Below are 115,343 nucleotides of genomic sequence, written 5' to 3' on the forward strand. Positions count from 1 at the left end.
CTTATCAATTCACTGATGCGTTCGGTCTGAGTCATTTCGCTGAGTTCATCGATAATCCGAATAGTCGACGTAAATGCAATGCTCCCAAGTGATGTTGCGCTCTTAAGTTGATGCTCTTTATAGTCATGCTCTCCCACTTCAGACAATCTGTCTTGAACGTAATAGTTGGAGACCGTCTTATCCACAATCAAAGCGACGGAAAATCGAGACAGCTTGCTAAAGCCTGTGCTAGCCAGCTTATAGATAAGATCCAACTTCAAAACAATATCGATGTCTTGAGAAACAATTTTATTCAACGCTGAATAATCAAGCATGTGATACCTAGCCTTGGGATGAATTAAGAATTTTTGGAGCAACACCTCAAATCTAGAGTGAAATTTATCAAACAAATAACATATCAATCACAAGCATATGTCTAAATTTAGAATTTCATCATAATTATTATGGTTAAAATGCAATAAACAGCACATCATTCCATGACGATTGAAACGATTTATCGCGCGAGAAAATAGACATCGACAAAGAAATAGATCGTCATCGAGATACTGGAAAAAGCGATAAAAGCTCTGACATGCTGTTGCTTAATATTTCTGGAGACATTCGCGGCAACGTACCCGCCTAACAAGGTACCCGCCATCACAACAACCCCGCGATTCCAGTCAATGGCACCTTCCAATACAAACACCGCAATCGCGACGAGCGACACACTTGAAGAGACCAACAGTTTTAGACCGTTCATCTGATTGATGTCCTTGTACCCTGCCAGCACCAAGTAACTCAGTACAATAACCCCGAGTCCGGCATTGAAAAAACCGCCATACGCAGACACAAAAACAAGGCTTAAGACTAAAACAAGCGATCCCCATCGAGAACTTATTGACGCACGTTGAGCCACCTTAGTGACCATACCACTCACTTTAGGACCGAAGATAAAAAGCAACGTTGCAAAAAGTAACAGCCAAGGAATGGCTTCCAGAAACAGCGTTTCCGAAATGTTCAACAGTAGATAAGCGCCAATAACGCCGCCAATCAAACTCCAAACAACGGTATATGCAATAACATCTGGGTGCTGTGCGATGTCTTTTCTAAATCCATAAGCACCACTTAAGTAGCCCGCACATGCAGCAAAAGTATTGGTTGCATTGGCGATGATCGGGGGCACGCCAACAAACAATAACGACGGGAAGGTAATAAAGCTTCCACCACCAGCAACGCTATTAAGAACACCTCCAAGTACGCCAGCAACAAATAAGAGAATCCATTCCATAGTGTATTCACATGACCATTTTGTAATTGTAATGTAAACCACTGTAATATTTGTTTAAATTTCGAACAAGCCATAATATCCCTTACAGTGACGCTACGCAGGTCAAAGAAAGGTTGCTCAAAGCAAAGAAAGCGCCATATCTTTCCAGTCTTCTAGTTCATTTCGATAGTGCTGAATTTGCTGGGGTGTTGCGGAATTCACCATTTTGACAAAGTAACGCGCAGAAATACCTTGGTTGTGCTCGCGCTTTGCTAATAATGGGTCAGAAAAATAACGATTAGGATTGAACAACAGTTGGTTTAAATGGTTGGAAAAGTAGGACGAATCCTGTCGCTTGTTGAGTAGCTCATTGATCACAATACGCATCTTGGTTTGGTGCTTGATCCAGTCCGGTTGCGTGACAAGCATATGTTCGCTCCACTCGGTAACTATTGCTTCTTGATCTCTAGTGAGTGGACCAAACCATTCTTCAAAATTCTCTTCAATCTTTTGTGCGTAGATAGATTGCACTTCATTAGGAGGTAAGTCTTTATACTTCTTTTTATAGCGAGTATGCCTGACACGAATACTATTCATGAGCTCCTCTACTTGTTCGTCTGTCAGTTGCTTCGCCAGTTCTACCACTTCTGGCTCAATTTTCTGCAATACCCTGTCGCTATGAATTTTGATCTTTTTCTGCTGTGCTTCTAAATCTTCGATCGAAAATGTTTGGGGGTTCAGTGCAATCAGCTCATCAAGGTGTTCGATATAATGCGGCAATTCGCTACCTGTATGCCATTTCATCAATGCTTTTACTTTGTTCCTAACGACCGATTCCTGCTCATCGTTAAGCTCTACAAAGTCATCCAGATAACTTACCGCCAACCAATCTAATTTGTTGTAGATAAATTTAGCGCTACACCCAGCGAGCAGCACACAGATTAATGCCAACAATCCCCAGCGTTTCATAGCAACTCCTGCTTCATAGTGGCTCCTAAATTCACAAACTCCTCTCATCGTTACTATAGCACTGCAGCTATTTGAGGATATTTTTTGCAGCAATTTGTGGGCTATCCGCACAAGGCACGATGTAAGATGCCGTTGTTCAACCTAGCGACTAAAAAGGTTATCTCTTGATGAGTGAAAGACCTAACCTAGCTTTATCGACAAACAGGTGGGCAAAGACGCCACAAAATATTTAGAACTCGAATAATTTTAACTCATCGAAATATCGATGCGATTTTTGTATATACGTGTGTTATCATCGCCCAACTTTGACGCACCTCACGGTTTTAATGAAAAACAATGAGGACAAATGCACGTTTTGTTGTTATCGACAAACCACAAAAAAGCGAACTTTTAGATGTCTAACATTACGCAGTCAGTCAGCAGTCTCTCTCACTCGGGATCTGTTGATGCGGCGGCTAACACAGTTTCTCCATCCTCCGACTTTATTAACAAACTCGAACTCAACAACCCCGTATTCTGGATAAGCGGCAGCTTTCTTACTCTGTTTGTGCTTCTGGCCGTAACCAACTCAGCAGGGCTGACTCAGCTAGTCAACACGGGTTTTGGCTATGCAACAGAGTACTTCGGTGCATTTTGGCAAGTGCTTCTTCTGTTGAATTTCCTCATTGGCCTTGTCATCGCGTTCGGACGTACTGGCTATGTCCGTTTAGGTGGTTTAGCCATGCCTGATATCGACACATTTAAGTGGATATCTATCATTTTATGTACGTTGCTGGCTGGTGGCGGGGTATTTTGGGCAGCGGCAGAGCCTATTGCTCACTTTGTTACCGCTCCCCCACTCTACGGTGAAGCGCTGCCAAAAACGGCGGCGATCAACGCGTTGTCTCAATCTTTCATGCATTGGGGCTTCTTAGCTTGGGCCATTCTTGGCTGCCTGTCTTCTATCGTTTTAATGCATCTGCATTATGATAAAGGCTTACCACTTAAACCTCGTACCCTGCTATATCCAATCTTTGGTGACAAAGCGATAAACGGCTGGATCGGTACTGTCGCTGACGCATGCAGTATCATCGCAGTTGCTGCAGGTACTATCGGACCAATTGGCTTTTTAGGGCTGCAAATCAGTTACGCGCTTAATTCTTTGTTTGGTGTGCCTGATACGTTTGCGACACAATGCATGGTTGTCCTTTTCGCCATCGCTATGTACACGCTATCTGCACTGAGTGGTGTCAGCCGAGGCATACAGCTCGTCAGCCGTTACAACATCATCCTTTCAGTTCTCCTTATTGGATACCTGTTGTTCTTTGGGCCAACCAGCTTTATCGTTGATGGTTACGTTCAAGGCGTCGGTCGCATGGTCGACAACTTTGTCCCGATGGCGCTGTTCCGCGGTGATACTGGCTGGTTAAGTTGGTGGACAGTATTCTTCTGGGGTTGGTTTATCGGTTACGGGCCTATGATGGCGATCTTTATTGCTCGTATCTCTCGTGGCCGCACAATTCGCCAACTTATCCTGTCGGTAAGTATTGCTGCTCCGCTCATTACCTGTTTCTGGTTTAGTATCGTCGGCGGCAGTGGGCTTGCGTTTGAACTCGAAAATCCCGGTCTGATCTCTAGTGCGTTTGAAGGCTTTAACCTTCCTGCTGTATTGCTCGCCATCACGGGTGAATTGCCATTCCCAGTGATTGTTTCAGTTCTCTTTCTGATCCTTACGACGACATTTATCGTTACAACTGGTGACTCGATGACGTACACCATCAGTGTTGTCATGACAGGCTCGACAGAACCTAATGCGGTTATTCGCTCGTTTTGGGGCGTGATGATGGGTGCTGTGGCAATTGCTTTGATTTCGATGGGGTCAGGCGGCATTTCTGCTCTGCAATCATTCATCGTGATTACCGCCGTACCAGTCTCGTTCATTCTTGTACCGAGTATTTGGAAAGCGCCGAAAATCGCAAACCAGATGGCAAAAGATCAAGGAATCATCTAAGTTGCAAGGCTCTTCCCCTGATGGGAAGAGCCTTATTTTTTACTGTCTATCCGAATCATGACCGCATCAGGTCGCCAATATTCAAATTCACAGTCCATCAACTCTCCATCCTGCTTATAGTTAACTCGACAGATTTTGAGCACAGGTTGCCCTTCTGCTAGGTTCAGTGCTTTTGCAACATGTGCTGGTGCAGAGGTCGGGATAACATCGAATCGGGAACGTTCCGTTTCATAGCCATATTGCTCTCGAAATAACCCCGTTAATGACAAAGTCAGGTTTTGGGACAAAACGCCTTCGAACAAATCCACTTTCAGCACGTTTTCAACAAACAAGACCGCTCGACCATCTATGTAGCGCAGACGTTCGATCACGTGAACTTTGGTCATCGTTCTAAGTTCAAGAGCCTTTGAATACTCCTCTGCTGCAATCTCTGTACGAACATTGATTAGCTTGGTTTCCGCAATTCGGTGCTGCTCTCGAATCATTTGGTGGAAGTGAGAACGCGAAAGCGGGTTATATTGAATTCGCTCTGGTGATACGTACCAGCCTCTTCGCTCTTCACGATAAATTAGCCCTTCTGTCTCTAACGAAACTAACGCATCTTTAACTGTAATACGTGTCGTAGAGAACAGCTCACTCAACTCCCGTTCTGATGGTAATTTCTGCCCTTCATTGATAACGCCCGCCACTATCTGTTCTCTCAAACTGTTTTTTATTTTGCTGAGTTGCGTCATGGGGGCTATTGATTGAGTACTCATTCCTGACCTAGTCCAACGAAATATTCGCCACAAAGTAATCCATCTAGATAACAAAAATATGACAACAATGAATCGCTTACAAAATCAGCCGTTGAAATATTTCCGACACGAAATTTCACCAAAACTGTCAAATTAATTGCGATAAAACGTCACATTCCACCCATAGGATACAAAACGAACTAACTGACCTAGTCCAGAAGGATGGAGACAATGAAAACTTTGCTTAGTCGTTCCACTGCACTCTCTGCAGCGCTACTTGCAACTACCTTTGCTACACACACTTTCGCAAAAGATGCGGATCTACAATCACTGATCGAAGCAGCGCAAAAAGAAGGCGCGGTCTACAGTGTGGGAATGCCAGACAGTTGGGCAAACTGGAAAGGCACGTGGGAAGATTTGAAATCAAACTACGGGCTCACTCACCAAGATACAGACATGAGCTCAGCACAAGAAATCGCGAAATTTGAAGCAGAGAAAAAGAAAGCGACTGCCGATATTGGTGACGTTGGCTTTGCATTTGCGCGTGTTGCCGTGAAAAAAGGCGTCACTCAGCCATACAAGCCAACGACTTGGAATGAGATTCCAGATTGGGCAAAAGACAAAGATGGCCACTGGGCACTGGCTTATACAGGTACGATTGCATTTATCACTAACAACAACTTAGTGAAAAACGCACCTAAGTCTTGGGATGACCTGCTAAAAGGCGATTATAAAATCACTGTGGGTGATGTCGGTGTTGCCGCACAAGCAAACAACGCAGTGTTAGCGGCCGCTTTTGCTAAAGGAGGAGATGAGTCTAACCTGAAACCTGCGCTTAAGTTCTTTGGTGAATTAGCGAAACAAAAACGCCTGTCGTTTACTGACCCGAGCATCGCTAACCTCGAAAAAGGTGAAGTAGAAGTCGCCATCATGTGGGATTTCAACGCACTAAATTACCGTGACCAAATTGACCGCGACCGCTTTACCGTAACCATTCCTCAAGACGGTTCTGTGATTTCTGGTTACACCACCATCATCAACAAATATGCGCAAAACCCGAATGCCGCAAAACTGGCTCGTGAATACATTTTCAGTGACCAAGGCCAGATCAACCTTGCTGAAGGTTACGCTCGTCCAATCCGCAGCAACGTAACGCTTCCAAAGTCAGTAAAAGACAAACTGATTGCGAACGACCAGTACACCAACGTACATCCGGTAACGGACTTTAATGCGTGGGAAAAATCGGCTCGCAAGTTGCCACGCCAATGGCAAGAAAGCGTTTTAATCCACCAGCAATAAGAGATCACTATGAGCAATAAGGTCATCCTTGTTGTTCTAGATGGACTGAACTATCAGGTAGCCCGCGATTGCATGGGCTACCTTAACGGTCTATTAGAGCAACACCGCGCCACACTTTACCCGATTCAATGCGAGCTTCCTTCCATGTCTCGGCCGCTGTACGAATGCATCATAACGGGAGTACGACCAGTCGAAAGTGGCATTGTGAACAATCACGTTGTGCGTTTGTCGAATCAAGATTCCATTTTCAGCCTTGCAACTTCACAAGGTAAGTCAACAGCCGCAGCGGCATACCATTGGGTGAGCGAGTTATACAATCGAGCCCCATACGATGCCGTGCGTGACCGCATGACTCATGATGAATCACTGAATATTCAACACGGCTGTTTTTATCATTGGGATCACTACCCAGATGAAGCACTGTTCTTAGATGCAGAGCACTTGCGCCAAACATATAACCCAGACTTTCTACTCATCCATCCGATGAATATTGATGATATGGGGCACAAGTTTGGTCTCGATTCTCGTCAATATCGAAACAGTGCGCGAGGCGCTGACATCTATTTGTCGAATTATATTGAGCGATGGTTGGAAGAAGGTTATCAAATCATCATCACCAGTGATCACGGGATGAACAACGATCTTTCTCACGGCGGCATTTTACCCGAAGAAAGAGAAGTGCCGTTCTTCGTAATTGGCGATAAGTTCACTCATCAAGAGTGCCAAGTTAACCAGACGGATATTTGTGGCATCGTCTGCCAGCTTTTGGGACTTGAGCACAGCAAACCCTACTCTCAGAAATTGTTAGCACTATGAGCAGCCCAGCACTATCCCAAACACGCAAAAGATCAGCAACCAAAGATTTAAGCGCGCTGATACGTCTTAAACCGCTTATTTGGTTAATGCCATTTGCTCTGTTTTTTTACCTTTTCCAGTTAGCACCAATGATTTGGGTGTTCATCAATAGTTTTATATACGAAGAGACGTTCTCTTTTGAAAACTATCTAGAAATACTCGGCTCTGGTTTTATGATGCAGGCCTTTGGCAATAGTTTGTGGCTTGCCGTTTGGTCGAGCTTGATCGGCCTTGTCATCGCCACCACTTTGGTGTCTTCATTGCGCCGCGTCAATTCAAGAATTCGTGATGGCGTTATTGCCTTTACTAACATGAGCAGCAACTTTGCCGGTGTTCCACTTTCGTTTGCGTTTATTATCATTCTTGGCACAAACGGGGCCATTACCCTCTTGCTCAAACAGTACGGATTGCTGGGCGACTTCGACCTTTACGGAAAATGGGGATTACTGGCGATTTACATCTACTTTCAGATCCCACTGGCAGTTTTGCTGCTCTACCCTGCTTTCGATGCACTCAGCGATGATTGGCAAGCCGCAGCTGCTCTGTTGGGCGCAAAAACGTCTCAGTACTGGACCAGAATCGCACTGCCTGTTCTATCACCCGCCCTACTCGGTACATTTATCATCTTGATTGCGAATGCCGTGGGTGCTTACGCCAGTGTCTACGCATTAACCTCAGGTAACTACAACGTCATTACCATTCGAATCGCGAGCCTTGTTTCTGGTGACTTGTTCTTAGAGCCTAATTTAGCCGCCGCGATTTCGGTGCTGCTTATGGTACTGCTCGTCTTTATCACCTTTATCAATCAATGGCTTATTTCCAAGAGCTACGCAGGGAAGAAATCCAATGCAAAACACTAATACTGCTTTTCATAAGACCGTGGTCTATTCGATAGTCGGTATTATGTTGATCCCAATTCTAGCGACGTTTATCTACTCAATTTCTTCGCGCTGGGGAGCTACCATCCTACCCGATGGATTTACTTTAGATTGGTATGCAAAACTGCTCACAGACCCACGCTTTATTGAGTCGTTTGGCCGTTCGCTGTTTATCTGCTTGGCTTCACTCGCCCTTAGTGTTGTCTTAATTCTTCCGGCTATTTTTGTGGTGTTTTACTACTTCCCTAAACTCGACAAGGTGATGAATCTACTCATCTTGATCCCGTTTGCGGTTCCACCTGTGGTTTCCTCTGTAGGGTTACTTCAGCTCTATGCTGATAGTGACGTGTCGTTGGTGGGTACTCCTTGGATTTTGATCGGCACCTACTTTACGATTGCACTGCCGTTCATGTATCGCGCGATTTCGAATAGCTTTGAAGCCATCAACTTACACGATCTTATGGATGCCGCTCACTTACTCGGTGCTAGCACCTCAAAGGCGTTTTTGCTGATCATTCTACCGAATGTGAAAAAAGGCCTAATGGCATCGTTATTCTTATCATTTTCGTTCCTATTAGGTGAGTTTGTGTTTGCCAACATTTTAGTTGGGACGCGCTATGAAACACTGCAAATCTACCTATACAACATGCGTCAAACCAGCGGCCATTTTACCTCTGCACTGGTTATGACCTACTTTCTGTTTATTTTCTTACTGACTTGGCTAGCAAGTCGCTTTAGCCGAGGAGCGCACTAATAATGAGCTACGTAACTGCAAAACAACTCACAAAATCGTTTGGTGACAACACCGTTTTTGAGAACATCCAGTTCCAGATAGAACAAGGAGAGTTTATTACCCTGCTTGGTCCTAGTGGATGTGGAAAGTCTACCCTCTTGCGCAGCCTAGCGGGTCTAAACCCAGTCGATAGTGGAGAGATTTGGGTCAACGGCGAAGAGATCACGCACCAAGTGCCTCAAGAGCGTGGTATTGGTATGGTCTTTCAGTCATACGCACTTTTCCCAAACATGACCGTTGAAGCCAATATCGGCTTTGGTCTTAAAATGAAAAAGCTCCCGGCTGAAACCATCCAAACCGAAGTGGCGAAAGTGATTGAGCTAGTGGATCTGAACGGCAAAGAAAAACACTACCCGCATCAGCTTTCTGGTGGACAGCGCCAGCGTGTTGCTTTGGCACGTGCTTTGGTCGTAAAACCGCGCATTTTGCTACTGGATGAACCACTTTCTGCCCTCGATGCCAAAATCCGTAAACACTTACGTCAGCAGATCCGTGACATTCAAAAAGAGATGAATCTGACCACGATTTTCGTTACGCACGATCAAGAAGAGGCGATGATCATGTCTGACCGAATCTTTCTTATGAATCAGGGTGAGATCGTTCAGGCCGGAACGCCAGAAGAGATCTACACACAACCAGCTAACGAGTTTGTGGCTGGATTTATGGGCCACTACAACTTGGTAGAAGCCAGCAAAGCAAAAGCTCTCTTCAATATAGATACACCATGGAAGGTAGCAATTCGCCCAGAGTCCATTTACGTCAAAGAGGAGGGTCGACAATACGGCAACCATGTCTCCTCACCGCAACTGGCGACCATTAAAAATCATCAACTACTTGGTAATGTCATTCGCTATCAGGTCGATGTAGATGACTGTGAGCTGACCGTCGATCTTCTTAACCGTTCTTCAGAACGACTGCTAGCCAACGGCAGTCAGTTAGAGCTATTGTTTAACCTAAATGAAATCCAGCCAGTGAGAGTCTGATATGTCTAACCCTTTGTATGTATTCGATATGGATGAAACGCTAATCAACGCCGATTGTGCAATGCTCTGGAACGCGTTTCTTGTCGATAAAGGTATTATTAACGAACCTGGCTTCCTCGAAGAAGATAAAAGGATGATGTCGCTTTATGCTAAAGGCGAAATGGATATGGAAGACTACATCGAGTTTTCTATGGCTCCATTGGCTTCGCTTTCAACACACGAAGTGCAAACTCTCGTCGAAGAATGCGTGGAAACCCATATTCTTCCTAAGCAGTTTAAACAGGCGAAAACGCTGATTGAACAGCTCAATAAAGATGGCGTAGACATGGTGATCATTTCGGCTTCTGTGGCGTTTTTGGTTAAATCGGTAGGCGAAAAATTATCGATAAATCATGCACTCGGAATCGACCTAGTGGAAAAAGGTGGCTGTTATAGTTCTGAGATTCTGGGTGTGCCGAGCTATCGAGAAGGAAAAGTCACAAGGCTGAAAGAGTGGTTAGCACAACAAAGCGAAACTTACTCGCAAGTTCACTTTTTCACGGATTCCATCAACGATTTACCACTGTGCGAAGAAGCCGATTTTGCCTACTTAGTGAATCCTTGCCCCTTATTGAAGCAGCATGGGGGGCGAACAAATTGGACGATCCTCCAATGGAATGAGTGACATTGAAGTCGTTACCCAATTTTTTCAGTCATTTAAAACGATCGAGCTAGTTATGGATATGCATCTGGCACGATGTTTTCATTATTGGAATTTATCTTTTCGATTTTGTAGTTTAAGTAATCGTGACGAAAGTGTTACTTTAAACACCATTGGTTACACTGCTATAAAGTGATTTCAAAGACCGCAATAGCTTTATAACAGTTTGGATACGGATGTTGGACCAACAATCTCCAAACAAACAACAATGTAATTATTGCCCATTTAGCCCGCATAGTTTGCCCACTATGCGGGTATTTTCTTTTTTAGAGCTAAGGACTTAGTACCCAGCTCACAGTTTTCCAATAAATTAATCACTTGATTAAATAACGTTGAATTAATCCAGTGTTGCTTGATTCTGCATCGCTCTATAATTAATCAACCGTTTAATAATTGAGGGCTTTCGGATGACGATAGAACAACGCAAGGTTGGACGCCCTAGTGACAACATTGCCGCGCGGGAAAAGCTCATCCTCCACGCCAGAGAACTGTTCACCGTGATGGCATACGATAAAGTCTCTACTCGCTTGATTGCCACTAAAGCCGGCGTCAACGTCGCGATGATCCGTTACTACTTTGGCAGTAAAGCCGGGCTTTTCGAAACCATGCTGCGTGAAACTCTCGCCCCAATTAAATTGCAAATGCAAAGGATGGTTGCTGACAGTTCGGAGAAAAACTTTTTCGACATCATGCGCACTTATTATAGGGAAATGATCAAAGTGCCACAGTTTCCCCGCCTCATCGCGCAAGTGATGTACATGCCCCAATCCGAAACTCAGCGCAAACTGCTCGAAAAAGTATTTGATGATATAAGCAAACCGATGCAAGGCGTCATGTTCGACAAACTCATCGAAAGCGGGATCTTAAGACGCGATGCCGACCCAATACTCTGCCGCGTTTCTTATATCAGTCTGATGGTTTTCCCTTTTATCGCCCCACCAGCACTACTCGCCGTTCATGGCATTGAGTTACGCGAGGAATTTTTGGATCGCTTGCTTGAACACAACATCAACCTTATGAAACACGGATTTTTAGATACCCAAGGCGACGCCCATGAAAATAAATAAAAAACTCCTGTTTTTTCCCGTACTTGCGCTAGGTATTATCGTGCTTGTTATTGCCATCAAACTCAAACCTGAGCTTCCTGTCAAACCCGCAGGAGACAGAGCCAGACTCGTTGAGACCATCCCCCTAGAGCTAAAAGCTATCGCCCCTGTTGCAGTCGGATTTGGTAAGGTCGCCCCAAAAGTTGAATGGAAAGCCATCGCGGAAGTGTCCGGGAAAGTCATCTACCGTCACCCTCGCCTTGAAAAAGGGCAGATTCTTAAAGCAGGCACGGAAATCTTGCGAATTGACCCGTTAGACTACGAATTAAAGCTGGTTCAAGCTCAGGCTGACTTAAAATCTTCACAGACCTCCTTAGCAAAACTCAACCAAGAAGAAGCGAATCTAAAACAAACACTCAAAATAGAGAAAAATCGTCTTGTCATTGCGAATAAAGAGCTTGAGCGCGTCCGCAACCTTCGCCAAAAGAACTTAACCTCACAATCCAACGTGGATCAGCTCGAGCAGTCAGCACTCTCACAACGTAAGCTGGTGCTCGATATTGAAAATCAAATCGGTCTAATGCCTGACGAGAAAAAGGTCGTCGAAGCTCTGATCAATGTGCGAACAGCAAAAGTGGAAGAAGCACAACGCTCTTTGGACAAAACGGTGATCACCTTACCGAGTGATTTGCGTATCGCTCAAGTGGATATCGAACAAGATCAAGTCGTCAACATTCAACAAACCATGTTAGTCGCCCACGGTATCAATATTATGGAAGTGGAAGCGCAGATGTCGATTCACGACATGCGAACTCTGGCCTCTAGCATGGGTGAATTTAGCCGAGACGAGTCAGGGATTCCTCAGCCAGATATGACCTTTATTCAAGCTGAAATTGAGCTTAATAGTGGTAACTTGCACGCCACTTGGCCTGCGCGTGTGTCACGAATCAGCGAGACCGTCGATCCAAGCCAAGCGACTGCTGGGGTAATCCTAGAGATTGAGCAGGATTACCGCGATCTGAGTCCGACGACGATTCCACCGCTTGTCAACGGCATGTTTGTTCGAGCAAACATCGAAGGACAACAAAACCCAAGCTGGGTGATTCCGGAACGAGCCTTGCACGGAAACCACATTTACATAAAAAATGACGACAATACGCTCGAGATCGTTCCCGTCGAGATCCTTTATCGCCGAGACAACCAGGTGGTGATTGATGGCGACTTAATGCAGGGGCAACGACTTATCGTCAACGACTTGCTGCCTGCAATTCAAGGTATGGCATTGAAAGAAGTACAGCAGGAGGATTCTGAATCATGATTCGTTTTTTCTCCAAACACCCGACCGCTGCCAATTTAGTCATGCTGTCTTTGCTACTGCTAGGGATCACTACTCTACCCAACATAAAACGAGAGACTTTCCCTGAATTTGATCCCCCATACATCATGGCCGGGGTGATTTATCCGGGCGCGTCTCCACAAGAGGTGGAAGAAAGTATCTGTGTCCGAATGGAGGACGCGGTAGATGGGCTTGCCAATATTGAAGAGACTCGATGCGAAGCAATCGAAGGATCAGCACGTTTAATTCTAAAACTGAATGAAAAGGCTGATATTGGCCGTATGCTGGTCGACGTTCAGACGCAAATCAATTCCATCAATGACTTCCCCAGCGAAATCGAATCACCTGTGGTTCGAGAACTGGATTGGAACGAGCCCGTCGTTGATGTCGCGATCACCGCCGATACCACTTGGCCTGAGTTGAAAGCCTACTCAGAGCAACTTAAGAGGACGTTAAAGCTTGATTACGGTGTTTCTCTGGTCAGTGTGGCGGGTTTTTCCGACCACCAATTTCGTGTCGAGCTAGACAGTCAGGCCATGCGCCAACTGGGTTTAAGTGTCGCTGATATCGCTAATCAAATTGGTCGCCAAAACGTCAAACTGCCAAGTGGTAACGTTGAAACGCCTGATAAAAACTTTTTGATTCGTTTTGACGAGCGCAGGGTCACCCCCGAAGAACTTGAAACCATTGTGGTGGGCTCTGGTGAAAACGGCTCTATCATTCGTCTTAAAGATGTTGCAAAGATTACCGACCGATTCGAGCTAGATGAACAAAAAGTCCTGTTTGACGGCCACCCTTCTGCATTGCTCAAAGTCAGCAAAAATAAAGAAGACGACGCACTTCGAATCAAAGATCGAGTGGCGCAGTTTGTCGAAGATCAGCAAGCTATCGCACCGGATGGCGTCAAACTCGAACTCACCAACGATCTCTCTTCCGTCCTATGGGATCGTCTCACTATGATGGTTCGTAATGGCTGGCAAGGTATCGTTCTTGTCTTTGCCACCATGTGGCTATTCTTTAGCTTAAGGTATTCGTTTTGGGTTTCAGCAGGCTTGCCTGTCGCGTTCTTGGGTGGGCTATTCCTGATGGCTCAACTGGGTTTGTCTATCAACATCATGTCGCTCGTCGGACTACTGATGGCGATTGGTATCATGATGGATGATGCCATTGTGATTGCCGAGTCGATCGCATCCCATATTGACCGAGGGGAGGACATCGACAATGCCGTGATCAAAGGCGTGAAAAAAGTGTTCCCAGGCGTGCTCTCGTCTTTCCTAACCACGGTCTGTATCTTTGGCAGTTTGTTGTTCCTAGAAGGTGAAATGGGTGCGGTACTCAAAGCCGTACCACAAGTGTTGATTTTAGTCTTAACACTCAGCTTGATTGAAGCGTTTCTCATTTTGCCTAACCACCTTTCGCACTCGCTACACAAAGCCAAACAAGCAAGAAAAACCGCTAAATTTAAAACAAAATTTTTGGCTAGCTTCGAACAGTTCCGCAACACTAGACTGGTCTCATCCGTAGAGACAGTGGTTGAATACCGATATGCGTTCTTAGGGGCCATCGTCACTTTGCTATTAGTCTCCATCGCGACCATCGCAGGAGGAATACTTAAATTCCAACCTTTCCCTGACTTAGACGGCGATATCGCAGAAGCGCGCATCATACTTCCACCCGGTGCGTCTCTTTCACAAACGGAGAAAGTGGTTGAGAAAGTGGTCTCTTCTGCACAAAAGCTGGCTATCGAATGGAGCGAATCAAACGAGAATGGCACGCCCTTGGTTGAACATATCACCAGTCAATTCAACGTCAATGCGGATGCCAGTGAATCTGGACCACACATTGCGACGGTTCGACTGGATTTATTGGGTGCGGAGATCAGAAACACTCTTATTGACGAGTTTGTTGCCGCGTGGCGTGAAGACGTAGGCGAACTCGCAGATCCAATCTCTCTGGTTTTTAAGCAACCGACGGTTGGTCCCGGAGGTAGAGCGATTGAAATTCGCGCAAAACACGACGATTTGGATGAACTCAAAGCAGCTTCGGTAGACATTCAGCAATACCTGAACGAGTTCGATGGCGTTCACGGCGTATTGGATGATATGCGCAAAGGCAAAGAAGAAATATTGGTTAAACTTCGCCCGGGAGCTGAAGCGTATGGCATAAACGGCCAACTTGTTGCGGGACAGCTTCGTGCGGCTTTCTTTGGGCAAACGGCAGATGAAATTCAAGTCGGCGTCGAGAATATCTCAATCGAAGTACGATTAAACAAAATACAAGCTGGCGATTTACAGCAGCTTGCTAACTTTCCGATCATGATGCCTGATGGTAGCCAAATCCCACTCGCCACCTTAGCAACGCTAGACTTTCAGCGTAATTATGTGCGAATTCAGCGTATTGATGGACTACGGACGATCAGCGTATTTGGAGACATTGATAATACCAGAGCCAATTCGACGGCAATTATCCTAAAATTCCAGCAAGAAGAAGCGCCAAAGCTTATGGCTAAGTACCCAGGGCTGCGTTTTGATTTTGAAGGTGAAACCAAAGATGCCGCAGAGACAGGCACGTCAATGGGTAAAGGCTTCTTGCTCGGCCTGTTTGGTGTGTTTGTGATATTGAGCTATCAATTCCGCAGTTATCTTGAACCTTTCGTCGTCATGCTGGCTATTCCCCTCGCATTTATTGGTGTCGTTTGGGGACACATCCTGCTGGGTCACTCACTCAGCATGCCGAGTTTGATGGGGTTTGTCTCACTGGCTGGGATTGTCGTCAACGACTCAATACTGTTGGTTCAATACATACGACATCACGTTGATGAAGGTGATAGCGTCCACGATTCTGTCGTAAAAGCGAGCCGAGAACGCTTTCGTGCAGTATTCTTGACCTCGATGACCACCGCAGCCGGGTTGCTGCCTTTGCTCACGGAAACCAGCCTTCAAGCGCAAGTCATTCAGCCGTTGGTTATCTCTATCGTATTTGGCATTTTTGCCTCTACTTTGCTGGTACTATTTATTATCCCTGCCGCTTATGCCGTCCTCGCCGATTTCGGGTTGGTACACAAGCATGAGAAGATTTAAAGAAAAATAACTCAGGAACCCCATGACTACTGTTGATACTCAAAAACTTTTAAACGACTTCCCGTTAGTTAGACAACTTGTCAACCTCGAAGAAGTCTCTTGGTTTAACCCTGCTGTCACTCGCTTGGAAGACGGCTTACCTTATGTTGGCTTAAACGAATCTGATATACGCGATGCCAGCGAAAGGTTAGCTCGCTTTGCACCCTATTTAGCCATAGCCTTTCCAGAAACAGCAGCAAATAACGGGGTTATTGAGTCTGAACTTGTCGAAATTCCTAACATGAAGAATCGATTAGAAAGTGAATATGGCGTCACGATTGCAGGCCAACTCCTTTTGAAAAAGGACAGCCACCTGCCTATATCGGGATCGATTAAAGCCCGTGGCGGCATCTATGAAGTACTCACCCACGCAGAGCAGTTAGCGATCAATGCTGGAATGCTGAAGACCTCCGACGACTACAGCAAATTATATAGCCATGAGTTTCGTGAATTTTTTAAACAGTACAGCATTGCCGTTGGATCCACTGGCAACTTAGGGATGTCGATTGGCATCATGAGTGCGAAGCTTGGTTTTTCTGTCTCCGTCCACATGTCGGCTGATGCTCGTCAATGGAAGAAAGACAAACTGCGCTCCCACGGAGTGAACGTCGTCGAGTATGAACAAGATTACGGCGTCGCGGTTGAACAAGGGCGTAAAGAAGCAGAAAAAGATCCAAGTTGCTTTTTTATCGATGACGAAAACTCAAAAACACTATTTCTTGGATACTCGGTAGCGGGTGAACGAGTCAAAAAGCAATTCGAAGAAAAAGGCATTGTTGTTGATAAAAACCACCCTCTTTTCGTCTATTTACCCTGTGGCGTAGGTGGCGGACCTGGTGGCGTCGCGTTCGGCCTAAAGATGGCATTTGGTGACCACGTTCATTGTATTTTTGCCGAACCAACCCATTCACCTTGTATGTTGCTTGGGGTTCATACTGGATTACATGACGGCATCGCAGTCCAAGATCTTGGTATCGATAACATTACTGCCGCAGACGGTTTAGCCGTCGGGCGTGCTTCCGGTTTCGTGGGTCGTGCGATGGAAAGACTCTTAGATGGTTACTACACCCTTTCTGACGAGCGAATGTATCAATTACTGGGGCAACTAAGCCAAACAGAAGATATCCAACTAGAGCCATCCGCACTGGCTGGGATGATGGGGCCTGTAGTCGTGAGTCGCGCTCAAAGTTATCTGACACGAATGAACTTTGATGCTAAAGCGATGGAACAAGCAACGCATTTAGTTTGGGCGACTGGCGGTGGTATGGTTCCTGCGCAAGAGATGGAAAGCTATCTGAACAAAGCCGCTATTTAGACTCCGACGTAGATACAACACGCCATTGAGCAAAAGGATGTTTAGTGGCGTTTTTGTTTCCAATGTACGGAAATGACCCAGTAACTTGGCGTAGCCACGTGATTCAATAATTTCTATCCTGACAACAAAAATGTTTTGCTTTCAAAAGCCGCATCTGGTGTTGCGCGAGAAAAATTATCCACTTAATATCGCGTTGCTTCTTGATGATAGCCAATCCGAGTACATCACAGCGTGTTTTGTGGCAAGGCGATAGAGCAACTATCCAAGAGTGACTTTGACTGCGCAATTGCGCTTTTTTTGACGCTCCACTTTTCATCATTACCTCACTAAACATAGTGCGAATGAAAAGTGCCTTTACACGCTGGAGGTTTACTATGGCTCACACTCATTCTGTATTGGATTTTCAATCTTTTTCTTCTCAAACTCTGTCTGCTGCTGAAGTGTCTCTTATCGAGTCTTCTGTTGAGCAATTCGGCGCGCCATTACTGCTATTGGATTGCGATGTGATTCGTAGCCAGTACCGTGCGCTAAAAAATGCACTGCCAACGGTCACGTTACACTTTGCACTTAAACCACTGCCACACCCAGCAGTTGTAAATACTCTGCTTGAAGAAGGGGCTAGCTTTGATCTTGCGACGACAGGCGAAATTGAGTTAGTGGCGCAGCAAGGCGTACCAGCGGATCGTACTATTCACACGCACCCGATTAAACGCGATTCGGATATTCGCGAAGCGTTAGCTTACGGCTGCAATGTATTTGTGGTTGATAACCTAAACGAATTGGCGAAATTCAAAGCGTACAAAGAAGAAGTAGAGCTACTGGTGCGTTTGAGTTTTCGTAACTCTGAAGCGTTTGCTGACCTTTCGAAGAAGTTCGGCTGCTCTCCAGAGCAAGCACTGACCATTATCGAAACAGCGAAAGAGTGGAACATTCGTATCAAAGGTCTGTCGTTCCATGTGGGCTCACAAACCATGAACCCACAGAAATACGTGGATGCGATCCGCACTTGCAAACAAGTCATGGAACAGGTGGTTGAACGCGGACTTCCGGCATTGAGCACGCTAGACATCGGTGGTGGTTTCCCAGTGAGCTACTCAAAACACGTAACGCCAATTGATGAGTTTTGTCTGCCGATTAACGAAGCGTTAGACGAGTTGCCTGAGACGGTTCACGTTATTGCAGAACCAGGACGTTTTATCGTTGCACAATCGATGATGAGCGTGGCATCCGTGATGGGACAAGCAGAGCGTGAAGGTCAGATCTGGTACTACTTAGATGACGGTATTTACGGTTCCTTCAGCGGTTTGATGTTTGACGACGCGCAATACCCGCTGGTTACGCTAAAACAAGGTGGTGAGTACCTACCAAGCGTATTGGCCGGACCAACTTGCGATAGCATTGATGTCATTGCAGAAAATGTCATGCTGCCACAACTGGACAACGGTGATTTGGTCGTTGGCCGTATGATGGGCGCTTACACAAGCGCAACGGCAACGGATTTTAACTTCTTCAAACGTGCACAAACTATCGTGTTCAACGAAGAAGAAGCGGTGCAAGAACGCATGATTGGCTAATGCTCTAGCTATAAACAGATAATAGAAAACGCTCACTTCGGTGAGCGTTTTAGCAGTTAGAGACAATAATCTATCCGTTCATCGGCTTAGTAAACGGAACGCTTTCTTACCGCGTTGAACAATCCAGTATTTATCAAACAATGCAAACTGTTGGTCCAATCCGCCTTCTGTCGCTAATTCGCCATTAATTCGAATCGCACTACTGGTCATCAATTCACGCGCTATACGTTTAGATTTTGCCAAGTTACACGTCACTAAAACCTCTGCCATGTCCAACGTCGCCTCTACCTGATAACTCGGCAACCCATCTAACTCTAGTTGGCTTATCTCAGATTGATTCAATGTTTTCAGGTCACCATCAAACAAGGCTTGAGTGATTCTTTGCGCGCTTGCTAGCCCCTCTTCGCCATGGACAAATTGCGTCACTTGCTCGGCCAAAATTCGTTGAGCCTGAGGTTTGCCTTCGCTCTCTTTATCTTGCTGTTCAATGTTTTCAATCTGTTCTACCGACAAAAAGGTGTAGTAACGCAGGAAGCGGTAAACGTCGTCATCCGTAGTATTGAGCCAGAACTGGTAAAAAGCGTAAGGCGAGGTTTTCTCCGCGTCTAACCACACTGCTCCCCCCTCGGTTTTGCCAAACTTCACACCGTCCGATTTAGTGATCAAAGGAAGCGTCAAACCAAACACATTGTCGTTGTTCAGTCGACGAGTCAGATCAATGCCGCTCACAATGTTGCCCCATTGATCACTGCCGCCAATTTGCAGCTTACAGCCATATTCTTTATTTAAATGAGCAAAGTCATAAGCTTGTAGCAGCGCGTAACTGAACTCCGTAAACGAAATGCCTTGATCCGGACGCTGCAAACGCTGCTTGACCGACTCACGGTTTATCATAGCGTTAACGGAAAAGTGCTTGCCAATGTCTCTCAGAAATTGAATCACGTTGATGTTTGAAATCCAATCCGCATTGTTGACGATCGTCAAAGGCGAAACGGAGTGCTTGTCCATCACTATCCTGATTTGATTCGATAATTGATCCACCCAGCCATTCACCGTTTGCTCAGTATTCAAGCTTCGCTCTGTCGCTTTAAAACTCGGGTCACCAATCATGCCTGTTGCTCCACCGATTAAGGCTATTGGGCTATGCCCTGCATTTTGAAAGCGTTTAAGCATAACCAGAGGAACTAGGTGACCTATGTGCAAACTGCCTGCGGTTGGATCAAATCCACAATAGACCACTTGTGGCGTGCTAAGTTGTTGCTTAAGTTCCTCAAGATGAGTCGTTTGTGCGATTAATCCACGCTGTTCTAGGTCATGAATAAGTGTTGGTTTCATTGCTTCCTCTCTCTGTATAGTGCTCAGAGTACGCACGGCAGGAAACAATCAACATATCCCTATAGGGACAGTTTTTCAGAAAACCGCGGTTTAGCCTGCAGCAATAAGCTGGGTTAAGAAGATATGGAATAATTCACTCAGCGACGAAACGTTCAACTTAGAATAAATTCGCTTACGGTGATTTTTGACGGTTCCAACACCAATCTCAAGACGAGTCGCGATCTCTTTCGAGTCAAATCCCTGCACCAACAAAGCAGCGACCTCCTGCTCTCTCTGAGTGAGCAACTCACTCCCTAACTGCGCTAAAGTTTGTTCAATAGCGTGACGGATATGAGGCAGATCTTTCGGCGCATCTGGCAAAGAAAAGGGTATTTTTGCCCAGTGTTGAAGGCAGAGTGATTGCACAATGTCAAAGCGGCGTTCTAATGCTTCTACCGATTGCGACGTGAAAGTTCGTTCCGCCATCACACCAAGGTAGATGACTATCCAGCGATGATCCGGAAGTCTTATCGATACACAAAGCTCGTCGTTCCACCCTGTTCGAGTATAAAAGTCGTTTTGATACTGCTTGTACTCAAAAGTGGATGAAAGCACGTCTTTTAGGCGGTAGACACGCTCACACCCTTCACGTTGAATGATTTGATAAAAAGGATCGTTTAAGAAAGAGTCCGTTAAGTAGCGTTGAAACAGAAGCTCGCGTGATTCGTAAATAGAGTCATACAAATACACCGGTCTTTTCCCTTCGCTATAGCCAAGGATAAGGGCACAATCGAAGTCCAAGATAACACCAAGGTACTCGCCCAAAGATGAGGTGAATTGAGTAGTGTTAAGTGAACGAATGACGTTAGCTAACGCATGAGATTCCGATTGAGAGACGTCCGATTTCATTGAAGTAAAACCCAGCAATTAGATAACGTGAGCTTACTGATATTTGTCGGTGGTTCAACCGATTACCCAATTAAAGTGGTAAAAAACCACTCCATTGGTATACAAAGGAGTGGTTTAGATTGTGCGTATTTCAACGTTATATCGATATCAATCTAGAGATCAAAGCGATCGGCGTTCATCACTTTCGTCCAAGCTGCAACAAAGTCGTTCACGAATTTCTCTTTGCTATCATCCTGAGCGTAAACTTCCGCGTAAGCCCGTAAGATGGAGTTGGAACCAAACACAAGATCGACTCGTGTTGCTGTCCATTTAACGTCACCAGAGCTACGTTCGCAGATGTCATATGAGTTTCGGCCAGTTGGCTTCCAGCTGTAATTCATATCGGTCAAATTCACAAAGAAATCGTTAGTTAAACTGCCAACTCGATCTGTGAATACTCCAGCTTGGCTACCCCCATAGTTGGTGCCCATGACGCGCATACCACCGATAAGTACCGTCATTTCTACCGCGGTTAAGCCAAGTAGCTGCGCTCTATCAAGCAACAACTCTTCTGGTTGGACAACATAGTCCTTTTTCTGCCAGTTGCGGAAACCATCAGCGAGAGGCTCAAGCACTTCGAATGAATCGATGTCGGTCTGTTCTTGGCTTGCGTCACCCCGTCCAGGTGAAAACGGTACGGTAACGTCAAATCCAGCCGCTTTGGCCGCTTTCTCGATACCTACGTTACCCGCGAGCACGATGGTATCAGCAACGCTAGCCCCAGTCTCTGAAGCAATCTGTTCTAACGTACTCAGAACATTTGCGAGCCTTGCTGGCTCATTGCCTTCCCAATCTTTCTGCGGTGCGAGTCGGATACGGGCACCATTTGCGCCACCTCTCGCATCAGAATGACGGAAGGTTCTTGCGCTATCCCACGCGGTAGAGACCATATCAGATACACTTAACCCGCTTGCAGCGATTTTCGATTTCACCGAATTCACATCGTAGCTAGTATTGCCAGCTGGAATTGGGTCTTGCCAAATAAGGTCTTCTGCAGGCACATCCGGCCCGAGGTAGCGTGATTTAGGGCCTAAGTCTCTGTGAGTCAACTTAAACCAAGCGCGAGCAAAGGCATCTTCAAATGCGGCTTGATCATCGCGGAATCGTTCAGAGATTTTTCGATATTCAGGATCCATTTTCAGCGCCATGTCCGCATCCGTCATGATCGGGTTGTAGCGAATAGACGGATCTTCGACGTCTTCAGGTTTGTCTGCTTCAGCAATATTAACAGGCTCCCATTGCGAAGCGCCTGCAGGGCTTTTACTAAGTTCCCAGTCGTGTTTGAAGAGCATAGCAAAGTAGCCATTATCCCACTTGGTAGGATGCGTCGTCCACGCGCCTTCAATACCACTGGTCACGGCATTTCGACCAATACCACGCGTTTTGTGGTTTATCCACCCCAAACCTTGCTCTTCAATGTTTGCACCTTCTGGCTCTGGGCCAAGGTTTGCAGCATCTCCATTACCATGCGCTTTACCGACAGTGTGTCCGCCCGCTGTTAACGCAACGGTTTCTTCGTCATTCATCGCCATACGCGAGAAAGTGACACGCATATCTTCCGCGGTTTTAAGTGGATCTGACTTACCATCCACACCTTCGGGATTGACATAGATTAAACCCATCATTACCGCGGCGAGAGGATTTTCCAAATCGCGCTGGCCTGAATATCGGCTATTTTCTGAACCACTTGGGGCCAACCACTCTTTTTCCGCCCCCCAGTATGCATCTTTCTCTGGGTGCCAAATGTCCTCTCGACCAAATGCAAAGCCAAACGTTTTGAAACCCATCGATTCATAGGCCATATTACCTGCAAGAATCATCAGGTCTGCCCAGCTAATTTGTTTGCCGTATTTTCTTTTAATTGGCCACAGCAAACGGCGAGCTTTATCTAAGTTCCCGTTGTCAGGCCAAGAGTTAAGGGGCGCAAAACGTTGATTACCTGTCGCGCCACCACCACGTCCGTCAGCGATACGATAACTACCCGCTACGTGCCAAGCTAAACGAATCATCAAGCCGCCATAGTGCCCCCAGTCCGCAGGCCACCAATCTTGGCTGTCGGTCATCAGTGCTTTCAAGTCATCTTTGAGCGCTTCGACGTCGAGTTTTTTTAGTTCGTCACGATAACTGTAATCCTCACCCAATGGATTGGTTTTGGTATCGTGCTGATGAAGGATGTCAAGGTTTAGTGTTGCAGGCCACCAATCTTTGGCCATGTCGGAAGAGGTCATACCGCCATGCATTACCGGACATCGACCTGAGGTGCTCTTATCTTGCTGTGCCATGTGTAATCCCTTTACGTTTCTGGTATTGGATTGAGGTGTAAAGAATCACGGTTACATCCAACTCAATAAGCAACCAGTCACTCATTGAATGTAAGTGCGTGTTAACCTGTGTTTTTATTATTGTTTAAAGTTTAGGCGACAGATGCGAAAAAACACGTTGATTAAATCTATTAGTGTGATTGGAAAAATCTATCTATTGAGGAAAAGAGGCCAATACAAACAAGAGAAGACTGACTGCCTTCTCTTTTTATTTATGCGACGTTAGGTGCGAGGAAGGGAAGAACATTCTATTCTCCCCCTGCCACAACTTCCAATTACATCGCTTTTTTGGCTGGGCGACTTGGGTGGAATACACCCTTTAGTTTGGAGAAGAGGCCCTTGATGTCATCTAACATCAGATACAGGCAAGGAACCAGTATTAGAGTCAGCAAGGTGGCAAACACAATAGCAAACCCGAGCGCAACCGCCATTGGTGTGACCAATTTTGCTTGCAGACTTGTCTCAAACATAATCGGTAACACACCAACAAACGTGGTGATCGACGTTAGGGTAATTGCTCTGAATCGCGCGCACCCGGCTTCAATCACTGCGTCTTTGCTTGCTTTACCTTGGGCCCGCAATTGATTGACGTAATCTGTCATTACTAACGAGTCATTCACAACCACGCCCGCAGCAGCTATCAGACCAAATGTTGACATCATGCTCAGATCTAAGCCAAACCAATAGTGCCCCCAGATTGCGCCCGTCAAACTAAACGGAATCACCGACATAATAATGAGTGGCTGAGTATAACTACGCAGGGGCACAGCGAGTAGGATATAGACAATGATCATGCCTGCAATAAAGAAAATCTTCTGTTCATTTTGCTGTGCTTGTTGCTCTTCAATCGTGCCACCAAGCTCACTTTTAACGCCTGGATAAGCAGCAAGTACTTCTGGAATAATTTCATCATACACGGTGCCAATTATCGCACCTGGTTCAACCAATTCTTCATCAATCGAACCATATACATACACCGTTCTAAAACCACCTTCGCGACGAATCGAGCTTACGCCCGGTTGCTGAGTGATCTCTACCACATCGCCTAGCATGACTTTTTTACCTTCAGGAGTGGTAATCACAGCATAACGGAGCGAAGAAAACGCCTCGCGAGTTAACTTTGGGTAACGAACCATTACTTTGACTTCTTCGCCATCACGCAGAACGCGCTGAGCTTCACCACCGTAAAAACTGCCTCCGACCTGAGTAGCGATATCAAACAAGTCTAAACCCAAATCGTAGGCTACAGGTGTCAACGACAACAAAACTTCCTGACTGCCCGTGTCGATAGATGAAGAGATATCAAACAGCCCTTCTTGTTGACCAAGCCTGTTAATCAACGCTTTGCCAGCCGCATTCAACGTTTCGATCTCAGAGCCGTACAGAAGGAACCCGAACTCGTCCCCTTTGTCGTTATCACTGATGTCGTCTGCTATGGTAATGGTTTTTAATCCTGGGATGACAGGTAAACGCTCACGCCACTTTCGTGCCAATTCAAACGTATTCATTGGGCGTAATTCTTCGTCCACTAGCGGTACAAGCAGAGCCCCTTCTTTTCGTCCCTGGTTAAAGACAAGCGTATCTTTGACCATAACGTGGCCTGTCTCGCTTTCAATCTCTTTATCAATATCAAGCACAACGCGTTCTATCGTTTTCAACGCTTCGATCGTTTGTTCACTGGATACGTTGTCGTTCATCGCCAGCTTAATACTCGGAAAGTCATGCGGTACCTTGGGGGAAGGCACAATTCTCACATGATTCGCTATCACGAGCGCAACACTAATAACGAGTAACGCAACAAAACCTGTAAACACGCTCCAACGCCAGTATGTGCAGGTGGTCACTAACCTCTTATACGGACCATTAATAAAGCCGAAGAATCGCTTATTAAACTTATCGCGCCAACTGCCCTTTTTTATCGGGCTAAATTTGGTATGTGCCAAGTGCGCAGGCAAGATCAGCTTAGATTCGATTAAGCTAAACAGCAGACAAAGAATCACAATCGATGAGATACCAAAGAAAAATGATCGCTCAATGCCTTTAGACATCAAAAATGGCGCAAATACTGCGATGGTCGTTAACACGCCAAACGTTGCTGGTGTCGCCACACGCTTAACACCCCTTACGACGTTATCGACGCCTCCTCCATTCTTTTCGATTTCCGAGTAAGCGCTTTCGCCAATGACAATCGCATCGTCAACAACAATTCCTAATACCATAATAAAGGCGAATAAAGACACGACGTTAATGCTCACACCTATCGCGGGCATTAACATCACAGCACCAAGGAAACAAACGGGCAAGCCTATCATCACCCACATCGCCAGTTTGAAACGCAAAAACAAACTCAACATCAATGCGACTAACACCGTCCCTTGCAACAAGTTCTTCAGCATCATTTCCAGACGTGCATTTAAGTAGTACGTCATGTCCACGAGCGTACTGATCTTCAAGTCTGACGGTAGTTGTTGATTCTTGTGATCAATGTAAGCTTTGACAGAGTTAGCCACCGTTACTATGTTCTGATCCTTAGTTGCTTTCACCGAAAAGTAGATGGCGTTCTCACCTGAATATTTGAAATAGCGATCGCCCTCGGTGAAACCGTCTTTAATCGTGGCAATATCTTGAAGTAAGACTTTTCCACCATTTGCACCGATTTTAACTGGGATCTGGCGAAACTCTTCTCCTTTATAGTACTGGTTTTCAATACGTACAGAGATCATTCCTGCGTTAGTCCTAACTTCGCCCGCAGAATAGTTTGCTGAATAACGCTGAATCGCATTACTCACATCATTGAGCGTTAAGCTGTACTTTTGTAGCGTTCTTGGCTCAACTTCAATTGAGATCTCATATTCCGGCGCTCCTAGCTCTACCAAAGCGACGTTGTCGAGTTGTAGCAGTTCATCTTCTATCTGTTTAGCAATGGATTTAAGCTCTAGCAGGGGGCGATTACCAACCAGTGACATCTCTATCACGTCCTGACGGTACTCATACTGATAGACTTGGATTGGTTCCATGCCTGATGGGAAGTTCGCGATAGAGTCAACTTTCTGTTTCACCTTATCCAGAACATCAGAAACATGTTCATCGACTTCTATCTCAAGTTCGACGTTACCACTGCCTCGATGCGCTGTGGAAACCGATTTCTTAATGCCAGTAACATCTTTTAAAGACTCTTCAATTTTGATCAATATGCTTTCTTCAATCTCTTGAGGTGATGCTCCTGGATATTGCGCAGAAACATTGATGTAGTTGACTTCAATGTTTGGAAACATCTGACGTTGTATAAAGAAAAAGCTCGCGGTTCCAACAATCAGCACAAACGCCATCAGTAAGTTTGCCGCGACGGCATTGTTAGCAAAGTACGCTATTAGTCCTTTTTGTTTTGACTCGTCCATACGAATGCCCTTACTTAATCACGTTTTCACTTGTGGATGCGATCTGTACCTGCATGCCCTTTTGAGGATATTCAGGCACAGTCATGACTAGCTGATCGTTGTCCGCTAAGCCCTGATTGATCAGCATAAATTCTTTTTCAGCTCGCAATACATTCACGGTGCGCGGTTCCAGTTCGCCTTCAGAATTCACCACCCAAACCTGACGATTATTGACAATTTCCTGAGGAAGGCGATAAATGTGCTTGAGCTCTTTTCCCGCAAATTTAACTTCTACGTAAGAACCAAATTTCATTGGCGTTTCATCAGATTTAAGTGCATATGGATCCTCTACTCTAACCACCATACTAAACATCCGCGTACTGCTATCGACCACACCTAAGTCACGCGCAATGCGACCTTTACGTTTTGTGGTCACAATACTGTGATCTATGATATCGGCTTCTATACCTTCATAGCCTTGAGGCAAAAATGCACTGTCGAAACCCGCTATGGGTATGTGGACCTCTGCGGCTTCAATATTGTTGAGCGTCGCAACAGGCGCGCCAGCTGAAATAAATTGACCGACACCAATCTCTCGGCTCACAACAAGCGCATCATATGGCGCGACGACCTGACAATTATCGAGGTCTCGTTTCGCGCGTTTAAGATCGGCCTGCGCAGACTTGACTTGTGCTTGCGCACTCAGAAGTTGAGGCTTGCGAAGATACAAATCTGTCACTTGTTTCGCTGGCAGGGTTCTCGCCTGTCGTTTTGCCACTTCAGCACGGGCTTCTTCTTCAATAAGGCTGGCTTTTGCATTGGCTAACTGAGCTTGAGCTTGAAGCACCGCAGCCTGGTAGTTATCTCTTTCAATGCTAAACAGCACCTCTCCACGCTTTACGACGCCTCCGGCGACAAAGTTAGGGTGCCAGCTGACCACTTCCCCCGATACTTGAGCAGATAATCGCGTCACCTCAACGGGTTGTAACTCTCCGTGGCTGGTGATCACCACTTGGTGATCGCTAGACTGAACTGGGATAACAGTCACCACAGGAGGCAATTTGGGTGGAGAAGACTCTTCAGACTCTGAAGCATTCGAATTAATGGCAGCGTAACCACCATAGGCACCGCCAAGTAAAACAAAAGGCAACAACCAACGTAACGGCTTTATTCTCATTTTTATTCCTTACCAAAGCTTTATTATTCCCTTTACCAAAAAGGTCCAGAAAAGAGAGTTAAAATAATGAGTTATCTATGCAGCTGGCAGTTTGACACCCAATCTCCACGAACTATCCAATCGGTCAAAAATAACTATTGAAATTCAGAATGTGTAGAAAGCAACAACCTCAAACCACAACGAAAAACAACTAAGCAAACACTAAGCCAACAATAAAATAAACAATATCAACAACTTAATATAACCCCGAACAAGAAAAGACTTATTCACTGTGTGAATTCACCAATAAAAGGTGATTTTTGCCATCTCAAATTATCAATTATCTCTCTGGCTATAGATCTCGCTTGGGATAGCATTTGGCATATACCTTTAAATCAACAAGAACTTGTTATATGTAAAATCGTTCAATCATTGAATTTAGACGAGAATTTAATATGAATTCAGCCTCTTAAACTCATCCACTTCTCTATTGTCTGGATTAATTTTGCTTTTAGGTGATTAAAGATCCAAACTAGCGGAAGTTATGAAACGACAAAAAACGTAAGAGGCATTTTATGGAAAAAGTGTTTTTATTTGATTGGGGCGACACCCTAATGGTCGACAACCCTAACCAAAAAGAAAAAATGTACTTATGGAAGGACGTTGCGGCTGTTGATGGAGCTGAAGAAACCCTTAAAGCGCTTTCAAAGAATCATACCATTTACATCGCGTCGAGTGCGCAAGAGTCCAGTGAAGCAGAGATACAACAGGCGTTTCAGCGTGTCGAGTTGGATCGTTACATTAATGGATACTTCTGTAAAAGTAATGTAGGACTAGACAAAAACTGCCCTGAGTTTTATCTCGCCATCGCGGACGAGTTAGGTGTAAAACCTGATGAACTCACGATGGTCGGCGATATCCTAAATAAGGATGTATATCCTGCTCAAGACGCAGGTTTAAATGCCATTTGGTTTAATCCAAATTCAGAGAAAGTGCCAGAAAATGTGGTGAGTATTACCACTTTGCAAGAGTTAATTACAATAACGGCTTAGCACATGCTAAGCCGCTTTTTTATCCAAATAATCTAAATGATCATACCGCAGCAGCCTTGGGCTGGTAACGCCCAGGCTTGTGGTTCATTGCCAAAATCAGGTTAGTGACTATAGCACCCAGAACAGACAACGCGATAAGAGAAATATCAACGATAAATAGTGACAACACTACAATCGTACAGTCCAGTGCCATTTGGACTTTGCCTGCACGAATACCAAACCTCTCCTGTAAGAACAGCGCGAGTATGTTAAAGCCACCCAAGCTCATCTTGTGTCGGAATATCACTAACATTCCGATACCGATCAAACCACCACCAAGTAGGGCGGCGTAGAAAGCATCAATACGCGCGATTTCAATCACATGATGCAAATGATCCACAGCCAGTGAAACGATGGTCACTGCGATAAAGGTGTTGACGGTGAAACGCCACCCCATACGGGTAACGGACAAAATATAAAAAGGTAAATTCAGGACAAAGAAAACTTGCCCAAAACTGAAATCACTCACTTTCGTTAGAAATATGGCGAGTCCTGCGGTGCCACCAGTCAGTAAACCCACTTTATTGAAGAAGATGACGCCTAGTGATACCAGTGCACTGCCCAATAACAAAGCGAGTAAGTTCTCGCGTAAACTATGTTCTTTATCCATTCTCGAAATCCTATCCCTTAGCGAACGACCCAAAAGGAGGTAGTTCAAACGCGCATAAGATGTCGATAATTAGTAAACTTGTCGAGAAATCAGGTGAAATATCTCATTTAAAGGGTGTTAAATGAACTTTACACCCGTCACTCCTCTTTGACTGACGCCAAAATCACAACGGAATCAGAAACGACTTGGCACACAGATGATTCACGATTAGAATTCGCTGATTTCTTGAGTTGCTTGGCTCTGTACATGGCTTCATCTGCAACACTTAGCAAGCTATCTTTACTTTGAGTTTGATCGGGGTAGTAGCTCACACCAATACTCGCTCCAACATTAAGCGTGTGTCCGTTAAATTGGATGGGTTCACTTATTGAATCAATCAGCTGTTTCGCTTTAGCTGGAACAACTGTAAAGTCTTGAAGATGGTCTAAGCAGACAATAAACTCATCTCCTCCAATGCGGCCCACAAAATCTGTCTCTCGAATTGTATCAATGAGTCTTTTTGCTACCTCAACAAGAATCGCATCCCCAGCATCGTGGCCATAGCTGTCATTAATTTCTTTGAATTTGTCTAAATCTATAAAGAAAAGCGCAAGTTTACAGTGGGTGCGAGCGGCATTGAGAATGGCACGCTCTAACTTGTTATCGAAGGCGCGTCTATTCATGATATTGGTTAAAGGATCATGTTCTGAAAGATAGATAAGCTGTTCTTGTTTCAATTTGAGCTGTTCAGTTTGCCGTCTGACCTCTTCTTCTAATTCTTGCTTTGTGACGGTCGTTTCTCTCAATGAGTTCGTCATTTTATTAAAAAACGTTGCCACCGCCAGAAATTCAGTATCTAAGTCTTCCCTATCAATTTTTGCGTCCAGTTTGCCTTCGGCTAAACGACCTATCGCCCCCTTTATCGCGTAAACACCCGTTCTGAAACGGAAAAACATTCGCCATGCCAACACACTCACCACAATCGAACTAATCACCAACCAAGCACCAGCATAAATCATGACTTGGTTCTGCCTTTCGTCACTGCTCATCAGAACAGATTGATGTACATACGCCAGCTCTTCTGTCATATTCTGTACGATCATGTTGTATCTGGAATGTAAGAGCCCTCTCGCGGTGATATCTTCCGCACCAAAAACATCCACTCCGCTAGCTCCACCAAAATACACTTTTTTTTCTTGATTCAGGATGGCTTTGAGACTCTGATTCATACGAATCATATTTTCCAATAAGGCACCATTTTGTTTGTATTGAGTCAATCTCTCCGCCAATTCTTCTTGCGCATGCTCAACCAGACCTAGGCTCTGCTCATCACTGAACTGAAGAAACACCCATAATTGGCTCCTTAACATATCCACACTTAGCTGGAGTGTAACCACTTGATCGAGTTCGGATTTTGTTCTTTTTCTCTCGAAGCTTACCTGTGAAAACGAAACGACAATAAACAGTGTTAACAGCATGGTTGTGATGGAAAGAGCAAACAACTTTTTATTGACAGAATCCAGCATAATTAGTCTCTCGACGCAACAAGTTGTCTAAACGGATTCGGGTAAAACACTTCTCTGAAGTCAGGTGGGTCATTTTCTACTAAGCCCCTTTCTGTGGCCCACCGAGCTTGCAATTGGATATTGGAAAACAATGCGTTACCCAGAGACACCCTAAATTGGAGATCCTTCCAAGACCACGCAACTTGATCAACTGACAGATTCAAACTGGTGGCAACGGATTTCATTGCAACGTCGGGGTTGCTATTAATCCAATCAACCGCCGAATCAAGCGCTTTCAGTACGCGCACAGGTTCATCGTCTGTTGCTTGCTCTAAATGATTCTTTAGTGCAAGCAAGTTAAAGGAAAGCTGATAAATCGAGCTATTTCCAAGATTCAGTACTTTCGTTGCTGACAGAACATCAGCCTTGTAACCCATGGGCTCCCAAGATGAAATAGCATCGACACGATAAGATAAAAGTGCAGGAACAAGATCGCTCGGTTCTAGATATACCTTTTCAAGATTCAGACTTTTGAGGTTATTGGAAATCAACACGGAATCAAAATAAAACTCGCTAGCGCTTCCCTTAATGACGCCTATTTTTTTCCCTTCTAAGTCTTTCACTGAACGAATATTCAAAGGCTCAAGCGTGAGCAATTTTAAATCGTTATACGATTCAGCAAAACTCACCAACAGAGAAAGATCGTGATGTTTAAAGCTTTGAAACATCAGTACCGACTCTGATGCAGTGGCGTAATCCACTTCGCTATTGAGCATCATTTCGGTACATGCTACGCCGCCGTCACAAGGTATAAGAATGACATCCAGTCCTTCGTCTTGAAAGTAGCCTAACCTCTTCGCCACGAAAAATGGTGCGGATAAAGGCGTCTGAGACACTGCGATCACAACTTTTGTATTACTTTCTTTCTCTTCTACTTCATAAAGGCTTGTGTAAAAGAAAATGACCCCTACCACTATCGAGAAGAGTCCCAAGTACATCAATGCACGCTTCTTTGGCGACATGAAAAAATTCCACTTTAAGAAACTGACTTTATATTATGTTAATGTATCAACAACATAGAATGCGAAGGAAAGCTCACTTTCTACAAAATGATACATGGTACTTTATGTAAATTGTGTCTACTGTCACTTTAGGTGCAGAACCCGTTTTGATAGCAGCACCTTTAACTTATATGACACTCTTCGATCATAGGATAAATATCAGCCTTTTGTAGAGAATTTTGTTAATAATGATAGAAATGCCATGCGGGAAAGCTTGAATTCATCCGAATAATGTTGACGCCCAGGAATCCGCTACCAACTGTGGCAAACAAAATTTCCCTAATTACCATCTATTTAATTACGAAAGATTCAGGTAACGTGGAGACAAAGGACAAAAAAACAACATGAATTAAGGATAATCATGCTTCAACAGGTCGTTGGAATTCTCTTTCCCGTTTTTGCACTCGTCGTGGTTGGGTTTTCTGTTGGGCGTTGGCTAAAACCAGATTTCCGGCCCATTAACCGTATCAACATGGATGCATTTACTCCAGCTCTGGTATTTTCGTCCTTAGTTTCAATGCCGCTGGATACGGAGCAAATTCCATTGTTATCCGCGTCCTTAGTCGCAGTGCTCCTACCAGGCGTACTGATGTATCCAATTTGCAAGTTCTCTGGACTCAACTTTAAAGCTTGGGCTCCGCCACACATGTTCCGTAATAGTGGCAACCTTGCCATTCCGTTATTTACCTATACATTTGGAGATAGCGCACTCTCTTCCGCGGTACTTCTTTTCGTAGTCTCTGCTTGTGTGCATATTAGCGTGGGGCTCGTACTTCTGAGTGAAGGCAACCCAGTAAAACAGATCATACGTATGCCCGTTTTTATTGCCGCCGTGAGTGCATTAACACTCAACTTAAGTGGCATTGGTGTATGGGATCCACTCTATGAAGCAACCAAACTATTAGGACAAGCAGCTGTCCCGGTCATGCTGCTTTCTCTCGGCGCTCAAATGTGCCACATTCGCTTAAGCGGATTACGTGTTGGCATCCTCTGTACGCTTCAGTCGCTTCTTACGGGGGCTGTTGCTTTTGCCATTATTTACTTTGTCATTCCGCTGCCACCTCTTCAACTGCAGATGATGGTCTTGTTTACTATGCTGCCACCTGCAGTCATGAACTACCTATTCGCGGAACGCTTTTCTATCGAGCCAGCGAAAGTGGCCTCTATGGTATTGTTTGGAAACTTCTTCAGTATTTTCACCTTACCTCTGTTACTCACTTTCGCTTTGTCCCTCGGCTGACCACTCTTCTGGCGCGGTAAGCAGTGTTTTGCCTTTGAAAGTTTCCGCGCGAATGTCTTTGGGGTTGTAAATGGCGCAAGAATCCATAGATAAACAGCCACAGCCGATGCAACCGCCCAAATCATCCTGTAGGGCTTTTAGCTGCTGGATTCGATGCTCAAGCATGTCATGCCAACTTGATGCCATTGCCTCCCATTGCTTCCTATTTGGCGCTTGATGCTTAGGCAAATGAGACAAAGATTGTGCAATTTCTTCTAAGGTTAGTCCTACCTCTTGAGCAGCTTTGATCACCGCGAGTCGGCGTAAAATGCTTCGGTCATACCGCCGCTGATTACCTTGGTTTCTCCAACTGGTGATTAACCTTTTCTGTTCATAAAAATGGAGCGCTGAGACTTTAATCCCGGCACGGGCTGCCACTTCTCCCACTGACATATCCATATCTTCCTCTCATAAAACACAAAAAATCACTTTACCTCAAGTTTACTTGAGGTTTTAGAGTGTGGGCAAGTCAAATAGGTTTAGGAATCAAAAATGAAACTAATAATGAAGAGCAGAACCATACCTTATTTATCAGGACGATTTTTCGACGGCATTTCTTCAGGGCTGTTTATGATGGCACTACCTTGGATAATGTTAGCAACCCCCAACATGGGGTCATTTGTGGCTATGGTCGCTCTAGCATGTACCGCTATTTCTTTTTTCCTGACACCATTTTTCTCAACACTTATTGACCGACACTCTCGGAAATCCTTGCTCGTTTTAGTGCAATTTATTCAATTTGGCACGGCTGGTGTCGTGTTTGTGGCTTATTCACTTGATTTAGGCTCACACTGGTTGCTTGCTGGTGCGCAGCTCGTTTATTGGGTGTCGAGTAATTTAGGTTGGACGACAAATAATGCCTTCACTCAGGAAAACTACGAGCCCCATGAATACGCGTCTATTTCGGGAAAACAAGAGGTCATAATGCAAGGTACAACGCTAGGTGCTGGCGCTTTAGGTGTCGTGCTCTTAGAGCAGTGGGGAATGCTCGAGTTCTCCGCTTTTGCAACCATAGCAGCAAGCATTGCAACACTGAGTTATATCATCACGCCATATCGACAAAAATTAAGAGAGACGAACACGGCCTCTTTTATAGAACAATTAAAAGAGAGCAAAAAGATAATCACAAACGAGCCACGATTTTATGCGTTTTTAATGTTATCGGCACTTTCTTACCCTATTCTGACCTACTTAGGCAAACTCGTACCAATCTGGTTTTCTGAAACCGGTGTATCAGGACACTGGTTAGCTGGCTACAATATTGCCTTTGGTTTGGGATCCCTGATAACGGGCATTTTTGTCACTCGCCTGCTTTCCCTAAGCACACACACGTCGACCATAGTTTACGCCATGATCATCGCAGCCGTCTCAGTCGTCGGAATGAGCTTCTCAGTGCACCCTGCACATTTGCTGCTGTTCACTCTGATATTTGGTGTGTTTAATGCGTTAAATCGTATCGCTCGAACAAACTGGATGCATCACACCATCGCCGTCGAACAGCGTGGGCGAGCGGATGGTGGCCTGCAGATGTTTGCGACGCTTATCCAGAGCATCAGTTACGTCGTGATTGCACTACTAAGCCATTACGATTTAACAGAATATGGTTTTATGATCGCAGCAATAACGATGATAGGCGCTGCTATGCTCATGCGTTTTTTGGCCGCCAAAATAACAACGAACCAAGTGGCTGTCCCGCAAAACTAGTGGAGCCGGACTAGCGCATGCACTGATTATCACTTCGTATGTGGCTCTTATTTACATTATTCAACTTTTTATCATGACCTAGAACAAGTTATCAGTATGTAACAGCGTGAATACATCTCTTTTATGATACAGGTCAGCAGCCCGAAAAGATGAACTTGATAGAGTGAGCATTGCCTTAGTCCAATAACCTAAATTAATCAGTGACCTATGAAACTAAGTAATCTATCTATAAAAGCAAAACTTAGCTCAATTGTTGTACTCTCGTTCGTGTTAATTCTTCTTGCGTGTGCTTACAACCTGCTCCAGCAGCGAAGCTCCTCGATGGCGGAACGCGAAAATAAATTGAGTTCTCAAGTGGAAACGGCTGTTAGCGTGGCAAAGCACTATTACGATCAGCGCAACGAACTGGGTGAAGAAACCGCTAAGCAAAAAGCACTCAATGCTCTCAATTCATTACGCTACGATCAAACCAACTACTTTTGGGTTCTCAATCAAAATCTACAAGTGGTTAACCATCCCCTTAAACCTGAACTCAACGGGAAAAATGCGGAAAACTTTAAAGATGGTGCGGGTAAGTTCCATTGGCGCGAAATGGTCAGTATTTCGAAAACCTCTGAGCAAAAAGGGTTTTTGGACTATCAATGGAAAAGTCCGCAAGGTGAACTGAAAGACAAAATCTCATACGTACAGCTACTTCCAGAATGGGGATGGGTTATCGGCTCTGGTATTTTGGTCGCGGATATCAATGAAGCGTTTTACGCCTTAGCTATTCAGGAAGCACTCGTGGTAGTTGTGCTCTCTACCCTACTATTTGCTATGGGTTACGCGATTTCCCACAACATAGTGACACCACTGAATAAACTCATCGACAACACTGGACTTATCTCGGACGGGGATTTGCGCGTTCGCATGAACTTGACGCGCAATGACGAATTGGGACACATGAGCGTCCAGATTGACAAGATGTTGGATAAGTTGCAAAGCACACTGAAAACTGCGCACAATTCAGCACAGATTTCGAGCAACATGGCGAGCAATATCGCACAAGCCAGTGAAGAAGCCGCAACCAGCGTACACTCACAGCATGCTCAATTGGAGTTACTTTCTACTGCAATGACAGAGATGAGTGCAACAATTAATGACGTTGCGCATAACGCTGAAGCCACCGCAGAAAGTACCAGCAAAGTGATGGAGCATACCGAGCAAAATGATCACACGATGGAAGCGACGTCTAAGGCGATTTCTGACGTATCACGCGATATATCCATGGCAAATGAGTTGGTATCAGAACTCCAAGCTGGCGTAAATGAAATAAGTAAAGTGGTCAGTGTGATTCGCGATGTGTCTGAGCAAACGAATCTTCTTGCTCTGAACGCGGCAATTGAAGCTGCGCGAGCTGGTGAACAAGGCAGAGGTTTTGCGGTTGTCGCTGATGAGGTCAGAAACCTAGCGAGCAGAACCCAGAAATCGACCAATGAAGTCCAGCACACGATCGACACCCTCATTGAGCATGCCGAGCGTACATTCGTCGCGATGCAAAGTAGCAACGATAATGTCGACAGTAGTGTTAACGCGTCAAATCAAACGCGTGAGCAGCTCAATGTGATAGTAGCTGAAATGCAAAACGCGAACGATATGGTGGCGCAAATTGCAGCGGCGTCAGAGCAGCAAAGCTCTGTTGCATCAGAAATGAACCAAAACGTAACCAGTATTCACCTGTCTGCGAACGAGGTTTTACAAGCCTCTCAAACGCTTGCCGAAGAAAGCCAAGAAATGGCAAACACGGCAGAGCATCTATCCACGCAGTTGCAATACTTCAAAGTTTAGTTAACAACATTTAATCAAAATAATGGGCTCGTAATTCGAGCCCTCTCAATGAAACTACAACAAAACCAAAGTAAAACTAGAGTGGGTTAAACGTCTAACGACATTCCAACTTGGTTAAGTCTATCTCTAAACTCATCAATACTTTCTGCCTGATAGGTTGGCGAGCCATTAAAGTATCTAGGCTTCTCTGGTAACATAGCGTTTTTTAACGCTTTTTCTTGCTCGACATCATCATGGTAGACAGTAACGCGATGTGGGATATCCTGTTTGAATGTCGCCATTTATGTTCTCCTTTCGTATGACGTTTACTCCCTTTAAGCGTAGAAAAGAACGTTTTTTTGTCAAAACAAGCGGATTACCACAAGAGTGCAATCTGGTCTCTTTTTACCCTTAATTTATAGTGAGTTAGGAACATCATGCCTCACAAAAACTCAAAGAAAGAGAATTGCTATTCTGTGAGCTGAGAGCCATAACGCTGAACTGATATCCCCCTTAGTTTCTTCTACCTAACTCACATTTTCCTTTTCTACGCCCCCTAATATACTCACAAGGATGAGCAGCTTTAGGTGACCTTGCTTTAGCCTGAAAATATCCCTAAAAATCACAATGAAGCGTAAGTTTGGCCTACGGAATGAAAAAGCAAAATATCTATCAAGTGTTCACTCGCCTTTTTGGTAACACTAAGACGACTAACCAACCATGGGGCACACTTGAGCACAACGGCGTCGGAAAGTTCAGCGACTTTACGGATAAAGCACTGAATGAAATAAGAGAATTAGGCATCACACATATCTGGTATACAGGGGTGCCTCACCACGCTATTGTCGCGGATTACTCTTCTTATGGTATTAAAAACGACCACCCAAGTGTCGTAAAAGGAAGAGCCGGCTCACCTTATGCAGTAAAAGATTACTATTCCGTCAACCCAGATTTGGCAGACGACCCTAGCCAACGAAATGAGGAATTCTTTGCGTTAGTTGAGCGAACCCACAAGGCCGGAATGAAAGTGATCATTGATATTGTGCCTAACCACGTTGCTCGTGTTTACAAAGGGCTAAACAACCCTGAAGGTGTGACTGATTTTGGCTCTGACGATGACACATCGCTTGAGTACCACAGAGACAACAATTTCTACTACATTCCAAACCAAGCCTTTACTGCCCCTGATGAACTCTTTTACAACCCTCCATTAGGCGGAGAACCACACCCTGACCTAACACCACAGTATGAAGAATTTCCCGCAAAGTGGACAGGAAACGGCTCCCGGTTAGCCAAACCTAACGCTGATGATTGGTACGAAACGGTAAAGGTCAATTACGGTGTTAAACCGGACGGAACAAAAGACTTCGACGTGCTGCCAGAAGAGTACAGACATAAAGACCACCAAGCACACTTTGAGTTTTGGCAAAACAAGCGCATCCCTGATTCTTGGGTGAAGTTCAGAGATATCGCCATTTATTGGATAAAACTGGGGGTCGATGGCTTTCGCTATGATATGGCCGAAATGGTGCCTATCGAATTTTGGAGCTATATGAACGCCTGGATAAAGCACATTAACCCAGATGCGTTTTTAATGGCCGAAGTCTATCAACCCAATCTCTACCGCGATTACATTCAACTTGGCAAGATGGATTACTTATACGACAAAGTCGACTTATACGACGGCCTAAAAGCTATAATGCAGGGCCATGGTTCTACACGAGAAATTGGCCGAATTCAGCATGAACTGGCCGACATAGAACATCATATGCTCCACTTTTTGGAAAACCATGATGAACAGCGTATCGCGTCGCCTGAATTTGCCAACAACGCAGACAAAGGTAAACCCGCGATGCTTGTCTCAACCTGCCTTTCGACCTCTCCAACTATGATCTATTTTGGTCAGGAAGTTGGCGAACTGGGGGCGGAGTCTGCCGGTTTTGGGCAACCTTCACGTACGTCCATTTTCGACTACATTGGTGTGCCTCATCATCAACGTTGGATGAACCAAGGCAAGTTTGATGGTGGCCAGCTCTCGGACTCTGAAAAGTCTTTGCGCGAGTTCTACCGCACACTACTTAATCTCGCCTTAAAAAGCCCTGCCCTCACTGGAAAATATCATGACCTCTACTGCGCCAACTTTGACGTATTTGATGACATGCAAGATCAGCTGTTTGCGTTTGCTCGTTCACACGAGGAGCAAAAACTCATCATTGCAGTTAATTTTAGCGATACGAAAAGCAAAACGCTGGATTTGATCATTCCACGCGAACTGATCGAAGAATGGCAACTCTCATCAGGGACATACGCTCTTAGGGATGAGTTGAACGAGGCTCGCTATGAATTGAACGTGCGTGAGCAAGTAGGCGTGATTCAGATAAGATTTGTCCCCCTAGCCTCCCTTCTTTTGGCTCTTGACCGCTGAGTTTTTGAAGAATCCAGGCAAAACGGCGAATGTCTAAGCAGGTGACTGGCGAACTGGTAGTATTAAAAGTGTAGGAAAGTTAAAGTAACGCACATATTTGAAACGTTGCGATATGAAAACGAAAGAGCACATTTTAATGATTGATGATGACAAAGTAATTGATAACCTAGACGATCTTGAAGCATTTCTAATCAGTGTCGAAAGTGGTTCGCTAGGCCTGCAGAACATTGCTGGTGTGGCAATGGCTACCCACAATGCTTCTGGTCGCCATTTTGTGGCCGTTTTGGACGACAAAAACCAGCTCCTGCTAGGTCGATGGGTTACAGAGGAAGTGTTCCAAACTGGGCAAGACTTGGTTCGCAACGGTCCTCGCCGCAAGCACTAACATCTAGTCCGCCAGTGGCGGGCTTTGTTTTACTAACGCCAAGAAAACCCCAACACTTTGAACAAAAATTAAGTTTTATTTGCTACTCAACAAAATAAACCTAGCCTTTGTAGAATTAACGTGTATAGTATCCGCAGCTCTTACAAACGAGCTATTAGTGAAACATTTAGTACAAGTCTTTTCTCAGTTACCTTTCGATACCGTTCGTCTAGATCCTGCGATAACTTTTCTTAATAATCCCTACAATAGCGTTTGTTCGCAGTTTTATTTTTAATTTTTATCGAGGTATATCCTATGTCTAAAATGACTGGTTCAGTTAAATGGTTCAACGAAACTAAAGGTTTTGGCTTCATCACTCAAGACAACGGCGGTGCTGATGTGTTCGTTCACTTCAACTCTATCGTTTCTGAAGGCTTTAAAACTCTAGCTGAAGGCCAAAAAGTAAGCTTCGACGTAGAGCAAGGCAAAAAAGGCCCTCAAGCGTCAAACGTAGTAGCGCTATAAGCATTCCAAGGTGTGGTGAGCTTCTCATCACACCTATTCTCCCCCCAAAGCATCCCGCTTACCACTCTTCATTTTTCTTATCTCCTCAAAATAAGGTTAATAATGTCTCGAAGAACGAGCCGCCAGATATACTGGTACAAATCACTGCGTGATAAAGATACACAAAGGAAAACCCAACCCATTGTTTAAAATTGAATTTGAATTAGAAAACCCCAACATACGGTGGTCAACAGAAATACACCAACTCAATAGTGACATTCTGCAACGCCATATCCTTCCTAAGCTCCACACTAACCAATACCCACTCCACTTTCATTTCTATGAACAATCCCAGCAAGGCGATATTTTTGCAAAAAGCGGGGATAAATTGGGGACGTTTCACATCCAATAAGCAGCTATCGATAAATAACGAGAGCTAGAAGAAAGAGAATAAATCATTCAAATTTTATACCAATCTGGAAAATTAACTGGTCAGGTCTGCCCATTCTCTCGAACACATCTTGGTGACTCTGTTGGAGCATGCCAAAAAACGATTCCAAGCCCTACACACTTTGGAGACAATGTCTTCGTAATCCGCAAAAGACTGATTGGCGAGATAGTGTTGTCTCATCCAGCTCCATACTTGTTCTATAGGGTTTAGCTCTGGAGAATAGGGGGGAAGTTTGATGACACTGATGTTCTGAAAGCCATTAGCGATATCTTCTGTATGCCATCCTGCGCCATCCATAATGATGACGGCATGACGTCCTTTTTCAGTGACCGCCGATATTTGCTTTAAATGCTCAATCATGAGGTCTTTATTGACCCATGGGACAACGATAGCCTCACCAATACCTTTTTGAGGACAGACAGAACCAAATAGATACGCATATTCGAACTGTTGTTGCTTCACTGCTCTGGGACGTGTGCCTCTTTCAGCCCATAACCGTGTTGTTGTATTTTGTTGCCCAAATCGAGCTTCATCCTGAAACCAGATATCGACATGCTTTAAAGCGACATGACCTGGGATCTTAAGGATCGTTTCGTCTTGGAGTTTTTTTAAAATCTTCCTGTATCGCTTGGGATTGTTGTGGGTGTTTTGAACGGGAAGTGACCCATGAGAAACCCATATGCTCGAGTAGGTAATAGATAGAATCAGGATGATAATGCTGGCCAAATTCTTTCACAATATAGGCATGGATATCGGCGCCGGTCAGTCGCCCACCTTGAGTATCATGAGCTTTATCTTTGATGTATTGGCTCAATTGCTCCCTTTGTTCAGAAGTTAATAATGGTGGTCTTCCCGTTCTTGGCTTTTCCTTCAGCCCTTCTAATCCTTCTTCAAGAAAGATTTGAACCCATCGATTAACACTGGTTCGGCTCACCTTAAGAAACTTGGCGATTTGGGTACGAGAGTGTCCATCTTTGAAATGAGCAAGTGCGAGCAATCTCATTTTCATCTGGATGGATTTCTGCTGGCTTGCGAGCTTTTTAAAATCAATATTCTTGAGGCTATCCATAGCGAATACATTCTATTGTTGAATGGCCTTAAATTAGATCATATTTTTTCTTAGATTGGTATTAGTTGACCACTACACCCTGACTAAGAAGGTGGGCTTAGCCTTCAGGCTTTATATCAAAACTCGTAAAATAAAGCCTTAGATGCCCACTACAACCCTAATTCACTTTCATTGATGGCTGCACTAACGCTTCTTCTGTGTATCGTAACTGATTTGCTTACCTACATTCTTTAGTTGCACCCCTGCCTTATTGAACGCCTTTTGGATCGTTGTTGAGACATGCTGGCGACCTTCTCCCACTAAAAATTTTTCTTTATCTTGATTCGTTTCGAATACGCAGACTATTTCTAAGCTTTGTGGAAAAGAAGAGAATTTGACCGTATGAGTCACCCAAAGAAAACCATCGTAGCCTTTTAACGTATCTTCACAAACTTCGGTTAACACGTCTCTAATTAGATTATCGACCTTCTTATCTGATTTTCGCATGAAGCAAACTTCCTATTTAACACTTTTAAAAAGGCTTCAGTATATATTGTCTTAAACGCTATTGGGCAGTGGAATGTGGTCAACAGTCTGTCGACAAAATTATTCTTATGAAGGTTTACTGTGTTCTAAACACATTTAGTTGACCACTACACCTGAACCCATACTTCTCTTTTCAAACCATCGCATCAGAACTATAGATATCTCTATACTGTATACTTTGCTACACTCCGCCCTTTGATGAGTAAGGCCCCTAAAATGATGACTGACGAAGAAAGAATCGAACTGCAACAAAACAACCCACTGCACGGGCTAAAGCTAGAAACTATGTTGCAAGAGTTAGTGGATTTTTATGGCTGGGACATTCTAGATACAGCAATGCGCTTTAATTGCTTTAACACCAAACCTTCAATTGCGAGTAGCGTGAAGTATTTGAAGAAAACCGAATGGGCGAGAGAAAAGTTAGAAAACTTTTACCTTTATCGATTTAAGCGCATGCCGCGAGCGAGTGCGGAAGAATACAATTTACCACCGAGAGCTCGTACTTTCCCTCATGGCCTTGAGCCTAAAGAGCCGATGCCGCTAACCGTTGACTCTATTCTAAAGTCACAGGCGAAAGCAGCATCTGCATTTAAAAATCGCTCACCTCGTGGACGACCGACACGTCGATAGTACATACCTTAGAAAGCAAAGAGCCCTGCTTGACTCTTATCAAGCAAGGCTCTGTTGTGCTTCAAAGGAATCGATGGAAGCAAACACCCGAACTGGCTCGCCCTTTCCTACCCCAACGACTCCCGCTGTAAAAAAATCAGTGGTTAACGTACTCTATTGAGTGCGCTTTTTCTTCTTTTTCCCTGTGCCTGCTGGCTTTGCACGCGGCTTCATTGGTAAGAAGTATGCTTCACTTTGATCGTCTTCCACTTCAAAGCCCTCTAACTGCTCGCGTTCAAGCTGGAACTTATTCTTCTTTTCTATCACTTTAAAATGGTGGTAGTCATCGTAATCGATAAGAGATAGCCCTAGCCCCACTTCACCAGCACGACCACTGCGCCCGATTCGATGCATATAATCGGCGGGGCTACGTGGAAGATCAAAGTTAATCACCACTGGCAGTTTTTCAATATCAAGACCGCGTGCTGCGATATCGGTAGCAATAAGTACTTGAACCTCACCAGACTTAAAGTCTTCAAGGACACGAGTACGAGCACCTTGCCCTTTATCGCCATGGAACACCTCGGCAGTGATGCCGCGTTTTGACAATTTTTGAGCGAGGTGGTTACAGGCATTCTTAGCATTCACAAAAATCAAAGTCTGTCGCCATTGATGCTGTTTGATTAGGTGCGCAAGTACCGCGGTTTTCTCACCTTTGTTTACACTAAACACACGCTGTACCAAAGTGCTGGCTTCCGCGCTCTGTAATTGAACTTCAACAGGATCGTTAAGTAAATGCTGAGCCAACGTCGTGACTTTCTCAGGGAAAGTTGCAGAAAATAGCAGCGTCTGTTTCTTCTCAGGTAGTAAGGCAAGAATCTTATTGAGTTCGTCGGTAAATCCGAGGCTCAACATACGATCGGCTTCATCAAGGACAAGTGTTTTTACTTGGTCCAGCTTGATGGCGTTGCTGGATACAAGATCAAGCAATCGACCCGGCGTAGCCACTATAATGTCACAACCACCACGAAGTGCTAGCATTTGAGGGTTCACTGATACACCACCAAATACAGCAACCGTTTTGATCTTATCTCTAAGATGGTATGAGTAGGATTTAACGTTGTATGCCACCTGTGATGCCAATTCACGAGTTGGAACTAAAATTAGGTGAGAAACAAAATTACCACGACGATTATTTGATGTATCTTGCTGAAGAATCTTTTGCAGAATTGGCAGCGAAAAAGCGGCTGTTTTGCCAGAACCCGTATTGGCACCACCAACCATATCTCTCCCATCAAGCACGTGAGGGATTGCATGAGATTGAATAGGTGTAGGCTGGTGATATTCTAACTCTTCTAGTCGCTCGACTAAGGTTGGAACCAGGCCAAGATCGGCAAATGTCGCCTGCTGTGATTTATCTGTCATTACTATGAGTGGCTCAGTGCTAGGTAAAGGCCGTGTATCTTATGCTATTTAGCACGAGGATGTTAGCGATAATGAGCCAAACAGAAGATAGGCTGGAGGAAAGATTAAGGTTGCTGTGGCAGGTCACATCCGTTTCAAAGGCTTCACTACACTATCTAAACCTTCGATTTTCAGAGCTAAACATAACTTTAGCAAATCGCCTAACTCGCCATCTGGCCAACCCTTTTTATCAAACCACAACAGATACTCTTCCGGTAGATCAATAAGTACGCGCCCAGCGTATTTGCCAAACGGCATTTGCATACGAGCTAATTTGATCAAGTTTTGTTTTTCAAGCATGGTTCAACATCTAACGCGAGTAACAAAACCGAAGAGTATCACTAAAACCTTATAAGCAGTAGTTTGAAGTATGGAAAAACGAGTTCAAGGTGCGGTCAGCGCTACTCTGGCTTAACGACGTGAGCATATTCCACAACAACTTGGTTGCCGTCGATGTACGCATTTTGGATTTCGCCATCCACACTCATTCGGCTCTGTAAATAAACAACCACTGGCCCACTCGCTGAGTTTTCTTGTAATGAAGGGACAACTTGGTTCGGTTCCAAACGCAAAAATCGACAAAACTGGCTAACGAATGACATGTTTAGAGGCTGTTCACCGCGAAGCAGCTGAGAAAATGTCAACTGGTTCATTCCCAGTTTTTTGGCAAACTCCATTTGTGTAAGGCGCATTTTAGATTTATGCGACATCCAAGTGTGATAAAGCGCTTCTCTATCTTTTTCTGTAAATTCCATGGTCAATTCCTGTATGAGCTTTGATATAAATTGTCAGCCTTTTCTTACAGAGCCATGTCAGAGTTTAGTTAGAGCAGTATCAAGGTTTGGTAGAGTCATTAATGAGACTTGCCTCTCTATTGGCCTACATCCTAAGTAGCGAGCGTAAAAAAAACGGATACTTGCGCGTATCCGTTTTTTATATCTTATTAGAACCAACTTAGGACTAGGCGCTGAACCCAATCCCACAAACGTTTCAAAATCCCACCTTGCTCAACGTCAGCTAATGCCACCAAGTCAGCCCGCGCGACTTCCTTTTCGCCAGCCATATAGATGACATTACCTAATTTATCTCCCGCATGAATGGGCGCTTCTAGTTCGCTCGCAATCTCAATTTGTGCTTGTAGGTCAGAAAGCTCGCTTTTACTCAGCGTCAAATAAACATCTTCCTTCACGCCCACTTCCAGATCGTTTTTATCACCCATCCAGACCTTAACAGAGCTTAATGGATCTCCTGCTTTCGTTGGTGTCACTGTCTCAAAAAAGCGGAATCCATAACTTAATAGCTGTTTACTTTCTGACTCTCTACTTTTCGTGCTATTTGAGCCCATTACCACACTGATCAATCGCATTTCACCATTGGTGGCAGAGGTTGCAAGGCTATAGCCTGCTCCACTGGTATATCCGGTTTTCATTCCATCGACATTTAGGCTTGGATCGCGTAACAAACCATTACGGTTGTATTGAGTAATGCCGTTATACGTAAAGGATTGTTCACTATAGAGAGGGAAAATATCGGGTAAATCACGAATAATCGCCTGACTTAACGTCGCTATATCCCTTGGCGTTGAATACAGTTCATCACTGTCTAAACCATGTGGGTTAGAAAATGACGAATTTGTTAGGCCAAGTTTATTCGCCCAACTGTTCATCAAGCTGACAAAACCATCTTCGCTGCCTGCGACATGCTCTGCAATTGCCACACTCGCATCATTACCCGACTGAACGACGAGACCACGATACAGATCGCTCAACGACACTTGCGTCCCGACTTCAATAAACATCTTGGAGGAGTCTGGGAAGTTCTTTGCCCAAGCGCGTTGGCTAATGGTGACTTGATCATCCAATGAAATGTTACCCGTTTGCACTTCTTGCCCGGCAACATAGGCTGTCATCAATTTTGTCAGGCTAGCAGGGTTTAGTGTGCTATCTGCGTTTTTTTCAACCAGTACTGCGCCTGTGTGGTAATCCATTAGAATATAACCTTTCGCACCAATAATTGGCGGATCGGGTACGACGGTAGGTGCAGAAGTAGCGCTAAGAGAAAAAGCGCACAGACTAAGAGCGATAAGAGAATTTTTCATAATAATGCTACAAGCTTCCAAGTTAAGGCCACTTGCACCAGTATAAACAAGCCAATTTTGGTTTCAGCGTGTTTGTAATCACTCGTTACCTTTATTGAAGGTTTATCGCAATTCCACGCAACAAACACCTCTTTTTACAACGAAAAAACCAGCACTATGTGGTGCTGGCTCTCTAATACAGATATTGCTGAGTGAACTATGCCGCTTGTTGGCTCATACGTTTAGTCATTAACTTATCTTTGTAAGTGAACCACACGTAGGTTGCCACAATAGAAAAGAACAGGTAGGAAAGCGCGAAAACCAATGGCGAGCCGATCAGACCTTGGCTTACTCCCCAGCTCACACCCGCAATCGTCACTGAGATTTTTGCTAACAGACCACAAATCAGTAGTGCCAGCGCCAATTGAGGGAATCGACTACTACGAAACGCAAACCAGTAACAAGCACCGACAGCCATAGTCGAGATGTAAAGACCTAACAAAAATGAATGTAGATGTTCTGCCGAGGCAACGCCTGCTGTCACTGATACCATCAAGATAAGAAATAATTTCATTCACTGCCCCGCTTTTATTCAAAAAGCATCTTTTCATTTATGAAAACTAATTTTGCTTATATTTTCTTCATTATCATCAAAAATTCAAGGGATAAATTGAGCATTTTTTCAACCAAAAACAGGGAGCATATCAATGTTAAACTAACGTTAAATCGTTAACTTTAAACGGCTCTTGGTTCCATTGGCTTTCAGAGGCATTAGTGGGAAAGCAAGGAAAGAAAGTCACAAACTGTTTACATCATTAGGACTAAAAAACTTTGCAATTTTGTGACCGTCCAACACTCAGACAGAACAAAAAAACCACAACTTTGGCCAAGCACAACCTAAGATTTCAAAAATGTTACTTTTTATCTCCGGACACGAGATATTTTGTGTGAACTTAACCACTGTTCAATTTTTTTCAACTCGTCTCAGCACTACACCTCTGCTACATTTGCGCCACAAATTTTCAGGTTCTAATTTTCATGCTTTCAGAGTACCGCATTAACAAGATCGTCGAGGTCGGGGACACCTTACACCGCAGTGGGTGTGCGCCCTACAAGTTGGAAAAATTCACTAAATTTTACGCTCGTAAGCACGGCGTAGATGTGATGATTCAAGCAACACCTACAACTGTTAATTATCAATTTCCTGATGACAATAACGCTGTCATTATGAAGCGCCACCAGCCAGCCTCGATCAATCTAAGCTTGCTCGCGAACACAATTATTCGAATAAACCAACCTAGCCATGAACCGATTCCTGAGCCTGTTGGCTATTCGAAATGGATACAAGCGTTAGCAAACATGGGAATACCCCCTGCGTACCTTATGCTGGTCGGTAGCACACTTGATGCCATCTACATATCTGTATTTCTTGGCTTTGTCATTTGGCTCAGTCAGCAAGTCTGTAAAGCAAGAAGAGCGATCGCCGTCGAGTTCATCGGAGCTCTTTTAACGGGTATTCTCGTGGCGTTTTTTGCCAGTACAGCGGCCGCTATTCCCGTATGGGCACTTTGTATCGCTTCTGTGATTCTTTTTGTCCCCGGGCTATCGATTGCGAACTCACTGGAATGTCTCGCATTTAACGACTTGGTTTCAGGTACAAGCTTACTTGGGCAAAGTGCTCTCACACTAATCAAGCTGTTTGTTGGTATTGTGATGGGGCTAAATATTGGCGAGTCTATATGGGGGCACGCGCAGGCGACTCAATATGTCAATGAAGTTCCAACTTGGCTACATGTGTTTGGGTTATTCCTACTTTCTATATCGCTCGGTATTATATTTAACGCTCGTCCAAAAGACATTTTGCTTGGTCTTCCCGTTGCTGTTTTGGGGATGTGGGGGCCATTTTACCTCGGTTTTGAAAGCGGATGGGTTGTCGGCACTTGGGTTACGACCGTCTTAATCACTCTCTACGGGACTTGGCTAGCGAAAAAATTGGAGTTAACAGGCGCGATTTATATTGTTCAGGGGATTATTATCCTCGTTCCAGGAAGTCGTGTTTTGGTCAGCGCTGGACAGTCTGTTTTTGAGCAATCAATTTTACCTATACCGAGTATCGGTCTTTCGGCGTTATTCATGTTCTCAGCCATTGTCGCTGGACAGATCACCGCTTACTCGATCTACTCACCTAAAATAGAACGTTAAGGCTGTCAGTTTCTTTTGGGGCCTTTGAATGAAGAAAGAGCCCTATTCAAACTTCGCTTCCTAAGCGGCTTTTGAATAGGGCTCTTTCCCTTTGTGCTTCATTTTACGGCAAAAACTGCCTTTCCCTTTCTTCGCTTTCTCCACTCTCACCTTAAACAACTGACTTGTCACAACAGCTTTGAGCGCATTGTCTTTGATTTCGCCTCTTCCGACTTCAAGCCTATCCTGAAGTGAAAGTTGGCTGCTGTCCGCTTTTTGATTCTTTTTGGGCATTGATACCTCCAAATGATGATGACGAACGACCACAACTGGATGTTACTTATCTCGAATAAAGACAAGCCTACACATCCATGATTTCGCGCAGACAATATTACACTATTTACGTTTCTGCACGTATTATTTAAGAAACTATACTTAGCGCAAGTTTCTAGTGAAAACCAGTCTGAATTAGTAAATAAACAGATCTATTTTGATTGACTTACCCGTACTACACTTTAAACTTGAACTCAGCTAGAAAACGGTTCTTGTTCAATTCGCCGTTTCGTTGGATTTCCTTGTATATCTTCCGTAACGTCGTGCTCAATAGCAATCTCCTTTTCCACGCTATCGGTGCCGTCATGGCCTTTGTAAAAGATTTTCAAGGATATACATTATGTCTAACACTGTTACTGGTACAGTTAAATGGTTCAACGAAACTAAAGGTTTCGGTTTCATCAAACAAGAAAACGGCCCAGACGTTTTTGCACACTTCTCAGCAATCGAAGGTGACGGTTTCCGTACTCTTGCTGAAGGTCAAAAAGTTGAGTTCGTTATCACTCAAGGCCAAAAAGGCCCACAAGCTGAACACATCAAAGCTGTTTAACTTGTAACTAAATAAGTTCTATAATAGCCAGCATTTTTGCTGGCTATTTTTGTATCTGACATGGCACTCAAACCGACTATCTATAAATTCCGTATTTCTCTTTCTGACACGAACCGAGATATTTACGACTCCGCACAACTCACTATTGCGCTACACCCATCAGAAACCGTTGAACGCATGATGGCTCGTGTTCTTGCTTTTTGCATTAAGCACCAACCAGGCTTGACCTTTACTAAAGGTTTGTCATCAACAGAAGAGCCAGATTTATGGGTCAAATCGCTTGATGATCAAATTCTGCATTGGATTGAAATCGGCGAACCTTCTCTCGATCGCATTAAAAAAGCAACGCGCTTATCCCCTATCGTTGACGTATTCAGTTTTAACACTAAGTCAGACGTCTGGTGGGAGCAAATAAAGAACAAAGCTCACCAATATAACGCGAATGTTTACCGCTTGGATTGGGAAGCGATCTCAGCGCTATCTCAAGTTGTCGAACGCGGTATGGATCTATCGGTCATGATTACTGGTGAAAGCCTATTTGTCGATTGCTCACAAGGCTCATTTGAAATCCACTTAGAGACACTCTATTCCAATGAATAAATTGGAGACAGCTCTAAAAGATATCAAAGCTGATTGCCTATTGAATCACGCTGATGCTCAAAAACAGTGGGATGTTTTTTGCGAACAATATGTGACGCTGTTTGAGAAGGTCAGGCTAAATAAACCGGACTCTGATACAACACACCATTTATTGGGGATCTTGACAAAGGCACATATTGAAGCGCAAACACTAATTCAGCATCACCAAGAATCCTTAGGTAAGATGGAGCAAGTTTTCAAAGATACCCTTGGTGAAGAGCACGCGTCCCGCTTTGAGAATCAGAGCCAAAAACAACTGATTTTTGTTACGCACCTTTGGCTTTATATTCAAGGCTACCTATATATGGATTTTAGCCTAGCGAATGACCATGCGGAGCAAACGGCGAAGATACTCTCTCCAATGTCTGCGCAACAACCTGAGGCTCTACGCTCTGAGTTCCTCGGAAGCTTCTATCAAGGTATCGACAACTCTCCAATCGAGAAAACAACTCACCCAATACTCGGTTGGCTCAAGTCGCTGTTTAAATCCTAATAATTCGGATTATTTGAAACATAAAGGCTTCCAACAGGAAGCCTTTAATCGTTTCGATTACAAATAGGTGTGCGGTCCGAATACCTCATAGTGGATTCGTTCACGCGCCACGTTGTGCCCTTCTAGCTGTTTCACCACACTCTCCATAAAGGCAACAGGGCCACAGATGTAAAAATCCGCCTCGCTCAGCGGTAACTCATCAGCCACCAAGCCAAGGTCCATATTGCCAGCAAAGTCCGCTTGTTCATCCAAGTACCAAGCGAATTGTTTCCAGCCTTTCTGATCGATTAGCGCAGCGGTTTCTTGTTTGAACGTGTGTTGCTGTGGGTTGTTACAAGCATACAGGTAGCTCACGTCTTGCTTCTCATCGTGAGCCAATGAATGAAGCATAGATTGAATGGGTGTCGCACCAACACCAGCAGACACAAGTACGACTGGGTTGTGCTTCTCCTGATAGTAAAAGTCACCCGCTGGCGGATACAATTTCACGGTATCGCCCAGTTCTACTTCATCATGCATGAAGTTAGACACCAACCCCTTGTGCTCACCCGCTTCACGTTTGATTGAAATGCGGTAGTTTTGACCATTTGGCATATGAGATAGCGAGTATTGGCGAATCTCAACGTTTTCACCACCCGTTGGCTTTACTTCAATACCAAGATATTGGCCGGGACGATAATCGACCACCTGCCCACCATCTACAGGCTCCAACACAAAGCTGGTGACGTACTGCGATTCTGGCTTTTTCTCAGCGACTCTAAATTCGCGGCCGTTCTCCCAACCACCCATTGCTTGCTTGCGTTCTTGATACAGCTCTTCTTCACGGTCGATAAAGATTTGAGCCAGGAACAGGTAGGCGGCGGTCCACGCTTCCTCAACTTCAGGCGTAAATGCATCAGACGCGAGTTCACGGAGTGTTTCAATCAAATGATGGCCAACAATCTGGTAATGTTCTGCTTTGATGTTAAAGCTGGTGTGTTTGTGCGCGATACGCTCGACTGCAGAGGTCAACGCCTCTAAGTTTTCGATGTTTTTCGCATAAGCTGCCACGGCTTCAAACAGCGCGACACTCTGACGCCCCGTTTTCTGATGTGTCATGTTGAAGATGTCTTTAAGCTCTGGATTGTGCGAGAACATACGTTGATAGAAATGCTGAGTCAGTGCCGGACCTGCACTCTCTAGTAATGGAATCGTGCTCTTTACGACTTCAATATGTTGATTGTTGAGCATGAACTTTCTCCTCGTTCGATTTTAAGTGTTTTATAATTTTCCTTTACTAGAGCACGAACAGTGCCAACTCTGTAAAACACTGCTTTCACTGAGTTTAAGAGAATTAACCTCTCCTTAAGATGTCAATTTGACACCTTTATTTTATGTCAGAATGACACTAGACTATCAATATTACTCACACTCATTGACGTGATCTTGTGCAGCACAAGTTTCGAAGTGAAATCAAAGAATTGAACAAGTATGCAAGATATTTCTGTCTCAACCCTTATCGATATGACCATTGGCCTTGCCGCTGGTGATACTGACCATGAAAGATTCAATAAACTATTAGATGCGATTCGAAAAGCGATCCAATGTGATTGCGTTGCCTTACTGTCATTGCAAGGTGATACCCTCGTGCCGTTGGCTATGCAAGGCTTAACTCGCGATACCATGGGACGTCGCTTTAAAGTCGACGAGCATCCCCGATTTAAAGCAATATGCGAATCAAAATCCGCTGTCCGATTTGATTCAGACTGTGCCCTTCCTGATCCGTTTGACAACTTACTGCTCGACTATGACGGCGATCTGCCTATGCATTCTTGTATGGGGCTTCCACTCATCTACTCAGACAAACTCTTAGGCGTACTGACGCTTGATAGTATGACGCCAAACCTTTTCAATGACATCCCAGCCCGCAGCCTGGAAGCCCTTTCTGCGATTGCAGCATCGACACTGAAAGTGGCATTAACCGTCAGTCAGTTGGAGCAACAAGCCAAGCAAACGCAACAAAAGTTTGAAGAACTCAACGAAGAGGCTTGGGAGCGTGATGGCGGTGAAATAATAGGCTCTAGTATTGCTATGGAGTCATTGCGAGCAGACATTGAGGTCGTCTCGCCGTCAAATTTCAACATTCTGATACATGGCGAAACGGGCGTCGGTAAAGAGCTCGTCGCCCGAAGCATCCACCATCTTTCGCAACGCCGAAAGCAGCCTCTTGTCTACGTTAACTGTGCCGCGATACCTGAGAACTTGGTTGAGAGCGAACTGTTCGGACACGTAAAAGGCGCATTTACTGGTGCAGAGAAATCACGGATGGGGAAATTCGCCCTTGCCGATGGAGGTACTCTGTTTCTGGATGAGATTGGTGAACTACCTTTGGCCGCACAAAGTAAGATTTTACGCGCTCTGCAAAACAACGAAATTCAACCTGTCGGACAAGATAACGTTGAGAATATTGATGTGCGTGTACTGGCCGCGACAAACAGAGACTTAAAACAAGAAGTCACAGACGGTCGCTTCCGCTCAGATCTGTATCATCGCTTGAGTGTCTACCCTATCGACGTACCTCCACTGCGAGAACGCCAAGGGGATGTGACGTTACTTGCAGGGTATTTTCTGGAACAAGCGAGAAGAAAGCTAGGAATCGTGCAAATCAAACTAGGTAAAGAAGCGCAACAACAGCTTCACAGCTATAACTGGCCGGGTAACGTGCGAGAGCTTGAACATGTTATCAACCGAGCTGCACTCAAAGCACGTGCCCGTGGTGTGAATGGAAAGCTGATTACCGTCTCCATTGATGATATTGGCGATCTTCAACCTCTGGGTCATCTACAATCTGGCTCAGTAACGATGCCTGATGAGATTCCCCACATGCCAGACTGGTCTAGGGGATTGCGTGAAGCGACCGATGACTATCAGAGAGCACTCATCACCAAAGTACTCACCGAGGCCAACTTTAATTGGGCACAAGCTGCCCGTGAGTTAAAAACTGATCGTGCCAACTTAACCAGACTCGCAAAAAGATTGGGGATAACCATCACTAAGAGCCACAAGATAAGTACACTCTGACGGTCAACTTAGATACAATACAGCACCTAACAAGGGAGAGGACGCTCAACCGCTCCCTTACCCTGTCAAGTCATCATCAAAACCTATAATTAAAGGAATGTTATGAAGTTTATTCGTTGGTTTTTGGGTCGCGTTATTCTGCTACTCAACTTCATCTTTTCGCCTAAAGGAATCAAGCGCTCAGAAGAGTCGCAGCAAGAGATCGATACAAAAGCGCAGTCAATGGCACTTTACCAGTTCGAAGCGTGCCCATTTTGTGTAAAAGTGCGTCGTTCTATGAAACGTCAATCAGTTAAAATCGAACTACGCGATGCGAAAAACAATCAGCAACACCGTGAAGAATTAGAAGCAGGTGGTGGTAAAATAAAAGTACCATGCCTAAGAATTGAAAAAGCAGGCCAAGTAGAGTGGATGTACGAATCTTCGGATATCGTTACTTACTTGGAGAAAGAGTTCGCCTAACCCAAAATCAGCAAGGATTGCCTATGTCATACGTGCCTTTAAATATCAATCACATCAAAGCCATCGTTTTTGATTTGGATAATACTTTGGTCACGTCTGACATGGATTTTGCTTGGCTAAGAGAGCAACTAGGCTGCCCATTGAGCAGCGACTTGCTCTCTTATGTTGACGATATTGAGTGCAGCGAAGAACGCGCAAGAGCACATGACGTTATTCTTAACCATGAGCTGGAAGACGCGCGTACATCACACCCAATGCCTGGATGCCTTTCCATTCTTGAATTCATCCATAGCAACCACTTTTTGACGGCTGTCATTACGAGAAACTGCGCCGAAGCGACCGATCAAAAAATTGCTCATAATCGCCTCAACATCCCACGAGTGATCACGCGCGAACACTTCCCACCTAAACCGTCACCAGACGCCTTGATTGCTCTAGCGCAAGAATGGCAGCTGCAATGTCACCAAGTTCTCTATGTCGGCGATTTTCTGTATGATCTTCAGGCTGCATTTAATGCCAAAATGCCGTCATGCTTAGTGACTCATGGCAAAGAGGTTGCGTTTAGCGAACAAGCCTCGCTTGTTGTTGATCACCTCCATGATCTTGAAGACTTCATCAGTCGTCACTTAATCCACGCTTGATGAAACAATAATCTTTCTTGCACTTGAAAAACCGTTGTTGAGTAACGATGTAAGGGTTACTCCTACTGACAAACCGAGAACGATATTACTCGGCTTACCCACGATTTAGGCCAAAAGGTCCTAGTACTAATTTATGATTTCTACAATGAAAGATTCGTCCCCCTCTTTGGCGAAACAGCTCTTCAAAATGACTTGGCCAATGATGTTTGGCGTTTTATCGCTGATGAGTTTTCAGCTGGTTGACAGCGCCTTTATCGGTCAATTAGGGGTGCTGCCCCTAGCAACACAAGGTTTTACACTGCCAATTCAGATGGTCATTATCGGAATCCAGGTTGGCCTTGGAATTGCGACCACGGCCGTTATTTCAAAAGCATTAGGGGCAAATGAAACACGCTATGCTCAACAACTCGGGGGGCTAGTCATCACAATCGGCAGCATTGCGGTTGCGGTTGTATCCATCATTATCTATCTCATCCGTGACTCTATACTGCTATTGCTTAGCGCACCGGATTCTGTCTACCCTGTCATCGAGAGCTATTGGATTGTTTGGCTGGTCAGTGCATGGACTGGGGCATTTCTGTACTTCTTATACAGTATTTGTCGTGCAAACGGGAACACTATGCTGCCCGGCACCATGATGATGGTCACGAGTCTACTCAATTTGGTGCTCGATCCTATTTTCATTTTTACGTTAGATATGGGCATCAACGGCGCAGCGATTGCGACAATTATTGCGTTTGGTACGGGGATTTTGATTGTTGCACCAAAAGTCAGTAAGAATCACTGGCTGAGTTATGACTGGAGCGATCTGAATGTTGTTAAAAGCATTCGTTCAATCACCAATATCATGGGCCCTGCGATGATAAGCCAACTGTTACCGCCTTTGTCTTCAATGCTCGCGACAAAACTTCTAGCGAGCTTTGGCACTGCGGCGGTTGCAGCGTGGGCGATTGGTTCTCGCTTCGAATTCTTCGCTATTGTTGCCGTTTTGGCGTTAACGATGTCAATGCCGCCTATGATTGGCCGTTTGTTAGGGGCAAAAAATCTACAAGATATCCGTAAGTTGGTGATCATTGCCTGTCAGTTTGTACTCGGCTTACAGCTTGTTATTGCGCTTATAACGTGGATGTCCTCTGCACCACTCGCACAACTCATGACCAGCGAGCAAAGTGTGACTGATATTTTGCATTGGCACCTTCTCGTCGTCCCAATCAGCCTCGGACCACTGGGAATATGCATGCTAATGGTGTCAATTTCGAACGCACTTGGAAAGTCGTATACCGCTCTGACAATTTCCGCCCTAAGGTTGTTTGCTTTTTTCCTGCCGTGCTTATGGCTAGGCTCACAAATCGGTGGTCTAAAAGGTATCTTTGTTGGTGCACTGCTGGGGAATGTTCTCGCTGGTATCAGTGCTTGGTTTATGTACCAGCAAGCAATCAAACAAATTGAAGATAAGCTGAAACGTATCTAGCCACTTTTTCCTATCAATGGCGACTCAGAAACAAAACGTTGAAAATCGGATTGTCGTCGCCGTTTGATTTCTCTTATTGATATAACTAACCTCATCTCGGGGGTATTTAATTCATTTTTTAAGCATAACCAACAACATAGACGGATGACGGGACAGACAGAAACACGTATGATTCTGCGTACCTTTTTTCTCTAGCGAATATCATGACAACACCATCCCACCACCCTCTTCAAGGCGCTAGCTGGATGCTAACTGCTGGCTTAGCCTTTGCCATTGTTAACAGTCTTGCGCAAGTCGCAAGTATTAACTACGGCTTATCGTCAACAACGGTCGCGCTGATCCAATACGCAGTTGCTCTTGTTGTCATCCTTCCCTACCTTAAAACGCTGGGGATCAGACAATCTTTAAAAACTGACCACTTAGGAATGCATGTATTCCGCGTCTTCCTATCTGTTATTGGCATTCAGCTCTGGCTATGGGCACTCGCCTATCCGGTTCCTATTTGGCAAGGTATCGCGTTGCTGATGACCTCACCACTTTTCGCAACCGTTGGTTCAGGCTTACTCCTTAAAGAAAAAGTTGGCGCTGCGCGTTGGATAGCAACACTAACAGGCTTTGTGGGGGCAATGATCATTCTCGAGCCATGGGCAGATGACTTTAACTGGGCATCATTACTTCCAGTGGGTGCGGCCTTTTTCTGGGCCTGTTATTCACTTATGGTGAAAAAGCTTTCCTCTGATGACTCGCCGTCCACTATGGTGGTTTATCTTCTGATCCTAATTACGCCGTTTAACATTTTACTTGCTTTACCTGAATGGAAAATGCCAACAGGTGGAACGATATGGGCAGTGCTTATTGCTGCTGGCGCGGTCACAGCCTTAGCGCAATGGGCTATTGTAAAAGCATACTCTGTCGCTGATGCTTCGTTTGTACAGCCGTTTGACCATGCCAAATTGCCGCTCAATGTACTTGCTGGCTGGATGGTTTTTGGCTGGGTGCCACCAGGTCGCTTATGGTTGGGAGCCGCGATCATCATCGGCTCAGTCGCGTTCATTACTCAGTGGGAAACGAAAAAGTCTAAACTGCTGAAATAATTCGTACTGATTGCCTTTCTATTTAGCAAAGAGCTTCAGGAGATACTTTTATGACAGACCCAATCAAGATTACTCTCTACCGATGGGCCGGCAGTTGGGGCCCATTTAGCGTAAAAATTCCTTGCGGTGAATGTACGCTTACCAAAGACATTCTTAGCGATGCATTTGAAAATGAACTGGCTGGTGTTCCAATTAAGTTAGAAGTTAAAGATTGGCTTTCTCATTGGTGGGAACCACTTAAAGCTGGGGCATGGCACGCGCCAATCATTATGGTAGAAGGCAAGGTCATCAGCCAAGGTGAAGCGCTCAACCGAGGCGTTTTGATCCAGTCTGTCATTCAAGAGTGGACAAAGCGAGACACGCTGAAAGGGAACATTGTTTACGGCAAAGCAACCTGTCCTTACTGCGTTAAAGCCAAACAAATGTTGGACGATGCAGGTATTCAGTACCAATACTTCGATGTGGTTAAAGACAGCGCCGCGCTGTATCGAATGATCCCAGAAGTCAAAGCAATGATCGGAGAAAAAACGCCCGTGACGGTTCCTCAAATCTGGATGGATGGGCAATATTTAGGTGGCTCGGACAACTTAGATACTTGGCTGAAGAAAAAAGGCCTGAACAAAGTGCCAGATAACGTCGTCAAGCTCGGATAACGCCCACTCCCTGAGTGCGAATATGAACCATCACCAAGACACATTAAAAATCACAAAGAAACTTGCCCTAAGTTTCGCATTTGTCTTAAGACCCAATCAACACGCCTTTGAACATAGCCGCTCATAGGAACGGGTTGAATTCTATATGGGTTAGGTAACACAACGGCAAGCTGCGCCGCCTGATAACGCGCTAAGCGATGGGCAGAAACACCAAAATAGTGTTCGCTAGCGGCTTGAACTCCGTAAATTCCAGGACCGAATTCCACCACATTCAGATACATTTCCATTATTCGCTCTTTTCCCCACATCAACTCTATCAGGAGCGTGATGTAGAGTTCATAAGCTTTGCGGATGTAAGTACGACTGGGAAACAGAAACACATTTTTGGCGGTTTGCTGAGTGATGGTACTGGCTCCGCGATTTGGCCCCTCTTGCCCGCTGTTTTTGATCACCGACGCGAGTGCATTGACATCTATCCCCCAATGGTGAGGAAAGCGTTGATCTTCCGATGCCATGACCGCGAGCGGCAGCGAAGGTGAAATTTCAGATAAGGGCACCCATTGATGCTGAGATTGTTCAGGATAGCCTTTTGGTGGGAAAAAAGTACGCGAAATCTCCCAGCCCCAAAACGGCGGATTGACGAACTTTAAAATGAAGACAAGAACAATAGGTACGCCAAATGCTAAAGCAAATACCGTCATTAACACTCGTTTGATTCGACGTCGAAGTCCTCGAATAAAAGCTTTCACACCCCTACCTTCTGTATCATTCATCACTACCTTTTCAACAATGCTTAGTTAACCCGATTTTGCGCTGGGTGATGTCCACTGCGTGTTAAAGAATGGACGAATTATCCTTCTACAGTCCATCTGCGAGTTTGAACATACCTGCGAATAATCTCGCTCAACACTTAGACTCATTGCAACAAATAACCTAAATACAACAAAGCCCCGAGAGTCGGGGCTTTGTTACAAAACTGAATGCGTGATTACTTCGCTACTTTCTTCATCATGCGCTTGAAGAAAGACGCTTTCTTCGCTTTAGGTTTAGTCATCGCTTCATGCATTGCTTGCTTAGCGATCATCTGACCTAAATATGCACTGCCTAATTCGTGATTCATCGTTATCTCCTAGAAATTAGGAGTGTGATTTTAATCACAATTAAAACAAAAACAAGATCTAAATCACATTATTTTACACGTTTAGGCTGCTGATAGGTTTTCCCTGCTGCTTGGTACGTATCTTTACGTTTCACTTCAAACATCGCCTCGAAAAACCAAGAGACAAAACGAATGACGTCATCACCTTCGTTCATGACATGTTCAACGAACTCTTGCTCCTCGCCCTGATCGTTTTCCTGAATCGTGACATGGTAAATACGCTTTTCACCTTCCACTTCTGCTAGAGCGAATTGGCCCGTCAAAGACTGAGCAGCACCTGCAACTTCTTCATCCTCGTAGGTTTTAAGCGTTTCTAAAGCTTGTGGAAGTGTCTCCTTCTCACAAAGCGTTTTCACTAACTGTTCAAATTCTTTCTGTTCCATATTTATGCTCTCAATGGCCGGACTGTTTCTGCGCGCATTGTATCAGTCACCTCGCCGCTTTCAAGTTAACTCTCTCGGTAAGGGGTCGTTCACTGACTCGTCTGCCATCCAATTACGAATTCTTAACGCTCTTCTCTTCATTCATGCCTTTTAGCAATGACTGATTAGGTGTAAATTACCGCTAAGTTGCACATAATCATGTTGTTATAGCTTGGATTAGTTCCCAACAAGAATAACTAAGGATAGAGGTATGGATTGGCTTCAAAGTGTTCAAAGTTACATTCGCGTGGTTGATGAAGGCAGCTTCAGTGGTGCCGCACGTAAAATGAACACCACCAGCTCAGCCATCAGTAAACGTGTTCACTGGTTAGAGGAACGGATCGGCGTTCAACTGCTAAAGCGAACAACGCGTAGTGTCACACAAACGGAGGCAGGTGCCCTTTTTTATGAAAGGGTAAAAGTGCAAATGGAAAGCTGGCAATCGATAGTGGATGAAACGCGCTCAGTAAACCAAACACCCGCTGGCTTACTCAAAATCGGGGCTACACTTGCCGTTGGCTCAAAATTCTTGGTGCGCTACCTGAATGATTTTTTACAAATGTATCCTGATATACGCATTCAGCTCATTACGACAACACCAGGTCAACTTCCTGAACTCAGCCTTGATCTCTTTATTAGTCGAGAGCTGGAGCAACTTAACTCTCTCAGCTTCAAAGCCACACCGCTATTTGAGCACAAAGCAGGTTTTTACGCTTCTCCAGATTACATTGCCCGCTTTGGCGAACCTAAAAACGCCCTAGAACTCAAAAACCACAATGCCCTAATCTGGGGAGAAAAAACGCAACGTGAAGTTAAACTCTCAAAAGGGACACGAGTGCTACTCACAGGAAACTTTGCCACGACAAACCCGGAAGCGCTGTTTTATGCGGCCAAAAATGGCATGGGGATATTGATCACCAACGATTTTATGATCAAAGACGAGTTGAACGCGGGATCGTTAAAACGCATCGTTCCTCACCTTACCGCTGACGAAGCCACCATATACGCGTACTACCCTAAACTCGATTTTCAACACACCCGCACCAAACTGTTTCTCGACTACCTGAAAGAAAGGCTTGCTCAAGAAAACATCAATTAATTGAATTCAAAATTTGCCTATCTATGCTACATCATCCATATTTAATTTACTCCTGACTCATTACATTTGGTGTTTATAAAAAATGGGGTCTCTATATGGCTAGGAATGCAATCAAAGGATCGTCGATCAACTTAGACGTTATCTACGATACCTTAGGCTTAGATGATGCGTCTCTGTTGGATAAAGTAGCGTTAGTGTTACACCAGCAATTTGGGTCTATTTGTACCTGTATAGTCGAATTTAATCAGATTGGTACTAGGCTTAAAACATTGTCATATGCTTGCGAAAATCAGCTCCAGCCGCCTCAAGAGCACTCTATCGAGGAATCCACTCTCTTCAAGATCATCAGAAAAACTGGGAAAAATCATGTCGTTTACAAAAACGGAGTTAAAGATACTTTTTCTTCTCCCAGCTTCTTCAAGGATAAAGGAGTAGAAGCTTTTATCGGCATTCCTCTTCGCACGTCTAATGGAGAAGTATTAGGGGTATTACAATCTTCTTTTGCACACACACTGGATGATACAGACGAACTTGTTTACTTCCACAATCTGTTTGCTAGGTTAGTCGTTCACTACTTAAGAGAGAAATGGTTTGCTGACAAATCGCAGATGTTAGTCAGCCAGTTAAGCTTTGAAGTTTCCCACGATAGCCTTACCGGGCTTTTTAATCGAGATTGCTTATCAAACAAACTGGACACGCTGACAACAGAAGGCCGTCACTCCTTTACCCTAGCCTATATCGACATTGATAACTTTAAATCCATTAACGACATTTATGGCAATCACATCGGTGATCAAGTCATTAAATTCGTCGCGAATGCGGTACAAGACGCTATTACAGAATCTCAGCTCGCATTTCGTATCGCGGGTGATGAATTTGCCTTTATCTCCTTGTCTGAAGATCCTTTTGAAATATGTAATCGGATCATTGATAAAATCGAGCCTGGCTACCGAGACTTCGCGCATACCATTAAGGTTAAAGTCAGTATCGGTTTAGCCAGTAACAGCGCGCAGCACCTGACATCTGACGAGATCATCCTCAACGCGAGCTTAGCGCTTAAGGAGTGTAAACGATCTCGCAACCACGATATTCAGTGCTACGATACGCACTTAAGCGTACAGTATTACCGACGCTCAATGGTCATTGAAGCGCTGAGAAAAGAGCTGACCAAAGATATCGAAGAGAGCAACGTTTACATCGTCGTCCAACCCATTGTGGGGCGAAACTCACAACAGTGGGATCGATTTGAAGTATTAGCACGCTGGCACAGCAAGAGGCTTGGCGATGTTTCTCCGCTAGAGTTTATCAGTGCTGCGGAACAGTCCGGACTGATTATCGAGCTAGGCGAGCGTATCCTTAAGCTTGCCTGCCAAGCCAAACAACTATTAGATCAAGGGCTGGGTTATCCAGTCAAATTGAGTATTAACTGCTCTGCTTGTGAAATACAAAACTCTACTCGTTACCTTAGTAACCTGATCAACACGATTGAAAGTCATCAATTTAAACCGAGCGATTTTATCATTGAGCTGACAGAAACGGTCTTACTGTCGAAAACGAATGAAGTGAGAAAGACTTTAGATGACTTGAGAGTGCTAGGATTTTCAATCGCACTCGATGATTTCGGCACTGGCTATTCTAGCCTCAACTACATTCACAGTTATCCAATAGATTACATAAAAGTCGATGCGGCGTTTATTCGAAATATGGTATCCAATAAAGCGTCTGAAAGAATCGTTTGGTTAATTATACAGCTTGCCAAACAACTCAATGTCGAACTAATTGCTGAAGGTGTCGAGACGAAACAAGCACTAGACAAACTTTACTCTATGGGGTGTGAGCACATCCAGGGATATTATTTCTCTCGCCCACATACTCCATACGATATGGTGAATCTGTATAAACTTAACGTAGAGTCTGATTCGAAAGTTTCTCATGGATAGCACCTCTACTGAATAAGCCGTTGTAGAGGTCACGAGAAAATCTTGAGGGCTGGTTTTCTTTTTATCTTTAAATGCTAATAATTATCATTTATATTTTAGATTGAATTTGCCAATATTCTAAAATTAAACGAATGAAAAGATCAGCGGATTAACAAAAGGTACCAACATGACTCTACCCTCAACTCAACAATACCGCATAGAAAAAGACAGCATGGGCGAAGTGAAAGTCCCTACTGATGCGTTGTATCAAGCTCAGACACAACGGGCGGTCGATAACTTTCACTTTAGTCGACACACTATGCCCGAGACATTTATTCAGGCTTTAGCGTACATCAAACAAACCGCAGCAATAACCAATGCTCAACTAGGCTTATTGGAAGGTGATATTTCCAATGCGATTGCGGATGCGGCACAAACCATTATTGATGGTCAGCACCAAAATCAATTCCCGATAGATGTATTTCAGACTGGCTCTGGCACAAGTTCAAACATGAACGCCAATGAGGTCATTGCAACGCTTGCCAGCGAGATTCTAGGTGGCGACGTCAGCCCTAACGATCACGTCAATATGGGCCAAAGCAGCAATGATGTTGTCCCTTGTGCGATTCAAGTCAGCGCAGCGCTCAGTATCGAAAAGCAGCTACTTCCCGCTCTAACGCACCTGATATCAACCCTTAAAATCAAACGACTAGAATTGGGGGAGATCGTTAAAACCGGTCGAACGCACCTGATGGATGCCATGCCAGTCACATTCGACCAAGAATTAGGAGGCTGGCAATACCAAATTGAGCAAGCAAAGCAAGGAATTGAACAGAGCTTAGTCACCGTTAAAGCGCTGGCACAAGGTGGTACAGCCGTCGGCACAGGCATTAATGTCGATCCGCGATTTCCCCGCATGTTTGCTGATAATTTATCGCAAACCACGAAGTTGAATTTCACGTCCAGCAGCAACTTTTTCTATAACCTGAGTAGCCAAGATGCCATTGTCGCACTCTCTGGCCAATTAAAAACGGCGGCTGTCGCGTTAATGAAAATGTCGAACGATCTACGATGGATGAACTCTGGCCCGCTAGCTGGCTTGGGTGAAATAGAACTTCAAGGGTTACAGCCAGGCTCTTCAATCATGCCGGGCAAAGTAAACCCTGTGATTCCAGAAGCGGCCGCTATGGCGTGTGCTCAAATCATCGGTAATGATACGACCATCACTGTGGCTGGGCAGTCCGGTAACTTTCAACTTAACGTGATGCTGCCCGTCATTGCGCACAATATTTTAGAGAGCATTGAGCTACTGACGAATAGCTCTGTCGCTCTAGCTGATAAAGCTATCGCTACCTTCACGATTCGAGAAGACAACTTACAGCACGCCTTAGCAAGAAACCCAATATTAGTGACGGCGCTCAACCCAGTCATCGGGTATTTAAAAGCCGCTGAGATTGCTAAAAAAGCGTATAAAGAAGGGCGAGCTATCATAGATGTCGCAGAGCAAGAAACCGATCTGGACAGAGAAACACTAAAACGCCTGTTAGACCCCGCTAAACTGGCGCAAGGTGGGTTAGCGGAATAACAAAGCACACTCCTTGTGCGACATTCTGGTTAGATCCAAGCCAGAGAGAGCAGCAAAAGTGGCACAGCAATCACTGATGCCATTTTTGCTAGCGATGCCATTTCACGCAAAATCACGTCACGTTTTGGCGACAGAGCGACTTCAGCAGATTGCACCACATTAGCTTGGTTCGCGTTCATTCAATTTCCTCATAAGTAAAACCAAAATTTCAGGACGCCAAGTCTAAGCGTTTATCCAACAAATCGAAAGAAACAACCTCAAAATAAGGTGGCCATTTAAAGTTAAATAAATTGGTCGAAAGGCTCGCGATAAATGAATAAGGAGTGAATAGAAAAACAAAAACGAGCGTTTAGTAAAATTAAACGCCAAGGTGATGGTTTACAAAAGTTAAACATCAAGTCATTGATTATTAGTTAGTTTTTACCTTATCCATACATCACGACATCCTAAAAATTTAGTGTAGTTAAAAGCTAAAAAAGCTCTATACTTTGTAACATGCATTTTCAAGCACTTTTACAATTCATTATCAAGCTTCCACCATCGATCACATATGTAACAAAGCAAAGTGCGCCACTATTAACAATTGTGATACTTATTACGCCGCAGTTAACGTGGTGATTAACATTGGTCACCATTAAACCTACAAATACAAAAATAAATAACTACATAAAGTGATTGTCAATCGACCAGGAGATTAGCCTAACATGTGGAACATTCTTAAAATCGCGAGCGCGTTTATTGGAATTATCGTCGGAGCTGGGTTTGCATCCGGACAAGAAGTGTTGCAATACTTCACAAGCTTTGGCCTCTGGGGCACTGCAGCAGCCGTTGTCGCTACAGCAATGTTTGCATACCTAGGCATGATGCTAACTATGCTAGGTTCTCAAACAAAAACGATGTCGCACAAAAAAGTCATCTACCAAATTAGCGGTCGTTGGGTTGGTGTCATCGTCGATTATGTCATCATCTTTACGTTGTTTGGTGTAGGTGTCGTGATGATCGCGGGAGCGGGCTCGCTTCTAAACCAGCAATTTGACTTACCAGCGTACGCCGGTAGCATTATTCTTACTGTACTGATCGGTCTGACGGCGATGATGAATGTTAATCGCGTTGTCGCAGTAATTGGCAGTATTACACCATTTTTGATCGTCGCTCTCGTTGTGATTTGTGCTTACAGCATTATCACAATGGATCAATCTTTTGACTCACTAGCGCCAATTGCAGAAAGTGTAGAGTCTACACTTCCACACTGGTTTGTTTCCGCTATTAACTATGTTTCTTTCAACCTTGCGGTTGGTGCTGCTATGGCGCTGGTCATGGGCGGTGCAGAAACAAATCCAAAAGTTGCAAAACTTGGTGGTCTACTAGGCGGCGCTGGTGTAGGTGTCTTGATTATTCTTAGCCACTTAGCCCTATTCTCAAAAATTGAAGTCGTTGCAAACTACCCAATGCCACTGCTAAAAATCATCGACATGATTTCACCAGCACTATCGACCTTCATGACGTTCATTCTGTTTGGTATGATCTTCAATACTGCAGTCAGCATGTTCTACGCATTTGCAGCGCGCTTTGTGCCAATGAAAACACCAAAAGCAAACAAATTCATCTTCGCTACTCTGGCTGTAGGTTTCGTTGCTAGCTTTGCAGGATTCACTCAGTTGGTTGCGGTCTTCTACCCACTTATCGGTTATTTAGGACTATTCCTGGTTGGAGCACTTATCTACGCACCATTCAAACTGAAAAAAGACTCAGCCAAGCTTCAGCGTCCTGCTTTCGCTACTGAATAATCCAGATTACTGATAGCGTAACTAGCGCTCACTAAGAGACAAATTGTATAAATTAAGCCGCTGAGAGTTCAGCGGCTTTTTTCGATAAAAGCTTTCATCAATGCGGTGAAATCTTCAAACTTTTCAATCACCCTCTCATCATTACGCCTAATTCTGCAATGACATGACTGTCTTCTTCTATATAGGTTAATTACTATTAATCATATAAAATCAATATCTAAGTTAACTACACCATTTCGTAAACGCTATTTCACTTAGATACAAAGTAATTCACGAACTCGAATCATTTTAAAAAAGTAGGTATTTATGAATCAGGCGAGTCTGTTGGTCAACGAAACAAGTTTTCAATTGGAGCATTGCTTGCAAGCTCAAAAATATGAATTTAACAACTCAGGCCAAGAGTCTTACCAGGAGCGAAAAGAACATCTAACCAACCTAAAAAAAATGATAAACGACAATCGTGAATCGTTAATCAAGGCCATTCAGGCGGATTATGGTCATCGCTCCTATCATGAAACGCTGATAGCAGAAATCATTCCAGTGACTGACGATATTACTTTTAATATTAAACACTTAAAAAAATGGATGAAGCCTCAGAGCAGAAAAATCGACCAAGTTTTATATACGGGAGCAAAAAATAAAGTCATCCCTCAAGCCGTCGGTGTGGTCGGAATTATTACGCCCTGGAACTTTCCGCTCAACTTGAGTTTCTCTGTGATATCCGCAGCCTTTGCAGCGGGTAACCGCGCCATGGTGAAAATGTCAGAAAACTCCATTCAATTAACCCGACTACTGAATCAAATTTCACCTAAATATTTTTCATCAGATAAATTAGCCTTCTTTGAAGAAACAGGGGGCGTGGGTATCGAGTTTTCTAAACTCCCCTTTGATCACCTATTTTTTACAGGTTCTGGTGAAACGGGTAGAAAAGTGATGGCCGCTGCTTCTGTGAATCTCACTCCTGTCAGTTTAGAGCTGGGAGGAAAATCGCCCGCTATTATTGCGCCTGATTTCCCGATGGAAAAAGCGGTAGAGCGCATTATGTACGTCAAACAGTTCAACGCCGGTCAAATATGCGTTAACGTCGATTACGCGTTTGTACCAGAGAACAAGCGAAATGAATTTGTTTCCGATGCGAAAGCGTGGGTTAAAAAGCATTGTCCCGATATCAACAGCCAAGACTATACGTCAATCATCGACGATACATCTTTCCAACGTTTATTGGACACGGTTGAAGATGCACAAAATAAGGGGGCTGAAGTCATTAACCTAAGTGAACAGGACCCTGATTCAGATAGCAGAAAATTTCCGCTTATGTTGATTATCAACCCAAATGAAGACGCGATCATCAGCCAACGCGAGACCTTCGGGCCGATTTTGATGGTAAATACGTATCAGGACAGTGAACAAGTCATCGACTACGTGATTCAAAGAGACCGCCCATTGGCCATGTATCCGTTTACCAATGACAAACAACTGGCAGACTTTTACATTGAACGCCTATTGTCAGGAGGCGTTTGTGTAAACGACGCACTGTTCCACGTTGCACAGCACGATATGCCATTTGGAGGCATTGGGGCAAGCGGTATGGGGCATTACCATGGCTACGAAGGCTTTTTAACCTTTTCTAAACTTCGCCCTGTGTTTTACCGTGGTCGTTTCTCGAGTATGAAATACTTTATGCCGCCTTATACCCGTTTGACAGACAAAGCATTAAAGTTCGTTGCCAAGCTAAAGTCTTAATACCAAGTAGAGTCAACGCGATTTCTCAACATATGTTGACTATTTATTGAAAAATCGCGAAAAAAAGCCCGCTGATTGTTCAGCGGGCTTTTAAAACGGGAAACGATCACGACACTTTAAATTGCGATACAAGTTGACCTAAATCTTCAGCAAGGCGCGCAATTTCTGCACTCGAACTGCTTGTCTGATTAGAAGCAACGGCGTTTTCCTCCGCAACACGCTTAACATTCACCACATTTTTATTAATTTCTTCCGCCACCGAGCTTTGCTGCTCAGAAGCACTGGCAATTTGCATGTTCATGTCGTTGATAACGCCTATTGCACGAGTGATCGCATCAAGAGCATCATTGGCTTTTATCGCTTGCTCAACACAATTGTCGGCTTGATTTCGTCCTTGTTTCATTGCTTCTACCGTCGTTTTCGTACCGACTTGAAGCTGCTCTATGATCGCTTGAATTTCAGACGTTGATCCTTGCGTCCTTTCAGCTAAAGAACGTACTTCATCAGCAACAACGGCAAAACCTCTTCCTTGCTCGCCTGCCCTCGCGGCTTCTATTGCTGCGTTCAGCGCAAGTAAATTAGTCTGCTCTGCGATCCCTCTTATTACTTCCAGAATATTACTGATGTTAAGGACTTCTTGTTGTACCTCATTCAACTTTTCAGAGGAGTCGTTCACACTGTCCGACAAAGAGTTAATTGAACTGATGGTCTGCTGAACAACGGCTGCACCTAAACTTGCTTCTTGATCGGCTTGGTTCGCTGCATCAGAGGCTTTGGCTGCATTATCCGCGACTTCACTCACTGTGGCCGCCATTTCGTTCATTGCAGTCGCCACCATTTCGGTTTCCGTTTCCTGCAAATTAATTCCCTTGGATGTCTGCTCCGTGACCACAGCCAACTCCTGAGAAGCGGATGCCAGCTCAGCACTCGCGGAAGAGATAGTAGAGACCATCTGCTTGAGATGATTCGCGGTATTTTGTACGGCTTCCAAAAGCTTCCCTGTCTCATCTTTACTCGTTAAGCCAACATGGATCGTCAAATCACCTTTAGCAAGTTGATTCGCCGCATCGACCGCTTTTTGGATCGGCTTGGTGATCGTAGTCGTTAGCAAATAAGCCGCGAGCACACCTAACACAATAGCAATGACAGACAAAATAATGGTAAGCGTCACACTTCTATCCGTGTTTTCCTTAAGTACAGGGCCAAGGGCATCTTGGTCTTGCATTACGGACAATTTCACGCGCTCTGCACTTTCTGCCACATGAGGGCCAAGGACATCTAATGTGTTGTGAACAATGTTGTCACTTTCCACGATAAGGTTGCGAATCTCGTTCATCGCTAAAAGATAATCATCATGTGATTGCACGAACTCAGTAAGTAAGCTTCTGCGTTTTGGGTTCTGTAACAGGGTATCGACTTCTTTTAGCTCAGGTTTAAGTAGGACATCCATGTTTTCAACCGCCAACTCAAAGTCCTCTTGTAAACTCGTATCAAGAAACTTGACGACAAACAAACGACCAACCAGCATTTTCTCCAGAACATTCGCCGCTTGATAAGCCGCTTCAACATCCCCATCCTGATACGCTGACGCCATGATTTTATGAATAGCCGCCAACATTTTTTCGCCATTAGGTACTAAGCGAGTTGTCTCTAGCGTATTTCGCTGATCGGTTAGAGCCACCACTTTATCAAACGCGCTTTTATAAGTACTAATGTCCTTATCAATCTCTGCGATTAGTGATGCTCGCTCTGGCTTTTGGATCTCTCGTTTGGCGTCATTGAGAAACTCCTGCATAGCGGTGGCGTAATCATTGTACTGCTGTATGTCACCGTCGCTGTTAGTGATCAAATAATCTTTGACGTTCATGCGCAGCATCAGCATTTGAGTCTGCAATCTGCCAGAGAGGTTAGAATCCCGCGCTAACTCTCGATACTCCGTGATACCATCATCTGCTTTTTGTAGAGCATATATTCCTACCCCTAAAACGAGCGAAAGCAGGGCTAAAACGGCGCCGAAGCCCAACCCAATTTTAGCGCCCAACCTAAGATTCTTTAACATCATCACTTATCCCCGTCCCTGACATCAAAATGCAACCAATAGTATATGCGCGATGTCTAAGTCGTTATGATAACTTCGTTGCATAATTAAACGGTTTTTAATCTGAAAATAGAATCTGATTGGATGGCTCTCGCGATAGCATCCACTCCATAATCGGACACAACGGTTTGGAAGATCATGAATAAAGAAAACAGACTGGATTACAAACACGATAATGTTTGGTGTACGGGCTAGATAATTAAAAGAGAACTTTTATAACGTGCGCCTTAGGCTTGTACACAGAAACGAAAAAAGCCCACTGATTACTCAGTGGACTTTTCGAATGTGGCGGAGAGATAGGTATTAGTCCCAAAATCAGATATTAAAGGCAGTCTACAACCCCACGGTCATATGTAAACTGTAAAACAGGGCACGACCTACCAGCTCAGACGCTAAGATCAATACCAGTGCAACCGTTAAGTTAAGTGGATTGACACTCGATTTATTGATCATTGGTAGCACCCAGATGAGTAGACCAACCAGTAAAAGTGCCACTTGCACACTCAGGTAGCCGCCAAGTCCATCCACCAGCTCAGAAGCTTTAACAATTGAACTTTGTACTTCACTCACAAGGTTCATTTTGCCCACCGTCACGACCAAGCTAATCGCAACCGCAACAACAGCCAGCATCACGATATTACGATCCACAGTGAAGCGGCTATCCTTGGCAGATACGATCACCAGCTGCGATAGCAACAAACCACCTACCACCATTGTCATCACAAAGCTTAGCGGTGTGTAAATGTTAAACCAGGTTGGAACGGTATTGATCATGTACACATTCACCATGGAATACATAAAGATACAACCCAGAACCATCGCACCAATCATTAAGATTTTTTGAAGTGCGGCACCGCCTTTATTCAGTACTGACAGCAACCACTGTAGTCCACCAACAGCGAAGAACGCAGCACCAAAGAACACTTCATTCGACAGCCACGCTGAACCTAGCTGATTAAAGGAGTTAAATGCGCGTAGCGGAGAGCCTAAATGGGTGATCGAGAACAGAAAGCCCAACCCCATGATCGCCCACAGCGCAAACATCGGCACTTTGTAGCTGTTGATTTTTGCTTCATCAAAACCCATGGCCAACGCACGCGCGCTAACGAGTAGGTAACCACCGACGGCCGTTTGCGCCAGCACCGTAAAGAAGATTAAAGAATACTCATGGAAAATCATCTTAAACCTCCTGAGGGTTTGCTAAATAGCCCGTTGTATCACCCGTTGGCTTAGCATTCTTGTTCAACTTAATCACAATATTGGGCAAAGTCAGGTGTGAAGAAGGTAGTGGCGCAACGTCAGCGTTTGTGCCGTATTTCTCACGTAATACCTGGATTTCCCCAAATTCCAACGCACGCAAAGGACAAGATTCAACACACATTGGTTGCTTGCCATCAGCCACACGCTCGTAGCATCCATCGCACTTAGTCATGTGGCCTTTCTCTTTGCTAAACTGAGGCGCGCCATAAGGACAAGCGTTGCTACAGTGCTGGCAGCCAATGCAAACCTCTTCGTTTACTACCACCAAACCATCTTCTTGGCGTTTGTGCATCGCGCCTGACGGACACACTTTCACACAAGCTGGATTTGAGCAGTGGTTACACGCGATGGACAAATAGTAAGAGAACACATCGTTTTGAATCCACGTATCTCCATCTTGGACAAAGCCGCCACCAGCGTATTCATACACGCGGCGATAATTACGCTTCACGTCCAAGTCCCGATAATCTTTACAAGCAAGCTGGCAAGTTTTACAACCTGTGCATTTACTTGAATCTATGTAAAAGCCGTATTGTTTCATCCTTACCTACCTTATGCTTTATTAGCCAACTTAATGTCCACCAGATTGGTGTGTTGTGGATTACCCTTCGCTAGCGGACTAGGTCGTTGGGTGGTTAACACGTTAATCGAGCCGGCGTGATCGATTTTTTGTCCATCGGGGGCATACCAAGCACCCTCACCTAACGCGACGACGTGAGGCAAGATACGTGGTGTGACTTTTGCGGGAATCCGCACTTCACCGCGATCGTTAAAGATACTCACCATGTCACCGTTTTTGATTCCACGAGCCTCGGCATCGATCGGGTTGATCCATACTTCCTGACGCGCAGCGGCTTTAAGCAAAGCGACGTTACCGTATGTAGAGTGGCAGCGCGCTTTAAAGTGGAAGCCAGTCAGTTGCAGTGGGTACTTGGCTGTTAGCGGGTCATTGTGCCCTTCAAACGAATCCACATAGATAGGCAGTGGATGAATAACCTCATCTTCTTTTAGCGTCCATTCTTTAGCAATGTTCGCTAGTGTTTCAGAGTAAATTTCAATCTTGCCACTTGGTGTTGAAAGTGGATTGGCTTCAGGATCATTACGAAAGTCTTGATAAGCGATGTAATCACGCTGATATTGACGCTTATAAATACCCAACTCTTTCATCTCTTCAAAGGTTGGTAGAGATGGGTCTTGCTTGCGGGTTTCCGCGTACAAATGTTCCACCCACTCTTGTTGCGTCCGCCCTTCGGTAAACTCTTTCTCTACTCCCATACGTTTGGCGATTTCAGAGCACATTTCGTAGATACTTTTCGCTTCGAACTGAGGCTCGATCGCTTTCTGGGCATAGATGAAATAAGGCGCATTTGAAGCTTTGCCGTCCATCGCCCAGTCATCTTGCTCAGAGGTGGTTAAATCCGGCAGGATAATATCGGCGTACTTAGCGGAAGATGTCATGTGGTTATCAATCACCACGATCATTTCACACGCTTTGTCATCTTGTAGAATTTCGTGAGTACGGTTGATCTCCGCATGCTGGTTAATCAAGCAGTTGCCCGCGTAGTTCCAAATCATCTTGATCGGATTGGCTAAGCGCTCTGCACCGCGCACACCATCGGTTTTGTCTGTCATTTCATGGTGGCGATAAATCGCGTCCGTCCACAAGAACATCGAGATAGAGGTTTTTACTGGGTTAGGTACCGTTGGGAAACGAACAAAAGGAATACTGATATCGCTTTCACGCGCACCTGTTGAACCACCAGACACACCGACAGAGCCAGTCAGTAGAGACAGCATAGCGATAGCGCGTGATGCTAATTCACCGTTCGCCGTACGTTGCAAACCCCAGCCTTGGTGAATGGCACATGGTTTGTTTGCGCCCATTTCTCGGCCTAATTTGATAATGGTGTCGACAGGAATCCCTGTGATCTTAGAAGCCCATTGCGGCGTTTTTTCTACCCCATCGTCACCCAAGCCTAAAATGTATGACTTGTAGTCGCTGTTTTTTGGTGCTGACGCTGGCAGGGTTTTCTCATCGTAACCGATACAGTATTTATCGAGGAAAGCCTGATCGACATAGTTCTCCGTGATCAGCACATGCGCCAGGCCTGCCACCAACGCCGCATCCGTAGAAGGACGAATTGGAATCCATTGGTCTTCACGCCCGCCTGCGGTATCCGTATAGCGAGGGTCAATAATGATGGTTCTTACGTTGGACTTGTTCTTACTCTCGACATAGTGATGAATCAAACCACCACCCGACATACGCGTCTCAGCTGGGTTGTTACCAAACTGAATATTGAGTTTTGCGTTGGCTAAATCCGAGAACGAGTTGTTCATCGCCCAACCGCCGTAAGTATGGCTAAGACCTTCCGCAATTTGCGCTGTGGAATAATCGCCGTAGTGATTTAAATAGCCACCGCATAAATTCATCAGACGAGCAATCAATGTGGATGCTGGCGGCCAAGACTTAGTGACCGTCCCGCCAAGCGTGCCCGTACCGTAATTTAAATAGATTGAGTCATTGCCGTAGTCTTTAATTAAACGCTGCATCGTCGTGGCGACTTCATCGTATGCTTCTTGCCAACTGATACGCTTAAATTTACCTTCACCACGCTTCCCAACCCGTTTCATTGGGTACTTCAATCGGTCTGGGTTGTAGACTCGGCGACGCATTGAACGTCCACGAAGACAAGCCCTTACTTGAGGACTGTCTCCAAACACGTCTCCACCTGTATTATCGGTTTCAACATATTTGATCTCACCATTTTGTACATGCATGCGGAGCGGGCAGCGTGAACCACAGTTTACTGTACATGCGCTCCATACAACTTTCTCGTCCGTTGTTACTGATTCTGCCGCGCGCGCAGGGCTAGACTTAAATGGTAAGCTAATACCACTGGCTAACGCCGCTGCGCTACCTACCGCAGAACTCGCTTTAATGAACCCGCGACGAGTCAGATTCATCAAGTCAGATTGCTGTTTATTCTTCGTCATAATTGGATGCCTTAACATTTCATGCATATACCACTTTAGGGGTATGACCATTCCATTAAAATGATGAGCCAACTCACTATTGATATAAATCAAAGTAATTAGGAATTTAATTTTAATTAGTCGATCTTGAGGCAATTTTTAATCAATCTATGGAAGAATATCGAGTACTTGCAGTTAGGTTAATTTATTGAAATGAGAATTATTATCTATAATTTTAAGTTACTAGGCACTCTGTTTTATCACAAGCGCAGCAAAACGGAATCAGTCGAACTGGTTAGTGCATTAGTCGAAGAATATGTTCTCGAAAATGAAACGTTGGATGCACTTTCAGTTTTAGAACCAGAACAACATGACCATGATTTCAGTGCGCTATTTGAAGGAATGGGCAGTATGCCAGTCCCACCTTGGGGATCGGTGTATTTAGACAAAGAGCAGGTATTGTTCGGCGAATCGAACACGCAATATCGACTATTTTTACAACAGCACGGTATCGAACTAGATTCAGGTCAACGTGAGCCAGAGGATCAATTCGGCTTAATGCTGTTAGCCTGCGCATACTTTCTAGAACAAGATCAAACACAGGCAGCATTCGATCTACTCGGAGAACATTTAATGCCTTGGGGCTCAACCTATCTTGAGCAACTCAGAGACAAAGCGCCAAACCCGTTTTATCAGCGATTGGCAGCAGACGTCATAAAATGGCTAGATACGTTGATTCAACAACAGCGCATTAATGTAGTGAAAAAGAAGATCTATTTAGATGAATGAATCCATCGATAATAATCGAAGAGGCTTTCTGAGCCGTTTTAGCCAACCAGTAAAACGAGCTCAGCAAGCAGAGATAACACCGCGTCCCGTAGCACGCCCACCTCACACGGTTGATGAGGCGTTGTTTGCTCGTCTATGCGACGGTTGTGGTGAATGCCTAAAAGCTTGCCCAAATAGTGTCATTGAACTGGATGCTCAACTGGCGCAGCTCAATCTCGATTACAACCAATGCAGTTTATGTGGCGAGTGTGTCAAAGCCTGCCCTAGCGATGCGCTGCATGCTTCTGTGCCACTGGATATCAACTTGCGCCCGCACTTTACGCAAAGCTGCAACAATTATCTTCAGATGGAATGCCAGCAATGCGCCTCGGCCTGCCCGCAGCATGCTATCTCTGTTCAAGCCGATGGACTGCCAAGCTTACACAATGAACTCTGCAATGGCTGCGGGCAATGTCGCACCAGTTGCTATACCGATGCGATCACCATGCAGTTATATAATGCGAGCTAAAAACTCATCCGTTCTCGTGAGCGCAACAAATTTCAGGCACTTCGAAATGTTCGTAGATAATAAGGTGAATACGCATATTTTTGCCTATTGGTATAACGATTGGCTAACGATGTTATGTCAACCGCATGTAACGCGTTTTATACTAAAAGACATAAAACATCGATAAACCGCCAACATGCTCGCTAACGATTTGATTCGTCATTCTCCAGACAAACAGCTCATAACCAAGACTATTCGCATGCCTTTCGGTTATTTTGATGACGCTCACGCACACCCATGGCACCAAATCGTGTTTCCTCTTACCTGGACTGCTGCAATCGACCATTGGTGATAAAAGAGCCATTGTGCCCCATAACGCGATGTTGTTTGTGCCAGCGAATACCGTGGTGATTGCTTGAATAGAAAGGGGGAGTCGCTACACGTGTGTAGCACACGCTATTTGGAAGTCTCAACAAATACATCTGTATCATCCTTTTGTATTTGTCGAATTTTGAGGTATAAAAACGAAAAAACCGCTGTAAAAACAGCGGTTTAATCTTTGAATGTGGCGGAGAGATAGGGATTTGAACCCTAGATACGCTATTAACGTATGCCGGTTTTCAAGACCGGTGCTTTCAACCACTCAGCCATCTCTCCGTTGCGTGGCGTATATTAGTTATCAGCCTTCACCTTGTAAAGTACTAATTTACATTGTTTTGTTTAAGTGGTGAGAAACTAAGCATACTTTTGCATTCGTTCTATACTCGTACCATCTAGGGGTTTTGTTACTTAAATAGGGTAAATACTCTACAATTTCAATTCTAATAAAATAGTGTTTTATTGTTAAGTTTATGAAAAATAAAATAAATATATGTTTCAAGCAACACTTGTACGCCCGAAAAGCATTGCACAAGTTTGTGAAGTGATTCAAAATTACATCATTAACCGAAATAAATAATAAATTTCAGAGGTTTTATGAAAGTCGCTGACTTGTTTAAACATCGTGGTGAATCAGATTCAAAGCAACACTCAGAGTTCATGCAGTGGGTATCTCCTACTATGCGTGAGTACTGGGGTGAGTTTTTGACTAAAGCAAATAACCGCCATCTGTTTACTCGTCTACGCGATCTTCAGCAACCAGCGGTCAATGATGAACTCCAAACGCCAGTAGTGCCAGAGTCAATACAGCCTATTATAGAGATAAAACCAGAAGCTCAAAAGTTGTACGATGAGCTAGAACTGAAGCTGGGTGAAGTGATCCATACAGGTGATTGGCTTGATGTGTCACAAGAAAGAATCAACCAATTTGGCCAAGTAACGGAAGACATGCAATGGATCCACACTGATCCTGAGCGAGCTGCAGCTGAGTCGCCATTTAAGACAACGATTGCACATGGCTTCTTAACGTTAGCGCTGTTGCCAAAATTGACTGACAGTGTTGATCCGGAACAGAACTTATTCCCAACGGCCAAAATGGTAGTGAATATTGGTCTAAACCAAGTGCGTTTTCCTTACCCTATAAAAGCCGGAAACCGCGTTCGCGCAGTGAGTACTCTGTCGAAAGTTACTCCTATTCGTAAAGGGTTGGAAATTGAGCGCGAGATTAAAGTAGAAATTGAAGGCGTTCGTCGCCCGGGTGCAGTAGTCACTTCAGTTATTCAGCTGCACTTCTAATTTTAGATTCCAAATCAAAAAGGATACGCAGTGCGTATCCTTTTTTCGTTTTATTTCTTTATCTTAGTTTACTGACCCATGGTGTAGCAGCAATCTAGTTGGTAATCATCACCATTTTTAGCTGTGTACTCTTTCTCTTCTGTACACGCTCTTGGTTTACCCTTCTCATCACCCTTTACCAGGCTAATCCAGTGACGCATCGCCGCAACTTCAGATGTACCTTGTGGGAACATAGTGCAAGTTTCTAATTGGATGTCTGCGATTTGAACTAGTTGAACACAACCGTTTCCTTTTTGCTTACCAAATGTCAGCTCTACATGGCTACCCTTGCCATCTCGGAACAGGATAGATGCCGGAGACTCTTTCTCTCCACTGAAAGCAACAAAGTGCTTCGGATGTTTCAGTCCACTGTGGCGGCCGTCTTTGAAGTAAGCCATTACGTGGCGGTAATCAATCACATAAGCGGTTACTTCTTGGTGAGAGCCTTCTTCAAGCGGGAACAGACGGTCTAGCAGCTGTTTTGCTTTTACTTGCTTCTCGGAAGTTTGGTTCGAGTCCATTTTCTCTACCGCGAAGACTGCTTCAGCGATAAATGGCATGTCGTGTTTTTGGATTTCTGTTTTATCGATTGTTAGCATATTCATGGCGTTTCCCTCGCGGATGTTTCACAACTTTTTGTCCTAGAGCAAGTTTCTGAACGGTTACGTTTTATTCATGTTCGTTTTGTGACCTTGCTTACTTTCTATACTAGTGAATTTTTTTATACAATTTCACAACAAAAATTTTACACTGTGAATTTTACAAAATTATGCTGTCAAAAAGTCTCATACGTCAGTCCCATTTTTTAGGGACAAAGATAAGAAATCTCAGGAAACGCAATCACTTAACGATGGAAGATCTGTCTGCAAGGTGTATAAGAGTGAATCCTGAGTACGCGCCGTCTGTTTCTTACCTATCTATGATTGAACGTGGCAAACGCGTTCCGAGCATCGATATGTTGGAAGTGATCGCCGAAGTTTTTCAAAAAGATCCTGCGTGGTTTTTGGACGATGAACCAGAGCAAACAGACATTACTCCCGACAAAGGCAATCGCGGAGGGATCAGCGGTATGGCTTTAGAGCCTAGCTTCCTGTTCTCAAACGACATTTTACAGATCGCGATTCCAGAAATGCTTTCTCAAACCGGGATCACGGGTCGCCAGTTCGCTCATTTGCTGATTCGCGCTCACCAAGAGAGCAACCAAAACCACTTCCCTGATTTAGAGCGAGCAGCAGAAGAGGTCGGCTTGAAGCGTTTAAACCTATCTGCGGAAGATTTAATGGATATTGCCCGCAGCATGGGTTTAACCATTCGCTGGATATCTCGTCCACCACAAGACATTGTTGATGAGCTGGGTGTGAGTGCAAAGCAAATTATCACCTCGTTCTTCGAGCCACCGGGTTTCATCTATCTGAACGAAATTCTCAAACAGTACCCTACCCGCTTGAAGTACGATTTGGCGGTTTACCTTGGCCACTGCGTTTTGCACAACAAGGAAGGCTTGAAAAGCGTACTTTCCGTTGGACACACAAATAGTTGGGAAGAAAATTTACACCAGAACCCAACATCAGAGCTTAACTCACAAGATATTTTGCAAGCCTGGCGTGATTTTGAATCAAGCTTTTTTGCTGGCGCGTTGCTTTGCCCGAAAGTCCCCTTCCGTCAATTACTGGATAGAAATGGCTATGAAATTGACGTGCACAAGAAAGCTGGCGTATCCCCTTCGGTTGCAATGCGCAGGATGACGGTTGTTTCCCCTTATCCACACTGGCATTACTTTGATGCATATGGGCAGAACAAACTGAAAGCGGTCTATCGTGGTAATGGCATCCCGCTACCATGGGGCAATATGCGTAAAGTAAATGATCCTTGTCAGCATTGGGCCGTGTTCAGAAGACTGTCAGAGCCACAAAACGGCAGCTCCGCACAAATCTCGATTCTGAACGTCGGTGACGAGCCGAGAATCTACTGTTGTGAATCCGTGAACATGACGGACCCAGCGGGCAACAATCGTGTGCTTTGTGCGGGTATAGACCTGAACCCAGCCATTGACGCACAAGGTGGAGACTCCCGATTAATTGCAGAAGAGCTGAAATCACTCTGCGTCGGGAATGGCGGCACAGCGGCAATTCCAAGACACATCCAGAAAGAATTTACGACGATAGCTAAAATTCTTAATATCAACTGGATTGAGCGTGGGATTCAATCAGACGCTAGGGTGATTTGTTCACGTGGCGCTGTGTGCCCCAGAAAGCCAAGCTGTTATAGCGGTTGTCAGGATGCAGAAGAGAATATTGAGCAATAGGCAAAAAAATAGCCAACCACAAAAAGCGTGATTGGCTGTATTTGATTGTGAACAAAAAGGTTCACTAACAACGTCAGTTGGCTAGGTGACCCTCGGCTTAATAAGGGTCACTTAATATAAAGCATTAACCGTGCCAACTTTAAAAACAAGCAAAAAAGGTTGTTTTAGGCTAATTAAGCATCAATATACTAAAAACATGGTGCATAATGAATTACCAAAATGCAAATCAATTGCTTTGTGCGAATTTGATTTTGCATTTTGCAAATTCAAACACTTTCACCCACCTCAATCTTGTAGCCAAGGTCGATGCATTCAGGCCAGTCTTGGCTGCCTTTTAAACGCTCTATCAGTTGCTGGGCAGCGACTTTTCCTATCTCTTCCCTTGGTGTCAGTACCGTTGCTAACTTGGGTATCATCACCTGACTGATATCGTGACCATGAAATCCAGCGATTGCCATTTGGTCAGGAATCGATATTCCACGGCGCTGACACTCATAAAGTGCACCTATCGCTAAGTCATCATTCGTACAAAAAATGCCATCAACATTGGGATGCTTATCTAAAACCTCGCCAAGTAGTTTCGAACCCAATGTGAAAGACGAGGCCTCATCCGTCTGCAAAGTAATCGCTGTTTTACCCACTTCATCGAGCGCTTGCCGATAGCCTTCCATTTTAAGACGTGTTCGTTGATCCATCCGCGCAGCAAAATAGGCGATTTGCTCACAGCCTTGAGCCAGCATCGCTTTGGTCATGTCTTTAGCCGCTTGGGTGTTATCAAACCCTACCGCCTGCTCAATACGCGGTGAGTAGGAGTCCATAATTTCCACCACGGGAATGGAGGCCGTTTGTAGCATTTTGCGTGCTTTCTCGGTGTGGACGTTCTCGGAAAGAATGATCGCGTCAACGTTGTATGAGAGAAGCGAAGCGATACTTTGTTCTTCAAGTGCTTCACTGTAGCTGTAGTGGGCAATCATGGTTTGATAACCCGCAGGTGTAGTCACCGATTCAATACCACGAATCACTTCAGCAAACACCTGGTTCGTTAACGATGGAACCAGCACACCAATTGCGTTGGATTTTGCGTTAGAGAGAATATCCGGTGCCCGGTTAGGGATATAGCCGAGCTCTTCAACCGCCTGTTCAACTTTTTCTCGGATTGCTTCTGAAACTTGAGAAGGGTCGCGCAAGCAGCGGCTGACTGTCATTTTAGTCACCCCTACCCGATCTGCGATATCTTGCAACGTTGGACGTTTCTTCTTAATTGTCATTGTTTATTTTTTATTCTACTTGTTGTGTTACTGGTAACATTGTACCCATCGCGACAATCATTTTCGTTGGCGTGGATAACAAAAAAGCGTTCACCCTAAGACAAACGCTTTAAACTTACACCTCTTTTTGGCTTCTTGGCTCTTCACTCCAACTCATGTGGAACTTACGATCTTCTGCTTCATCCACTCTTGAATAAGTATGGGAACCAAAGTAATCCCGCTGCGCTTGAAGAAGGTTGGCAGGCAATACATCGCATCGTAATGCGTCAAAGTACCCGAGTGCAGAGCTTATCCCTGGCATAGGAACACCTGTGAGTGCTGAATTCGCCACCGTTTTACGCCATCCTAAAGTTCGCTTCTCAACTTCTTGAACAAAGTGTTGAGAGAACAATAAATTCTCCAGCTGGCTTTGTGCTTGATACGCACTGGTGATTTCTTGCAAAAATGCCGCGCGGATAATACACCCAGCGCGCCAGATTTTTGCTATTTGAGCAAAGTCTAGCTGCCACGCCTCTTTCTCAGACGTGCTATTCATTAAATCAAACCCTTGCGCATATACTGCAAGCTTGGCGCAATAAAGTGCGTCTCGAAGTTCATCCAGAGTTTGTTGCTTATCTACGTTGTTGTCTTTTACACTTTGAGTTTTCAGCACGGTACTCGCTTTTACTCGCACCGCTTTTTGTCCACTTTGCGCGCGAGCAAACACAGCTTGAGCGATGGTCGGAGCTGGCGCGCCCTCTTGCAAGCTGTTCACCGCAGTCCATAAGCCAGTGCCTTTTTGACCCGCTTTGTCCAGCACCACTTCGACAAAGGGTTTTCCTGTCACTGGGTCTGGCGTTTGTAGAATATCCGCACTGATTTCCATCAAGTAGCTATTAAGAACCCCTTTATTCCAGTCAGAAAAGGTGCCGCCGATCTCTTGCGCACTCATACCCAGAATGTCAGACATAAAATGGTACGCTTCGCAGATCAACTGCATGTCTGCGTATTCGATCCCATTGTGCACCATTTTCACGTAGTGACCCGCTCCTGCTGGTCCCAAGTACGCGGCGCATGGCTCGCCTTGATCAAACGGACCAACTGGTAGACCCTGCTCGTCCACTTTTGCTGCGATTGCATGCCACATCGGTTCAATGTAATTCCATGCGTCTCGATTGCCGCTTGCCATCAAGGCTGGACCAAATCGCGCCCCCACTTCACCGCCCGATACTGCGGTACTAAAAAAGCGCAGTTGGCCTTGATAACGCTGCTCACGTGCTTCAGTGTCAGTCCATAGACTATTGCCAGTATCGATAACAATATCTTCACTACTTAAGCCTGCGTTAAGTAGGTCCTGTACAACGTTATCGACAATCTCTCCTGCGGGTACAGATAGCGCAATCACTCGCGGCTTGGCTAGTGAACCCAGCAATTCAACCAAACTATCAACGGTAATTAATCGTCCTTTATCGCCCTTCGGCGTCAGTACCTTTGCGTCATCTAGTGCCGTCTGTTTGTGCTTATCACTGATATCAAAACCAGTGACGTTAAAGCCATGATCGACAAGGTTTAGCGCTAGGCTTTTCCCCATCACTCCCAAGCCAATCATTGCGATGTTAGATTGCGTCATTGTTTGACTCCTCTATCGCTTTTAATGCTGCGGTCAATACTTGTGGCACATCAGCAGAAATGTCGATAAACAAGGCTTCGTCTTTTTCTGGCTCGATAAGCGCTTCAAATTGGCTCTTAAGCATAGCTTCACCGTTGAAGTAATGATTAGCGCGCTGTTGATGACGAGACCAGATGGTATCAAAATCACCTTGTAGATAGACGATAACTAGCTCGTCATTGTCGCGACGTAAAATATCGCGATATGAAGGCTTAAGCGCCGAACATGCAATCACCGCTGCGTCATTGTTAACATATATACGATTAAGCGTTTCTAACCAGCCAATGCGGTCTTCATCGTTGAGCGGAATGCCTTGCGCCATTTTTTCCACGTTCGCTTTCGGGTGGTAATCATCCCCATCATGGAAAGGTAAACCCAGCGCTTTGGCAATCTCACTACCAATCAGGCTTTTACCACAACCTGATACGCCCATAACTAAGATTTTTTTCGCTTTCATTGGACAATACTATCCTTAGCCTTCAGCGCTCACTGAAGGCTGTGTGACCCAAATGGGTGTGTTGCTAATACAAAATTCGGTATTGGTTATTTCCACCACATGGCCAGTTCAGGGAACATGATCACAAGGCTTAACACAAAGATTTGTAGGCCGATAAATGGCAGTAGTGACTGGAAGATCTCGCCAAGGCTGATGTCTTTTGGCGCAACAGATTTCAGGTAGAATGCAGCCGGACCAAACGGTGGCGACAAGAAAGACACCTGCATGTTGAGACAGAACACAACACCAAACCAAATCGGGTCGTAGCCTAGGCTAACCACAATCGGCACAAAGATTGGCATCGTCAGTAGCGCAACGCCTACCCAGTCAAGGAACATACCCAGTACCAACAAGATCACCATCATGATAAGCAATGTCAGCAATGCACTTCCGCCACTTAGGCCAAGAATCACTTCTTCTACAAAGTCGATACCGCCCATTAGGTTGTAGATGCCAACTAGCGCACTCGCACCGATGCCGATCCACATGATCATGCCACAGGTACGCATGGTTGCGATGGCACTCTCTTTGAGCATTTTGACGTTCATCTCGCCACGGATGATGGCTGAAATCATGATACCCACTACACCCAGAGCCGACGCTTCGGTCACTGAGGCTACACCAGTGTAGATACTGCCAAGTACCACCGCGACAGAAAGCAGCGGGAAGAACAGCGCTTTAAAGTAGCTCACTTGAGGCTCTTCTTCTTCGCCAGAATCGCTTGGAATTGGCGCAAGAGAAGGGTTCAACTTACAACGAATCAGTACGTAAGCGATGTAACAACCTGCCAGAATAAACGCTGGTAAGAATGACGCTTTAAACAGGTCACCGATAGACACACTTGCCGTCATGCCATAGATGATCAGAACGATACTTGGCGGCAACATGGTACCTAGCGCACCACCAGCACAGGTAGTACCGATCGCCAGTTTGCGGTCGTAACCTAAACGCAGCATTTGTGGCAATGCCAGAATGCCCAGTAGCACCGTCTCACCACCGATTACGCCCGACATTGATGCCAACAGTACCGCAACCAAAAGAGTCTGTACTGCAACGCCGCCACGAACTTTGCGACCAACCGACTTCATCGCGTCAAACAGGTCTTTAGCGATGCCCGAACGGTCTAAAAGCGCCGCCATCAAAACAAACATCGGTACGGCTAAGAATACGTAGCCTGAAGCAAAGCTGTAGGTACGGCTCGCAATCAGTGGCAATGCGTCTGGGCCAAACCAGCAAAGGGTGAAGAAAATCGCAACAAAGCCTGTCACGAACGCCAACTGCATACCCGTAAGTAATAGGCCGATCATCATGACCAGCATGAGTAAACTACCCCATGCAATGCCAATAGAAGATAAATCAAACATCGTCTTTCTTCCTTAGACCCATAATCTCTTGGATTAGGTGCAATACATACTGAACAACAAGAATACAAAGGACGACGAAAATCAGACCTTTAAGAAGTGCGGGATATGGCGCATTCAGCACCGAGCCTGACGTTTCGAGGCGCAATTCACCCCAAGGTGTAAACCATGACTCCATCGCCATCGCGTAGGAGGCGTACGCCAACATACCAGCAAACGCTAAACCGACAACGTGGTGAACCAAGTTAAGGTATTTGCGCGTTTGATTGGAAACCGAATCGTAAATCAGCACGACTCGTACGTGTTTGTTCGCTGCAAAAGCGTAAATACCACCGACGATAAACAGTGAACCGCCAATAAACGAAGCCGTTTCATGCACCCAAGTCGTTGGCGCATCAAACACATATCGCATCACAACTTCGTAGAAAGAAATCAGTACCGTAAAGATGAAGAACCAACTCAGTACATTACTGATCTTAATGATCGCTTTATCAAGAAAGTTTCTTGGCTGTTCTTCTTGTTCGTGAGGAACGTGTGGGGTTTTATCAGTCATTACCATCTTTTCCCAAAAAATAAGGAGGACCACAGCCCTCCTGAGAGAAGCTTGCTAAATCAACGAACTTATAAAAGGCCGTTTGTTTCTAGGAATGTTGTCACTGATTCATACACTTTTTGTGCATTTGGGGAACGTTCAGCAAACACTTTCCATTGTGATTTCGCGATTTCACGGAACTTCTTACGCTCTTCGTCAGACCAGTTGTGAATAGTGATATCTGGATTTGCCTGCGCTTCTTTTACCGCTGCTTGATCAGCCATTTTTAGCTGGGTCGTCATATCGTAAGAGAAGTCACGTACCGACGTTTGTAGAATAGTCTGCAGGTCTTCAGGCATCTTGTCCCATTTCTTCTGAGAAATAGAGATATCGATAAGCGGTAGCGAGTGGAAGCCTGGCTGAACTGGGTGTGTCGCGATGTCGTTCATGCCCGCTTTTTGGTTTGTCGAAAATACCGTGTAGTCCGCTGCATCGATAACGCCTTTGCTCAAACCAGTAAACACTTCTGAACCTGGTAGGTTAACTGGTGTTGCGCCAGCTGCGGCAAACACTTGTTGAACTAGACCTTCTGGCGCGCGCAGTTTTAGACCTTTCAGGTCAGCCACACCATCGATTGGCTTTTTAGAGATGAACGATTCTACGCCTGTTGTTGACGCGCCAACGAACTTCACACCGTAAGGAGCGTAAAGCTCAGTCATCAGCTCATTACCACCGCCGTAGTTCATGTATTGCAGTAGTTGCGTTGTGTCAGACCACGCACCTACCGTGTTACCAATCAAGCCGAATGCAGGATCTTTACCAGAGAAGTAACCCGTCGCCGTGACTTGACCATCCAGAATACCCATTTTAATCGCGCCAAGCGTTTCTGTGTGCTTAACCACCGCGCCTACTGGTAACAAGTCTATGTCGATACGACCGTTAGACATCTTTTCAACGCGATCTGCCCAGTTTTGTTGAACTTGGAAATTCAAATCACCAGATGGGTCAGAAGACTGGATTTTTAGTTTAAAGTCAGCTGCAAGTGCAGACACAGAAAACAGTCCAGTAATAGAGGCAGCAAGCAAAGTTTTGGTCATCGCTTTCATAGTCGGGGGTATCCTTGTTTTGTTTCATGTCTCCAATCTAGCATTTACCTGCCGATTGGTTGATCCGGTTAATTGTTATATGTTACCGGTAACTTTGGTAGCAATGTTACCGGTAACAGGAAAACGTTTTCCATGACAGAAATCACAAGTTTTATTTTTGTTAATATAAGGAAACAAAATAGGATTAGAGATTGTGATCACCCTCACGCTAAGGACTCACGCGTGAGGCGGGAAACACTCTGATGAATAGACGGTGGTGGATTACTGTTTACGGAAAACCCAAATCGGTCCTATCAGCAAATACGTGAAATCATCAAAAAATGAGGGATGATTCCCTTCAACTTTATGGCCAATAAACTGAAGCAGCCAAAACATGGCGAACATCAGAAGCGATACCATCAGAACGGGTAACTGGAGCAACTCTAACGACCAAATGAGGCACACACAGGCTAGCGTGAATCCGAGCATCATCATAAAAACACTCAATGAAAGCCTAAAATAAAACACCATTAAGGGAATCATGGCCACCCAAATCCAGTTTAATGAAACACCATAAATTGAAACGGTTGGAATCGACCATATCAAGCCAACTACAGACAAATAAATACCTGGCACCGCAACCGTATGGATTTTTTTGTTGATTGGATGTTGGTGACTCTCCCCATAATCTGAGAGCCATTGTGTCAAGTTACGCATAACAACCTCAAAACAAACCTATCTCTTTTTCTATAGCATGCTTTGGTCAGTTATGCGCAGTAATCAATAACAACTTAGCCTGACGTTTGTTTAGTCAAACGTTTGTGACTTGGCGTTCTTAATCTCATACATACTTGAATCGGCAGCGTGTAACATATCTTCCACACTATTAAACTCAGGCTGATAAAGAACGCATCCGACACTCACATCAATATCGATCAGATGATTCTCAAACGTTATAGGGGTTTGGCTGATGGCTTTTTTCAGCTTTTCAACGACTATTTCTACAGTCGATTGGTTTGTCACTCGAGGAATCAGCACTAAAAATTCATCACCGCCAATCCTCGCAACCAAATCCGAGGAACGCAAAGCTTTGGTTGCTCGCTCAGCGGTTGCGATAAGTACCTCATCGCCCGCGGCATGACCATAGGTATCGTTAACTTCTTTAAACTTATCAAGATCAACGTTAAGTAAAGCAAATTTTACGTTGTCATTTTGACTGCTCTGCGCTGATTCAAAGTACGTTTCGATGGTGTACATAAAGTAGCGTCGATTGGGTAATTTCGTTAATTCATCTTGGAGGGCTCGTCGATTCGCAACCACGTACAAACGATAAATCTGGCCAAAGGCAAGCAACAAAACAAGGAGTATTGGATAACCAATCAAACGTGCAGTGTGAACTCGATACCACTCGCTGTGATTTAACAAATCTTGCTTCTCTGATGCGGCAAGCACCCATCCGCCGTGTGGGAAGTTAACAATCTCAACAGCTAGTGCAGCATCAAAGGTAGACTGCGAACCATAAAACAAGTCGCCATTCCACCCCTCACTGTCCACACCTCGAATAGCGAAATTGTATTTTTCTTCAAATGCAGCAATACCAGCGTCTTTAAAAAGCCCGCCCAGATCAATCACGCTGCTGCACATTCCCCAGTAACGAGTATTATAAGGAGGATCTAAATAGATAGGCACTCGCGCAATTAATGCTCTACCACCTTGAACCAGTTCAACAGGGCCAGCGATATAAATCTCTTGTAGTTCGGTCGCCTTTTCGATTGTCCGCCACTGGCTAGGCACAGTGCGGTAGTCAAGTCCAATTGCTCGTTCATTTCCTTCCATAGGGTAAACGTGGCTAATGACATTGTCAGGCGCTAAACCAATAAGACGTATGTTGTTACTCTTACGCATGATACTTGCGGCAATGAGATCCCAGCCAGATAAATCAACGTCTGGGTTTACAGCAATTAATGTATTCAAACCATTTGCAACATAGATATCGGAAACGACCAAAGATTCAAGTTGGGAGCGAATGATAGACAGTTCGTCTTTGGCACGGGAACGTAAACTGTCACGCAGAAAAGACTTCTGAGCACTTTCCAAGTACTCAACCAAGATGATCGAAATCGTGGTAAGAAAAATAAATAAGCTAACAACGTGCCAGTGTTTAGCTAAGCGATATCCCATCCGTGCTCCATTCGATATACCCACTTCATGATACTTAGATTAAAAATTCATAAATCACGATGACGTATTGATAATATTAGTTATTTCATCATCCAGAAGCGCCAAAACATACATGAAATTAGTCAATTTTTCACCACTTTCCGACAAAAAAACATCGATTTTGGTGGGATTTAATCCGCTAAATCAGTTGAATACGTGAGATGAGCACAATTTTGGCTTATATCTATTTCTTGCCACACGTTGACGCGCTGCTTACATCGCACATGGAAAACCTTGCTAACTTGTATTGGAGCACAATTTACTCGCTAAGCGCTTAACTCACATAAATGTGGGTAGAGACGACATTGTGATATAAAATCTCAGACTCGCTTAATTGTTATGGAAAATATTATGCGTCAAAGAATACTCGCCTTTATACTCGGACTTATCCTCATACCCTCAGTTTTGGCCTTTAGCAGCTATGAGGAATCCGCAAATACGATCAAGCAAACCTACGAAACTCAGCTCTATACTCTGCCTGCCTTTACCGAAGGCCATTACGGGCTAAGAATGTATCGTCAAACCTTAGATGACAAATATGCTGCGGCCATCTGGAGTGATATGGCTAGGGTTGCCAGCCGTTTAAATCGCTTCGCGGCTGAAGTGCACACACCCAAGCAAATCGCGCTGCATTCCGAAAGAAGAGTGTCTGGATACATTGGCGAAACTGGCGAAAGAAGCCAAAGACGGTACGCCGCGACTCGACAAATGCCAGAATACCTGTACTTAGGCGTCGATTTATTGGGGTCTATGGCAAGGGCGAATGAGTACGGACTCAAACACATAGAAGACGAAAAGCTACGTAAAGTCATTCGTCGTTACGATTTCAAAAAGTTCGCCACGAATCCAGAAATGATCAAAGCATGGGCGGCTCAACTCGCTAATCAAGTTTTCTGGCTTCGCCAGCTCGATGAGCAAGATGTCGTTGAAGAATTTATTGACGCTCTCAAAGAAACTTATCCAGACAACATGGATAATGCCCTTTCCGAACAGCAATATGGAAACAAGCTATATGGCTTAACCCACATCATTTTAGCGGATTCTGGGTACTACCAACACAAAGTCAGCGAAAAGCAATACCAATGGATCTATGACTACTTCCGCAACAATATTGATACGATTCTACTTCGTGCAAAGGAAGATATTATTGCCGAGATTGGAATTAGCTTCCTGCTCGCAGGCTTAGAAGATGACCCTGTTGTCGAAAAAACACGTCAAGCGATACAACAATCGATTGATAAAGACAGAGGAATGATCCCATCTGTGAGTGGTGATTTTGATATTGGTAAGGGTGAACACCGCAATGTTCTTGCCATTATGTTACTCGACTGGCAGCAAGTTAACCCAGCCCCGAAGGTTACGACTCACCCCAAAGTACTTTCAAGAATCCCTTACGGGTTGATCGCTAAATAATATCCATCGCCTCTATCACTTATATATAGACACTTATAGATATAGAGGCGATGACCCATTTCAACTACGCGGCAAAGTGCATAAGCCACAGAGAAACAATTAACACGACGATCATCCAAATCGCGTAGCGAACCGTATGAGACTTCGCTTTCTTTGGTCGAATGACTGGTTGAAATGCTGCATCCTTTGCGGCACTTAATATGGAACGCTTGGCGGCTACTTTGTCTCTGTGTTTTTGAGCTTTGTGCGCCACTTTACCAAATCGATGCAGCTGTTCAGGAGTCATATCCTGACTAGGGTCATAGCCAGTGCGATGGTCTGAATGCTTAGGTGCCACAGCCATAGTTATCCCCTTAAGTCGCTTCAACATATTCTAAGTATAGCTAAGCGTCATTTTGATAAACTTGATATTTACTGCAGTTACATTCGGCATTTCCGAATTACGCGAGAGGGATAAATCTAAGGGGCATGTCGTTTTTGTAGCAGAAAATGAGCGGGAGTAGATGCCGGTTTGCTAGACAACTCAAATAAAAACGCCACATCAGATGATGCAGCGTCAATAAGAATAAAGTCTAAGGATATCTTAGAGGTACTCGCACAGATAAGCGGTTGTAACAGGAAGGCGAATATCAAATGAAGAGTTACCCACAACGTCAAAAGATTCACCATCTTTGAACGTCGACCATTCTTCTTCGCCTGCACGCTTAATGCTCATTTCACCTTTCACAACGGTCATTCGCTCTGGCGCGCCTGTACCAAAGGTGTACTCCCCTGCGAGCATAACACCCACGCTGGATTGTTCGTCACCTTGCGTAAAACCTAGTGACTTTACACTCTCTTCAAAATAGCTGTTTACCTTGATCATTACTTCCTCCATGACTACCCAAAAGTCGGGCAACATCCAATATGAATCTCACTTTTTATACGAATTCGTTATACCAAGCAAGCGTATTATGAGCAGGCGCAGTAAAAACAATCTGATTGAAACTGCACATTTGAGTGTTGATAAAATATAAAAACCTAACTTTTTTAGGGCTAATTTTGGACTAAGTATCAAATTTTTATCTATGGTTAATTGCGTTATCACTCAATCTTTTACAGTCTTGTTTTATTCGACGAGAGGGTTTCTCCTCCAAAAACATTCACTCTCAGGCCTATTACGTAGTTATGGAAAAAACGAAAATTGTAAAACTCCTACTTACTACTCTTCCTGTTTCTTTCGCTATTGGTTTTTCTGCATTGATTTACTTCAGCTATCAAGATTTTGTAAACCCTAAGCACGTCTATGGTCGATGGATTGAAATCGGAACACCTCAATACAATACGGAAGTGCTTGAGTTAGGTGAAAATAAAGTACTGAGAAATGAACGCTTTATCGCAACCCATTTTGAATTTGACGGGAAGAAAATCTATATCACCACTGGCGAAGGCACGTTCGTTTATCAAATTGTTGGCACGTTCAAATCACCTCAATTGAAAAGACTCCAACCTAACAGTCCGCCGCAGAGGTTTGTCAAAGAAGGTTATGAAGATACCATCAGCGAGGAAGGTGGCGGGGCAAAAAACCGCCGCGCCGCATTAAGTGAGCATTTCGGAAGCTAACAACCAACCTGACTCTCCCCCCACATTTAAAAAGCCCTTTCTCTCTCATTTATTTCCAGAACTAAGACGATGACCCTCTGTGGATACTGATTCTAATCGATAATTGAGTATATACTGGTTTCATATTTTCACTGGTTACGCTCAATACAATGAATCAGCTACTTTCCTACTTGCCTGAACCTATTCTCTCAATACTAGAAAAATGGGATACCAACGTCCTACTTATCACAATCGCCAGTTTTATCGCTTGGCTCGCCTGGCGAATCATTTACAACCGATTAGAAGTTCTCGTAGAGAAAACCCGTTTTCACTGGGATGACATGGTGTTAGCCTCAATCAAAACGCCGATTAGCACATTGATATGGTGCTGGCCTGCAACCTTATCTTTAGGGTTCGTGTTAGAGGATCACTTTAGCTCAAAACTGGATTGGCTAAGTACTCTGAAATTGCTATTGATCATCGGTATCTTTATTTGGGTGACGATGCGTTTGGTCAACAATATTGAAGAGTACGCTTTAACGCAAAAGAGCCATGATGAAACAACCGTTCAAGCCGTTGCGAAGGTGTCTAGGCTATTCATTATTGTTCTCGGCACACTAACCATCATGCAAGCATTTGGACTCAGTTTGTCTGGGCTACTGACATTTGGTGGTGTGGGTGGTTTAGTCGTCGGTTTCGCAGCCAAAGATCTGCTCTCGAATTTCTTTGGTGGCATGATGATTTACTTCGACCGACCATTTAAAGTCGGCGATTGGGTTCGCTCTCCTGATCGCCAGATTGAAGGCACAGTAGAACGCATTGGCTGGCGAATGACGGTCATACGCACATTCGATAAACGTCCTTTGTATGTTCCAAATTCTGTCTTTAGCAGCATTGTGGTGGAGAACCCATCTCGGATGCTGAACCGCCGTATTTATGAAAACATTGGCATTCGATATGACGATGGGGCTAAGGTGGCGGCGATAGTCAGCGATATTAAAGCAATGCTGGAAAACCACCCTGATATTGATACCGAACAAACACTCATCGTCAACTTTAACGCGTTTGGAGCATCATCGTTGGATTTGATGGTCTACACGTTTACCAAAACCGTTAATTGGGTTCGCTTTCATAAAGTGAAGCAAGATGTTTTGCTGAAGATAATGCAGATTATCCGAGATAATAACGCCCAAGTCGCCTTCCCGACTCAAACGCTGAAAATTAATCCATTGGAAGTTCAGGATTTATCGGCTAAGGCTTTTTCTTCTCAACATGAATTGCAAGGAAAAGAGTGACAAAAAAACCTTCTTAACGCGATATAATTCTTAACATGACATAAAAAGCAGCGCCGATGTGGCGCTGCTAATCGACTATGAACGCCCTACTGAGCTCACCAACTCGTCCGTTTGAAGAACTTGTTCCGTGAAGGTCTCTTCCCACCAGTGAAAGTGACAACCGTCGCTATGGACGTTAAACGTTTGACCCACCATGGGTGTCACGAGATCGATATCACTTCCTTCTACTTCGGATAACAGATCAAGCATGGGTTCATCCCACTGATGAGAGAATAGTTCATAGGTGCACCAATGGATCGGGCATAATTTACCCGCATTCAAATCGTTAAATGCTCGGACAGTATGACGAGCTTGCATATGCCCCCAATTCTCAACTGGGAAGCCTTTGCCATCTTTGACATTCGCGGCAACCTCTATAAACGCCATATCAAATGGCCCAAGTTCGTCGGCTATCTGCTTAAAGTGACGATCGTAGGCTGTATCTCCACTATAAAACAGCGAGCCAGATTCACAGAGTAATGCCCAAGAGCACCAAAGCGTTGAGTTTGAATCAAAGCCTGTCCGACCTGAGTTATGATTAGCCGGTGTCGCGACAAACCTCACACCTTCAAATAGCACTTCGTCCCACCAATCAAACTCACGAATATTTTTGGGGTCAACACCCCACTTCTCAAGGTGTCTGCCGACCGCAAGAGGAACAAAAAATCTAACACCGCTGTTTGCGAAAAACCTCACTGTCGATTCTTCTAAGTGATCATAGTGGTCATGGGAAATAACGATAACATCAGGAGTGGGGAGTTTGTCTCGGCTTACGGGAGAACTCACGTTTCGGTCATACCAAGACTTCGCAATCCAGGGAGACGCGTATTCAAACACAGGATCGATCAAAATACGGGTCTTTTCCATTTCTATATACAGGCTAGAGTGACCTAACCATGTCACACGAAGTTCCTTACTCCTTTCTTCCAGTCTCATAGTATCGACAGGAACATAAGGCAATTCTGTCTGTGGTCTCAGCTGGTTGCGACCGCATACAAGCTTCCACATGACCGACAACATACTTTCTGGGCTAGCTACCTTAGGCATTCGAGCAATCGCTTTTCCATCTTTAAACTGCTGTGACGAGGCTATTTTATCCAGTCTTTCTTGCTCGCTGTTTTGTAAATCAGAGCGGGTGCGCTCATCTGATAAGAAGTTCAAACCGACAAAGTCCATGGCGGTGGCGACCGATGTTTTTATTCCATTGCTCATTTCAGATCTCAAATGGCTATCAAAAATTTGTCTTGTTTGAAATGATTGTAAACAGGCGAATGTGTCGATTTCATGACCAGATAGCCGCTGAATTTGAAGCTTGTGTTTCATTTCGAGAACACGTTAAACACAATCACATAAAACGTCTTCATCGCAATGCTTCCACAACGCGAGCGACTTCTCCGATATTATGTCACTTGTTAACAAAACCATATGAACACTAGTGCTTATATCTCATTTTTTCTAAACCGTTTCTGCTAAGCTGTTGAGTTCTTAGTAGAAAACAACATCGCCCTTCATTCTCAAAATTGAGACAGCAATGAGAAATACGACGAAATTGTACGGGCAGTAACCGTAACCGACTAATTTCGCTAGCATGTTAGACGAAATACCTTTTATAGTGGACAAAACTGGAAGACAAAATGATCCGGAATGACGCAAAATAATCCCAACTTGAAAAAAGTGGTCAGAACAGCTTACCTCCACTTCCCACACTTGATGCCAATTATTGGTATTTTTGCGTGTGTGATGTTTATCGCTGCTGCCGTCAACTATTACGTGTTGAGAGAGCAGGTGATGTCTGATGGGAGTGCCTCGATCAGCCAGTTAGAACGTTATATAGATAATATTGCAGACAACTTGCAGGTATTAGAGCGAAAAGTAGGTGATGACTGTAGCGTTCAAGATAGATTGGATTTGCAATCGGAAGTATTCAACTCCGAAATAATGAAAGAAGTGGGTTTGTATAACAATGGCGTTGTCTACTGCACGAGCAACGAAGGACAAACGAAAATCCGTTTATTCAACTCAACACTGCAAAGGCTCCAAGCGTCTGAGAGCAACATAACCGTTACTTTAAAAGAATCGAAAAGTAAGCTCCAAACCGTCTTCATTTACGTTTCTCGTGATCAACGCCGCGGTATCAACGCTTTACTGCCTCCCCAACAATTTTTAGATTTGGTTACCCCTGCATTCGAACAACGAATGTATGGATACAAAATAAAGGTCATGGATCAAGTTATCCAATCTAACTTCGCTGAAACAAAAATAGACCGTGGAGAAAGCTATCGCTTCTCTTCAAATCTTTACCCTTTTACGGTCTCTGTTTTCCTTACGCTAGATGCCTACAAACATCATTATCTCTCCTATTTGGACGAAATCATCCTTGTCTCACTGATCATTTCGCTGATTTACGTAACTGTTCGTTATCAAGCGCTGGCGAGGCTCTCCATCGAATACGCGTTGCTGACGGCAATCAAAGAAGAACAAATCGAGCTTTATTTGCAGCCAATTGTTGATATCAATTCGCGTAAGTTGGTTGGAAGCGAAGCACTCGTGCGCTGGAATCACCCGGTGCAGGGTAAAATGTCTCCTGAGCAATTTATACCGCTTGCAGAAAAGTTAGGCGCAATTGATAAAATCACTAAATATATCTTTAAAGAGATCACGGGGTTTCTAGAGAAGAATCCTGCCTATTTAAACGAGAACTACATTAGTATTAATATTAGCCGCCACCAGATTGTCGAAACGGAATTTGTCGAATATCTTGAGCGATACAAAGAGCTGCACCCTAACTACGTTTCAAGCATTTTACTGGAACTCACGGAGAATGTAGAGTTAACGAGCGAACAGCTAAACATTGCTCTTGCCAACCTAAAAGCAATCCAAAATCTGGGGTTTGAGATAGCGATTGATGATTTCGGAACCGGATATTCAGGGCTAAATCTGGTACGGATGATGAAATTTAATGTGGTCAAAATCGATAAGGTTTTCATTAAAAGTTTGCATACCGATTCCAATATTAAGCCCGTTTTAAAATCGATGATTCAACTTGCTGACGATTTAGACATGAAGGTCATCGCTGAGGGTGTAGAAACCGAGCCACAAATAGAGCAGCTTCAACTATTAGGTGTTAAATACATTCAAGGCTTCTACTACGCGAAACCTATCAAGCCGGATGACTTAGCCACGTTCCATCGAATGACCAATGAAGCCTTTGACCTCTCTCAGCCGATTCCACGCTGGAAAGGCTAGGCAGTTCAACACAGAAACCTCACTGAACTCATTCATTCCACAAAGAACAGAAAAGCCAGCAATCGCTGGCTTTGGTATTTTGTTAGATGCGGACTTCTACGGCACCCCATGCCCTTTCGAGGCGACCCAAACGCGGTACCACTGTTCGCGCGTTAGCTCAATCTCCAACGCTGAAACAGCCGCAGCCACGCGCTCAATTTTACCAGAACCAATAATGGGTAACGGCTTTGACGGTAAACGGCGTACCCAAGCATAAATCACTTGTTCAATACTTTCTGCACCGACTTCTTGACGAATCAACTCTAGCTCCGCACGTACGCGTTCGGCTTGTTCCGTCGCACCAGTAAAGATACTGCCCCCACCAAGGCACGACCACGCCATAGGACGTACGCGCTGCATTTGCAATTGATCTAATGTGCCATCATGAACAACATCAAAATTGAGCGGATTAATTTCAACTTGGTTCGTCACCAAAGGCTTAGACACTCGAGATTGCAGCAACTCAAATTGGCGAGGTGTAAAGTTAGAGACACCAAAGTGTTTCACTTTACCAACCTTTTGTAACTCACTGAATGCTTCTGCGACTTCGTCAGCATCCATCAACGCATCAGGGCGGTGAATGAGCAACACATCGATACAATCGATATTCAGACGTTCAAGTGAATTGTTCACAGACTCGTAGATGTGAGCAACGCTTGTATCGTAGTGGTTGATCTTACGTTCTGGTGTTTTGTCACCACACAACTTGATATCGCACTTAGTGACAATTTCAATTTGATCACGAATCGATGGTTCTAGTTTAACCGCTTCACCAAACAACGTTTCACATTCGTAATTGCCGTAGATGTCCGCATGATCGACCGTTGTAATCCCTAAGTCGATATGCTGTTTTAAAAACGACAAACGTTGCTGAGGGGTCATATCCCACTCAGCCAAGCGCCAATACCCTTGAACTAGTTCCGACATATCTGGCCCTTGAGGGGCGACAGTTACTTTCGACACCATATTTTACCTCCTAAAATATCTGCCTATAACACTAAGCGTGTTTCGCCAATAGCTCAACGTACACTATTGATAAATTCGAACTTGAGTAAGAAAAATGCGGTTTTCAGGCGGTCAAGGTGAGGCAACATCCAGTTATTCAACAGGCGTTGCTTACAAATCCCCCAGTATCTTAGTTGACGAGTGAGGTAAAGTGCTCGCCGGATTTGTCGGAAGATAAATGGTATCCATAAAAAACGGGCTCTCTGCTGAGAACCCGTTTTAATCTGATTAAATTAACCTCAAATCGGGCTAATTACTTATTTTTTCGGCGCGTTTCGACGGCGTCTGCTAGTTGGCGCAATACTTTTTCAGTGTCATCCCAGCCGATACACGCATCCGTGATTGACTGGCCGTAAGTTGGTGCAACACCATCAACCAAGTCTTGGCGACCTTCCACTAAGTGAGATTCGATCATCACACCGAATACCGCATCTTCACCATTCGAAATTTGACCTGCTACGTCTTCTGCCACCAGCATTTGGCGTTGATACTGTTTCGAGCTGTTTGCGTGGCTAAAATCAATCATCACTTTTTGTGGTAGACCCGAATTCTCAAGTTCAGATTTAATCGCTGCAACGTGCTCTGCGCTGTAATTTGGTTCTTTACCGCCACGAAGAATAATGTGGCAATCTGGATTACCCGCCGTTTCAACAATCGCGGAATGACCGTATTTCGTTACTGATAAGAAGTGGTGAGACGCGCTAGCAGAACGGATAGCATCAGACGCGATCTTGATGTTGCCATCAGTACCATTTTTAAAGCCAACAGGGCAAGACAGACCAGACGCAAGCTCACGGTGTACTTGCGACTCCGTTGTACGTGCGCCGATAGCACCCCAACTGATAAGATCTGCAACGTACTGCGGGGTGATCATATCTAGGAACTCACTCGCTGTTGGCAAGCCCATATCGGTCAAATCAAGAAGAAGTTTACGACCTAAACGTAAGCCATCGTTAATCTTAAATGTGTCATTCATGTAAGGGTCATTGATCAGACCTTTCCAACCCACCGTTGTACGCGGCTTTTCAAAATAAACACGCATGACAACTTCTAGACGATCTCCGAGTTCATCACGCAACACCTTTAAGCGCTTGCCGTATTCAATCGCAGCTTCTGGGTCGTGAATAGAACATGGGCCAATAATCACAAGCAAACGATCATCTTTGCCCGCTAGAATATCGGAAATGGCAGCACGTGAACGGAACGTGGTTGAAGAGGCCGTTTCTGTCGCGGGAAATTTCTCTAAAACAGCAACGGGTGGCAATAATTCTTTTACTTTACTAATTCGAACATCATCGGTCTGAAACATGGCTTACTACTTCCTATTTTCTTGGTTTAAGCGCGGCATCTAAAGGATTTGGTGCATAAACGCTCAACTTTGTTATTTCCTGTTCCTTGTAACTTATCTATCAAAAATGAAGGTTGCAAGCACTATTTTCACCAAAAGGCAATATTCATGGTCATTTTACAATTTACAGTTCGTGTAAAATAAAATGTACATTATAAGTAATATCTCCCCTAAGCCTTAATAAACATTGCTGAAGATAGAAAGTTAAGAAGATAGAAAGTTAAGTAGAAATGGAAACTAGCGAGAATAGCGCATTCGAAAGTAAGCGAGATAAAAGAGCGCGCCTATGATGACGCCACTTATGTTGATGCTCAAATCCAGCAATGAAAAGTGTCGATTTGAGTTGAAGAACTGCGTAATTTCGTCAAACGTCACAATAACGAGCAACATCCAAATCCAGGGAGAAATGGGTAATGTGGCTTGTTGGAGGTAGCGTTTTGGTGTTGCCCAAGAAGCAATAAAACCTAAGCTGATCGAAACGCACGTGTGTAATGCCCACGCACCGCCTAACCAATCTTCCACATCTAATACCGCGTATTCATACCTGCCCAATGACTTTGCTAACGACGCAACGCTCACAAGCCCGATGGCACACATCAGAAGACAAAGTCTTTTATTAAAAAAATCAGACGGGAAAGACGCAGACATCAATGTACCTCCATAATAGGAAGCAAAGAGTACTTTATGTCTATGCCCGTTGAAAGCGCTTTAGGTTAAATAATGGTCGACAAGTAGTAGCACAAATAAGATCATCAAGTGATAAATGGAGAATACAAACGTCGCCACCGCCGACCCTTTCTCTGGGTTGAACTTTAGCTTCCAAGCGTAACCGATGAACCCTAAGCTCAAACATGTGGCCCCCACCCAATAAAACATACCACTCATTCCCACCAGCGCTGGCAGTAAACACACCAGTGCGAGCAAAACGGTGTAGAGCAAGATGGATGTCTTGGTGTATTCAACGCCGTGCGTTACTGGCAGCATTGGGATATTGGCTTTGGCATAGTCATCTTTGCGGTGAATCGCTAACGCCCAAAAATGGGGAGGCGTCCAAATGAAGATAATCATCACAAGCAGCCAAGCGTTCGCGTGCAGTTCGCCAGTCACGGCTGTCCAACCAAGCAGTGGAGGCATCGCGCCCGCTATACCCGCAATCACGATGTTTTGCGGTGTCGCCCTCTTCAGGTACATGGTATAGATAACCGCATAACCCAATAAGCTCGCGAACGTAAGCCAAGCAGTCAACGGATTGACCCAAGCGTATAGAATCACAAATCCCACTGCGCCAATCGAAATTGCAAAGGAGAAGACATGCACGGCATTCACTTCGCCGGACGGGAGTGGTCGCTTATAGGTTCTGGCCATCACTGCATCGATTCGTCTATCAATTAGGTGGTTGAACGCCGCTGCCGAACCCGCCATTAAGCCTATCCCTATAAGCCCAAGCGACGCTTGCATTATCGGCAGTGCTCCCGGAACCGACAAACACATGCCAACCAAAGCCGTAAGCAACATAAGCGCGACAACCTTTGGTTTGGTCAGCGTTAGATACACACGCCACGTCGCCTTATGGGGTTCTGAAACATAACTGATCGTTTTGCTCATCGTGCGCTCTCCTCACTGACTAACCCTGAACTCGCCACCACTTTGTTGCTACGTTTAAGCAGCAAATAGTTCACCTGCAGAACAGACACAAACAACAGTGCTGCCCCTAGATTGTGCGCTACTGCTATCACTAAAGGTAAACTGAACAAGACATTGCTCACTCCTAGCATTAGCTGAATAACCAGTAACACTCCAACCTGACGCCCTGCTTTACTAAGTCCTGTGTTTGACTGGCTCATTAAGCGGTAGATAAGCACCAGCGAGAACAGTGTTACAAGCACCGCGCCAATTCTGTGCGTGACGTGTATCGTCATCCGCGCACCGTAGTCTAGCGTGCCAAACTCGTAACTTTCGCTGTGTGGCTGAAGCAATTGGAAGGCGGTTTTAAAGTCGAGATATTCCACCCAGTTGCCCTGACAGATAGGTAAACTCGTACACATTAAGGCAGCGTAGTTGGATGACGTCCAGCCACCGAGCGCTATCTGAAACATAAGTAAAATCAGCGTGATCATCGCCAAAACCTTCAGTCCTGCTGACTCCGTCACCGCGGTTTCTGCGGGCTGCTGCTTATCTCGTAACTTCCAATACAGCAGGCAAAGCAAACTGAACATGGTGAATCCACCCAGTAAGTGCCCCATAACAACAATCGGCATCAACTTCATCGTGACTGTCCACATTCCAAGCAGCGCCTGAAATACAATCACCAGCGAGAGCGCAACAGGTAACCCGAATGACACCACTCGGCTTTTTAAACAGAGGAAGGTTATGGCAAATACCACTAGCCCCAGCGTTCCGGCAAAGTAGCGATGGATCATTTCAAGCCAAGCTTTGTGAGCTTCAACGGTCAACGAAGGATAAAGCGATTTTGCGAGCGCAATTTCATGGCTTTCGTTCGGTACACTCAGGTGACCATAGCAACCCGGCCAATCGGGGCAGCCAAGTCCCGCATCGGCTAATCGCGTGTACGCCCCAAGCATGATGACCACAAACGTTAATACTATGCTCAGCCGAACCAGATTGGTTAACCCCATATGCGCCACTCCTTGCCCTAACCTACGCGAGAAAGCTTCAATAGTTTTCTTAAATCAGCCAGCACGTTTTTGCTCTGACTGACCAACAAGTCTTGCGAATCCGCTTTGGGGTAACGCATAACCAATTGGCCTAGTGGATCAACGATGACATACTCAAAATCCGAGACAATTTGGCTCATCTCCCCACGCATGTTAATGATTTTAAATGGTTCAGTTTTCGCTGCGCCTACGTCACTGTCTTTGGCTACTAACAAAACCGGAGATACACGGGTTTGATATTTGCCGAGCGCGATGTGGCTCTGACCCAACAGATGCAACTGCTGCTGACAAAATTCATCACATACTTTGGGCAAGACATACGCAAGCTGCCACTGCTTTTCCTGATAAGGGTTCTCTAAACCTAAAGACTCAAAGCTGGTTCTTGGTTCAATTAATACGCCTTTGTTTGTCACCCCCGAGTGATACCAGTGGTTGACCAAGACTGTTTTCGCCACGATGACAGGCAAAACAAACATCAACACTAACGCGATCAGTATGATTCGCCCTCTTAAAACGGGATTACTCATGATGAACTCCTTTTCGCAGCGCTCGAATTAATACCCACACACTCAATATTGCTAACGCCAACGCCATAGAAAACCACTGAACCGCGTATCCAAAGTGTTTTTCTGAACTCAGAGGAACAGGAATCCAAGGCTGTAAATATGGCCATGATTTGCTTTGCGGCTGAACAACATAAGGCTCAATGTCCGTTTTCCAAACCTTCGACAACTGCGGAATGTTCAAATTCTGGATTCGGTGAGTGCTGGTCAGTTCCATGTGTAAATCGTGACTCAATGGATTGCTAGAACGTTGATATAATCGCGCTTGCAACTCTATCGGTTTACTCATCCAATCCACCGATGGTAATTGGTTGCGATCTCCGTTTGAGGCAACAAATCCAATTTCCATCAACACATATTTCCCGTTTTCCAAAGCCATTAATTGATAACCCAGATACCCCACTTTTCCGTCATGTGTTTGGTTGTCGAGTAGCACATATCTTCCTTGAATCGGGGTAAAACCCCCTGTCACCCGTAAACCTGTTAAATACTCGTATTGCTCAATATTTACCTTTGTTATCGGTATCAATGAAGCTGTTTCACGCTCGCTAAGATATTGCTCTAACTGCTGTTTTTCTTCAGCTCGTGACAGTTGCCACAATCCCAAGTTGATCAATAAGCAAAAGGCAACCACAGTTAATAACATCCCCAGCAAAAATGCGGGCTTTTTCAACAAACCGATAAAGGACAACCGAATGGTCTTCATCTTCAAACTGTTATTGGTCGTGTTATTACTGTTTATCATCCTCAATCTCGTCCGAGCGATGTTCGAAATGGTGAGAGGCCCGCGCGATGAGGAAGGTGAGTCACAGCAAGACAAGCCTATGAGCTTTTATCTTGGGAAACGCGTCTTCCTATCTGCACTTGCGGTCATTCTCCTTATTGCCGCCCTTCTAAGCGGTCTGATTGAACCGAACTCTAGGCCGTATTAAGCGGCTTAAAAGCACGTTAAAGCACATATACAAAGGTAAACAAGCAGAGCCAAACCACATCAACAAAGTGCCAATACCAGCTACCCGCTTGAAAGCCGAAATGCTCTTTGGGCGTAAAGTGATCTTTGGCAATTCTTCCCAATAATACGGTCAAAAAGATCGTCCCCAGCAACACGTGCATACCGTGAAATCCTGTCAGCAAAAAGAACGTGTTACCGTAAACACCGGACTGAAGTGTTAATCCTAGTTCCTGATAAGCATGGATGTATTCCACACCTTGGTAGTACAAGAAGGTACAGGCCAAAACGATGGTAATTTCCAACCAGACCACCAGCGCCATGCGTCGATTTTGCTCAAGTGCAACATGGGCCATGTGTAACGTCACTGAAGACGTCAGCAGGATGATGGTGTTAAGAAGCGGGATTCCCTGCCAGCCCATGGCTTCTGTAGTTTCACCAGATGGTGTCGTGGTCAGTGGCCATAAAGCCTCAAACGTAGGCCAAAGCACTTCATGGGTCATCGCGTTGTTACTCGCGCCTCCTAACCAAGGAACAGCAACCATACGCGCATAAAACAGTGCACCAAAAAACGCACCGAAGAACATCACTTCAGAGAAGATGAACCAACTCATACCCTGTCTGAAAGAGCGAGAAATCTGGCTGGAGTATTTACCGCTCATTGATTCAGCGATCACACTACTAAACCAACCAGCAAACATGTACAGCAAAAATAGGAATCCCGACAACAGGATCAACTTGCCAAAGACACTCCCATCTCCCCCTTCTGCCATGTTTTGTACCGTGACGCCCGCCCCAACAGCGATCAAAAACAGCGAGATGGCTCCGACAATTGGCCAGCTACTTTGCGATGGCACATAGTAAGACTGATGTTTTGAGCTCATTGACTTGCTCCTTGCAGTTGTTCATTCATAGGCTCCTGACGCGCTTTCGCCACTTCTACGGGCTTGACCGCTTTATCGGTGATGTCGTAAAGGGTGTAAGACAATGTCAGTGTATGAATGGAATCCGGGATATCGGGTTCAATATAAAAAATGAGTGGCATTTCAGCGTTCGCTTTACCTGCTAACGGCTGTTGGTTGAAACAAAAACACTCGATTTTATTAAAGTAAGTCGCACCTAATCCGGGTGAAACAGACGGCACGGCTTGACCCACAATCTGCTTATCCGACAGATTGGTGGCTAAATAAGCCGTTTGGATAACCTGTCCAGGGTGAACATCCATAAAAGCTTGCTCAGGCTTAAATGACCAAGGCATGTCATGGTAACGATGCGCCATAAATTCAACGCGTATCGAACGAGATTCGTCTGGTACCATGCCTTGTGGCTGAAGCGCCGATTCGGTATTCGTTTTACCGTTAATTCCCAAGGCATCACACATCACGTCATAAAGCGGCACCAAAGCAAAGCCAAACCCAAACATCGCGACCACGGCCATGAGCAGCTTAAGTGTCAGCTTTCGGTTGGATTTGACTTGCTCATCCATAACGCGGCCTCTAATCGATCTTCGGTGGTGTAGAGAAGGTATGATGAGGAGCTGGGCTTGGCACTGTCCATTCTAAGCCTTCAGCATGTTCCCATGGCTTGTCTTCGGCTTTTGCACCACCACGAATACACTTAAGAACAACAGCAAGGAAGATTAGCTGCGACAAACCAAACGCAAACCCACCAATCGACACCACTTGATTGACATCCGCAAACTGAATCGCGTAATCAGGGATCCTGCGCGGCATGCCCGCCAAACCTAAGAAATGCATCGGGAAGAACAGCACATTGACCGAGATAACGGAGCACCAAAAGTGCCACAAACTCAGCTTGTGATCGTACATATGCCCCGTCCATTTAGGCAGCCAGTAATACGCTGCAGCCATGATGGAGAACACAGCCCCAGACACCAATACATAGTGGAAATGCGCCACAACGAAATAGGTGTCGTGGTACTGGAAATCCGCAGGTACAATCGCCAGCATCAACCCAGAGAACCCACCAATAGTAAACAGAATGATAAAGGCGATGGTAAACAGCATCGGCGTTTCAAACGTCATCGCTCCGCGCCACATGGTTGCCACCCAGTTAAACACCTTAACCCCCGTCGGCACTGCGATCAGCATGGTGCAATACATAAAGAACAGCTCGGCAAACACAGGCATCCCGGTCGTGAACATATGATGAGCCCAAACTAAAAACGACAGCAGAGCGATACTGCACGTTGCATACACCATTGAATGATAGCCAAATAGCTTTTTGCCACTAAATGCGGGGATAATCGCTGAAACGATACCGAAAGACGGCAATATCATGATGTAAACTTCAGGGTGCCCGAAGAACCAGAAGATGTGCTGGAACATCACAGGATCGCCGCCACCAGCCGCATCAAAAAATGATGTTCCAAAATATTTGTCGGTTAGCACCATGGTTACCGCACCCGCTAATACAGGCATGACGGCAATTAATAAGAACGCCGTGATCAACCATGTCCAAACAAACATCGGCAGTTTGAACCAAGTCATACCCGGAGCGCGCATATTAACAATTGTCACGATCACGTTGATCGCGCCCATGATGGAGCTGATCCCCATGATGTGCACTGAGAACACAAACAGAGCGGTACTATCCGGGCTGTACTGCGTAGACAGCGGTGCATAAAAGGTCCAACCGAAATCAGGCGCACCGCCTGCGGTAAACAGAGAAGAAAGCAGTATCAGAAACGCAAAAGGCAAGATCCAAAAGCTGAGGTTGTTCATTCTCGGCAACGCCATATCTGGTGCGCCGATCATCAGTGGGATCATCCAGTTGGCTAACCCTGTAAATGCTGGCATTACCGCCCCAAATACCATCACTAAGCCATGAACCGTGGTCATTTGGTTAAAAAATTGTGGCTCTACAAGCTGTAATCCGGGCTGAAACAACTCAGCGCGAATCACCATCGCCATCGCACCACCGGTCAAAAACATGATAAAACTAAACCATAAGTATAATGTCCCTATGTCCTTATGGTTGGTTGAGTATATCCAACGAGCAATCCCCGTTGGTGCTTCGTGGTGAAGCTCCTCTTCCACGGCAATCGCACTGTTGGCACGACTTAAATCTGCATCCACAACGGGTGCTGATTTAACGGACTCTATTGACTCAGATTTGGACGTTTTCATGCTCCCTCCTTAGAGTCTGGCGACATGGCAGATTTGATCGCATTCACATCGGATGCCTGAATAAGATCACCCGTATTATTACCCAATCCATTTCTTTGATAGGTCACAACGGCCGCAATTTCTTTCTCGGTCAACTGATTAGAAAATGCCTGCATCGCTGTACCCGGGCGACCATTAACGACGATATCAATATGCGTTGGGGCATCACCGGTTGCGACTTTACTGCCCGTAATCGCTGGAAACGCACCTGGTATACCCGCACCGCTTGCTTGATGGCATACCGCGCAACGCTCTAAGTAAATTTTTTCACCCAGCGTCATCAGCTCGTCTTTCGACAACGTTGCGGTTAGCGATGCGGCAGCTTCTTGTTTCGCCTTCGCGACTTCTTCTTTTTTCGCTACAAGCCATTGATCATATTCATCTTCTTTCATTGCATGCACCACTACAGGCATAAAGCCATGTGCACGACCGCACAACTCTGCACATTGTCCACGGTATACGCCTGGCTCATCAATTCTCGTCCAGGCCTCATTGATAAAGCCGGGAATGGTGTCTTTCTTGACAGCAAAGGCGGGGACCCACCAAGAGTGGATAACGTCGTCGGAGGTCAGTAGAAATCTCACTTTACGATTGATTGGTAAAACCAGCGGGTTATCGACTTCGAGCAAATAATGCGCCCCCTTCTCTTCTATCCCGTCAATCTCCTTTTGACTGGTCGCGAGTAAGCTATAAAACTCGACATCTTCATTGAAATAACTGTAATGCCATTTCCATTGCGACCCGGTAATTTTGACTGTGAGATCGGATTGTGATGTATCTTCCATTGCGACAAGGGTTTTTGTTGCTGGTATCGCCATTAAAACGAGGATAATGATGGGTATTACAGTCCAGACGACTTCGACTTTCGTGCTTTCATGAAAATGAGCGGCGACCGCACCCTTCGATTTTCGGTGGTGGTACATGGAATAGAACATGGCACCGAAAACCACCAATGCGATGGCGCAGCAGATATAGAAGATCAACATATGCAGGTCGTAGACCTTACCACTGATCTCCGTGACACCTTTTGTCATGTTGAAGGTTTTTTCCTCTGCGCCAGAGGGGGTAGCAAAGCCAACAAACATCAAGCTAGCCACTCGCCACAGTGTTACTCGCAATCGTTCCAAAAGACCTCTCCTCTGTCTTTTTCACCTTATTAGGTGACCATTCCCAAGACAACTAATCAAACTGTCACGCAAAAATATCCATGCACGCTTATGGACCTAGTGAATTGTTTGTAAACAGCAAAAGTGATTTGACTTATTTTGTTATATTTATGTTAATAAAAGCTAGTTGGCGTTTTTAGATTGTGCAAGGAAGTGATATGAGTTCTTTGGCATCTGCGAAATTTATCGATTGCCCTCTCGCAAATGATAATCGTTATCACACATAGTTCCCTAAATGTCATACACTTGGATCAACAATTTATAAAGGTAATAAAAGCTATGATGGAACAAGTTACTCATTGGTTAGAAAAAGATCCCGATCCCCATACAAGAGAAGAGCTTCAACATCTTATTGATGAAAAAAACTATGACGAGTTAGAAGATAGGTTCAGTAAACGGCTTGAATTTGGGACAGCTGGGTTAAGGGGTAAAGTCGGTTGTGGTCCTAACCGTATGAATCGACTTGTCATACAAGAGACGGCAGCCGGTTTAGGTCACTATCTCATTGATGAAGTAGAAAATGCTTGCCTTCGTGGTGTCGTGGTTGGCTATGACGGACGTCCAGATTCGAAGCAATTTGCACATGACACCGCTTCTGTTCTTACTAGTCTGGGGCTTAAGGTCTACCTGACCCATAAAGTTGCTGCAACGCCGATTGTCGCGTTTGGTGTTGGACACTTTAACGCAGCTGCGGCTGTCGTCGTTACTGCAAGTCACAACCCACCGGAATACAATGGGTTTAAAGTCTACTGGGAAAATGGGGCGCAAATCATTCCGCCTCACGATTCAGGTATCGCGGCAGAAATCGATTTGGCAGCGAATCGGCCCATCCCCCTGTTGAGCCTAGACGACGCACATAAAAACGGTCTACTCGTTTGGTTAGAAGACGACTACTACCAAACCTATCGCCAGACAATGAACAACAACCCATTGTTGACCAATCACACAAGTCCTGATTCCGTGGGTATCGCTTACACCGCGATGCATGGTGTGGGCGCTCAAATGGCCGAAACACTACTCCAAGATGCTGGTTTTAATAAGGTTTACAGTGTAAAAGAGCAAAGAGAGCCTGATGGCACTTTCCCTACCGTTAACTTCCCAAACCCAGAAGAAGCGGGGGCAATGGACATGGTGGTCGCCTTAGCCCAAGCAAACAATGCCGATCTCGCTTGTGCGAACGACCCTGATGCAGACCGTTTTGCGGTGTCGGTAAGAACGCCTGATGGTGAGTATCAAATGTTAACGGGTGACCAAGTTGGTGCACTGTTTGGAGAGTATTTACTAAGCAAAACAGAGGGTTCGAAGCAACTTGTCGGCAATACCATCGTTTCTTCGACTTTACTGAGCAAGATAGCAAAAGCGCATGGGGCAACGTACTATCAAACCCTGACTGGGTTTAAGTGGCTCACCAATATCGCGATGCAATTGCAATCCGATGACAAACAGTTCTTATTCGCCTATGAAGAAGCACTCGGTTATACCGTGGGAAACAAAGTTTGGGACAAAGATGGTTTATCAGCAATCGTCGCCTTCGCTCAACTCACTGCCGAGCTAAAAAGCCAAGGTAAAACTATTTGGGATCAACTTGAAGCGATTTACCGCCAACATGGTATGCATTTCAACGTGCAGCACAGTTCAAAGTTGGATCCCAAAGATCCGCCTGTCGGTGATAAGCTTCGCGCCAATCCACCTACGATGATTGCTGGTCGCAAAGTAGAAATAGTGGAAGATTTAAAGACGCTTGTTAAAACCTACTCGGATGGCAAAACAGAATCTATCGACTTACCAGCAAGTGATGTGCTGATTTACCATCTTTCAGGTGACGCTCGTGTTATCGTTCGTCCATCAGGTACAGAACCAAAATTAAAATGTTATTACGAAGTCGTAGAGCCTTTTGCACCCGAAGACTCTTTCTCTGAGTCGATAGAAAAAGCAGAGCTCTCTATTGATATGCTAATCAGCGAGCACCAAAGCAGCTTATAAGTGCCACATTCCCTAATGTTAAATATTAAGCCTACTTTTACGTAGGCTTTTTTTTGGGATTATTTTGCCCTAACAACATGACAAACAATCACTGATAAATAAGTTTAATATGAATAAAAACACATTCAAAAAACACTATTAATATTTATATTAGTTAAGGGGGAAATTCATATTGTCCTATACTTAGAGCGCTAAGATTCACTAGTTGTATAAATTTGAGACTCTAGGTATGAAACGATTAACTTATATCGCTGCGATTATTTCGCTCAGCAGCATATTTGGTGTTGTTGCTGACGAGCATGCAAATGCCCTTTTAGAAGACGCACTCAGTGCAGCACCACCCACCTTGCGAGATAAAGTCACTGTCATGGATTGGGAAAATAACGTCTTACAAAAGGGTGACAGTCAATACACTTGCTTCCCGACACCACCGCAACTACAAGGCACAGCACCTATGTGTATGGATGGGCCTTGGATGGAGTGGGCCGACGCATGGATGAATAAAAAGCCATTTTCAGCTAAAGCGATCGGGATATCTTATATGTTGGCTGGTGATGGCGGCGCAAGTAACACTGACCCATATGCCGAAGCAGCAACAGATGACAATCAATGGATCGTAGAAGGACCGCATTTAATGATTATTACACCGGATCAAGCCCTTCTCGATTCTTTACCGACAGACCCTAATTATGGCGGCCCTTATGTTATGTGGAAAGGCACGCCATATGCGCACATTATGGTTCCGATAGGAGAAAGAAAATAATAGTTAAATTATAATAAGGCTCTTATATTCAATTATATAAGAGCCTTTCAGGTGTTTTTATTTTGAAAGCCAAACCCGAATAGCAATGCCAAAAGGTGTTGATATACCCGTGGTAATGTTTTCAACTTGACCCTTATTTATAATAAAGATTGTTGGCGTTACTTTCACACCCCATTCTCGCATTAATACATTATTAGGATCATTAGTATTATTAAATTGATAATCCTTGGCTTCCATAAATTGAGCAACTCGCTGATCGCTACCTGAAGCAGATGAAACGGCAACCACTTGATAATATTGATCTAACCAGCTCACACTTGGACTAACAAATTTGCATGCGCCGCACCATGTTGCCCAAAAATAGACAACTACAGGCGCTTCATAACTGGCCTCAACGATATTAATTGATTGACCATCCAAAGTCTGAACGGTGAAGTCTGCCGGGATAGTCTTTGGCATATCTTGGCTTCGGTACAAATCAACGCCAGCCACAATCGCCATCCCAATCACCACATAGATAATGATTTCTTTTACCCAATGTCTTAGTGATTTCTTCATACTTTTTGATTCCCACCAGCAAGTTCAATCGCCTTGACGACCATGTCATCTGTCAGAATAACGGGCAACGGAATCCCTTCTGGTGCGTTTGGGCCATAAACGATATTAAACGGTACGCCAAATCGACCATTTTCGCGCAAGTAACGGCTCACCTCACCGTTAGGGTGTGTCCAGTCTCCTTGCATTGGTATTACCCCGTCTTGCTTGAGTGTTGAATAGACAGGGTCTTGCAGCAATACGCCAATTTTGTTCGCTTGACACGTGACACACCAATCTGCCGTAACATTCACAAACACGGTTTTCCCCTGATTGACTGAGCGAGAAATCGCGGCTTTATCCAAAGGATGCCAAACCAGATCATCAGGCAGCGGTTTCGCCCATCTGTCGGCCGTCACACTACCGAGCACCAACGAGCTACTCAGTGCAAAAAGTAGTATCGCCCCTGTTACCAAAAACGCTTTATCACCGTGTACGCGCTTGATGGACTTGAGCATCACAACCGCTGATATTAGAGCGATAATAGTCAACCAAAACAGTGGAATATGATTGCTCAACAAATACATAAGCCACAAGCTCGTCATTAGCATCATTGCCCCAAACAAGTACTTCACCTTGTTCATCCAGCGTCCGGGTTTAGGCAATAAGTTTGCGAGCTGCGGAAAGGTAGAAACGATAATCCACGGTAGGGCCATGCCAAGGCCAAGAGCAGTAAAGATGATAAACAACTCTGCACTACTTGCTCCTAGAGCAAAGGCGACGGCGGTTCCTAACAATGGCGCTGAGCACGGCGTCGCTAACAATGTGGCAAACATGCCTTGAGTAAAGTGCCCTACTTGGGATTCGCCTCCCCTAGCCGCGATCCAAGTATTCACGCGAGAAGGAAGTGTAATATGAAACAGCCCTAGCATATTCGCGCCAAATACGCCCGTTACCAGCACCATCAGGCCAATAAACCACGGGCTTTGGAATTGAATCCCCCAACCGACGGCACTTCCTGTTAGCTTTAGTCCCCACAGCAGTGCTGCCAAAAGCCAAAATGAAAATAAAATACCAGCAGATGAAGCAAGAAATTGTCTTCTTATCTGAGACTTTTTCAATCCATGAGCTGAAATTACGCTGCTCAATTTCAATCCCAAAACAGGCAATACACACGGCATCACATTAAGAATCAAGCCGCCAGCCAGCGCAAATACCAACATGATCCACAGTGAAGATTGCGGAGATTCAACGCCCCCTAAGGTTGCCGCTACGTCCGTTTCTGCCAGTAAGCCTTGGTCTTTAACCGTTACCGTCAGCGGAATATGCGCGACGTTGATTTCTCGTTTCCAGCTTGAAACCTCAAACGTTACTGTCGCTTTGTTGTTTTCTAAGCGGGTAGAAAGTGGCTTAAAACTGTACTCTTTGCCCTGCTCGTCAAATGAGTCAACAATAAACTCTGGATGGCTCCAAGGTGAAGAACGAGTAAGCGAGACTTCTAATAGCCTCTTTTTCTGATCCCAATGCGCAACCGATTCTAAGATTTGCGCTGTTGTTCTTGGAACCTGACTGATGGCCTGCGCATATTGGAATGCGAATCCATCATTAATGTCTAACTGCTCGGGAGTGAACACAAGTGAGAAAGGGTAATCTGTCAGTACACAAACGGTCTCACAAGAAGAAAGCGTCAGCGTGGCGTTCAGTTCGACAGGACGATGCCAATCTTCTACGTGCAATGTTAGCGGAATAACTACATCATTTTCATAGCCGAGGGTATGGATTCCCAACAATTCAAACGGTTTCGGGTACGGCCAGTGCCATTCGTTATCAGTGAGATTACTTGAGCCTTGCCAGTCAATTTTGGGTGCAACTCCACCCTCACCTGGGCTTCGCCAGTAGGTTTTCCAGCCATCGTCGAGCTTAACTTCAAGAAACCCTTCAACCGTATGATCGCTTGGATTGCCTTGCCCTGTCAGCACGAAACGTGTGTTTACAGGTGGATGCTCGGAGTTATTCATCCACCCGGTATTTGTTTGTGCCCAAACACGAGAGGAGCAAATGAGTAGAACAAGCGTGATAACGCCAACGAGCTGATTAAACAGTCTTATAGTATTGATGCGGTTCATAATTCTTCCAACATTTCGTCAATAGTCACACTAAGTAACAACCGAACTTAAAGATACCCGTCAAAGGACCGCGTTAACTTAAAGAACTGTTCACATTAGGCAATTTTCTTTTGTAAGAAGATTTTATCGACACCTTCGGTTGGAAAGCCTGTGTAACGTCCTACTTCTTTAAATCCGAGTTTGGCGTAAAAACCGGGGGCCTGAAATGAGTAGGTATCCAGATAAATATCTGTGACGCCGAAGCGTTTGGCTTGCAGCTCCACTTCCGCCATCAGTTTTGATCCTATCCCAGCAGAACGGTTACTGTCATCCAGCCATAAGAACTCAACAAAAAGGGTGTTGGTAAAGATCTCTGCGGTTAATCCCCCTAAAAAGTTTCCGCCGGGGTCTTCCGCTACACAAGCAAGTGTTTGAATCTCTTGATCCGGAAAGTGTTTTAGATTGAAAGATTTCAAACCATTGTAAATCAGGTCTCTGATGTTTTTAGGCGGGTTCAACATGAACTGTATATGCATAAACAACTTCCCTATTAATAAAAAAGGCCAGCGATTGCTGACCTTCGAGACTGTGCCAAAAAGTGGCTTAACTAGCAAATGAACTGAGCATCCACAACGCCAACACAACGAAAATTAATCCCATAAACTTGTGCTGATATGTTCTAAACTTTGCGTTCTCAATTAAGGGCTTACCTAATGTACCAACAAGAGCAACCAATAGTAGGTTGAATGTTAAACCCAGCACATTAAGCAGCAAACCAAGTGCGAGCATCTGTTCTCCAGATGACGCGGTAATACCGCTGGAAACAAACTGAGGCAAGAACATCACAAAGAACACCAGCGCTTTTGGGTTGAGAAGATTACTCACCAAAGCGCGTTGGTAAAACGTTGTGGCCATTTTGGCTGTGCCATCTAGTTTTGGGGCGTCTGACGCGTTTGCTCTTAGGCAATCCCAGCCCATCTTTAGCAAGTAAGCGCCTCCCAGCAGGTGTAACGCCTTTAACGCAATCGGACTCATTGCGATCAGTGCGGAGACACCCAACGCAGCAAGCAGCGTGAGTATCACACCAGACGTTGCGTTGCCTAAACTGGCGAAAATACCCACTTTACGACCATAGCTCATGCTTGAACTGGCGATCAGCAGCATATCGGGTCCAGGCAGCAATAACAGTGCAACCACAGCCGTTAAATAAACGGGCAGCACAGAAATATCAATCATAATTTTTATATTACAGGAACAGGAAAGTGCGGGATTTTATACCAACATACAGTGCTAATCCATAGTCAATATAAAGACAAAAACCAATCATACAGAACAAAAATACAACCAAATATAGGATTATCAATTCTCTAACCAGAGCAATTTTGTACAAAAATATCAAACCCCTTTAGGCTAGACTGCTAAAAGGTAAAAATAGAGGAAAGTCATGGCTCATCAAATGGGAAAGGAATCTGCAAATTTCCAGCTCGCTAGCGAACTTGGTGGGCTTGAATTGCTCGATGCCAAATACACCAATCAGAATTTTTCTCGTCATAGTCACGAAGGCTATACCATTGGGGTAATTGAACGAGGTGCTCAGGAGACAGACTTTCATGACCAAAGCCTCTTTCACCGGCACTTTAAGCGTGCGATGGGCGTAACGCCAAAACAGTTTCAGAGCTAGGAGCATTTTAAGCTAGATATTAAGAGGATAGACATTACAGAGCAGTATTGTACAAGCCTAGGTTGCACTTTTTATGGCTGAATAAAAGTGCTTTTTTCATAATTAGAGATACCAATGAGTACCATCAGTTTGAATTCTACAATCACACCAAATCGTGGCCGCCTGTTTTGGCAAGGAACCCTCGCCATGTTGCCACTTAGCATTGCCGTCATCCCTTGGGGGCTTTTGGCTGGCTCGTACGCTGTCGAGTCTGGCTTAACTATCATGGAGAGCCAAGCGCTATCTGCCATCCTCTTTGCGGGTTCCGCACAACTCGTGGCAACAGGAATGATAAAAGCAGGTGCCAGTTTGGCCACCATGCTGCTCGCCACCTTTTTTATTACATCGCGCCACTTTCTCTACAGTGTTTCAATGCGCAGCAAAATCAGTCCACTGCCTTTGCGGTGGCGTCTAGCCTTGGGTTATTTACTCACCGATGAATTGTTTGCACTGTGTGGCCAGCAGTCTGAGAAACAGTTCGACCGCTGGTACGCATTAGGAGCCGGACTGAGTTTCTACCTAATCTGGAATCTGGTCACGCTGATAGGCATTGTCGCTGGTAGTTACATTCCAGCGATGAACGAACTAGGGCTTGAGTTCGCTGTCGCAGCAACATTTATTGCTATTGTTATTCCCAATGTAAAAAGTTCACCTGTTCTCGTTGCGGTGCTGGTGTCTCTGACACTTTCGGTCGTATGCAGTTACTTGGGCATCGAGTCTGGACTCATGATCGCCAGCGTAGGCGGTATGTTGGCTGGCTACGTTGCTGAAATGTTCAGAGGGGCGAAATCATGATTATGTTATCTATTTTGGCGATGACGGTTTTGGTCTTTGTCAGCCGCTACCTCTTTCTTGAGCCTAAGCTTCCACTACGACTTAACGCCCAAGCGCAACGATTACTTAGTTATTCTAGCCCAGCTGTACTTACGGCAATTTGGGCACCCATCGTGTTTATGCCCGATCAAGAACTCTGGTTAACCCCAAGCAATCCGTATCTCATTGGTGCAGCGGTAGCCGCGGTTATCGCGTGGAAAACGAAAAACGTTCTGCTAACCACATTCATTAGTATGGCTATTTTTCTTGTTCTTAAACTGATCTAGCCAAACAAAGCGGCAATACAGCCCATCCGTATAAACTGCAACCCATAATAAAAAACCTCTGATCGATCATCTCAATCAGAGGTTAAACCTTAACCTTGAGGTAATGTAAAATGGCTATTTCGCCACCCACTCAATTTCAATTAAGGTCTCATCACCACTCTTCAATCGCGCTAGAAACACATCACCTTGATGAACTTCGCCAACGCCTTGTGGTGTTCCCGTCATGATCACATCGCCATCCTGAAGCGTCGTATAACTCTGAAGCTCTTCCAATATCACCTGTGGTGGATACATCATCTGAGAAACATCGCCTTTTTGAACTCTCACACAGTTGATAAATAGCTCTATTTCCAAACACGCAATATCGATTCCAGCTAACGGAATAAAGCGACTAAAAACCGCAGATCCATCAAACGCTTTGGCGCGTTCCCAAGGAAGTCCTTTTTCTTTGAGCTTAGATTGCAACCCACGTTTGGTCAGATCTAACCCCAACCCTACGCCGTGGAACTGATTGTCTTTTACTAGAAAACAAATTTCGCCTTCGTAATGTAAAGGCTCTTGATGTGTAGAGCGTAATGTTGACGAGATAGACGTTGATGGCTTGTTGAACACCACCATTTGCT

Annotated in this window: 108 protein-coding genes, 1 tRNA gene and 3 pseudogenes (2 of these 112 running past the window's edge); 52 read left to right on the forward strand and 60 right to left on the reverse strand. The window is 44.8% G+C overall.

From position 1 onward, the window contains the following. The 3 genes and pseudogenes from NP165_RS15240 to NP165_RS15250 all read right to left on the reverse strand — a co-directional run. Positions 1-314: pseudogene (locus NP165_RS15240) on the reverse strand (HD-GYP domain-containing protein); it reaches 838 nt to the left of the window's first position. A 179-nt stretch (positions 315-493) separates the two neighbouring features. Beyond that, the gene (locus NP165_RS15245; protein ID WP_257086610.1) at positions 494-1,267 is read right to left on the reverse strand and encodes a sulfite exporter TauE/SafE family protein; all 774 of its coding nucleotides are present in this window, start codon (positions 1,265-1,267) and stop codon (positions 494-496) included. 117 nt (positions 1,268-1,384) lie between these two features. Continuing rightward, entirely contained in the window at positions 1,385-2,215 is an 831-nt protein-coding gene (locus NP165_RS15250) for a DUF6279 family lipoprotein (protein WP_257086611.1), read from the reverse strand. Positions 2,216-2,609: 394 nt separating this feature from the next. Here NP165_RS15250 and NP165_RS15255 point away from each other — a divergent pair, with 394 nt between their 5' ends. Beyond that, on the forward strand, positions 2,610-4,205 hold the full coding sequence (locus NP165_RS15255; RefSeq protein ID WP_257086612.1) for a BCCT family transporter: 1,596 nt from the start codon (positions 2,610-2,612) through the stop codon (positions 4,203-4,205). A gap of 32 nt (positions 4,206-4,237) precedes the next feature. Here the strand turns inward: NP165_RS15255 and NP165_RS15260 are convergent, their stop codons facing one another. Continuing rightward, a complete protein-coding gene (locus tag NP165_RS15260; RefSeq protein ID WP_257086613.1) occupies positions 4,238-4,963 on the reverse strand; it encodes a UTRA domain-containing protein in 726 nt (241 codons plus the stop codon). A 210-nt stretch (positions 4,964-5,173) separates the two neighbouring features. Here NP165_RS15260 and NP165_RS15265 point away from each other — a divergent pair, with 210 nt between their 5' ends. The 11 genes from NP165_RS15265 (at position 5,174) to NP165_RS15315 (ending at position 18,840) form a co-directional block, all read left to right on the forward strand. Further along, positions 5,174-6,241: an ABC transporter substrate-binding protein gene (locus NP165_RS15265; RefSeq protein ID WP_257086614.1), complete on the forward strand. Its 1,068-nt coding sequence runs from the start codon at positions 5,174-5,176 to the stop codon at positions 6,239-6,241. A 9-nt stretch (positions 6,242-6,250) separates the two neighbouring features. Next, positions 6,251-7,057: an alkaline phosphatase family protein gene (locus NP165_RS15270; protein ID WP_257086615.1), complete on the forward strand. Its 807-nt coding sequence runs from the start codon at positions 6,251-6,253 to the stop codon at positions 7,055-7,057. Beyond that, a complete protein-coding gene (locus NP165_RS15275; protein WP_257086616.1) occupies positions 7,054-7,956 on the forward strand; it encodes an ABC transporter permease in 903 nt (300 codons plus the stop codon). The genes NP165_RS15270 and NP165_RS15275 overlap by 4 nt, the downstream gene beginning before the upstream one ends. Beyond that, on the forward strand, positions 7,943-8,728 hold the full coding sequence (locus tag NP165_RS15280; protein WP_257086617.1) for an ABC transporter permease: 786 nt from the start codon (positions 7,943-7,945) through the stop codon (positions 8,726-8,728). The genes NP165_RS15275 and NP165_RS15280 overlap by 14 nt, the downstream gene beginning before the upstream one ends. A 2-nt stretch (positions 8,729-8,730) precedes the next feature. Continuing rightward, on the forward strand, positions 8,731-9,750 hold the full coding sequence (locus NP165_RS15285; protein ID WP_257086618.1) for an ABC transporter ATP-binding protein: 1,020 nt from the start codon (positions 8,731-8,733) through the stop codon (positions 9,748-9,750). Between the two features lies 1 nt (position 9,751). Next, positions 9,752-10,414: an HAD family hydrolase gene (locus tag NP165_RS15290; RefSeq protein ID WP_257086619.1), complete on the forward strand. Its 663-nt coding sequence runs from the start codon at positions 9,752-9,754 to the stop codon at positions 10,412-10,414. A gap of 443 nt (positions 10,415-10,857) precedes the next feature. Next, entirely contained in the window at positions 10,858-11,517 is a 660-nt protein-coding gene (locus tag NP165_RS15295) for a TetR/AcrR family transcriptional regulator (RefSeq protein WP_257086620.1), read from the forward strand. Beyond that, positions 11,504-12,814 carry an efflux RND transporter periplasmic adaptor subunit gene (locus tag NP165_RS15300; RefSeq protein WP_257086621.1) on the forward strand — a complete coding sequence of 437 codons (1,311 nt, stop codon included), beginning with the start codon at positions 11,504-11,506 and terminating at the stop codon, positions 12,812-12,814. The genes NP165_RS15295 and NP165_RS15300 overlap by 14 nt, the downstream gene beginning before the upstream one ends. Further along, positions 12,811-15,912 (forward strand): efflux RND transporter permease subunit, encoded by a 3,102-nt coding sequence (locus NP165_RS15305; RefSeq protein WP_257086622.1) that lies wholly within the window; start codon positions 12,811-12,813, stop codon positions 15,910-15,912. The genes NP165_RS15300 and NP165_RS15305 overlap by 4 nt, the downstream gene beginning before the upstream one ends. 22 nt (positions 15,913-15,934) lie before the next feature. Next, positions 15,935-17,266: a D-serine ammonia-lyase gene (gene dsdA / locus NP165_RS15310; protein ID WP_257086623.1), complete on the forward strand. Its 1,332-nt coding sequence runs from the start codon at positions 15,935-15,937 to the stop codon at positions 17,264-17,266. Positions 17,267-17,640: 374 nt separating this feature from the next. After that, positions 17,641-18,840, forward strand: coding sequence for a type III PLP-dependent enzyme (locus NP165_RS15315; protein WP_257086624.1), 1,200 nt, complete (start codon positions 17,641-17,643; stop codon positions 18,838-18,840). A 78-nt stretch (positions 18,841-18,918) separates the two neighbouring features. Here the strand turns inward: NP165_RS15315 and tyrS are convergent, their stop codons facing one another. From tyrS to NP165_RS15340, 5 genes are all read right to left on the reverse strand, one after another. Beyond that, the gene (tyrS, locus tag NP165_RS15320; RefSeq protein ID WP_257086625.1) at positions 18,919-20,175 is read right to left on the reverse strand and encodes a tyrosine--tRNA ligase; all 1,257 of its coding nucleotides are present in this window, start codon (positions 20,173-20,175) and stop codon (positions 18,919-18,921) included. 90 nt (positions 20,176-20,265) lie between these two features. Then, on the reverse strand, positions 20,266-21,063 hold the full coding sequence (locus NP165_RS15325) for a response regulator transcription factor (RefSeq protein WP_257086626.1): 798 nt from the start codon (positions 21,061-21,063) through the stop codon (positions 20,266-20,268). A gap of 152 nt (positions 21,064-21,215) precedes the next feature. Next, on the reverse strand, positions 21,216-23,384 hold the full coding sequence (gene katG / locus NP165_RS15330; protein ID WP_257086627.1) for a catalase/peroxidase HPI: 2,169 nt from the start codon (positions 23,382-23,384) through the stop codon (positions 21,216-21,218). Positions 23,385-23,698: 314 nt separating this feature from the next. After that, positions 23,699-26,821: an efflux RND transporter permease subunit gene (locus NP165_RS15335; RefSeq protein WP_257086628.1), complete on the reverse strand. Its 3,123-nt coding sequence runs from the start codon at positions 26,819-26,821 to the stop codon at positions 23,699-23,701. Positions 26,822-26,831: 10 nt separating this feature from the next. Next, on the reverse strand, positions 26,832-27,977 hold the full coding sequence (locus NP165_RS15340) for an efflux RND transporter periplasmic adaptor subunit (protein ID WP_257086629.1): 1,146 nt from the start codon (positions 27,975-27,977) through the stop codon (positions 26,832-26,834). A gap of 554 nt (positions 27,978-28,531) precedes the next feature. Between NP165_RS15340 and NP165_RS15345 the strand changes: the two genes are divergently transcribed. After that, positions 28,532-29,008 (forward strand): HAD family hydrolase, encoded by a 477-nt coding sequence (locus tag NP165_RS15345; RefSeq protein WP_257086630.1) that lies wholly within the window; start codon positions 28,532-28,534, stop codon positions 29,006-29,008. A 40-nt stretch (positions 29,009-29,048) separates the two neighbouring features. Here NP165_RS15345 and NP165_RS15350 read toward each other — a convergent pair whose 3' ends face one another. The 3 genes from NP165_RS15350 to NP165_RS15360 form a co-directional block, all read right to left on the reverse strand. Further along, the gene (locus NP165_RS15350; RefSeq protein ID WP_257086631.1) at positions 29,049-29,657 is read right to left on the reverse strand and encodes a DUF6198 family protein; all 609 of its coding nucleotides are present in this window, start codon (positions 29,655-29,657) and stop codon (positions 29,049-29,051) included. Between the two features lie 137 nt (positions 29,658-29,794). Then, positions 29,795-31,162: a diguanylate cyclase domain-containing protein gene (locus NP165_RS15355; protein ID WP_257086632.1), complete on the reverse strand. Its 1,368-nt coding sequence runs from the start codon at positions 31,160-31,162 to the stop codon at positions 29,795-29,797. Between the two features lie 2 nt (positions 31,163-31,164). Further along, positions 31,165-32,163, reverse strand: a complete 999-nt coding sequence (locus tag NP165_RS15360; protein ID WP_257086633.1) for an ABC transporter substrate-binding protein — start codon at positions 32,161-32,163, stop codon at positions 31,165-31,167. Between the two features lie 400 nt (positions 32,164-32,563). On the opposite strand from NP165_RS15360, the gene NP165_RS15365 reads away from it, so the two are divergent. Then, positions 32,564-33,442, forward strand: a complete 879-nt coding sequence (locus NP165_RS15365) for an AEC family transporter (RefSeq protein WP_257086634.1) — start codon at positions 32,564-32,566, stop codon at positions 33,440-33,442. On the opposite strand, the gene soxR is transcribed toward NP165_RS15365, so the two are convergent. Then, the gene (gene soxR / locus NP165_RS15370) at positions 33,413-33,880 is read right to left on the reverse strand and encodes a redox-sensitive transcriptional activator SoxR (RefSeq protein WP_257086635.1); all 468 of its coding nucleotides are present in this window, start codon (positions 33,878-33,880) and stop codon (positions 33,413-33,415) included. The two genes, NP165_RS15365 and soxR, sit on opposite strands and share 30 nt — an antisense overlap. Positions 33,881-33,985: 105 nt before the next feature. Between soxR and NP165_RS15375 the strand changes: the two genes are divergently transcribed. Further along, a complete protein-coding gene (locus NP165_RS15375) occupies positions 33,986-35,185 on the forward strand; it encodes an MFS transporter (RefSeq protein WP_371133753.1) in 1,200 nt (399 codons plus the stop codon). A 207-nt stretch (positions 35,186-35,392) separates the two neighbouring features. Then, on the forward strand, positions 35,393-37,012 hold the full coding sequence (locus NP165_RS15380; protein WP_257086637.1) for a methyl-accepting chemotaxis protein: 1,620 nt from the start codon (positions 35,393-35,395) through the stop codon (positions 37,010-37,012). Between the two features lie 86 nt (positions 37,013-37,098). Here the strand turns inward: NP165_RS15380 and NP165_RS15385 are convergent, their stop codons facing one another. After that, entirely contained in the window at positions 37,099-37,293 is a 195-nt protein-coding gene (locus NP165_RS15385; RefSeq protein WP_257086638.1) for a hypothetical protein, read from the reverse strand. A gap of 350 nt (positions 37,294-37,643) precedes the next feature. Between NP165_RS15385 and NP165_RS15390 the strand changes: the two genes are divergently transcribed. From NP165_RS15390 to cspE, 3 genes are all read left to right on the forward strand, one after another. Next, a complete protein-coding gene (locus NP165_RS15390; protein WP_257086639.1) occupies positions 37,644-39,416 on the forward strand; it encodes an alpha-amylase family protein in 1,773 nt (590 codons plus the stop codon). Between the two features lie 136 nt (positions 39,417-39,552). Further along, positions 39,553-39,801: a hypothetical protein gene (locus tag NP165_RS15395; RefSeq protein ID WP_257086838.1), complete on the forward strand. Its 249-nt coding sequence runs from the start codon at positions 39,553-39,555 to the stop codon at positions 39,799-39,801. A 303-nt stretch (positions 39,802-40,104) separates the two neighbouring features. Further along, the gene (gene cspE / locus NP165_RS15400) at positions 40,105-40,305 is read left to right on the forward strand and encodes a transcription antiterminator/RNA stability regulator CspE (RefSeq protein ID WP_257086839.1); all 201 of its coding nucleotides are present in this window, start codon (positions 40,105-40,107) and stop codon (positions 40,303-40,305) included. Between the two features lie 463 nt (positions 40,306-40,768). On the opposite strand, the gene NP165_RS20110 is transcribed toward cspE, so the two are convergent. Together NP165_RS20110 and NP165_RS15415 are read right to left on the reverse strand one after the other, a co-directional pair. After that, a protein-coding gene (locus NP165_RS20110) for an IS630 family transposase (protein ID WP_371133672.1) occupies positions 40,769-41,804 on the reverse strand; the annotation gives its coding sequence in 2 pieces (ribosomal slippage) (positions 40,769-41,344 and positions 41,346-41,804; 1,035 coding nt in all). 183 nt (positions 41,805-41,987) lie between these two features. Continuing rightward, positions 41,988-42,290, reverse strand: a complete 303-nt coding sequence (locus NP165_RS15415) for a Fis family transcriptional regulator (protein ID WP_257086640.1) — start codon at positions 42,288-42,290, stop codon at positions 41,988-41,990. Between the two features lie 255 nt (positions 42,291-42,545). Between NP165_RS15415 and NP165_RS15420 the strand changes: the two genes are divergently transcribed. Further along, positions 42,546-42,959 carry a VF530 family protein gene (locus NP165_RS15420; RefSeq protein WP_257086641.1) on the forward strand — a complete coding sequence of 138 codons (414 nt, stop codon included), beginning with the start codon at positions 42,546-42,548 and terminating at the stop codon, positions 42,957-42,959. 153 nt (positions 42,960-43,112) lie between these two features. Here NP165_RS15420 and NP165_RS15425 read toward each other — a convergent pair whose 3' ends face one another. The 5 genes from NP165_RS15425 to NP165_RS15445 all read right to left on the reverse strand — a co-directional run bounded on the left by NP165_RS15425 (position 43,113) and on the right by NP165_RS15445 (position 47,053). Beyond that, the gene (locus NP165_RS15425; protein WP_257086642.1) at positions 43,113-44,363 is read right to left on the reverse strand and encodes a DEAD/DEAH box helicase; all 1,251 of its coding nucleotides are present in this window, start codon (positions 44,361-44,363) and stop codon (positions 43,113-43,115) included. A 123-nt stretch (positions 44,364-44,486) separates the two neighbouring features. Next, the gene (locus tag NP165_RS15430; RefSeq protein ID WP_257086643.1) at positions 44,487-44,702 is read right to left on the reverse strand and encodes a DUF3820 family protein; all 216 of its coding nucleotides are present in this window, start codon (positions 44,700-44,702) and stop codon (positions 44,487-44,489) included. A 101-nt stretch (positions 44,703-44,803) separates the two neighbouring features. After that, positions 44,804-45,157 (reverse strand): helix-turn-helix domain-containing protein, encoded by a 354-nt coding sequence (locus tag NP165_RS15435; RefSeq protein ID WP_257086644.1) that lies wholly within the window; start codon positions 45,155-45,157, stop codon positions 44,804-44,806. 188 nt (positions 45,158-45,345) lie between these two features. Continuing rightward, positions 45,346-46,500 (reverse strand): D-alanyl-D-alanine carboxypeptidase family protein, encoded by a 1,155-nt coding sequence (locus NP165_RS15440; protein WP_257086645.1) that lies wholly within the window; start codon positions 46,498-46,500, stop codon positions 45,346-45,348. 196 nt (positions 46,501-46,696) lie between these two features. Continuing rightward, complete coding sequence (locus NP165_RS15445; RefSeq protein WP_257086646.1) at positions 46,697-47,053, reverse strand: NADH:ubiquinone oxidoreductase; 357 nt, start codon at positions 47,051-47,053, stop codon at positions 46,697-46,699. Between the two features lie 464 nt (positions 47,054-47,517). On the opposite strand from NP165_RS15445, the gene NP165_RS15450 reads away from it, so the two are divergent. Beyond that, a complete protein-coding gene (locus NP165_RS15450) occupies positions 47,518-48,681 on the forward strand; it encodes a threonine/serine exporter family protein (RefSeq protein ID WP_257086647.1) in 1,164 nt (387 codons plus the stop codon). Between the two features lie 60 nt (positions 48,682-48,741). On the opposite strand, the gene NP165_RS15455 is transcribed toward NP165_RS15450, so the two are convergent. After that, positions 48,742-48,954 carry an alternative ribosome-rescue factor A gene (locus NP165_RS15455; RefSeq protein WP_257086648.1) on the reverse strand — a complete coding sequence of 71 codons (213 nt, stop codon included), beginning with the start codon at positions 48,952-48,954 and terminating at the stop codon, positions 48,742-48,744. Between the two features lie 379 nt (positions 48,955-49,333). On the opposite strand from NP165_RS15455, the gene NP165_RS15460 reads away from it, so the two are divergent. From NP165_RS15460 to NP165_RS15470, 3 genes are read left to right on the forward strand one after another with little or no spacing between them, the layout of a single operon-like run. Beyond that, positions 49,334-49,543 (forward strand): cold-shock protein, encoded by a 210-nt coding sequence (locus NP165_RS15460; protein WP_053394505.1) that lies wholly within the window; start codon positions 49,334-49,336, stop codon positions 49,541-49,543. Positions 49,544-49,603: 60 nt separating this feature from the next. After that, the gene (locus NP165_RS15465; RefSeq protein WP_257086649.1) at positions 49,604-50,143 is read left to right on the forward strand and encodes a YaeQ family protein; all 540 of its coding nucleotides are present in this window, start codon (positions 49,604-49,606) and stop codon (positions 50,141-50,143) included. Next, entirely contained in the window at positions 50,136-50,675 is a 540-nt protein-coding gene (locus NP165_RS15470) for a hypothetical protein (protein WP_257086650.1), read from the forward strand. Before NP165_RS15465 ends, NP165_RS15470 begins: the two co-directional genes overlap by 8 nt. A 57-nt stretch (positions 50,676-50,732) precedes the next feature. Here NP165_RS15470 and hmpA read toward each other — a convergent pair whose 3' ends face one another. Continuing rightward, the gene (gene hmpA / locus NP165_RS15475; RefSeq protein WP_257086651.1) at positions 50,733-51,905 is read right to left on the reverse strand and encodes an NO-inducible flavohemoprotein; all 1,173 of its coding nucleotides are present in this window, start codon (positions 51,903-51,905) and stop codon (positions 50,733-50,735) included. A 240-nt stretch (positions 51,906-52,145) separates the two neighbouring features. Between hmpA and norR the strand changes: the two genes are divergently transcribed. The 6 genes from norR to NP165_RS15505 all read left to right on the forward strand — a co-directional run bounded on the left by norR (position 52,146) and on the right by NP165_RS15505 (position 58,056). Next, the gene (gene norR, locus NP165_RS15480) at positions 52,146-53,735 is read left to right on the forward strand and encodes a nitric oxide reductase transcriptional regulator NorR (protein ID WP_257086652.1); all 1,590 of its coding nucleotides are present in this window, start codon (positions 52,146-52,148) and stop codon (positions 53,733-53,735) included. Positions 53,736-53,837: 102 nt separating this feature from the next. Then, complete coding sequence (locus tag NP165_RS15485; RefSeq protein WP_257086653.1) at positions 53,838-54,197, forward strand: glutaredoxin family protein; 360 nt, start codon at positions 53,838-53,840, stop codon at positions 54,195-54,197. A gap of 23 nt (positions 54,198-54,220) precedes the next feature. Next, entirely contained in the window at positions 54,221-54,838 is a 618-nt protein-coding gene (locus tag NP165_RS15490; protein WP_257086654.1) for an HAD family hydrolase, read from the forward strand. A 133-nt stretch (positions 54,839-54,971) separates the two neighbouring features. Next, positions 54,972-56,309, forward strand: coding sequence for an MATE family efflux transporter (locus tag NP165_RS15495; protein WP_257086655.1), 1,338 nt, complete (start codon positions 54,972-54,974; stop codon positions 56,307-56,309). Between the two features lie 203 nt (positions 56,310-56,512). Further along, a complete protein-coding gene (locus NP165_RS15500) occupies positions 56,513-57,403 on the forward strand; it encodes a DMT family transporter (protein WP_257086656.1) in 891 nt (296 codons plus the stop codon). A gap of 50 nt (positions 57,404-57,453) precedes the next feature. Then, the gene (locus tag NP165_RS15505) at positions 57,454-58,056 is read left to right on the forward strand and encodes a glutaredoxin domain-containing protein (RefSeq protein ID WP_257086657.1); all 603 of its coding nucleotides are present in this window, start codon (positions 57,454-57,456) and stop codon (positions 58,054-58,056) included. Positions 58,057-58,106: 50 nt separating this feature from the next. Here the strand turns inward: NP165_RS15505 and mtgA are convergent, their stop codons facing one another. From mtgA to NP165_RS15520, 3 genes are all read right to left on the reverse strand, one after another. Further along, positions 58,107-58,757, reverse strand: a complete 651-nt coding sequence (gene mtgA, locus NP165_RS15510; protein WP_257086840.1) for a monofunctional biosynthetic peptidoglycan transglycosylase — start codon at positions 58,755-58,757, stop codon at positions 58,107-58,109. Between the two features lie 287 nt (positions 58,758-59,044). After that, positions 59,045-59,176: a hypothetical protein gene (locus tag NP165_RS15515; protein WP_257086658.1), complete on the reverse strand. Its 132-nt coding sequence runs from the start codon at positions 59,174-59,176 to the stop codon at positions 59,045-59,047. Positions 59,177-59,244: 68 nt separating this feature from the next. Further along, on the reverse strand, positions 59,245-59,598 hold the full coding sequence (locus NP165_RS15520) for a hypothetical protein (protein ID WP_257086659.1): 354 nt from the start codon (positions 59,596-59,598) through the stop codon (positions 59,245-59,247). 250 nt (positions 59,599-59,848) lie between these two features. Between NP165_RS15520 and NP165_RS15525 the strand changes: the two genes are divergently transcribed. The 3 genes from NP165_RS15525 (at position 59,849) to NP165_RS15535 (ending at position 64,240) form a co-directional block, all read left to right on the forward strand. After that, complete coding sequence (locus NP165_RS15525) at positions 59,849-60,736, forward strand: LysR family transcriptional regulator (RefSeq protein WP_257086660.1); 888 nt, start codon at positions 59,849-59,851, stop codon at positions 60,734-60,736. 95 nt (positions 60,737-60,831) lie between these two features. Beyond that, positions 60,832-62,676 (forward strand): putative bifunctional diguanylate cyclase/phosphodiesterase, encoded by a 1,845-nt coding sequence (locus tag NP165_RS15530; protein WP_257086661.1) that lies wholly within the window; start codon positions 60,832-60,834, stop codon positions 62,674-62,676. A 166-nt stretch (positions 62,677-62,842) separates the two neighbouring features. Further along, complete coding sequence (locus tag NP165_RS15535; RefSeq protein WP_257086662.1) at positions 62,843-64,240, forward strand: class II fumarate hydratase; 1,398 nt, start codon at positions 62,843-62,845, stop codon at positions 64,238-64,240. Between the two features lie 29 nt (positions 64,241-64,269). Here NP165_RS15535 and NP165_RS15540 read toward each other — a convergent pair whose 3' ends face one another. Further along, positions 64,270-64,419 (reverse strand): hypothetical protein, encoded by a 150-nt coding sequence (locus NP165_RS15540; RefSeq protein WP_257086663.1) that lies wholly within the window; start codon positions 64,417-64,419, stop codon positions 64,270-64,272. Between the two features lie 525 nt (positions 64,420-64,944). Between NP165_RS15540 and NP165_RS15545 the strand changes: the two genes are divergently transcribed. Both NP165_RS15545 and NP165_RS15550 read left to right on the forward strand, forming a co-directional pair. After that, positions 64,945-66,027: a YkvI family membrane protein gene (locus NP165_RS15545; RefSeq protein ID WP_257086664.1), complete on the forward strand. Its 1,083-nt coding sequence runs from the start codon at positions 64,945-64,947 to the stop codon at positions 66,025-66,027. 360 nt (positions 66,028-66,387) lie between these two features. After that, positions 66,388-67,770 carry a coniferyl aldehyde dehydrogenase gene (locus NP165_RS15550; protein ID WP_257086665.1) on the forward strand — a complete coding sequence of 461 codons (1,383 nt, stop codon included), beginning with the start codon at positions 66,388-66,390 and terminating at the stop codon, positions 67,768-67,770. A gap of 106 nt (positions 67,771-67,876) precedes the next feature. Here the strand turns inward: NP165_RS15550 and NP165_RS15555 are convergent, their stop codons facing one another. The 4 genes from NP165_RS15555 to NP165_RS15570 form a co-directional block, all read right to left on the reverse strand. Next, on the reverse strand, positions 67,877-69,832 hold the full coding sequence (locus NP165_RS15555; RefSeq protein ID WP_257086666.1) for a methyl-accepting chemotaxis protein: 1,956 nt from the start codon (positions 69,830-69,832) through the stop codon (positions 67,877-67,879). A 369-nt stretch (positions 69,833-70,201) separates the two neighbouring features. Continuing rightward, on the reverse strand, positions 70,202-71,047 hold the full coding sequence (locus NP165_RS15560; protein WP_257086667.1) for a dimethyl sulfoxide reductase anchor subunit family protein: 846 nt from the start codon (positions 71,045-71,047) through the stop codon (positions 70,202-70,204). 1 nt (position 71,048) lies between these two features. Continuing rightward, positions 71,049-71,669: a DMSO/selenate family reductase complex B subunit gene (locus NP165_RS15565; RefSeq protein ID WP_257086668.1), complete on the reverse strand. Its 621-nt coding sequence runs from the start codon at positions 71,667-71,669 to the stop codon at positions 71,049-71,051. An 11-nt stretch (positions 71,670-71,680) separates the two neighbouring features. After that, positions 71,681-74,125, reverse strand: a complete 2,445-nt coding sequence (locus NP165_RS15570) for a DmsA/YnfE/YnfF family dimethyl sulfoxide reductase (protein ID WP_257086669.1) — start codon at positions 74,123-74,125, stop codon at positions 71,681-71,683. 198 nt (positions 74,126-74,323) lie between these two features. On the opposite strand from NP165_RS15570, the gene NP165_RS15575 reads away from it, so the two are divergent. From NP165_RS15575 to NP165_RS20115, 3 genes and pseudogenes are all read left to right on the forward strand, one after another. After that, entirely contained in the window at positions 74,324-74,893 is a 570-nt protein-coding gene (locus tag NP165_RS15575) for a molecular chaperone TorD family protein (protein ID WP_306439766.1), read from the forward strand. Further along, positions 74,886-75,401 carry a ferredoxin-type protein NapF gene (gene napF / locus NP165_RS15580; RefSeq protein WP_257086671.1) on the forward strand — a complete coding sequence of 172 codons (516 nt, stop codon included), beginning with the start codon at positions 74,886-74,888 and terminating at the stop codon, positions 75,399-75,401. Before NP165_RS15575 ends, napF begins: the two co-directional genes overlap by 8 nt. A gap of 175 nt (positions 75,402-75,576) precedes the next feature. Further along, a pseudogene (locus tag NP165_RS20115) lies at positions 75,577-75,787 on the forward strand (cupin domain-containing protein); the annotation flags it as partial. Positions 75,788-75,946: 159 nt separating this feature from the next. Here NP165_RS20115 and NP165_RS15585 read toward each other — a convergent pair. Continuing rightward, positions 75,947-76,037, reverse strand: a tRNA-Ser gene (locus NP165_RS15585). Positions 76,038-76,355: 318 nt separating this feature from the next. Here NP165_RS15585 and NP165_RS15590 point away from each other — a divergent pair. Further along, a complete protein-coding gene (locus tag NP165_RS15590) occupies positions 76,356-77,054 on the forward strand; it encodes a MaoC family dehydratase (RefSeq protein WP_257086672.1) in 699 nt (232 codons plus the stop codon). A gap of 68 nt (positions 77,055-77,122) precedes the next feature. Here NP165_RS15590 and NP165_RS15595 read toward each other — a convergent pair whose 3' ends face one another. Then, the gene (locus NP165_RS15595) at positions 77,123-77,698 is read right to left on the reverse strand and encodes an aldolase/citrate lyase/malate synthase family protein (protein WP_257086673.1); all 576 of its coding nucleotides are present in this window, start codon (positions 77,696-77,698) and stop codon (positions 77,123-77,125) included. A 161-nt stretch (positions 77,699-77,859) separates the two neighbouring features. Here NP165_RS15595 and NP165_RS15600 point away from each other — a divergent pair, with 161 nt between their 5' ends. Then, complete coding sequence (locus tag NP165_RS15600; protein ID WP_257086841.1) at positions 77,860-79,398, forward strand: DUF3612 domain-containing protein; 1,539 nt, start codon at positions 77,860-77,862, stop codon at positions 79,396-79,398. 266 nt (positions 79,399-79,664) lie between these two features. On the opposite strand, the gene gntR is transcribed toward NP165_RS15600, so the two are convergent. From gntR to NP165_RS15640, 8 genes are all read right to left on the reverse strand, one after another. Next, complete coding sequence (gene gntR / locus NP165_RS15605) at positions 79,665-80,666, reverse strand: gluconate operon transcriptional repressor GntR (RefSeq protein WP_257086674.1); 1,002 nt, start codon at positions 80,664-80,666, stop codon at positions 79,665-79,667. 115 nt (positions 80,667-80,781) lie between these two features. After that, positions 80,782-82,275: an NADP-dependent phosphogluconate dehydrogenase gene (gene gnd / locus NP165_RS15610; RefSeq protein ID WP_257086675.1), complete on the reverse strand. Its 1,494-nt coding sequence runs from the start codon at positions 82,273-82,275 to the stop codon at positions 80,782-80,784. After that, positions 82,262-82,771 carry a gluconokinase gene (locus NP165_RS15615; protein ID WP_257086676.1) on the reverse strand — a complete coding sequence of 170 codons (510 nt, stop codon included), beginning with the start codon at positions 82,769-82,771 and terminating at the stop codon, positions 82,262-82,264. Before NP165_RS15615 ends, gnd begins: the two co-directional genes overlap by 14 nt. Before the next feature lie 86 nt (positions 82,772-82,857). Continuing rightward, positions 82,858-84,174 carry a TRAP transporter large permease gene (locus NP165_RS15620; protein WP_257086677.1) on the reverse strand — a complete coding sequence of 439 codons (1,317 nt, stop codon included), beginning with the start codon at positions 84,172-84,174 and terminating at the stop codon, positions 82,858-82,860. After that, positions 84,167-84,724, reverse strand: a complete 558-nt coding sequence (locus NP165_RS15625) for a TRAP transporter small permease subunit (protein WP_257086678.1) — start codon at positions 84,722-84,724, stop codon at positions 84,167-84,169. The genes NP165_RS15620 and NP165_RS15625 overlap by 8 nt, the downstream gene beginning before the upstream one ends. A 68-nt stretch (positions 84,725-84,792) precedes the next feature. Beyond that, entirely contained in the window at positions 84,793-85,809 is a 1,017-nt protein-coding gene (locus tag NP165_RS15630; RefSeq protein ID WP_257086679.1) for a TRAP transporter substrate-binding protein, read from the reverse strand. Positions 85,810-86,070: 261 nt separating this feature from the next. Beyond that, entirely contained in the window at positions 86,071-86,505 is a 435-nt protein-coding gene (locus tag NP165_RS15635; protein WP_257086680.1) for an Mpo1 family 2-hydroxy fatty acid dioxygenase, read from the reverse strand. Positions 86,506-86,595: 90 nt separating this feature from the next. Further along, complete coding sequence (locus tag NP165_RS15640; RefSeq protein ID WP_257086681.1) at positions 86,596-87,969, reverse strand: diguanylate cyclase; 1,374 nt, start codon at positions 87,967-87,969, stop codon at positions 86,596-86,598. A gap of 390 nt (positions 87,970-88,359) precedes the next feature. Between NP165_RS15640 and NP165_RS15645 the strand changes: the two genes are divergently transcribed. Continuing rightward, positions 88,360-89,421: a DUF3541 domain-containing protein gene (locus NP165_RS15645; RefSeq protein ID WP_257086682.1), complete on the forward strand. Its 1,062-nt coding sequence runs from the start codon at positions 88,360-88,362 to the stop codon at positions 89,419-89,421. Between the two features lie 64 nt (positions 89,422-89,485). On the opposite strand, the gene NP165_RS15650 is transcribed toward NP165_RS15645, so the two are convergent. Next, positions 89,486-89,764, reverse strand: a complete 279-nt coding sequence (locus NP165_RS15650) for a hypothetical protein (protein ID WP_257086683.1) — start codon at positions 89,762-89,764, stop codon at positions 89,486-89,488. 61 nt (positions 89,765-89,825) lie between these two features. On the opposite strand from NP165_RS15650, the gene NP165_RS20120 reads away from it, so the two are divergent. Next, a complete protein-coding gene (locus tag NP165_RS20120) occupies positions 89,826-89,924 on the forward strand; it encodes a DUF3953 domain-containing protein (protein ID WP_371133754.1) in 99 nt (32 codons plus the stop codon). 80 nt (positions 89,925-90,004) lie between these two features. On the opposite strand, the gene ppnP is transcribed toward NP165_RS20120, so the two are convergent. After that, a complete protein-coding gene (gene ppnP / locus NP165_RS15655) occupies positions 90,005-90,286 on the reverse strand; it encodes a pyrimidine/purine nucleoside phosphorylase (protein ID WP_257086684.1) in 282 nt (93 codons plus the stop codon). A 302-nt stretch (positions 90,287-90,588) separates the two neighbouring features. Between ppnP and NP165_RS15660 the strand changes: the two genes are divergently transcribed. Beyond that, positions 90,589-91,023, forward strand: a complete 435-nt coding sequence (locus NP165_RS15660) for a DUF2850 domain-containing protein (protein WP_257086685.1) — start codon at positions 90,589-90,591, stop codon at positions 91,021-91,023. Positions 91,024-91,172: 149 nt separating this feature from the next. Continuing rightward, complete coding sequence (locus NP165_RS15665) at positions 91,173-92,297, forward strand: mechanosensitive ion channel family protein (protein ID WP_257086686.1); 1,125 nt, start codon at positions 91,173-91,175, stop codon at positions 92,295-92,297. Between the two features lie 75 nt (positions 92,298-92,372). Here the strand turns inward: NP165_RS15665 and NP165_RS15670 are convergent, their stop codons facing one another. After that, positions 92,373-93,548: an MBL fold metallo-hydrolase gene (locus NP165_RS15670; RefSeq protein ID WP_257086687.1), complete on the reverse strand. Its 1,176-nt coding sequence runs from the start codon at positions 93,546-93,548 to the stop codon at positions 92,373-92,375. A gap of 432 nt (positions 93,549-93,980) precedes the next feature. On the opposite strand from NP165_RS15670, the gene NP165_RS15675 reads away from it, so the two are divergent. Further along, positions 93,981-95,582: an EAL domain-containing protein gene (locus NP165_RS15675; RefSeq protein WP_257086688.1), complete on the forward strand. Its 1,602-nt coding sequence runs from the start codon at positions 93,981-93,983 to the stop codon at positions 95,580-95,582. Positions 95,583-95,678: 96 nt separating this feature from the next. Here the strand turns inward: NP165_RS15675 and NP165_RS15680 are convergent, their stop codons facing one another. The 7 genes from NP165_RS15680 to NP165_RS15710 all read right to left on the reverse strand — a co-directional run bounded on the left by NP165_RS15680 (position 95,679) and on the right by NP165_RS15710 (position 101,918). Then, positions 95,679-96,587: an aldo/keto reductase gene (locus NP165_RS15680; protein ID WP_257086689.1), complete on the reverse strand. Its 909-nt coding sequence runs from the start codon at positions 96,585-96,587 to the stop codon at positions 95,679-95,681. Positions 96,588-96,879: 292 nt separating this feature from the next. Beyond that, a complete protein-coding gene (aroG, locus tag NP165_RS15685) occupies positions 96,880-97,935 on the reverse strand; it encodes a 3-deoxy-7-phosphoheptulonate synthase AroG (RefSeq protein WP_257086690.1) in 1,056 nt (351 codons plus the stop codon). Positions 97,936-98,211: 276 nt separating this feature from the next. Beyond that, positions 98,212-98,622 (reverse strand): VanZ family protein, encoded by a 411-nt coding sequence (locus tag NP165_RS15690; protein ID WP_257086691.1) that lies wholly within the window; start codon positions 98,620-98,622, stop codon positions 98,212-98,214. 60 nt (positions 98,623-98,682) lie between these two features. Then, positions 98,683-99,579: a heme o synthase gene (gene cyoE, locus NP165_RS15695; protein ID WP_257086692.1), complete on the reverse strand. Its 897-nt coding sequence runs from the start codon at positions 99,577-99,579 to the stop codon at positions 98,683-98,685. Then, entirely contained in the window at positions 99,576-100,610 is a 1,035-nt protein-coding gene (locus NP165_RS15700) for a COX15/CtaA family protein (RefSeq protein WP_257086693.1), read from the reverse strand. Before NP165_RS15700 ends, cyoE begins: the two co-directional genes overlap by 4 nt. Before the next feature lie 17 nt (positions 100,611-100,627). Then, complete coding sequence (locus NP165_RS15705) at positions 100,628-101,176, reverse strand: redox-active disulfide-containing membrane protein (protein ID WP_257086694.1); 549 nt, start codon at positions 101,174-101,176, stop codon at positions 100,628-100,630. Next, positions 101,169-101,918 (reverse strand): SURF1 family protein, encoded by a 750-nt coding sequence (locus tag NP165_RS15710; RefSeq protein ID WP_257086695.1) that lies wholly within the window; start codon positions 101,916-101,918, stop codon positions 101,169-101,171. The genes NP165_RS15705 and NP165_RS15710 overlap by 8 nt, the downstream gene beginning before the upstream one ends. On the opposite strand from NP165_RS15710, the gene NP165_RS15715 reads away from it, so the two are divergent. After that, on the forward strand, positions 101,908-102,144 hold the full coding sequence (locus NP165_RS15715) for a DUF2909 family protein (RefSeq protein ID WP_257086696.1): 237 nt from the start codon (positions 101,908-101,910) through the stop codon (positions 102,142-102,144). The two genes, NP165_RS15710 and NP165_RS15715, sit on opposite strands and share 11 nt — an antisense overlap. 16 nt (positions 102,145-102,160) lie before the next feature. On the opposite strand, the gene NP165_RS15720 is transcribed toward NP165_RS15715, so the two are convergent. From NP165_RS15720 to coxB, 4 genes are read right to left on the reverse strand one after another with little or no spacing between them, the layout of a single operon-like run. Then, entirely contained in the window at positions 102,161-103,045 is an 885-nt protein-coding gene (locus NP165_RS15720) for a cytochrome c oxidase subunit 3 (protein ID WP_257086697.1), read from the reverse strand. Next, the gene (locus NP165_RS15725; RefSeq protein ID WP_257086698.1) at positions 103,042-103,647 is read right to left on the reverse strand and encodes a cytochrome c oxidase assembly protein; all 606 of its coding nucleotides are present in this window, start codon (positions 103,645-103,647) and stop codon (positions 103,042-103,044) included. The genes NP165_RS15720 and NP165_RS15725 overlap by 4 nt, the downstream gene beginning before the upstream one ends. 10 nt (positions 103,648-103,657) lie before the next feature. Continuing rightward, a complete protein-coding gene (gene ctaD / locus NP165_RS15730; RefSeq protein WP_257086699.1) occupies positions 103,658-105,310 on the reverse strand; it encodes a cytochrome c oxidase subunit I in 1,653 nt (550 codons plus the stop codon). Beyond that, complete coding sequence (gene coxB, locus NP165_RS15735) at positions 105,307-106,434, reverse strand: cytochrome c oxidase subunit II (protein WP_442538127.1); 1,128 nt, start codon at positions 106,432-106,434, stop codon at positions 105,307-105,309. The genes ctaD and coxB overlap by 4 nt, the downstream gene beginning before the upstream one ends. 360 nt (positions 106,435-106,794) lie before the next feature. On the opposite strand from coxB, the gene NP165_RS15740 reads away from it, so the two are divergent. Beyond that, positions 106,795-108,498 (forward strand): phospho-sugar mutase, encoded by a 1,704-nt coding sequence (locus tag NP165_RS15740; protein ID WP_257086701.1) that lies wholly within the window; start codon positions 106,795-106,797, stop codon positions 108,496-108,498. Positions 108,499-108,727: 229 nt separating this feature from the next. Next, positions 108,728-109,261 carry a hypothetical protein gene (locus NP165_RS15745; RefSeq protein ID WP_257086702.1) on the forward strand — a complete coding sequence of 178 codons (534 nt, stop codon included), beginning with the start codon at positions 108,728-108,730 and terminating at the stop codon, positions 109,259-109,261. 57 nt (positions 109,262-109,318) lie between these two features. Here NP165_RS15745 and NP165_RS15750 read toward each other — a convergent pair whose 3' ends face one another. The 4 genes from NP165_RS15750 to NP165_RS15765 all read right to left on the reverse strand — a co-directional run bounded on the left by NP165_RS15750 (position 109,319) and on the right by NP165_RS15765 (position 113,136). Then, positions 109,319-109,819 carry a protein disulfide oxidoreductase gene (locus NP165_RS15750; protein ID WP_257086703.1) on the reverse strand — a complete coding sequence of 167 codons (501 nt, stop codon included), beginning with the start codon at positions 109,817-109,819 and terminating at the stop codon, positions 109,319-109,321. After that, complete coding sequence (locus tag NP165_RS15755) at positions 109,816-111,921, reverse strand: protein-disulfide reductase DsbD family protein (protein WP_257086704.1); 2,106 nt, start codon at positions 111,919-111,921, stop codon at positions 109,816-109,818. Before NP165_RS15755 ends, NP165_RS15750 begins: the two co-directional genes overlap by 4 nt. Positions 111,922-112,016: 95 nt before the next feature. Then, a complete protein-coding gene (locus tag NP165_RS15760) occupies positions 112,017-112,436 on the reverse strand; it encodes a GNAT family N-acetyltransferase (protein ID WP_257086705.1) in 420 nt (139 codons plus the stop codon). Between the two features lie 67 nt (positions 112,437-112,503). Then, on the reverse strand, positions 112,504-113,136 hold the full coding sequence (locus NP165_RS15765; RefSeq protein ID WP_257086706.1) for a LysE family translocator: 633 nt from the start codon (positions 113,134-113,136) through the stop codon (positions 112,504-112,506). A gap of 208 nt (positions 113,137-113,344) precedes the next feature. Between NP165_RS15765 and NP165_RS15770 the strand changes: the two are divergent. The 4 genes and pseudogenes from NP165_RS15770 to NP165_RS15780 all read left to right on the forward strand — a co-directional run. Further along, positions 113,345-113,497, forward strand: a pseudogene (locus NP165_RS15770) (AraC family ligand binding domain-containing protein); the annotation flags it as partial. Then, positions 113,480-113,581, forward strand: a complete 102-nt coding sequence (locus NP165_RS20125; protein WP_371133755.1) for an AraC family transcriptional regulator — start codon at positions 113,480-113,482, stop codon at positions 113,579-113,581. The pseudogene NP165_RS15770 and the gene NP165_RS20125, both read left to right, overlap by 18 nt. A gap of 114 nt (positions 113,582-113,695) precedes the next feature. Further along, the gene (locus NP165_RS15775; protein WP_257086707.1) at positions 113,696-114,415 is read left to right on the forward strand and encodes an AzlC family ABC transporter permease; all 720 of its coding nucleotides are present in this window, start codon (positions 113,696-113,698) and stop codon (positions 114,413-114,415) included. Next, positions 114,412-114,720: an AzlD domain-containing protein gene (locus tag NP165_RS15780; protein WP_257086708.1), complete on the forward strand. Its 309-nt coding sequence runs from the start codon at positions 114,412-114,414 to the stop codon at positions 114,718-114,720. The genes NP165_RS15775 and NP165_RS15780 overlap by 4 nt, the downstream gene beginning before the upstream one ends. A gap of 114 nt (positions 114,721-114,834) precedes the next feature. Here NP165_RS15780 and NP165_RS15785 read toward each other — a convergent pair whose 3' ends face one another. Continuing rightward, on the reverse strand, positions 114,835-115,343 hold the 3' portion of the coding sequence (locus tag NP165_RS15785; RefSeq protein WP_257086709.1) for a fumarylacetoacetate hydrolase family protein. It continues 106 nt past the right edge of the window; only the last 509 of its 615 coding nucleotides appear in the window; its start codon lies off the right edge, out of view; its stop codon occupies positions 114,835-114,837.

Origin of the sequence: Vibrio japonicus, assembly GCF_024582835.1 — a bacterium.
Taxonomy (GTDB): Bacteria; Pseudomonadota; Gammaproteobacteria; order Enterobacterales; family Vibrionaceae; genus Vibrio; species Vibrio japonicus.

Excerpts from the sequence above, each read along its gene's own strand:
- hmpA (WP_257086651.1), bottom strand. The coding sequence starts at position 51,905 with ATGCTCAACAATCAACATATTGAAGTCGTAAAGAGCACGATTCCATTA.
- NP165_RS15500 (WP_257086656.1), top strand. The coding sequence starts at position 56,513 with ATGACAACACCATCCCACCACCCTCTTCAAGGCGCTAGCTGGATGCTA.
- NP165_RS15385 (WP_257086638.1), bottom strand. The coding sequence starts at position 37,293 with ATGGCGACATTCAAACAGGATATCCCACATCGCGTTACTGTCTACCAT.
- NP165_RS15620 (WP_257086677.1), bottom strand. The coding sequence starts at position 84,174 with ATGTTTGATTTATCTTCTATTGGCATTGCATGGGGTAGTTTACTCATG.
- NP165_RS15470 (WP_257086650.1), top strand. The coding sequence starts at position 50,136 with ATGAATAAATTGGAGACAGCTCTAAAAGATATCAAAGCTGATTGCCTA.
- NP165_RS15670 (WP_257086687.1), bottom strand. The coding sequence starts at position 93,548 with ATGAGCAATGGAATAAAAACATCGGTCGCCACCGCCATGGACTTTGTC.
- NP165_RS15675 (WP_257086688.1), top strand. The coding sequence starts at position 93,981 with ATGACGCAAAATAATCCCAACTTGAAAAAAGTGGTCAGAACAGCTTAC.
- ppnP (WP_257086684.1), bottom strand. The coding sequence starts at position 90,286 with ATGATCAAGGTAAACAGCTATTTTGAAGAGAGTGTAAAGTCACTAGGT.
- NP165_RS15715 (WP_257086696.1), top strand. The coding sequence starts at position 101,908 with ATGGTCTTCATCTTCAAACTGTTATTGGTCGTGTTATTACTGTTTATC.
- NP165_RS15540 (WP_257086663.1), bottom strand. The coding sequence starts at position 64,419 with ATGAACGCGAACCAAGCTAATGTGGTGCAATCTGCTGAAGTCGCTCTG.
- NP165_RS15665 (WP_257086686.1), top strand. The coding sequence starts at position 91,173 with ATGAATCAGCTACTTTCCTACTTGCCTGAACCTATTCTCTCAATACTA.
- NP165_RS15300 (WP_257086621.1), top strand. The coding sequence starts at position 11,504 with ATGAAAATAAATAAAAAACTCCTGTTTTTTCCCGTACTTGCGCTAGGT.
- NP165_RS15350 (WP_257086631.1), bottom strand. The coding sequence starts at position 29,657 with ATGGATAAAGAACATAGTTTACGCGAGAACTTACTCGCTTTGTTATTG.
- NP165_RS15340 (WP_257086629.1), bottom strand. The coding sequence starts at position 27,977 with ATGAGAATAAAGCCGTTACGTTGGTTGTTGCCTTTTGTTTTACTTGGC.
- NP165_RS15395 (WP_257086838.1), top strand. The coding sequence starts at position 39,553 with ATGATTGATGATGACAAAGTAATTGATAACCTAGACGATCTTGAAGCA.
- NP165_RS15745 (WP_257086702.1), top strand. The coding sequence starts at position 108,728 with ATGAAACGATTAACTTATATCGCTGCGATTATTTCGCTCAGCAGCATA.
- NP165_RS15570 (WP_257086669.1), bottom strand. The coding sequence starts at position 74,125 with ATGACGAAGAATAAACAGCAATCTGACTTGATGAATCTGACTCGTCGC.
- NP165_RS15365 (WP_257086634.1), top strand. The coding sequence starts at position 32,564 with ATGCTTCAACAGGTCGTTGGAATTCTCTTTCCCGTTTTTGCACTCGTC.
- NP165_RS15290 (WP_257086619.1), top strand. The coding sequence starts at position 9,752 with ATGTCTAACCCTTTGTATGTATTCGATATGGATGAAACGCTAATCAAC.
- NP165_RS15590 (WP_257086672.1), top strand. The coding sequence starts at position 76,356 with ATGAAAGTCGCTGACTTGTTTAAACATCGTGGTGAATCAGATTCAAAG.
- NP165_RS15450 (WP_257086647.1), top strand. The coding sequence starts at position 47,518 with ATGCTTTCAGAGTACCGCATTAACAAGATCGTCGAGGTCGGGGACACC.
- NP165_RS15460 (WP_053394505.1), top strand. The coding sequence starts at position 49,334 with ATGTCTAACACTGTTACTGGTACAGTTAAATGGTTCAACGAAACTAAA.
- NP165_RS15245 (WP_257086610.1), bottom strand. The coding sequence starts at position 1,267 with ATGGAATGGATTCTCTTATTTGTTGCTGGCGTACTTGGAGGTGTTCTT.
- NP165_RS15445 (WP_257086646.1), bottom strand. The coding sequence starts at position 47,053 with ATGAAATTATTTCTTATCTTGATGGTATCAGTGACAGCAGGCGTTGCC.
- cyoE (WP_257086692.1), bottom strand. The coding sequence starts at position 99,579 with ATGAGCAAAACGATCAGTTATGTTTCAGAACCCCATAAGGCGACGTGG.
- NP165_RS15295 (WP_257086620.1), top strand. The coding sequence starts at position 10,858 with ATGACGATAGAACAACGCAAGGTTGGACGCCCTAGTGACAACATTGCC.
- NP165_RS15765 (WP_257086706.1), bottom strand. The coding sequence starts at position 113,136 with ATGATTGATATTTCTGTGCTGCCCGTTTATTTAACGGCTGTGGTTGCA.
- NP165_RS15690 (WP_257086691.1), bottom strand. The coding sequence starts at position 98,622 with ATGTCTGCGTCTTTCCCGTCTGATTTTTTTAATAAAAGACTTTGTCTT.
- NP165_RS15560 (WP_257086667.1), bottom strand. The coding sequence starts at position 71,047 with ATGATTTTCCATGAGTATTCTTTAATCTTCTTTACGGTGCTGGCGCAA.
- NP165_RS15750 (WP_257086703.1), bottom strand. The coding sequence starts at position 109,819 with ATGAAGAAATCACTAAGACATTGGGTAAAAGAAATCATTATCTATGTG.
- NP165_RS15780 (WP_257086708.1), top strand. The coding sequence starts at position 114,412 with ATGATTATGTTATCTATTTTGGCGATGACGGTTTTGGTCTTTGTCAGC.
- NP165_RS15525 (WP_257086660.1), top strand. The coding sequence starts at position 59,849 with ATGGATTGGCTTCAAAGTGTTCAAAGTTACATTCGCGTGGTTGATGAA.
- NP165_RS15660 (WP_257086685.1), top strand. The coding sequence starts at position 90,589 with ATGGAAAAAACGAAAATTGTAAAACTCCTACTTACTACTCTTCCTGTT.
- NP165_RS15490 (WP_257086654.1), top strand. The coding sequence starts at position 54,221 with ATGTCATACGTGCCTTTAAATATCAATCACATCAAAGCCATCGTTTTT.
- soxR (WP_257086635.1), bottom strand. The coding sequence starts at position 33,880 with ATGGATATGTCAGTGGGAGAAGTGGCAGCCCGTGCCGGGATTAAAGTC.
- ctaD (WP_257086699.1), bottom strand. The coding sequence starts at position 105,310 with ATGAAAACGTCCAAATCTGAGTCAATAGAGTCCGTTAAATCAGCACCC.
- NP165_RS15250 (WP_257086611.1), bottom strand. The coding sequence starts at position 2,215 with ATGAAACGCTGGGGATTGTTGGCATTAATCTGTGTGCTGCTCGCTGGG.
- gnd (WP_257086675.1), bottom strand. The coding sequence starts at position 82,275 with ATGACGCAATCTAACATCGCAATGATTGGCTTGGGAGTGATGGGGAAA.
- NP165_RS15535 (WP_257086662.1), top strand. The coding sequence starts at position 62,843 with ATGACTCTACCCTCAACTCAACAATACCGCATAGAAAAAGACAGCATG.
- NP165_RS15285 (WP_257086618.1), top strand. The coding sequence starts at position 8,731 with ATGAGCTACGTAACTGCAAAACAACTCACAAAATCGTTTGGTGACAAC.
- NP165_RS15325 (WP_257086626.1), bottom strand. The coding sequence starts at position 21,063 with ATGAAATCGGACGTCTCTCAATCGGAATCTCATGCGTTAGCTAACGTC.
- NP165_RS15265 (WP_257086614.1), top strand. The coding sequence starts at position 5,174 with ATGAAAACTTTGCTTAGTCGTTCCACTGCACTCTCTGCAGCGCTACTT.
- coxB (WP_442538127.1), bottom strand. The coding sequence starts at position 106,434 with ATGTTTGTTGGCTTTGCTACCCCCTCTGGCGCAGAGGAAAAAACCTTC.
- NP165_RS15630 (WP_257086679.1), bottom strand. The coding sequence starts at position 85,809 with ATGAAAGCGATGACCAAAACTTTGCTTGCTGCCTCTATTACTGGACTG.
- NP165_RS15455 (WP_257086648.1), bottom strand. The coding sequence starts at position 48,954 with ATGCCCAAAAAGAATCAAAAAGCGGACAGCAGCCAACTTTCACTTCAG.
- NP165_RS15625 (WP_257086678.1), bottom strand. The coding sequence starts at position 84,724 with ATGACTGATAAAACCCCACACGTTCCTCACGAACAAGAAGAACAGCCA.
- katG (WP_257086627.1), bottom strand. The coding sequence starts at position 23,384 with ATGGCACAGCAAGATAAGAGCACCTCAGGTCGATGTCCGGTAATGCAT.
- NP165_RS15335 (WP_257086628.1), bottom strand. The coding sequence starts at position 26,821 with ATGGACGAGTCAAAACAAAAAGGACTAATAGCGTACTTTGCTAACAAT.
- NP165_RS15505 (WP_257086657.1), top strand. The coding sequence starts at position 57,454 with ATGACAGACCCAATCAAGATTACTCTCTACCGATGGGCCGGCAGTTGG.
- NP165_RS15595 (WP_257086673.1), bottom strand. The coding sequence starts at position 77,698 with ATGAATATGCTAACAATCGATAAAACAGAAATCCAAAAACACGACATG.
- NP165_RS15520 (WP_257086659.1), bottom strand. The coding sequence starts at position 59,598 with ATGGAACAGAAAGAATTTGAACAGTTAGTGAAAACGCTTTGTGAGAAG.
- NP165_RS15375 (WP_371133753.1), top strand. The coding sequence starts at position 33,986 with ATGAAGAGCAGAACCATACCTTATTTATCAGGACGATTTTTCGACGGC.
- NP165_RS15680 (WP_257086689.1), bottom strand. The coding sequence starts at position 96,587 with ATGGTGTCGAAAGTAACTGTCGCCCCTCAAGGGCCAGATATGTCGGAA.
- NP165_RS15740 (WP_257086701.1), top strand. The coding sequence starts at position 106,795 with ATGATGGAACAAGTTACTCATTGGTTAGAAAAAGATCCCGATCCCCAT.
- NP165_RS15645 (WP_257086682.1), top strand. The coding sequence starts at position 88,360 with ATGCGTCAAAGAATACTCGCCTTTATACTCGGACTTATCCTCATACCC.
- NP165_RS15640 (WP_257086681.1), bottom strand. The coding sequence starts at position 87,969 with ATGGGATATCGCTTAGCTAAACACTGGCACGTTGTTAGCTTATTTATT.
- cspE (WP_257086839.1), top strand. The coding sequence starts at position 40,105 with ATGACTGGTTCAGTTAAATGGTTCAACGAAACTAAAGGTTTTGGCTTC.
- NP165_RS15345 (WP_257086630.1), top strand. The coding sequence starts at position 28,532 with ATGGAAAAAGTGTTTTTATTTGATTGGGGCGACACCCTAATGGTCGAC.
- NP165_RS15650 (WP_257086683.1), bottom strand. The coding sequence starts at position 89,764 with ATGGCTGTGGCACCTAAGCATTCAGACCATCGCACTGGCTATGACCCT.
- NP165_RS15495 (WP_257086655.1), top strand. The coding sequence starts at position 54,972 with ATGATTTCTACAATGAAAGATTCGTCCCCCTCTTTGGCGAAACAGCTC.
- NP165_RS15255 (WP_257086612.1), top strand. The coding sequence starts at position 2,610 with ATGTCTAACATTACGCAGTCAGTCAGCAGTCTCTCTCACTCGGGATCT.
- NP165_RS15705 (WP_257086694.1), bottom strand. The coding sequence starts at position 101,176 with ATGAGTAATCCCGTTTTAAGAGGGCGAATCATACTGATCGCGTTAGTG.
- NP165_RS15425 (WP_257086642.1), bottom strand. The coding sequence starts at position 44,363 with ATGACAGATAAATCACAGCAGGCGACATTTGCCGATCTTGGCCTGGTT.
- napF (WP_257086671.1), top strand. The coding sequence starts at position 74,886 with ATGAATGAATCCATCGATAATAATCGAAGAGGCTTTCTGAGCCGTTTT.
- NP165_RS15710 (WP_257086695.1), bottom strand. The coding sequence starts at position 101,918 with ATGAAGACCATTCGGTTGTCCTTTATCGGTTTGTTGAAAAAGCCCGCA.
- NP165_RS15615 (WP_257086676.1), bottom strand. The coding sequence starts at position 82,771 with ATGAAAGCGAAAAAAATCTTAGTTATGGGCGTATCAGGTTGTGGTAAA.
- NP165_RS15440 (WP_257086645.1), bottom strand. The coding sequence starts at position 46,500 with ATGAAAAATTCTCTTATCGCTCTTAGTCTGTGCGCTTTTTCTCTTAGC.
- NP165_RS15275 (WP_257086616.1), top strand. The coding sequence starts at position 7,054 with ATGAGCAGCCCAGCACTATCCCAAACACGCAAAAGATCAGCAACCAAA.
- NP165_RS15555 (WP_257086666.1), bottom strand. The coding sequence starts at position 69,832 with ATGATGTTAAAGAATCTTAGGTTGGGCGCTAAAATTGGGTTGGGCTTC.
- NP165_RS15355 (WP_257086632.1), bottom strand. The coding sequence starts at position 31,162 with ATGCTGGATTCTGTCAATAAAAAGTTGTTTGCTCTTTCCATCACAACC.
- NP165_RS15280 (WP_257086617.1), top strand. The coding sequence starts at position 7,943 with ATGCAAAACACTAATACTGCTTTTCATAAGACCGTGGTCTATTCGATA.
- NP165_RS15515 (WP_257086658.1), bottom strand. The coding sequence starts at position 59,176 with ATGAATCACGAATTAGGCAGTGCATATTTAGGTCAGATGATCGCTAAG.
- gntR (WP_257086674.1), bottom strand. The coding sequence starts at position 80,666 with ATGACAATTAAGAAGAAACGTCCAACGTTGCAAGATATCGCAGATCGG.
- aroG (WP_257086690.1), bottom strand. The coding sequence starts at position 97,935 with ATGTTTCAGACCGATGATGTTCGAATTAGTAAAGTAAAAGAATTATTG.
- NP165_RS15530 (WP_257086661.1), top strand. The coding sequence starts at position 60,832 with ATGGCTAGGAATGCAATCAAAGGATCGTCGATCAACTTAGACGTTATC.
- NP165_RS15720 (WP_257086697.1), bottom strand. The coding sequence starts at position 103,045 with ATGAGCTCAAAACATCAGTCTTACTATGTGCCATCGCAAAGTAGCTGG.
- NP165_RS15545 (WP_257086664.1), top strand. The coding sequence starts at position 64,945 with ATGTGGAACATTCTTAAAATCGCGAGCGCGTTTATTGGAATTATCGTC.
- NP165_RS15700 (WP_257086693.1), bottom strand. The coding sequence starts at position 100,610 with ATGGGGTTAACCAATCTGGTTCGGCTGAGCATAGTATTAACGTTTGTG.
- NP165_RS15755 (WP_257086704.1), bottom strand. The coding sequence starts at position 111,921 with ATGAACCGCATCAATACTATAAGACTGTTTAATCAGCTCGTTGGCGTT.
- NP165_RS15260 (WP_257086613.1), bottom strand. The coding sequence starts at position 4,963 with ATGAGTACTCAATCAATAGCCCCCATGACGCAACTCAGCAAAATAAAA.
- NP165_RS15305 (WP_257086622.1), top strand. The coding sequence starts at position 12,811 with ATGATTCGTTTTTTCTCCAAACACCCGACCGCTGCCAATTTAGTCATG.
- NP165_RS15430 (WP_257086643.1), bottom strand. The coding sequence starts at position 44,702 with ATGCTTGAAAAACAAAACTTGATCAAATTAGCTCGTATGCAAATGCCG.
- NP165_RS15435 (WP_257086644.1), bottom strand. The coding sequence starts at position 45,157 with ATGGAATTTACAGAAAAAGATAGAGAAGCGCTTTATCACACTTGGATG.
- norR (WP_257086652.1), top strand. The coding sequence starts at position 52,146 with ATGCAAGATATTTCTGTCTCAACCCTTATCGATATGACCATTGGCCTT.
- NP165_RS15415 (WP_257086640.1), bottom strand. The coding sequence starts at position 42,290 with ATGCGAAAATCAGATAAGAAGGTCGATAATCTAATTAGAGACGTGTTA.
- NP165_RS15270 (WP_257086615.1), top strand. The coding sequence starts at position 6,251 with ATGAGCAATAAGGTCATCCTTGTTGTTCTAGATGGACTGAACTATCAG.
- mtgA (WP_257086840.1), bottom strand. The coding sequence starts at position 58,757 with ATGACGGTATTTGCTTTAGCATTTGGCGTACCTATTGTTCTTGTCTTC.
- NP165_RS15725 (WP_257086698.1), bottom strand. The coding sequence starts at position 103,647 with ATGGATGAGCAAGTCAAATCCAACCGAAAGCTGACACTTAAGCTGCTC.
- NP165_RS15465 (WP_257086649.1), top strand. The coding sequence starts at position 49,604 with ATGGCACTCAAACCGACTATCTATAAATTCCGTATTTCTCTTTCTGAC.
- NP165_RS15485 (WP_257086653.1), top strand. The coding sequence starts at position 53,838 with ATGAAGTTTATTCGTTGGTTTTTGGGTCGCGTTATTCTGCTACTCAAC.
- tyrS (WP_257086625.1), bottom strand. The coding sequence starts at position 20,175 with ATGAAACCAACACTTATTCATGACCTAGAACAGCGTGGATTAATCGCA.
- dsdA (WP_257086623.1), top strand. The coding sequence starts at position 15,935 with ATGACTACTGTTGATACTCAAAAACTTTTAAACGACTTCCCGTTAGTT.
- NP165_RS15760 (WP_257086705.1), bottom strand. The coding sequence starts at position 112,436 with ATGCATATACAGTTCATGTTGAACCCGCCTAAAAACATCAGAGACCTG.
- NP165_RS15380 (WP_257086637.1), top strand. The coding sequence starts at position 35,393 with ATGAAACTAAGTAATCTATCTATAAAAGCAAAACTTAGCTCAATTGTT.
- NP165_RS15360 (WP_257086633.1), bottom strand. The coding sequence starts at position 32,163 with ATGTCGCCAAAGAAGCGTGCATTGATGTACTTGGGACTCTTCTCGATA.
- NP165_RS15775 (WP_257086707.1), top strand. The coding sequence starts at position 113,696 with ATGAGTACCATCAGTTTGAATTCTACAATCACACCAAATCGTGGCCGC.
- NP165_RS15315 (WP_257086624.1), top strand. The coding sequence starts at position 17,641 with ATGGCTCACACTCATTCTGTATTGGATTTTCAATCTTTTTCTTCTCAA.
- NP165_RS15420 (WP_257086641.1), top strand. The coding sequence starts at position 42,546 with ATGATGACTGACGAAGAAAGAATCGAACTGCAACAAAACAACCCACTG.
- NP165_RS15390 (WP_257086639.1), top strand. The coding sequence starts at position 37,644 with ATGAAAAAGCAAAATATCTATCAAGTGTTCACTCGCCTTTTTGGTAAC.
- NP165_RS15635 (WP_257086680.1), bottom strand. The coding sequence starts at position 86,505 with ATGCGTAACTTGACACAATGGCTCTCAGATTATGGGGAGAGTCACCAA.
- NP165_RS15565 (WP_257086668.1), bottom strand. The coding sequence starts at position 71,669 with ATGAAACAATACGGCTTTTACATAGATTCAAGTAAATGCACAGGTTGT.